Annotated in this window: 87 protein-coding genes (2 of these 87 only partly in view); 58 read left to right on the top strand and 29 right to left on the bottom strand. The window is 42.2% G+C overall.

Going from position 1 to position 115,343, the window contains the following annotated elements; genetic code table 11:
• On the top strand, positions 1–425 hold the 3' portion of the coding sequence (ispF, locus tag EZ437_RS02165; RefSeq protein ID WP_131592799.1) for a 2-C-methyl-D-erythritol 2,4-cyclodiphosphate synthase. Its footprint begins 58 nt before the window's first position; only the last 425 of its 483 coding nucleotides appear in the window; the start codon falls outside the window, past its left edge; it ends in the stop codon at positions 423–425.
• Positions 426–747: 322 nt separating this feature from the next.
• On the opposite strand, the gene EZ437_RS02160 is transcribed toward ispF, so the two are convergent.
• The 9 genes from EZ437_RS02160 to EZ437_RS02120 all read right to left on the bottom strand — a co-directional run bounded on the left by EZ437_RS02160 (position 748) and on the right by EZ437_RS02120 (position 8,217).
• A complete protein-coding gene (locus tag EZ437_RS02160) occupies positions 748–1,623 on the bottom strand; it encodes a pirin family protein (RefSeq protein ID WP_131592797.1) in 876 nt (291 codons plus the stop codon).
• Positions 1,624–1,674: 51 nt separating this feature from the next.
• The gene (locus EZ437_RS02155; RefSeq protein ID WP_131592795.1) at positions 1,675–2,205 is read right to left on the bottom strand and encodes a YceI family protein; all 531 of its coding nucleotides are present in this window, start codon (positions 2,203–2,205) and stop codon (positions 1,675–1,677) included.
• Between the two features lie 203 nt (positions 2,206–2,408).
• Positions 2,409–2,996: a Crp/Fnr family transcriptional regulator gene (locus EZ437_RS02150; RefSeq protein ID WP_131592793.1), complete on the bottom strand. Its 588-nt coding sequence runs from the start codon at positions 2,994–2,996 to the stop codon at positions 2,409–2,411.
• A gap of 19 nt (positions 2,997–3,015) precedes the next feature.
• Entirely contained in the window at positions 3,016–3,174 is a 159-nt protein-coding gene (locus EZ437_RS02145) for a FeoB-associated Cys-rich membrane protein (RefSeq protein WP_131592791.1), read from the bottom strand.
• Between the two features lie 51 nt (positions 3,175–3,225).
• Positions 3,226–4,413: a hypothetical protein gene (locus EZ437_RS02140; protein ID WP_131592789.1), complete on the bottom strand. Its 1,188-nt coding sequence runs from the start codon at positions 4,411–4,413 to the stop codon at positions 3,226–3,228.
• A 2-nt stretch (positions 4,414–4,415) separates the two neighbouring features.
• Positions 4,416–5,249 carry a type 1 glutamine amidotransferase gene (locus tag EZ437_RS02135; protein WP_225869472.1) on the bottom strand — a complete coding sequence of 278 codons (834 nt, stop codon included), beginning with the start codon at positions 5,247–5,249 and terminating at the stop codon, positions 4,416–4,418.
• Positions 5,246–6,352, bottom strand: a complete 1,107-nt coding sequence (locus tag EZ437_RS02130) for a carboxylate-amine ligase (protein WP_131592787.1) — start codon at positions 6,350–6,352, stop codon at positions 5,246–5,248. Before EZ437_RS02130 ends, EZ437_RS02135 begins: the two co-directional genes overlap by 4 nt.
• Entirely contained in the window at positions 6,349–7,485 is a 1,137-nt protein-coding gene (locus EZ437_RS02125) for an ATP-grasp domain-containing protein (RefSeq protein ID WP_131592785.1), read from the bottom strand. Before EZ437_RS02125 ends, EZ437_RS02130 begins: the two co-directional genes overlap by 4 nt.
• A gap of 27 nt (positions 7,486–7,512) precedes the next feature.
• A complete protein-coding gene (locus EZ437_RS02120; RefSeq protein WP_131592783.1) occupies positions 7,513–8,217 on the bottom strand; it encodes an esterase family protein in 705 nt (234 codons plus the stop codon).
• Positions 8,218–8,366: 149 nt separating this feature from the next.
• On the opposite strand from EZ437_RS02120, the gene EZ437_RS02115 reads away from it, so the two are divergent.
• Positions 8,367–9,188, top strand: coding sequence for an alpha/beta hydrolase (locus EZ437_RS02115; RefSeq protein WP_131592781.1), 822 nt, complete (start codon positions 8,367–8,369; stop codon positions 9,186–9,188).
• A gap of 3 nt (positions 9,189–9,191) precedes the next feature.
• Here EZ437_RS02115 and EZ437_RS02110 read toward each other — a convergent pair whose 3' ends face one another.
• Positions 9,192–9,446, bottom strand: coding sequence for a hypothetical protein (locus tag EZ437_RS02110; protein WP_131592779.1), 255 nt, complete (start codon positions 9,444–9,446; stop codon positions 9,192–9,194).
• 304 nt (positions 9,447–9,750) lie between these two features.
• Here EZ437_RS02110 and typA point away from each other — a divergent pair, with 304 nt between their 5' ends.
• Positions 9,751–11,556, top strand: a complete 1,806-nt coding sequence (gene typA, locus EZ437_RS02105) for a translational GTPase TypA (protein WP_131592776.1) — start codon at positions 9,751–9,753, stop codon at positions 11,554–11,556.
• Positions 11,557–11,596: 40 nt separating this feature from the next.
• Here the strand turns inward: typA and EZ437_RS02100 are convergent, their stop codons facing one another.
• The 5 genes from EZ437_RS02100 to EZ437_RS02080 form a co-directional block, all read right to left on the bottom strand.
• Positions 11,597–13,141 (bottom strand): ArnT family glycosyltransferase, encoded by a 1,545-nt coding sequence (locus EZ437_RS02100; RefSeq protein ID WP_131592774.1) that lies wholly within the window; start codon positions 13,139–13,141, stop codon positions 11,597–11,599.
• A gap of 1 nt (position 13,142) precedes the next feature.
• The gene (locus EZ437_RS02095; RefSeq protein WP_131592772.1) at positions 13,143–13,823 is read right to left on the bottom strand and encodes a phosphatase PAP2 family protein; all 681 of its coding nucleotides are present in this window, start codon (positions 13,821–13,823) and stop codon (positions 13,143–13,145) included.
• Between the two features lie 154 nt (positions 13,824–13,977).
• Entirely contained in the window at positions 13,978–14,406 is a 429-nt protein-coding gene (locus EZ437_RS02090; RefSeq protein WP_131592770.1) for a lipocalin family protein, read from the bottom strand.
• A 159-nt stretch (positions 14,407–14,565) separates the two neighbouring features.
• On the bottom strand, positions 14,566–15,315 hold the full coding sequence (locus EZ437_RS02085; protein ID WP_131592768.1) for a glycosyltransferase family 2 protein: 750 nt from the start codon (positions 15,313–15,315) through the stop codon (positions 14,566–14,568).
• Positions 15,316–15,328: 13 nt separating this feature from the next.
• Positions 15,329–16,600 (bottom strand): glycosyltransferase, encoded by a 1,272-nt coding sequence (locus EZ437_RS02080; RefSeq protein ID WP_131592766.1) that lies wholly within the window; start codon positions 16,598–16,600, stop codon positions 15,329–15,331.
• Positions 16,601–16,716: 116 nt separating this feature from the next.
• Here EZ437_RS02080 and EZ437_RS02075 point away from each other — a divergent pair, with 116 nt between their 5' ends.
• From EZ437_RS02075 to EZ437_RS02065, 3 genes are read left to right on the top strand one after another with little or no spacing between them, the layout of a single operon-like run.
• Complete coding sequence (locus EZ437_RS02075; protein WP_131592764.1) at positions 16,717–19,944, top strand: S41 family peptidase; 3,228 nt, start codon at positions 16,717–16,719, stop codon at positions 19,942–19,944.
• Position 19,945: 1 nt separating this feature from the next.
• Entirely contained in the window at positions 19,946–20,695 is a 750-nt protein-coding gene (locus EZ437_RS02070; RefSeq protein ID WP_131592762.1) for a class I SAM-dependent methyltransferase, read from the top strand.
• A gap of 3 nt (positions 20,696–20,698) precedes the next feature.
• Positions 20,699–22,231 (top strand): rhomboid family intramembrane serine protease, encoded by a 1,533-nt coding sequence (locus tag EZ437_RS02065; RefSeq protein ID WP_131592760.1) that lies wholly within the window; start codon positions 20,699–20,701, stop codon positions 22,229–22,231.
• Position 22,232: 1 nt separating this feature from the next.
• Here EZ437_RS02065 and EZ437_RS02060 read toward each other — a convergent pair whose 3' ends face one another.
• From EZ437_RS02060 to EZ437_RS02025, 8 genes are all read right to left on the bottom strand, one after another.
• Complete coding sequence (locus tag EZ437_RS02060; RefSeq protein WP_131592758.1) at positions 22,233–23,138, bottom strand: glycosyltransferase; 906 nt, start codon at positions 23,136–23,138, stop codon at positions 22,233–22,235.
• Positions 23,139–23,141: 3 nt separating this feature from the next.
• Positions 23,142–23,909, bottom strand: a complete 768-nt coding sequence (locus EZ437_RS02055) for a class I SAM-dependent methyltransferase (RefSeq protein WP_131592756.1) — start codon at positions 23,907–23,909, stop codon at positions 23,142–23,144.
• The gene (locus EZ437_RS02050) at positions 23,909–24,532 is read right to left on the bottom strand and encodes a class I SAM-dependent methyltransferase (RefSeq protein WP_131592754.1); all 624 of its coding nucleotides are present in this window, start codon (positions 24,530–24,532) and stop codon (positions 23,909–23,911) included. Before EZ437_RS02050 ends, EZ437_RS02055 begins: the two co-directional genes overlap by 1 nt.
• 259 nt (positions 24,533–24,791) lie before the next feature.
• Positions 24,792–26,126 (bottom strand): flippase, encoded by a 1,335-nt coding sequence (locus EZ437_RS02045; RefSeq protein ID WP_131592752.1) that lies wholly within the window; start codon positions 26,124–26,126, stop codon positions 24,792–24,794.
• A gap of 41 nt (positions 26,127–26,167) precedes the next feature.
• On the bottom strand, positions 26,168–26,860 hold the full coding sequence (locus EZ437_RS02040) for a DUF4476 domain-containing protein (protein WP_131592750.1): 693 nt from the start codon (positions 26,858–26,860) through the stop codon (positions 26,168–26,170).
• A 37-nt stretch (positions 26,861–26,897) separates the two neighbouring features.
• Positions 26,898–27,587 carry a YjjG family noncanonical pyrimidine nucleotidase gene (locus EZ437_RS02035; protein WP_131592748.1) on the bottom strand — a complete coding sequence of 230 codons (690 nt, stop codon included), beginning with the start codon at positions 27,585–27,587 and terminating at the stop codon, positions 26,898–26,900.
• 23 nt (positions 27,588–27,610) lie between these two features.
• Positions 27,611–28,255, bottom strand: coding sequence for a uracil phosphoribosyltransferase (upp, locus tag EZ437_RS02030; RefSeq protein ID WP_131595092.1), 645 nt, complete (start codon positions 28,253–28,255; stop codon positions 27,611–27,613).
• A 222-nt stretch (positions 28,256–28,477) separates the two neighbouring features.
• Positions 28,478–29,350, bottom strand: coding sequence for an AraC family transcriptional regulator (locus EZ437_RS02025; RefSeq protein ID WP_131592746.1), 873 nt, complete (start codon positions 29,348–29,350; stop codon positions 28,478–28,480).
• A gap of 113 nt (positions 29,351–29,463) precedes the next feature.
• Here EZ437_RS02025 and EZ437_RS02020 point away from each other — a divergent pair, with 113 nt between their 5' ends.
• The 24 genes from EZ437_RS02020 to EZ437_RS01905 all read left to right on the top strand — a co-directional run bounded on the left by EZ437_RS02020 (position 29,464) and on the right by EZ437_RS01905 (position 57,860).
• Complete coding sequence (locus tag EZ437_RS02020) at positions 29,464–32,484, top strand: PVC-type heme-binding CxxCH protein (RefSeq protein ID WP_131592744.1); 3,021 nt, start codon at positions 29,464–29,466, stop codon at positions 32,482–32,484.
• Between the two features lie 22 nt (positions 32,485–32,506).
• Entirely contained in the window at positions 32,507–33,364 is an 858-nt protein-coding gene (locus EZ437_RS02015; RefSeq protein ID WP_131592742.1) for a sugar phosphate isomerase/epimerase family protein, read from the top strand.
• A 31-nt stretch (positions 33,365–33,395) separates the two neighbouring features.
• A complete protein-coding gene (locus EZ437_RS02010) occupies positions 33,396–34,508 on the top strand; it encodes a Gfo/Idh/MocA family protein (protein WP_131592740.1) in 1,113 nt (370 codons plus the stop codon).
• A 48-nt stretch (positions 34,509–34,556) separates the two neighbouring features.
• Complete coding sequence (gene uvrB / locus EZ437_RS02005) at positions 34,557–36,596, top strand: excinuclease ABC subunit UvrB (RefSeq protein ID WP_131592738.1); 2,040 nt, start codon at positions 34,557–34,559, stop codon at positions 36,594–36,596.
• Complete coding sequence (locus EZ437_RS02000; RefSeq protein ID WP_131592736.1) at positions 36,596–36,796, top strand: YwbE family protein; 201 nt, start codon at positions 36,596–36,598, stop codon at positions 36,794–36,796. The genes uvrB and EZ437_RS02000 overlap by 1 nt, the downstream gene beginning before the upstream one ends.
• 92 nt (positions 36,797–36,888) lie before the next feature.
• Complete coding sequence (locus EZ437_RS01995; RefSeq protein WP_131592734.1) at positions 36,889–37,137, top strand: DUF4834 family protein; 249 nt, start codon at positions 36,889–36,891, stop codon at positions 37,135–37,137.
• 63 nt (positions 37,138–37,200) lie between these two features.
• Positions 37,201–39,663, top strand: coding sequence for a glycosyltransferase family protein (locus EZ437_RS01990; protein ID WP_131592732.1), 2,463 nt, complete (start codon positions 37,201–37,203; stop codon positions 39,661–39,663).
• A 412-nt stretch (positions 39,664–40,075) separates the two neighbouring features.
• The gene (locus tag EZ437_RS01985) at positions 40,076–41,062 is read left to right on the top strand and encodes a glycosyltransferase family protein (protein WP_131592730.1); all 987 of its coding nucleotides are present in this window, start codon (positions 40,076–40,078) and stop codon (positions 41,060–41,062) included.
• 101 nt (positions 41,063–41,163) lie between these two features.
• Positions 41,164–42,072 (top strand): DUF6427 family protein, encoded by a 909-nt coding sequence (locus tag EZ437_RS01980; protein WP_225869471.1) that lies wholly within the window; start codon positions 41,164–41,166, stop codon positions 42,070–42,072.
• A gap of 71 nt (positions 42,073–42,143) precedes the next feature.
• Positions 42,144–42,899, top strand: a complete 756-nt coding sequence (locus EZ437_RS01975; RefSeq protein ID WP_131592728.1) for a type III pantothenate kinase — start codon at positions 42,144–42,146, stop codon at positions 42,897–42,899.
• The gene (locus tag EZ437_RS01970; protein ID WP_225869470.1) at positions 42,862–44,181 is read left to right on the top strand and encodes an OmpP1/FadL family transporter; all 1,320 of its coding nucleotides are present in this window, start codon (positions 42,862–42,864) and stop codon (positions 44,179–44,181) included. The genes EZ437_RS01975 and EZ437_RS01970 overlap by 38 nt, the downstream gene beginning before the upstream one ends.
• A complete protein-coding gene (gene lptC, locus EZ437_RS01965) occupies positions 44,181–44,750 on the top strand; it encodes an LPS export ABC transporter periplasmic protein LptC (RefSeq protein ID WP_131592726.1) in 570 nt (189 codons plus the stop codon). The genes EZ437_RS01970 and lptC overlap by 1 nt, the downstream gene beginning before the upstream one ends.
• A 127-nt stretch (positions 44,751–44,877) precedes the next feature.
• Complete coding sequence (locus EZ437_RS01960) at positions 44,878–46,974, top strand: peptidylprolyl isomerase (protein WP_131592723.1); 2,097 nt, start codon at positions 44,878–44,880, stop codon at positions 46,972–46,974.
• Between the two features lie 66 nt (positions 46,975–47,040).
• The gene (locus EZ437_RS01955) at positions 47,041–47,556 is read left to right on the top strand and encodes a DUF2480 family protein (protein WP_131592721.1); all 516 of its coding nucleotides are present in this window, start codon (positions 47,041–47,043) and stop codon (positions 47,554–47,556) included.
• 30 nt (positions 47,557–47,586) lie between these two features.
• A complete protein-coding gene (locus EZ437_RS01950) occupies positions 47,587–48,360 on the top strand; it encodes a DUF3108 domain-containing protein (protein ID WP_131592718.1) in 774 nt (257 codons plus the stop codon).
• 33 nt (positions 48,361–48,393) lie between these two features.
• On the top strand, positions 48,394–48,960 hold the full coding sequence (locus EZ437_RS01945; protein WP_131592716.1) for a DUF3109 family protein: 567 nt from the start codon (positions 48,394–48,396) through the stop codon (positions 48,958–48,960).
• Positions 48,961–49,064: 104 nt separating this feature from the next.
• On the top strand, positions 49,065–51,206 hold the full coding sequence (locus EZ437_RS01940; RefSeq protein WP_131592714.1) for an alpha-L-fucosidase: 2,142 nt from the start codon (positions 49,065–49,067) through the stop codon (positions 51,204–51,206).
• 113 nt (positions 51,207–51,319) lie between these two features.
• Positions 51,320–52,564, top strand: coding sequence for an L-fucose:H+ symporter permease (gene fucP / locus EZ437_RS01935; RefSeq protein WP_131592711.1), 1,245 nt, complete (start codon positions 51,320–51,322; stop codon positions 52,562–52,564).
• Positions 52,565–52,573: 9 nt separating this feature from the next.
• Entirely contained in the window at positions 52,574–52,909 is a 336-nt protein-coding gene (locus tag EZ437_RS01930) for an L-rhamnose mutarotase (RefSeq protein WP_131592709.1), read from the top strand.
• Positions 52,909–54,567, top strand: a complete 1,659-nt coding sequence (locus EZ437_RS01925) for a UxaA family hydrolase (RefSeq protein ID WP_131592707.1) — start codon at positions 52,909–52,911, stop codon at positions 54,565–54,567. The genes EZ437_RS01930 and EZ437_RS01925 overlap by 1 nt, the downstream gene beginning before the upstream one ends.
• A gap of 8 nt (positions 54,568–54,575) precedes the next feature.
• On the top strand, positions 54,576–55,343 hold the full coding sequence (locus EZ437_RS01920; protein ID WP_131592705.1) for an SDR family NAD(P)-dependent oxidoreductase: 768 nt from the start codon (positions 54,576–54,578) through the stop codon (positions 55,341–55,343).
• A 44-nt stretch (positions 55,344–55,387) separates the two neighbouring features.
• Positions 55,388–56,245, top strand: a complete 858-nt coding sequence (locus tag EZ437_RS01915; protein WP_131592703.1) for a fumarylacetoacetate hydrolase family protein — start codon at positions 55,388–55,390, stop codon at positions 56,243–56,245.
• A complete protein-coding gene (locus tag EZ437_RS01910; RefSeq protein WP_131592701.1) occupies positions 56,232–57,065 on the top strand; it encodes an amidohydrolase family protein in 834 nt (277 codons plus the stop codon). The genes EZ437_RS01915 and EZ437_RS01910 overlap by 14 nt, the downstream gene beginning before the upstream one ends.
• Before the next feature lie 6 nt (positions 57,066–57,071).
• On the top strand, positions 57,072–57,860 hold the full coding sequence (locus tag EZ437_RS01905) for an SDR family oxidoreductase (RefSeq protein WP_131592699.1): 789 nt from the start codon (positions 57,072–57,074) through the stop codon (positions 57,858–57,860).
• A gap of 321 nt (positions 57,861–58,181) precedes the next feature.
• On the opposite strand, the gene EZ437_RS01900 is transcribed toward EZ437_RS01905, so the two are convergent.
• Complete coding sequence (locus tag EZ437_RS01900) at positions 58,182–60,071, bottom strand: aminopeptidase P family protein (RefSeq protein ID WP_225869469.1); 1,890 nt, start codon at positions 60,069–60,071, stop codon at positions 58,182–58,184.
• Positions 60,072–60,195: 124 nt separating this feature from the next.
• Here EZ437_RS01900 and EZ437_RS01895 point away from each other — a divergent pair, with 124 nt between their 5' ends.
• From EZ437_RS01895 to EZ437_RS01765, 27 genes are all read left to right on the top strand, one after another.
• Positions 60,196–60,777 carry an RNA polymerase sigma factor gene (locus EZ437_RS01895; RefSeq protein ID WP_131592696.1) on the top strand — a complete coding sequence of 194 codons (582 nt, stop codon included), beginning with the start codon at positions 60,196–60,198 and terminating at the stop codon, positions 60,775–60,777.
• A gap of 100 nt (positions 60,778–60,877) precedes the next feature.
• On the top strand, positions 60,878–62,074 hold the full coding sequence (locus EZ437_RS01890; RefSeq protein WP_131592694.1) for a FecR family protein: 1,197 nt from the start codon (positions 60,878–60,880) through the stop codon (positions 62,072–62,074).
• A gap of 240 nt (positions 62,075–62,314) precedes the next feature.
• Positions 62,315–65,650, top strand: coding sequence for a SusC/RagA family TonB-linked outer membrane protein (locus EZ437_RS01885; protein ID WP_131592691.1), 3,336 nt, complete (start codon positions 62,315–62,317; stop codon positions 65,648–65,650).
• A 34-nt stretch (positions 65,651–65,684) separates the two neighbouring features.
• Positions 65,685–67,175 carry a RagB/SusD family nutrient uptake outer membrane protein gene (locus EZ437_RS01880; RefSeq protein WP_131592689.1) on the top strand — a complete coding sequence of 497 codons (1,491 nt, stop codon included), beginning with the start codon at positions 65,685–65,687 and terminating at the stop codon, positions 67,173–67,175.
• A 34-nt stretch (positions 67,176–67,209) separates the two neighbouring features.
• Entirely contained in the window at positions 67,210–68,022 is an 813-nt protein-coding gene (locus EZ437_RS01875) for a DUF4843 domain-containing protein (RefSeq protein WP_131592687.1), read from the top strand.
• Positions 68,023–68,032: 10 nt separating this feature from the next.
• Positions 68,033–69,454, top strand: coding sequence for a PKD-like family lipoprotein (locus EZ437_RS01870; protein ID WP_165500322.1), 1,422 nt, complete (start codon positions 68,033–68,035; stop codon positions 69,452–69,454).
• A 7-nt stretch (positions 69,455–69,461) separates the two neighbouring features.
• Positions 69,462–70,598 carry a TlpA disulfide reductase family protein gene (locus tag EZ437_RS01865; protein ID WP_131592683.1) on the top strand — a complete coding sequence of 379 codons (1,137 nt, stop codon included), beginning with the start codon at positions 69,462–69,464 and terminating at the stop codon, positions 70,596–70,598.
• Positions 70,599–70,845: 247 nt separating this feature from the next.
• Entirely contained in the window at positions 70,846–72,192 is a 1,347-nt protein-coding gene (locus EZ437_RS01860; RefSeq protein WP_131592681.1) for a TolC family protein, read from the top strand.
• A 38-nt stretch (positions 72,193–72,230) separates the two neighbouring features.
• Positions 72,231–73,328 (top strand): efflux RND transporter periplasmic adaptor subunit, encoded by a 1,098-nt coding sequence (locus tag EZ437_RS01855; protein ID WP_131592679.1) that lies wholly within the window; start codon positions 72,231–72,233, stop codon positions 73,326–73,328.
• Between the two features lie 29 nt (positions 73,329–73,357).
• Positions 73,358–76,765: an efflux RND transporter permease subunit gene (locus EZ437_RS01850; RefSeq protein ID WP_131592677.1), complete on the top strand. Its 3,408-nt coding sequence runs from the start codon at positions 73,358–73,360 to the stop codon at positions 76,763–76,765.
• A gap of 485 nt (positions 76,766–77,250) precedes the next feature.
• The gene (locus EZ437_RS01845; RefSeq protein WP_131592675.1) at positions 77,251–78,870 is read left to right on the top strand and encodes a gliding motility protein RemB; all 1,620 of its coding nucleotides are present in this window, start codon (positions 77,251–77,253) and stop codon (positions 78,868–78,870) included.
• A 310-nt stretch (positions 78,871–79,180) separates the two neighbouring features.
• Positions 79,181–80,386, top strand: a complete 1,206-nt coding sequence (locus EZ437_RS01840) for an ROK family protein (protein WP_131592673.1) — start codon at positions 79,181–79,183, stop codon at positions 80,384–80,386.
• Between the two features lie 52 nt (positions 80,387–80,438).
• Positions 80,439–83,783: a SusC/RagA family TonB-linked outer membrane protein gene (locus EZ437_RS01835; protein WP_205942627.1), complete on the top strand. Its 3,345-nt coding sequence runs from the start codon at positions 80,439–80,441 to the stop codon at positions 83,781–83,783.
• 29 nt (positions 83,784–83,812) lie between these two features.
• The gene (locus tag EZ437_RS01830; protein ID WP_131592671.1) at positions 83,813–85,525 is read left to right on the top strand and encodes a SusD/RagB family nutrient-binding outer membrane lipoprotein; all 1,713 of its coding nucleotides are present in this window, start codon (positions 83,813–83,815) and stop codon (positions 85,523–85,525) included.
• Between the two features lie 66 nt (positions 85,526–85,591).
• Positions 85,592–86,167, top strand: a complete 576-nt coding sequence (locus tag EZ437_RS01825; RefSeq protein ID WP_131592669.1) for a redoxin domain-containing protein — start codon at positions 85,592–85,594, stop codon at positions 86,165–86,167.
• Positions 86,168–86,180: 13 nt separating this feature from the next.
• On the top strand, positions 86,181–87,491 hold the full coding sequence (locus EZ437_RS01820; RefSeq protein WP_205942626.1) for a monooxygenase: 1,311 nt from the start codon (positions 86,181–86,183) through the stop codon (positions 87,489–87,491).
• A gap of 7 nt (positions 87,492–87,498) precedes the next feature.
• Positions 87,499–88,926, top strand: coding sequence for an alpha-L-fucosidase (locus EZ437_RS01815; protein ID WP_131592665.1), 1,428 nt, complete (start codon positions 87,499–87,501; stop codon positions 88,924–88,926).
• A 119-nt stretch (positions 88,927–89,045) separates the two neighbouring features.
• A complete protein-coding gene (gene gmd, locus EZ437_RS01810) occupies positions 89,046–90,182 on the top strand; it encodes a GDP-mannose 4,6-dehydratase (protein WP_131592663.1) in 1,137 nt (378 codons plus the stop codon).
• A 26-nt stretch (positions 90,183–90,208) separates the two neighbouring features.
• Positions 90,209–92,815 (top strand): SLBB domain-containing protein, encoded by a 2,607-nt coding sequence (locus EZ437_RS01805; protein ID WP_131592661.1) that lies wholly within the window; start codon positions 90,209–90,211, stop codon positions 92,813–92,815.
• Between the two features lie 9 nt (positions 92,816–92,824).
• A complete protein-coding gene (locus tag EZ437_RS01800; RefSeq protein ID WP_131592659.1) occupies positions 92,825–93,904 on the top strand; it encodes a GumC domain-containing protein in 1,080 nt (359 codons plus the stop codon).
• 5 nt (positions 93,905–93,909) lie between these two features.
• Entirely contained in the window at positions 93,910–95,235 is a 1,326-nt protein-coding gene (locus tag EZ437_RS01795; RefSeq protein ID WP_131592657.1) for an O-antigen polymerase, read from the top strand.
• Positions 95,207–96,484, top strand: coding sequence for a lipopolysaccharide biosynthesis protein (locus EZ437_RS01790; protein WP_131592655.1), 1,278 nt, complete (start codon positions 95,207–95,209; stop codon positions 96,482–96,484). Before EZ437_RS01795 ends, EZ437_RS01790 begins: the two co-directional genes overlap by 29 nt.
• A gap of 8 nt (positions 96,485–96,492) precedes the next feature.
• The gene (locus EZ437_RS01785) at positions 96,493–97,458 is read left to right on the top strand and encodes a glycosyltransferase family 2 protein (RefSeq protein WP_165500321.1); all 966 of its coding nucleotides are present in this window, start codon (positions 96,493–96,495) and stop codon (positions 97,456–97,458) included.
• Positions 97,459–97,468: 10 nt separating this feature from the next.
• Positions 97,469–98,215, top strand: coding sequence for a glycosyltransferase family 2 protein (locus EZ437_RS01780; protein WP_131592651.1), 747 nt, complete (start codon positions 97,469–97,471; stop codon positions 98,213–98,215).
• A 2-nt stretch (positions 98,216–98,217) separates the two neighbouring features.
• Complete coding sequence (locus tag EZ437_RS01775; protein ID WP_131592649.1) at positions 98,218–99,111, top strand: NAD-dependent epimerase/dehydratase family protein; 894 nt, start codon at positions 98,218–98,220, stop codon at positions 99,109–99,111.
• Positions 99,112–99,169: 58 nt separating this feature from the next.
• Positions 99,170–100,144, top strand: a complete 975-nt coding sequence (locus EZ437_RS01770; protein WP_131592647.1) for an MraY family glycosyltransferase — start codon at positions 99,170–99,172, stop codon at positions 100,142–100,144.
• Positions 100,145–100,157: 13 nt separating this feature from the next.
• Entirely contained in the window at positions 100,158–101,846 is a 1,689-nt protein-coding gene (locus EZ437_RS01765) for a capsule assembly Wzi family protein (RefSeq protein WP_165500320.1), read from the top strand.
• Between the two features lie 8 nt (positions 101,847–101,854).
• Here EZ437_RS01765 and EZ437_RS01760 read toward each other — a convergent pair whose 3' ends face one another.
• The 5 genes from EZ437_RS01760 to EZ437_RS01740 all read right to left on the bottom strand — a co-directional run bounded on the left by EZ437_RS01760 (position 101,855) and on the right by EZ437_RS01740 (position 114,466).
• Positions 101,855–102,763 carry a PorP/SprF family type IX secretion system membrane protein gene (locus tag EZ437_RS01760; protein WP_131592643.1) on the bottom strand — a complete coding sequence of 303 codons (909 nt, stop codon included), beginning with the start codon at positions 102,761–102,763 and terminating at the stop codon, positions 101,855–101,857.
• A gap of 13 nt (positions 102,764–102,776) precedes the next feature.
• Positions 102,777–110,798 (bottom strand): cadherin-like beta sandwich domain-containing protein, encoded by an 8,022-nt coding sequence (locus EZ437_RS01755; protein ID WP_131592641.1) that lies wholly within the window; start codon positions 110,796–110,798, stop codon positions 102,777–102,779.
• A gap of 282 nt (positions 110,799–111,080) precedes the next feature.
• On the bottom strand, positions 111,081–111,629 hold the full coding sequence (locus EZ437_RS01750) for a phage tail protein (protein ID WP_131592639.1): 549 nt from the start codon (positions 111,627–111,629) through the stop codon (positions 111,081–111,083).
• Between the two features lie 201 nt (positions 111,630–111,830).
• Entirely contained in the window at positions 111,831–113,582 is a 1,752-nt protein-coding gene (locus EZ437_RS01745) for a 7TM diverse intracellular signaling domain-containing protein (RefSeq protein ID WP_131592638.1), read from the bottom strand.
• Entirely contained in the window at positions 113,579–114,466 is an 888-nt protein-coding gene (locus tag EZ437_RS01740) for a cyclic nucleotide-binding domain-containing protein (RefSeq protein ID WP_131592636.1), read from the bottom strand. The genes EZ437_RS01745 and EZ437_RS01740 overlap by 4 nt, the downstream gene beginning before the upstream one ends.
• Positions 114,467–114,873: 407 nt before the next feature.
• Here EZ437_RS01740 and EZ437_RS01735 point away from each other — a divergent pair, with 407 nt between their 5' ends.
• Positions 114,874–115,343: the 5' portion of a hypothetical protein gene (locus EZ437_RS01735; RefSeq protein ID WP_131592634.1), read on the top strand. The gene runs 241 nt beyond the window's last position; the window shows 470 of its 711 coding nt (coding positions 1–470); its start codon is at positions 114,874–114,876; its stop codon lies beyond the right edge, outside the window.

Here is a 115,343-nt window from a genome sequence, read left to right as displayed (position 1 = left end):
TTGTAATTGGCGGCGTAGACCTTGAACACCATAAAGGTGCATTTGGTCATTCAGATGCAGACGTACTCTTGCATGCCATATGCGATGCCCTGCTTGGGGCGGCCAATCTGCGCGACATCGGTTTCCATTTTAAAAATACAGACCCACGCTGGAAAGGGATCAGCAGCTTGATCCTGCTTAAAGAAACGGTTAAGCTCTTAACAGAAAAGAACTGGGAGATAGGAAATATTGATGCCATGCTTTGCCTCGAGGCGCCTAAAATAAATCCTCATATTCCTGCTATGCAAGAACATATTGCCAGTGCAGCCGGCATCTCTGTTGATGACATTTCTATAAAAGCGACTACCAACGAACAGATGGGATTTATCGGCCGGGAAGAAGGCGTTGTTGCCTATGCGGTTTGTCTGATTCAAAGGGAAAAATAAGTGTTCTCTTCAACGGCTGCATATACGCGCTGAAGAAGCGCAAAGACGCTATGCCGTTTCTGAGAAACTGATTTTTCAGTAAGCAGGATGCTTAGTGAAACGCAGGTCTACAATTCCGCGAAAAAGAAAATTTGTAACGCCATGCTTGGGCGTCAACTTAAACCCATCCTTCGGAACCCGGTTAAACCCTACAAGTGCGCCCGGTTAAAGCAAATCCCTATGCACTCTGCTTACTGAAAAATCACCTTCTCAGAGAAGGCATTGTCAGGTTTGTGACCGCAGGGAACTTAGCTGGCACAGCCTTCGAAGAGAACGGTTATTTTTACTCTTCTAAATACCCAAATTTACCCTGATTGTAATCACTTATCGCCTCTTGTATCTCCTCCGGAGTATTCATTAGAAATGGCCCGTACTGCGTGATGCGTTCATCTATAGGCTCGCCGCTCAGTACCAGTACAATGCTGTTTTCAAGCGCTTCGATCTCAATCTCAGCCCCATCATGATTAAAATGAACAAAATGATCTGCTTTCGCCACCTGTTCCCCGTTCACTTTTATTTCACCTTCAATGATCACCATTCCGGTATTGTAAGTGGAGGGAAAGCTCAAAATTGCCTTGCCTGATTTATTCAACCGCACATTGTATAAGTTTAGCGGAGAAAAAGTACTTGCCGAACCTTCCAGCCCTCTATATGCTCCTGCGATCACCTCTACCACACCACCCTCATCCGGCAGCGCATATTTGGCCATATCCGCTTGTTTGATGTCCTGATATTTAGGCTTGCTCATTTTATGTTTTGCAGGCAGGTTTACCCACAGCTGCACCATCTGAAAATCCCCGCCCTTTTTACTAAATGCCTCTTCATGATATTCCTTATGTAAGATTCCGCTTGCTGCGGTCATCCATTGTACATCACCCGGGTAGATCACCCCGCTATTTCCTGCACTGTCATGATGCGCTACGGCTCCATGATAAGCTACGGTAACTGTTTCAAATCCGCGGTGCGGATGCACACCGACACCTCTAGGCTCATTACGTGCAGAAAATTCAATCTTCGCATTATAATCCAGTAAAAAGAACGGACTCATTTTAATTTTGTATCCGCTGGGGAAAAAATTATGTACCCTAAATCCGTCGCCTACCATATGAGGTGCCGGCGCGTCTAAAACGGCCGACACTGTTTTAATATTTGCTTCCATTTTTATCTCCTTTTTTGTTATCCATGGACGCAGCTTTAATCTTTAGCTTAACTAAGCTTGTTTTACAAACTGCAATTCACCCGCAATCTTCACCTCTTCACTCACCATTACACCGCCTGTTTCCAGTGCTGCGTTCCATGTCAAACCAAAATCCGTCCTGTTTATTTTTCCGCTCAGTGTAAATCCAGCTTTTGTATTTCCCCATGGATCTGTAGCAATACCGCCATATTCTGCAGTTAATTTTACAGGTTTAGTAGTGTCTTTGATTGTCAGGTTTCCTTTCAATACATAATCGTCACCATCTTTTTCCATTGAAGTAGATTCAAAAGTGATTTTAGGGAATTGTTCAGCATCAAAGAAATCACCGCTTTTCAAGTGGTTATCCCTGTCTTTGTTTCCTGTTTCGATCGTACCAAGGTCGCCATCAAAAGAAACCTTTGCATTTTCAAAATCATCAGATTCAGTAGTCAGCGACGCATTAAATGAAGCCAGGCTACCTGTTACAGTAGTGATCATTAAATGTTTTACCTTAAACTGTAGTTCGCTGTGGGTTGGGTCTAATGCCCATTGTGTAGTTGCCATAATTTTATGTTTTAAGTGTTTATTTTCCACGTCATCCTGAATTTATTTCAGGATCCCCGCCTGAGCAGGTTGAATCCCTTGTCCGGAGATCCTGAAATAAATTCAGGATGACGGATAGCAATGCATGATGACGTATCTTTTTATTAACAAGACAAAATTACGGCAAGGGTTTTAGGCCTGCATTGACCTATGATAAGAAAGTATTACGGTTTGAAATGCTTATGTGCCAGGTCTTTGCGCACCCTGCTCAGCGATTCAGGGGTAATGCCCAGATAAGAAGCGATCATCCATTGCGGTACACGCAACGTAAGGTTGGGGTAGAGTTGTATAAAATTCAGGTACCGTTCTTCAGCAGTGGCACTCAGCAGCATGTTAATCCTCCGCTGCATAAACCGTATGGAATTGTTCAGCATGGTATTGTTCAGGTCATTCATGCAGGGTACATGTTTTGCCGCCTCATTGATAAAATCTTTAGGCATCGCAACAGCTTTTGTAGCCTCTATTGCGTCTATGAAAAATTCTGAGGGCTCATTAAAGAACATCCCGTTACGTTCAGATAGCCACCATTGTTCGGGTGCAAACTGTATGATGTGTGCCTTTCCCTTACTGTCTATTGAATAGCACCGCAGTAAACCGCTTAGCACAAAATAGCCGGTAGAGGATACATCGCCCGACATTAAAATCAGCTCATTTTTATCGAATTCTTTGACTTTAAGCTTGTCGGATATCATCGCAAACTGTTCATCAGTGATCGCTACTCTTTTCTGCAGATAGGATTTAAATTCTTCCATTTGGTGTTATAGATAAAATCTATTTCTTCTCAGGATTGATATTAGAAAAATCAACACCGCACTTACAGTTCGATGCACAGCCATTGCTTTTAGGGGATACAGACCGATAAACAATACGGGCAACATAAAACAATGCAGCCAGGAATAAGATGATTACCAATATGGTTTGAATGTCCATGATGCAATTATAATTAAAGCCTTTTATTAAGGCGGTCTGCCAAATGTAAATTTACTTATTCATCAGGCCTATCGTGCCGCCTACCCAATCAAAATCCTTGTTGTACCGCACACCGATCATCTTACCCCTGCTTAATCTTACCAGGTTGATACACAATTGCGGTTCCCCGCCATCCGGCCACAGGTACATCAGCCTGACCTCAACTTTGACCTTCCCATCAGGGGACTGTACAGCCGGTTCATAAGTAACCTTACGCTGCAGTATCCAGTTTTCTGGATCTTGCACGCCATGTATGTCCGATTGTTTTACATCAATGATCACCCCCATACCGGCAAAGGAAAACAGAGGTTTGAGTACATAATTTTCCAGGTCATCGGGTATCTGCTCCAGTTCATTAAGAAAATGTGTATCAGGTACAAACTTACTTTTTAAAAAAGGCATGGTATACTTGCTGATCCTGTAAAACCAGTTAGGGTGTGTCACCCATTCTATGTCCAGTTCTTCCCTGGGGTCAAAACTGTTTTTAAACAAGGCTGTTTTGTCAGCTATTTCGTCAAATATCAAACGGTTATAAATCCTTTTCAGCCTGATTTTCTCAGTACCCTCCATATAATAAAGCGACTTGCCCTCTTTAAATATATCTGTCAATCCCAGGATCTTAATGCCCAGGTATTTTTGAGTCGCAAAAAAATCAATCGCCGTCTTCTGTTCCAGCGCATCAATATCCATCAAGGCTACTTCCTCAGGCTTGTGCGGCCCCAGAATCACTTCCTTTAATAAAGAAATGTACGACACCTCATCAAAACCGTTAAAGAAAGGTGTTAAATTGTCTGACAGGCCGTATGCAGTTATATAATTATTGGCCATATGTGCCTGAAATCCATACAATGAAGGAAACCCCTGCATCTCGATCAGCATCGGGGTCAGTTGCCCTTCTTCATCCCTGCAGACCCCAAAGTCGAAGGTCAGAAAATGCGGATGCTTATTTTCTCCGGGTACCTGCCATTCGGCGGGTATCGCATCCTTAGTTAATTCTTTAAAATCAGGCTGGCGTATCAGACTGATGATCTCCTCACCGGCGTCAACCAACTTAGCCGCCAGGTCTGCCGGGATAAACACAGGTGTCTCCGCTACCCTAAAAGGAATTTCCGAAAAACCCGCTTCCAGTCCTTTAATAAAAGACTGATATTTCTCTGCTGTAAATCCGGCATTAAAGGAATCTCGGTAATTGCTGATCATATTCAGGCCTCCTGAAGGGCGTTGATCGCCCTGTTTAAAAAATTGGGGAGCACAACCTGCTGGGTCAGGCGTATTCTCTGCGGATCATCCAGACTCGACAGCATGTCGTTATATTTCTGCTCACCATGATTGGCAATGATCGCCTGTTTTTTCTCCTCCTGCAGCAGGTACATCTTCATCCCTACCGGGTCGGCCTCAGGATGAAACTGCGTGCCTACCAGTTCATTGCTAAAACGTACCGCCATTACGCAGCGTTCCAGGTCTACATGAGGCCGTTCTTTCTCTATCGCCAGTACCTGTACATCAGAATTGGAAAACAGCACATCATCTGGGTTCACTACCTGCCAGTCCCTGCTATCTACCGTATAAAACGGATTAGGCAGACCGTCAAAGATCAGGTCATCTTCTCCTTCAGCAGTCAGAAACACCGGGAAGATCCCAAAAGCGGTCGACTTTCTCCGGATCACCTTTCCCACATTATATTTTCTGCAGGCCATCTGAAATGAATGGCAGATCAAAAAGCCATGTTTCTTATGCTCATTCAATTTATTATGCTGTGCTATCTGGTCCAGCAAGTCACAAAAATCATTGTCCCACTGTTTGCCTACCCCCTCAAAAGGGTCTCCAGGCCCGCCACTCGATATGAAAATATCGTAATCTATAGAAGGGATTTCTCCTTTCTGTCTCAAATCAAAAATATCGTATGACAAATCCAGCCCCGTATCCGCAGCATAGTGCAGCAGGATTTCCTGTATCCCGCGCATCCCCTGGTTGGGTGCCCCATTGTTCATATCAATTACAGCTACCCTAATCTTTTTTCTATCTGTTACACTCACTGTTTAGCTCCTATTAACGTTTGCGTAGTAATGTAGTCTACTACCGCCTCAAAGTTACCACTTTGTTCGTAAACAGCCAATTGTCTGTCGGCACCTGTTCCGTTTGCCAATATTTTGAGTACATAGTTGATCTCGTTCCTGCAGCCCAGTTCGTCTACCACATCGTCTATAAAATCCAGCAGTTCCAGGATCAGGTTCCTGCAGTTTACTTCCATTTCCTTCCCAAAATCGATTAGGTTGCCGTCTATTCCATACCTTGCCGCACGCCATTTATTCTCGTTGATCAGCGCCCTTGAGTAACTGATAAAGTTCAGGTTTTGCAACCGCAGCTTATACAGTTTCGCACACAGGCACTGAAACAAGGCCACAAAAGCCATCGTCTCATCTATCAGCATCGGACAATCGCAGATCCTGAATTCTATGGTCTCAAAGAAAGGGTGTACCCTGATGTCCCACCAGATCTTCTTGGCATTGTCAATGCTATTGGTTTTGATCAGCAGTTTTACATAGTTGTCATAATCCTCTATGCTATTGAAAATATCAGGGATGCCCGTTCTCGGGAATTTATCAAAGATCTTGGTCCTGAATGACTTGTAGCCTGTGTTACGGCCCTCCCAAAATGGAGAGTTGGTAGATAATGCAAACACATGAGGCAGGAAATAACGCACCTGGTTGGCAATGTGAATGGCCAGCTCGCGCGATTGAAAACCCACATGTACATGCAATCCGAAGATCAGGTTGGACCTTGCCGCCTCCTGCAGTTCATTTACGATCTCGCTATACCGCGGATGCTCGGTGATCAGCTGCTTTTCCCAGTGGGAAAAAGGATGCGTACCGGCAGCGCCGATACGCAGGCCCTGCTCGCCCGCCAGTTGGGATACGGTATAGCGCAACTGCGATATCTCTTTCCTTGCCTGATCTGTGTTACGGCATATTCCAGTACCCACCTCTACCACGGCCTGGTGCATTTCTGCCTTTACCTGGTCCTTATGGATCTTTTGTGCAGCCTCAACAATTTTCTGATCATGCGAAGTCAGTTCCCTTGTTACGGGATCTATCACCATGTATTCCTCTTCTACACCTAAAGTAAACTCGTTCATCATTTTTTAGGTTTAGCAGGGGCTTTTTTAACAGCTTTAGCAACAGGCTTTGCTGTAGCAGCTTTTTTCGCTGGGGCTGCTTTCTCAGTCACTGCTTTGGGGGCTGTAGGTTTTTTCTTAATGACACCCTTTTCAGTCTTAACAGCAGGTTTAACCGCTGCTTTTACACCAGCCCTGCTCGCTACGAGCGGCAAACCGGAAGCCGATGTTTTCACATACTCGCCCCAAGTTAAGTTATCCTGTCCGTCTGCCTGCTCCCTTGCCCGTTCTATTGCATATTTTGCCGAGTGCTCTACCACCCAGTCAAAGTTTTCCTGCCCTACGCTTGTAACCTCTGCATCAGGTGCCGGGTTGCAAAAATCAATGGCATACGGAACGCCGTCACGGATCGCAAATTCCACCGTATTAAAGTCATAACCCAAATACTGGTTTAGCTTGATCACGTAATCGTGGATGGTATCCAGCAAAGCCTTACTTGATGGTGGCGTACTTACCTGGTAGCGCAAATGAAAAGGGTTTCTAGGCTCATATTGCATAATGCGGACATACTTGCCACCTATGCAGTAACACCTGAAATATTCATCAAAGACAATCTCTTCCTGCAGCATCATTACGGTTTGCTTAGTCTGGCTGTGCTTGTCAAAAAAATCTTCCTTATCGTGCAGTTTGTATACCTCTTTCCAGCCCCCGCCGTCAAAGGGTTTCATATAAGCAGGAAAGCCGGTGTATTCAAAGATCGCTTCCCAGTCCAGCGGAAATGCCAGGTTACTGAAAGACGCATCCGTTGTATCGGTTGGCTGCTCGTAAGAAGGGATCAGGGCTGTTTTAGGCACAGGCACACCAATCTTTATGGCCAGCGCATTGTTAAAGAACTTCTCGTCAGCACTCCACCAGAAGGGATTGTTGATCACCGCAGTGCCCGTAATGGCCGCATTTTTCATTGCAGCCCTGTAAAAAGGTACATCCTGCGATATCCGGTCTACTATAACTGCATAATCCAAAGGCTCGGCCTGAAATATCTTGTCAATACTTACAAACTCAGCTTTAAATTCTTTCCCTCCTAGTTCATTTACACGGTTTACAAAGGCTTCAGGAAAAGATCTTTCCATGCCAAATAAGATTCCAATTTTCTTCATATATAGTTTTTTCTGTAGTATCTATTTTTATAGTTTCGATAAGTAATCGGGCAGCATCGTTCGCCATATAGGCCAGTCGTGATCCGCATTGTGCCGTATATCCAGCCAGTGGTGAATCCCTTTATTATGCAGGATCTGGGATAGCTGCTCGTTGTGGGCCCTGCAGATATCCCTGTCGGATGTACCGAGTACGATTTTCATGTTCCACAATTCAGGATTGCGGTCATGAACCACAAAATCAACCGGATTGTTGAAGTACACATCATCGTTATAAAATCCGTCCAATTGCCCCCTGATGTCAAAAGCCCCGCTCATGCTAAACATATGGCTGACCAGCCAGGGATGCCTGAAAGCAAAATTTGCGGCATGATAGCCACCAAAGCTACATCCGGCAGTGATGATCTTGTCATGCCCGGTTTCATGTCTGGCCATGCCCGCTACCTCTTCCAGCAGCAATTTATCATACCAGATATGGTTTTTTACCCTGTCAGCCGGGCTCGCCCCTTTATTGTACCAGCTCAGTGAATCTATACTGTCTACGCAATAAACTTTTATCTTCCCTTCGTCTATAAACCACTGTATAGACTCGATCATTTTAAAATCCTTATTCTCATAATACCTGCCCATACTGGTCGGAAAAAGAATAACAGGATATCCGCTGTGTCCGAAGGCAAGAAGTTCAAAATCACCCTGGAGGTTATGACTGTACCATTTCTTATATTCCTCTTTCATCGCGCAAAATTTAGGTGCTTTAAGGTACTGAAATTAGTTAGTTAATAACAAAGAAATTCTTGCGATAATAACAAAGAAAGGTGTAGATAGTTGGCACCCGGATTAAAATTAGTTGGTATAAGAACTAAATTAAATAAATTTGTGCCCTTATGTACCTTACTATGTCTGTGCCGGAAGTCATCCATACTCCATATATACTGAAATCTGCTTTCCTCAAAAGGAATGTAGAACTGGAAATATTCATTCCCGACAATCTGATGGGCAATGAAACCCTGAACCTCCTGTTGTTTAATGACGGACAGGATGCAGAAGAAATGAAACTTAAAGAAACGCTGACCCAGCTCTATGCAAAAGGGAGGATTGCCGCGCTTGCTATTGTGGCGATCAAAGCCTCCGCAGAGCGGCTGGAAGAATATGGCGTGGCAGGAATACCTGATTTTGCCGGTCGCGGATCTAAAGCCAAGGCTTATACTAAATTTATTATGGATGAGTTGCTCCCCTTTGTGCAGGAAACGATCGCAGTACCTGTCAACGGAAAACGGGCCTTTGCAGGTTTCTCGCTGGGTGGACTCAGCGCATTTGACATTGCCTGGAACAATGACAACCTGTTTGACGCTGTCGGTGTGTTTTCAGGGTCTTTCTGGTGGCGGAAAAAAGACCTGAAGGACGGGTATACGGATGACGACCGGATCGCGCATCAGCTGATCAGAGAAACTGCTGCTAAACCAGAACTGAAGTTTTGGTTAATGACGGGGACAGCCGATGAAACGGCCGACAGGAACCGGAACTTAATCATTGATTCTATTGATGACACCATTGATGTCATTAAAGAACTGTTGAAAAAGGGCTATAAAAGACCAGAAGAGATATGCTATTATGAAATGGTGGGCGGACAGCACAATGTTGCGACCTGGTCCAAAGTGCTGCCGGCATTTTTACAGTGGGCATTCCCGCCCAGCAGGGTTTTGTAGCAGCTATTCTTCCCGTGTCAGCGGTTTGGTCGGATCCTGCTCCTTAGGTTGGTTTTGGGCCAGGTTGTCCTCGTAGTCAGCAGGATGGTGTTTTTCTCCTTCAGGGCCTGCTGCGTCCGACTGGTCGCCGCTTCCTTCTTCTGCAGAATATGCTTCAGCTTTAGCGTCTGCCAGTTCATCTCCGGTCTTCTCAGGTTCGAGGTTTTGGTCTAGGCGTTTGTTCCAGGCATCAAGGCCTTTGTTGTTTTCGGTGCTCATATTTTAATCGTATATTTGACTAACAGTTCAGGCAAGAAGATTGTTTTGCCTGATTAAGGTCAAAGGGCAGGATCACAGTGGTAGGGTTAAGGGCATGTCCTCACCTGAAACACACCTCCTGCACACTTCCTTCACAAAAAGGTACCCTTTTGTGACTTTGGTGTGAACAAGGTGTGAAGAAAGTGTGAAGAGGCCTATATGCGGCTGGCCGGGTAACCATAATTTAATATAGGTTTATTCCTGACTAACACGCTGATATATCGATAATAAACCTTATCTTTGCGCCAAAAATCAGTAGCATTTTATGCAAAAAATTAGAAATATAGCTATCATAGCCCACGTTGACCACGGTAAAACTACACTGGTTGATAAGATCTTACACGCATGTTCAATCTTCCGCGATAACGAGCAAACGGGAGACTTAATACTTGACAACAATGATCTGGAGCGTGAACGTGGCATCACCATTGTATCTAAAAACGTATCCGTACAATATAAAGATGTTAAGATTAACATCATAGACACCCCTGGTCACGCCGATTTCGGTGGTGAGGTAGAGCGTGTATTAAAAATGGCTGACGGTGTATTGTTGCTATGTGACGCTTTTGAAGGCGCCATGCCACAAACACGTTTCGTAACGCAAAAAGCTTTGGCTTTGGGCTTAAAGCCGATCGTAGTGGTAAACAAGGTAGATAAAGAAAATTGTCGCCCTGAAGAGGTTTATGAGCAGATCTTTGAATTGTTCTTCAACCTTGAGGCTACAGAAGATCAGCTGGATTTCCCGGTTATCTATGGCTCGTCCAAACAAGGATGGATGAGTACAGACTGGAAAGTACCTACTACAGATATCTTCGCATTGCTGGATACAGTTGTTTCAACCATTCCTCCTGCACCTACCAATGATGGTACACTGCAAATGCAGATCACCTCTTTAGATTATTCATCTTTCGTAGGCCGTATCGCCATTGGCCGTGTTCACCGTGGTGCGATTAAAGAGAACCAGCCGGTTACTTTGATCAAACGCGATGGTAAAGTTGTAAAAACAAGGGTAAAAGAATTATATACTTTCGAAGGTCTTGGTAAGATCCGTACTACAGAAGTAAAATCAGGTGATATCTGCGCAGTAGTAGGTATTGATGGTTTTGACATCGGTGACACCATTGCTGATTTTGATGCACCGGAACAATTGCCGGTAATCAAAATTGATGAGCCTACGATGAACATGTTGTTCACCATCAACAACTCACCATTTTTTGGTAAAGAAGGTAAATTCGTTACTTCACAACGTTTGAGAGAGCGTTTGTACAAAGAGATGGAGAAAAACCTGGCCTTAAAAGTAATTGAGACAGAATCTCCTGATTCATATTTAGTATACGGAAGGGGTATCCTGCATTTATCGGTATTGATCGAGACCATGCGTCGCGAAGGATATGAGATCCAGGTAGGTCAGCCACAGGTTATCGTAAAAGAGATCGATGGTCAGAAATGTGAGCCAATCGAGACGCTTATCGTAGATGTTCCGGGTGAAGTAGCAGGTAAGGTAATTGAACTGGTAACTCAGCGTAAAGGTGAGCTATTGGTAATGGAGCCTAAAGGAGATCTTCAGCATTTGGAGTTTGAAATTCCATCACGTGGTATCATTGGCTTGAGAAATAACGTGCTTACCGCTACTGCAGGTGAAGCCATCATGGCCCACCGTTTCAAAGCTTATGAGCCTTGGAAAGGTACGATACCGGGCAGGTTAAACGGTGTATTGGTATCTATGGATAAAGGTAACACTACTGCTTATTCAATTGATAAGTTACAAGATCGTGGCCGTTTCTTCGTTGATCCGGGAGTAGATGTTTATGAAGGTCAGATCATGGGTGAGCACATCCGCGATAATGATTTGGTAGTAAACATCGTGAAAGGTAAAGCATTGACCAATATGCGTGCTTCGGGTACGGATGACAATACACGTATTGCTCCTGCTATTAAATTCTCTTTGGAGGAAGCTATGGAATACATCCAGGCTGATGAGTATATCGAGATTACTCCGCTTAGCATGCGTTTACGTAAGATTTACCTGACTGAAAACGAGCGTAAGATCAACTCCAAGAAGTTCCAGTAAGAACAAAAGGCAATGAACATATTTGAGGCTTGTAGGAATTCTACAAGCCTTTTTTATTTGTGGAATGCTTATACCCTTTAAGTTTAAACACAATAACATTCTTTGCCATTTTTCCGTTCCTGTAAACAGGAAGAATCAGGGCCGGAGTGCAATACTTGAAATGAGACCTTACCAGATCTGCATCACCTGTACTGTACAGGTTAGACGGGACAATATAATAAGCCGCATCGTCTTTATTTAGTTTTATCCGGTTAGACCAATAGTATTGATGGAGGTCAAATATTTTGCCTATTGCATGCGTATTTTGCGCTGTCAGGGAGGCTACATAAAAATCAATGTGCGCAGCCGGATACCACCGCGTTATGACAATTGGTGCCGACACAGGCATTTTCCCCTTAGAAATATCTTTTTTGTGAATGGAATCTATCAATCTCCCTGTTTCTTTCCATCCATAGAGGTCTAATGTAGGGTCTCCCTTGCCATATTGCATTGGATCTTTTTCCGGTGCCAGGGATCCGGGATAATAGTTAACAATGATTAGGCCGGTTAAAACTATAAACGCAAAGAATAGTAACGCTATAATGATGACTTTGGGAACCTTTGCCGGGGATCTGGAAGATAGCTTTAATGCAGATAGCATGATGAGGCAAGTATAGGCCGGTCCGGACCAATGGGGCAGCGTTTCTTTAAAAGCAGAGAGCAGTATCAAAATAAGTATTAATGGCAATGAACACGCCAGCAGGACCTGTATTTCTTTTTTGCCGGTGGTAGATTTGCCCTTGAATGCGGAGATTACCGAAAGCCAGGTTAAAAAGAAGATGATTGGATTGTTATAAAATATTTCGCCTCCTATTTCCCTAATTAAACCCAAAGGATTAATGCTGGCACTGACCAGACTAACCCTCTGGCCATGATAGGCGTACGTAATGAAATTATGTTGTATATTCCAGATGATAATGGGAGAAATGATTAATAAAGTAATGAAACCTGCCACATACAGCCCGCGTTGATGTAAGAATTTACGGGTTAAAAATAAGGCAATGATGAATACTGCAGCCCATAAAAATATCCCGTGTACTTTGCAAAGGATACAGAGGCCAGATGCAAGGCCAAACCAGCACCAGAGCTTAAAAGTTGACATTTCCTGTGTAGTTGCCGTGCTGATCTTAAGCAATAATAGTATGCCCCACAACCAGAAAACCATTTGCGGACTGTCGGGCAGAATAAATGTGCCGGCAATAACACTGCAATATAAGGACGCAGAATAAAGTAGGGCCGAATACCAGCCTGTCCGCTTGTCGGATATGAATAGTCCTGTCTGATAGATCAGCCAGGTGCATATCCCTGAAGACAGAATTGCCCCAAATCTTATTGCTGCTTCATGATGGATCCATAGATTAACCGTTGTTACCCGAATCAGCCAAGCTACAAACGGAGGATGGTCAAAGTAATTCCATTGAAGGTCTAAAGCGTATGTCCAATAGTATACTTCATCATTCCCCAGGTTTGTATTAAATGCGATGATCATTTTTACCACCGTCATAGCCATAATAAGTAACCAGAGTTTAGCAGGGACTTTAGCCATCTTAAACAGTAAGTGCCTGCTTACGGAAAGCCCTTAATCGTTTATGCCTTTTATTCACTTTATATGACCTGAATAGTTTTTGATCGTAAACCTGATAATAACTGATCAATGCGAATATTGTCCCTATCATGGCACCAAGGATCACATCTTGCATAAAATGCTGGGCAAGATAGATGCGTGAGTACCCTATTAAAACGGCAAATAAAAGTGCATAAAACGAGATTCTTTTTTTCTTATAAACCAATACTATTGCTGTTGCAAGTGCAAAGGCTGAAGTAGTATGTCCGGATGGGAATGAGTTTGAACCATAGAGGTTTACGCCCTCAACAAAGTTTGGGTAGTGTAAAGCTGCTTCTTCGAGGAAAATTTTTGGACGGGGCATATGAAATATCCTTTTTAGCCCTTGCGCTGCCAATCCGGAGGTAGCGTAGGAAAGTAACACGGTGGTAGCTTTCTTTTTCTTGCCAAAGAAGAGTAAAACTGCGACCACTATAATGCTAAATAATCCATCACCAAAATTTGTGATTAGTTTAAAGAATTCGTCAAGCCACGCAGCATGGTATGCGTTAAGTATAAAAAAAGCCTCAGCCTTAGCAAAGCAGCTATTGAAAATTGCAGCTGCCAGTAACAAAAGGATTAAAGCAATAAAATATTGTTTGAGTCTGAATATTCCTTTAAGCATATTTCCTAGCCGCTGTCATCGCTTAAAACTAGAGTTGGCAGATAACCTTTAGGTTAAGGTAGTGTCATGTTTTTGTCAGAAACGTATTCTGTGTGAGAGACGTCCTTCTTCCCGCGCTATACTGCGGATTTGGAGTCAACAACCTTTAGAGATGTTATTTCTTTACCGTTATTTCGGTAACGGTTTTATAGTTGACATTTTCGAAGATTTCTGAGAATTCATTTACGAATACGGCGTCGTTACCAATTAGGCTTTTGATTTTGAAGTCCAATGATTCACCAGGCATATATGTAATCGTAAGAATATCTCCGGTTACTTTATAAGTGAAGGGATCAGTATCGCCTATTTCTGAAAAGATGCCCGTTCCATCAGCCTTGAATTCAAAAAAGTCGTTGTTGCCGAAGTCTGTGTCAGTGTGTTCTTCCTTTTTTACGTTATTTACATAGTTAACTTCTACTATCTTTTTAGTAAACCATTTTCCTGCAATCGTAGATTTAAGCTCATCATCCTTTTTGTTATCTTTTTTACACCCGCTAATGGCAATGGCAGCCATTATAAACAGGAATAGTACATTTTTTTTCATGTTATGGTGGTTTGATTAAGATTTACAAATCAATTGAATGACATGAGATGTGTTCTTACCTAAATCTAATGATTTTTTAATTGTTATGATGAGGAAGCCAGGAAAATAATAATGTGCTATAGAAAATGCTATCGGTATTTTAAAATGACTGGTGGTTTTCTAATCATTAGTCCTACGGTGCCGGATAAAGTACTGGGCCAGACTGGCAGCGATAATAACGTGATTAATAAGGTTAGGGATCAATCCGTAGTACTTGGTAAAGATCCTGAAGCGCTCCTTTAAGCTGGCAAAATGTTTCTTCTTAGAGATGCCGCCTACCAGGTATTTTGCTACATACATATGTGTGTTTACAATGCTGGAGGCATTTTTAGTAGCTTTAATGATCCAGTCAATGTCAGCGCTGTATTTGTAATTGAGGTCAAATGGAGACACCAGCGCTCTTTTGATATAAATGGCCTGATGGCTTATACTCATCCCATATTTAAAGCTTTCCCAGTTGAAGGTTTCCGGTGCACAGTGCCTGCGTTGCCCCAGGCTTTTCCAGTTTTCATCATACATTTCGGTTTCGCCATAATAGATGTCTGCGGCTGCGGCGGTATCAAATACATCAGCTACCGTATCCGGAGCATACAGCTCGTCGCCAGAGTTCATGAAGAGGATATAGTCACCCGTAGCAAGCGCCAATCCTTTGTTCATGGCATCATAAATTCCCTTGTCCGGTTCTGATACCAATAGGCTTAGCCTTGGTTCATATTGTTTGACCTTTTCAAGAGTACCATCTTTGGAAGCCCCGTCTATTACCATGTATTCGATATTTGGATAGGTTTGGTTTAGCACAGAAAGCATGGTGCGCTCAATATCCTTTACATTATTATAAACGATAGTGATGACACTTAACTTCGGTTGCATGGCTCTAAAAGTATTATCGGGGTTGTAGATCAATCAGTGATTGATACAATAATAAGTGTTTTTCTGCAATAACCTGCTCAGAAAACTGAGTTAAAATTGTTCTTCTTGCCTCTTTTTGTATATCGGCAGCATTTTCATCGTGGTATAGCCATTCCATACCGGTAGCCAGATCTTCAGACGATTCGTATTCCGCCAGATAGCCGTTTTCCAGGTGTTTTACCATATCGGGAATACCACCCGTTTTAAAAGCCACTACAGGTGTGGCACAGGCAAGGCTTTCCATTACTGTGTTTGGCAGGTTATCTTCCAGTGAGGCGGTTATAAATACATCTGCGGCCGAATAGCATTTGGCCAGGTGCTCATCATTGCTGATGGTACCCAACAAGGTTGTTTTAAATGGAAACTCCGGCATTTCTGCGTTCTCCTTATTTCCGAAAATAACCAGTTCTATATTTTCCTTAATGATCCCCGGTCTGGTAGCCAAATCATTCAACGCATCAATCAAATAAGAAGTGCCTTTGTGCTTATCATTTTTGGAAGGCATAAAACCACTCATTAACACGAACTTATCGGGACTGATCTTCAGGATTTTTTTTGCTTCTGACTTCACATAGGGCTTAAAGACCGATGTCTCTATGGTATTGGGAATAACTGTTACCTCTCTGAACCCCATCAGACTGCTCAATTTTACAGAATTGGCCATCCATTGGCTTGGCGCCACAATATGACATTTCAACTCTGAATATGCTTTTTTCTTGCGGAGCCAGGTTTTGCGCGACAGGTCGTCCTTGCCGCTTAGCTTTAGCAGCGGACAAAACCCGCATTCTTTATGGTAATTTTCGCAGGAATAGCGGACGTGGCAGCCACCGGTAAATGCATTGCTGTCATGAAAGGTCCATACAATTGGTGTTTCCAACTCATCGAGTTCGGCGAGGTCTTTTGGTGAGAGAAAGCCGTGGTTGATCCAATGAAGATGGATGATGTCGGCCGATTTTAAACTAGGATGATTTACGATAGACTTGCCAAACCACTGGAGTGAAAAAGGGGTCTTCACTGCTTTAGCAAAAGCTTTTGACAGGTATCGCTCTGCAAGGATATTGAATATGGCCTTTGCTTTCCGAAAGGGCCCTTTGCTGAATGTACCGGTTTTATTACTGTCCTTAAACTGAAAGTAAACCATCACACTGGAATCTGCTCCCTGCATATTAAGGGCGTCATTCAACCGCAGACAGGCCCTTCCGGCGCCGCCATTTCCTTCATATGTATTTAGGTGTACTACTTTCAATAGATGGAACTTATATTAATTGGGATTTGAAGGTTGAAAGTTACATATTTGTGTTTCATTACCATAATTATTGAATCAAAACTGATCTAAATATTAACAACTCAAACAATAGAACGATGAATAAAGTGTTTTATGGCCTTGTAATTTGTTTCCTGTTTTCTGCAATGGCCGGCAGGGCGCAAAGTGAGACTTATTTTGCAGCATACCCTTCCTTATCTCCGGATGGAGCTACCGTAGTTTTCAGTTTTGAAGGCGACCTCTGGCGCGTGGCTGCTTCAGGAGGCGATGCCAGCAGGATCACGGCCATGCCGGGCGATGAGATCAATCCGAAGATCTCTCCGGATGGTAAATGGCTGGCTTTTTCGTCCAATCAGTTTGGCAATTATGATGTATACCTGATGCCGCTGGCAGGAGGTACGGTAAAGCAGCTGACTTTTAACGATGCTGCAGATGAAGTGGACAACTGGAGCTGGGATTCCAAAACGATCTATTTTACTTCGGGTAGGTATAACATGTACTCGGCTTATAAGGTAGGTGTCAACGGAGGAACAGCTGTTCGCCTGTTTGATAACTACTTCAATACGATCCACAATGTGGCCGAGTCGCCAAATGGTGAACTCTTCTTTAGCGATACCTGGGAAAGTAAGAACTTTGCCAACCGTAAAAGATATAAGGGTGCTTTTAACCCGGATATACAATCGTACAATCCTAAAACGAAGGCTTACAAACAATATACCGATTATAAAGGGAAGGACTTCTGGACGACTATAGACAGTAAAGGCAATATATATTTCGTGTCAGACGAAGCAAATGAGGAATACAATCTTTACACCTTTGCCGGAGGCAAGAAAACACAGCTTACCAAATTTGACAGGTCCATAAAACGCCCGGCGGTGTCGGCCAGTGGAAACAAGATTGTCTTTGAAAGAGATTATCAGCTTTATCTATATGATGTAGCAGGTAAGAAAACAGCGCAAATAAAGTTTAATATTTCAAGGAATAATGTGCTGGAGAAAGAGCAAGGATTTGATGTAAGTGGAAATATATCGGCTTTTGATGTTTCGCCGGATGGCAAGAAGCTTGCATTTGTGTCCAGAGGGGAGCTTTTTGTGAGTGATTCAGAAGGTAAATTCATCAAACAGATCGAACGAAATGAAGAGACGGGCCCTTCAGCCGAACGGATACTGGAAGTAAAATGGCTGGCCGATAACCGTACCCTGCTTTTCAACCAGACGTATAAAGGATACCAGAATTGGTTTACGATCTCTGCAGATGGAAAAGGTAGTTTAAAACAGCTGACTAAAGACAACCGGAACAACCGCTTGATAGCCCTCAACACTGCTAAAACGCAGGCTGTTTATTTGAGCGGAAGGGATGAGGTAAGGATACTGGATTTGAAGTCGCTGGATAGTAAAACGGTGGTGAAGGATGAGGTCTGGGCATTTCAGAACGCAACACCTTCGTTTTCTCCAAATGGGGAATACCTCTTATTCACTGCTTATCGGAATTTTGAACAGGATGTGTTTGTGCACCATATAAAGGACAACAGAACAATCAACCTGACCAATACTGGAGTAACAGAAACCAACCCAAGCTGGTCGCCTGACGGCAAGTACATTTTCTTTACCAGCATGCGCACCAAACCTTCTTACCCTTTTGGGATGCAAAACGGGCATGTTTACAGGATGGCACTGGATGAATATGACGAGCCATACCGAAGCACTAAATTTGACGAGCTGTTTCCGGATGAGAAAAAAGAAGAAAAGAAAGAAGACAAGCCGGCCGACAAAAAACCTGCTGATAAAAAGAAACCGGTTAAAAAAGGGGACACGACTGCAAAAGCAGGAGCCAAGCCTGAAGCTAAGACTGAAAAGCCAGCGTCGGTCATTACTATCAATACCCAAAACATCATGGACCGCATTGATCAGATCAGTCCGGGCTTTGGTACGCAGTATGGCATGGATGTCTTTGCAAAAGGAGATAAGACCTATGTGTTCTATACATCCGATCATGAAGGTGGCTCTCCATCTATATACCGCACCATCATTGAACCTTTTGAGAACAATAAGACAGAAAAGGTGACAGATGGCTTTGGGGGCCTGATAAAAGTAGATGACAAGTTTTACGCCCTTGCGCGGGGTACCATCAGCAAGTATAACATAGATATGAACCGGATGGAGGCGCTGAACATAGGATATAAGTTTAGCAGGAACCTTAGTCAGGAGTTCAACCAGATGTTTTATGAAACCTGGGCCGGGCTGGAAGAGAACTTCTATGATGAGAACTTTCATGGGGTAGACTGGTTGAAAACCCAGGGACGTTATGCTGCCTATTTACCTTATGTAAACAGCAGAACAGACCTGAGGATTTTACTGAACGATATGCTGGGTGAATTGAACTCTTCCCATATGGGCTTCAATAGCTTCGGTAATGAAGAGCGTAAAATGCTAAACTATGTGACCAATGAAACGGGGATCGTATTTGCTAACGACAATCCCTTTAAAGTAGAGCGGGTGCTGGAAAGAAGCAATGCAAAACATAAAGGGGTGGACATTAAACCGGGTGACATCATTACTGCCATAAACGGCGTTAAGGTTGATGAAAAGACAGACCGCGATTTTTATTTTACCAAGCCTTCACTCGACCCTGAGGTACTGCTGACATTGAAGCGTGATGGAAAAACAGTTACTGCCAAGGTACATCCTCAAAGCAGCGGGGCCACCAGGAATAACCTGTATGACGAATGGATTGCGAAGAACAGGGAGAAGGTAAAACAGCTGGGCAATAACAGGATCGCATACGCATATATGAAAAATATGGGTGGGGGTGAACTGGAGACCTTCCTGCTGGATATGGTAGCACAGGAAAACAATAAAGAAGGGGTAATCCTGGATCTTCGCTACAATACAGGTGGCAATGTGCACGATGAGGTACTGAGGTTCCTGTCGCAACGTCCATACCTGCAATGGAAATACAGAGGTGGTAAACTGGCCCCGCAAAGTAATTTTGCCCCAGCGGCCAAGCCGATCGTGCTGCTGATCAATGAGCAATCACTGAGTGATGCGGAGATGACTGCTGCAGGATTTAAGGAACTAAAATTAGGTAAGATCATTGGAACAGAAACCTATCGTTGGATCATCTTTACATCGGCCAAAGGCCTGGTAGATGGCTCGTCTTACCGCCTGCCGTCATGGGGCTGCTATACACTGGACGGGAAAGACCTGGAGACAGAAGGCGTGTCGCCGGATATTTATGTGAAGAATACATTTGAAGACAGGCTGACAGACAAAGACCCGCAACTGGAGCGCGCTGTGACGGAAATACTAAAAGATTTAAAGAAATAAGATGGAGAACCTGTTGACCGACAGAAAGTTTTGGGTGGATTATTGGGAGAGTAAGACCGGATTGTCGGTAAATATTCCTGCAAATTATTTGTTCCATCAGCAATTGCGTGAGATCATTGAAAAGCAGGGCGTAAAGACAGCGATAGAGCTTGGGGGATTTCCGGGGTATTATGCGGTTTTCTTGAAGAAGTACTTTAAGCTGGATGTAACGCTGCTTGATTATTTTGTACATACGCCTGTTACTAATTCATTATTGGAAGCAAATCAGCTGAAAGAAAGTGATATTCATATTGTGGAGACGGATCTGTTTAATTATGAACCGGAGCGCTTGTACGACCTGGTATTGTCCTGCGGACTGATAGAGCATTTTAATGATACCGCAGACATCATTAACAGGCATGTCAATTTTGTAAAGCCCGGAGGTACCTTGTTCATTACACTGCCCAATTTCAAAGCGCTGAACGGCTGGTTTCAGAAGAATTTTGATAAAGAGAACTACGATAAGCACAACATTGACTGCATGGACCCTGAACTGCTGCAGAAGATCTGTAAAGAAGCGGGACTGGAAGTACTGCAGTCGCGCTATTTCGGACACTTCAGCCTCTGGCTGGAAAATGAAAAGCAGAAGCCGGCATCGCTGAGGTTATTCAAGAAAGCAGTATGGCTGGCAGGGAAATTACTGACTAAGCTGATCCCTTTTAATTCCAGGCAGCTTTCTCCATACATTATTCTTGAAGCAAGGAAAATTTAGTCTATGGGATTGAGATGGGGCTATTCTCCGAAAGTTGAGAAGTATATACCCTTGGCTGATTTTCCGTCAGACAAGTATCTGATCATCGCCCAGCAGGCTATCGAAAACCTGGGCTGGAAATTGAGCCACTTGTCTGAGTCCGGGATCATTGCCTATACAGGACTTTCACTTCAGTCTTATAGTGAAGAGATCTCTATCCGTATCAAGTCAAATTTTGCTGTTTTCAAAAGCGAATGTATTGGGGTGCAGATGTTGTTTACAGACTATGGCAAGAACGAGCAAAACCTGGACAAGTTCTTCCATGAGTTTGAATATGTAGAGTTTCACCTTAAAGATATATGGGAACAAAGGCTGGCTGATTTTCATGCGCACATTGCCCTGCATGACGATAGTTACCTTGACCTTGCGCCACTGAAAGCAAAGGATAAGATCAGGAATGTGTTTTACCTCTTTTATCCTCAAAAGGACTATCTGGTTACCCCAATTCTGGTGAACCTTTGTGTATTGTATTTCCTGGTTACCGGGGCTTCTCTGGTGTTTGCTTTCCAATTGAAACAGGGGATGGTGAATCCGGGAGAACTTATTACCAATGTATACCTCCGGCTGGGAGGCAATTCAAGGGAGCTGGTGCTATCCGGTGAATTCTGGAGGCTGATCAGCTCTCAGTTCCTGCATATTTCTATTTCGCACCTGTTCTTCAATATGTATACGCTGGTGTATATCGGCCTCATGATCGAGAATAAGCTTGGGCCTTTGTCTACTGCAATGGTCTATCTGCTGAGTGGTGTCTGTGGGGCGCTGCTCAGTGTGTATACCCATCACGTAGGGTTTATGATCGGTGCTTCGGGAGCAATCATGGGTATGTTTGGGGCCTTTCTGGCCTTGCTCTCGAGCAAAGCATTTGAGAAAAATGCGAACAAAGCTTTGCTCATCAGCACGGTTATACTGGTTGCCTATATGCTCTTGAGTGGTCTGACGACTAAGGAGGTGGATAATTCCGCTCATTTTGGAGGGATTATCTCCGGCTTTGTGATTGGTAAGGTGCTTTTTACAACTGAACTGTCCGGAAGGGAAATTTCCATCTGGTTGCGCCGTCTTGCAGCTGTTTTTATTGTGCTGATTTTTGGTGCATTGATCTATCTGTTCTCGCCCAACTACAGTGTTAAAGAGTATACCCGGCTCAAATGGGAGTTCAATAAAAATGATGCTGAATATTATCGCCTGTATGAGGTGAGTCCGGTGATGTCAAAAGACCGGCAGCTAAATATGGTAAAGCAGCACGGTATAGTAGTGTCGGAGCGCAATCTGGCCATTACCGGTCAGATGGGTAAACTGATACTGACAGAACGGGATAAAATGGATTATGGCTACCGTAAAATCGTAGCCAGGAAAGAATACCGGGCGGCGATGCTGATGTACAGGGATATCAAAAAGGGCACGATGGAAAACCGTACGGAAATACAGACTTTGGTAGGCGACCTCAACCGGCTTAAGATAGAACTGGCCGGTAAACTGAGTAAAATGAAAAAGAATTAAATCAGCTGGTCCTGATGCGCTGGATGACGTAGCGCTTTAGTCTTTGCCACAGAGAACCTTTTCTATTGGCTAAAAATCCTTTGATGGCGCTATAAGCCTCAGGATTTTCTTTTAATTCTGAAGGAAATTCGGTGATGGCTTTTGGATTGATGATCACGTTATAAATGTCATTGATGCCTGAATGGATACCTGTGCCATCATGACCGATATTGTTGACCAGTGAATGAGAAGGATTGAGCGTCAGTCCGCCTTTCAAGAAGATAGACGCATACCAGCGGATGGCCCAGGAGTTGTTTTTGCCATTTTTATAATCCTGGATCTGCTTCCAGAAGTTCATGGTGTTTTCTATAGAAAAATCGTATTTCTTTTGCAGGCTGAACTGGCTGATCAGGGTATCTACATTGGGTTCGAAGTGCTGCCATGCCCTTTCCCATGTGGCCCATCCCCAGCTGGTTGCCGCGCGATAAAAGAAAGTCTCCGGCAGGTTGTGGTCTTTAAGATTGTACATATAAGCGCCGATGTGCATTACTTTCTCTTCATTGCGGTAGCGTTCAAGCGCCTCATTGAAATAAGTTAAGGTATATGGAGAGGTAATCAGGTCGTCTTCCAGTACGATGACCTGTTTGTAATCGGCTACCAGTCGGCTCACCCCGGCAATGATGGAATTTGCGAGGCCCATGTTCTCTTTTCGTTCAATGATCTCTACAGATCTGAATCCATCTATGTTCTTTAGCAGGCCCCTTACTTCTGTTACAGCCTGTTCATCGGCGGGTGTTTTGGCCCCGTCAGAGAATATGAAAAGCCTGCTGTCGGCAGCAAGTTCATTCTGTTTTAGAAATTTAAGTGTTCGCTCGGTATGCTGCGGTCTGTTATAAACAAATAATGCAATAGGGGCAAAGGTTTGCATGTTTTAAAATATTTGCAGGTTCTGGGCAGATGTTTTGGTAAGTACAGTATATGCATTTCCAAACTGCTCCGTTCTGTTCTTGCCTAAAAGGCGGCCTAGTATTTTCTTTATGTTATATTCCAGTTCGATTTTAAGAACCTTCATAAAAGACTTTTGTTTTTTAAGGACGTTAAATTCACAGAATTTGATGGTTTCCGGTGGCGTTAGGGAAGTTTTGTCTGATACGATTTCCAGACCTTCACTCTGCAGCAGGAACCTGATCAGGGTGGGGGTATACATGTTGATATGTCCGTAGTCCAAAAAGTGCTTCATCCGTTTATCTACCCCAAACCGGTAGTCTAAAGGAACCTCAATAACCAGGTGTTTCGCTACCCTCTTTAGTTCTCTAATCAGTACCCTTTCATGCTCCACATGTTCAAGAACATGGGCCAGAATTACCAGGTCAAAAGCATTATCCGCATAGGGGATGGTGTAGCCGTCGAATGTTTTAATCTCTTTTACGCTGGCCAGCTTTCTTTTTTTGATGAGAGACACTCCGCTTTCTGCAATTTCAAGCGCGTACAATTCTGCTGCAAACTTCCATTCGTCGAGGTAGTGTAAAATACTTCCATCGCCTGCGCCTACTTCAAGAACCTTGTTTGCCTCAATGTTTTTGCAGACCTCTATGATGTTACGGGCTTTGGCTTTAGCTCCGAGCATACGCCATTCTACTTCATTTCCAGTATAGAAGTCATTGTAAGCCTCAATTACATTATTGGTTGCTGCTGCCATTATTTTTTTATACCGTCAATAATCAAAGAAGAATAACCCAGTGGCTCATTGAAGCGTTTGTCGTAGCGCTTAGATCTGAGGATGTGACCATCTTTACTGTCCCATTCATGATAGTGGAACTGTCCGTTTTCATCATAGTATTCCAGGAGGTTTACGCTGTAACCTGCATCCTCAAATACTTTTGATAGTTTTTTGTAGTCATACAACAGTTTATGGTCGTGTGCACCTTCTCCATGTCCGCCCGGCTTAACCATATTGATGTAATCAGGATTGGGATGAAAGCCATCCGGTACCGCTATTCTTACCGTTCCGCCTTTCACCAGATACTGGTTGCAATTTTTTAAGGCAGTGAGTGCATCCTCATAGCTGATGTGTTCAAATACATGTTCCGCCAGAAAGCGGGTAGCTTTTTTATCGCCAAACAGGTTTTCAAAAGAGTTTAGTTCAAGCAAGTTGAGGTTTTCGATATTTGTCGGTAGCCAGTTATTGTAATCCGTATTGTGCGCACCTATAATGATGTTGACCTCACTCATACTGTTCTTTATTTTCGATTTTAGCTGAATAAGGTCCAGTATGTTTTTAGGTTTATATACGATTGATCTGATTAAACTTCTTAAAGACATTTTGCTGTATGATAATTTAACCTCAAAGTTAAAACGTTAAATGAATAAAGCTAATATATTAAAATATTTTGCTTTGTTTGTCTGCTATTGGTGTATGTATTGAAACAAAGATCTATGCGTATTAACAGTATAGCTAATCCAACTATTTATAATAAAAAGTTGGACTAGACTTGGACTCAACTTGGATTCAACTTGGTGTCACTACTTTATCAGCCAGATTGCTTCTCGCACGAAGGTCTAACTATTAATCTTTAGTTAATTAAGTAATGTGATTTCGTTTCAGTTTGCGAAACAAGGTGATCAGAAAAAGGGATTTGAGCATCATGATTCCTTGATCTCTGGTTTTTGGAATAAGAAGGATCCAGAAAGTAGATGTGGCAAATGCAATAAGCGTGGCAAATGCGGCACCCTCAATCCCATATTTCGGAATCCAGAAAATATTGAGAACAACATTGACCACTGCGCCCGCAGCAGTGCGCGTCATGGTGAGTTTGGTATATCCTTCTGCGATTAGAAATTGTCCGCTGGCTGTTCCTAAAAAGGCAAAAATGCTGGCCCAGATGAGAATTGACAGTACATGAGCACCTTCAGCGTATACCGGATCATACAGTTCGAAAATAAATGGCGCTGCAAAAGTAACAAAGATGGCGAGGCTCAAACTGATCCATACCATCAGGTCGTACATATTTTGCATTCTTCTCCTGTACCTTTCCGGATCGTCCCTCCGTGCGTTCATGATGGCCGGGAAAACGGAGGTTACAATGGCTACGGGAATGAAATAGCAGGATTCTGTCCATTGCACAGGATTGGTATACACACCCAGAGGACCTTCACCCAGGTATTGCGTAATCATCAGCTGGTCAATTCTCATGTAAACAGTAACCAGAATTGCCGAGAGGGCGAGCGGCCAGGAATTTGTTAAAAGATATTTTGCCAGCTTGCCGTCAAAAGTCCATTTGAAAATATTGCCGCCATTTTGCTTGTACATGTAAAAATAACCAAAAGCCAACAACGCTGCATCAAACAATAAGGCAAAGATAAACCAGGTCAGGTTTGAATGCAGCAAGATGAGCAGGCCTTTTATTGCTGCAGAAACCAGGTTGGCCACAATTTGCACCCGCATGATGAACTTACCCTGCGTTTTTGACTGAAAGTAACTGTCTATGATGTTAAAGGATTGAAATATCCCTGTTAAACTGACGATCAGGACATAGTAGAAGGGCGCACTGGCCGGACTAAAATGATTCAGGGCGATATAGGTAAGGTAAACAAATGGTAAAATTAGCAAGCCACCAGCGAGTTTAAGCAAAAATGCTGTTCCGAGTAGTTTATGTTCTTTTTCAGGATCTCTCAATAATTCCCTGGTAACAAATCCGTCTAGGCCTAGCGCTGCCATTGCGATAAAAAAGGTAGCTATGGTCATGGGGTAGTTCAGGATACCAAGCTTAACTTTGAGCAGGTAATTGGCCAGGGCAATGTTTAGCAACATTTTGACCGCAAGACTGCCCACCCTCGCTATCATTAGCCAGCCGGTATTCTTTACATACTTTTCAAGTGCATCCTGGTCAAAGCCCGATATCTTAGGTATCCTCATTTATAATATAGATCCTGCAAATATGTGAATTAATTGAGGCTTTATCTTCCCGACTTTAATTTAATGAAATCCAGCAAGTCTTCCTTCTGACTCTTAAATGTGAACACATCTGTTATTTTAAAAAAGTTTTCCTTGTCTGCTATAGACAAATAGGCACTTTTGGCAAGGCTAAGCTTATTGTCTTCAAATGCAAACGTCTTTAATAAGGAGACCAACTGGTTGGTGCTGATCATATTCCTGTTAAGCGCAGCATTGATCACTTTAATTCTGGCATCTTCAAAAGCTTCTTTTTTAGCAATTCTATGCAGTTCATTAAATGAATCCTCATCCATTATCCTGACTACTGCACGCGAAGGCCTGCCGGGTGTATTGCCGATTGTCCCATTCCAGTCGTCCAGGGCATAATTCCCTGCATTAAAGATGGGTAGGGTCTTCACAACTTGTATTCCCGATCTGCGGGAATAAGAGAGTATTGACCTGTAGTCCGGCTTGAGTTGAACCTTCGCTTTTGCAAGCTGTTTATTGTTCAGCATGATGGTAACGGTAGGATTGCTGCTGCTGATGTCGTAGAACCTGAAGAGATTTTTTGAAGAGCCGATCATTTCATCATCGACGTAAACGATGACTTTCCCTTGTTCAGGTACCTCTATGAACAATTCTTTGTTGCCTGTAGTTTGAGAGAAGCTGAGCGATGCTTGCAGCGCTACTGCCATTAATAAGATTAGCGATTTCATGTTTGTTAGCGTTAATTGCGATTAAAAGTTCTTTATATTAAAAATGAAGCAGTAATTCCTCCAGATGTGTGATCTGCCATTTGACATCATCAGGCAGTTCTTTGTTACCGGGATTAAAGAAAATGGCTTCTATACCAAATCCCTGTGCACCGCGAATGTCAGCTTCAATACTGTCGCCGATCATAATGCTCTCCGGTTTCAGTGCTTTCGCTTTGTCGAGTGCGTATTCAAAAATGGCCTTATCCGGCTTGTTGATCCCTACATCTTCAGAAATGATCACATTTTTAAAATAGGGGTTGAGTCCGGACACCTCCATTTTGGTCAGGGTACTTTCTTTAAAGCCGTTTGAGATGATGTGCAGCTGGTATTTTTGCTGTAGGTAGGCAAGTACTTTTTCACTGCCTGGGAATAGGTTTTTCCTGGTCGGGGTGAGGCGGACATAATCATCCTCAAACTGTGTCGGGATCAGCTCAGGATGTACGCCCAGCTGGATAAATGTTTTGCTAAACCGCTCTGCCCGGAGTGTTTCCTTACTGATCTGCCCTATATGATAAGCCATCCAGAGCTGATGGTTATTTTCAGTGTAGGTGGCTATGAACTCTTCGGCAGAGTTAAGTCCGAGCTTATGAAGCTGGTAATGTTCATAAAGCTCATTTAAAGTCTCTTCTGCGTTTTTGTCAAAATCCCAAATCGTATGGTCCAGGTCGAAGAATATGTGTTTAATCATGGTAGCAATTGAGCAGCGCTTTGTTATTGTTTGAGGCCATAGGCGAGATCACCCGCATCACCCAGTCCGGGCACAATATACGCCTTACTTGTCATTTCTTCATCAATTGCACCGATCCATAGTTTGGCTTTTGGCAGGTTTGCCCTTACATGACGTATCCCTTCGGTACTTGCTATGGCAGATACGATATGTAATTCACGGAGTTTGTACTTGCGGATCAGTTCTTTGCAGCACAGGACCATACTAAGTCCGGTGGCCAGCATAGGATCGGCCATGATGACCACCCTATCCGTCAGGTCCGGCGAAGCCACGTATTCCATCCGGATCTCCAGTTTGCCACTTTTATGGTTAGTCCTGTAGGCTGCTATAAAAGCAGATTCGGCCTGGTCAAAGATATTCAGCAATCCCTGGTGTAATGGAAGGCCGGCCCTTAGGATCGTTGCCAACACAGGTTGTTGTTTAAGTTTTACACAAGGGGCTATCCCAAGAGGAGTTTGTGTTTCTGTGGGTTCGTATTCTAGTGTTTTGCTGATTTCGAATGCGAAAAACTCACCCAAACGCTCCAGGTTTCTGCGAAAACGCATGGCATCTTTTTGAATGTGCTCATCCCGAAGTTCAGAGAGGAAGACATTGGCCAGTGAATTTATTTTACTCAGTTCAAATATCATTACTAAACTTAGCAAAAAATGTACGGATAAACAATACCAATATTTTTCTTCCGTGGAGGTATCCGCCACGATTTTCTCATTCTTCGCAATTGTATAGTTATTATTATTTAGGTGAGAAAAATATAAAGACATAGCATTGAATTAAACAAATTATTTAATCAGATGATTAAAATGGTCTCTGTCGGCACCTATGCAAAATAAGATTTACAGTCGCCCTTTTATTTACATGCTTATTTTGAGATATTCATTTCTGTACTGTAAGGGAGTTTTACCTGTCACTTCCTTAAACTGCTTGTTGAAATTGGAAATAGTGGAATAACCTGAATCGTAGCTGACCTGGTTGATGCTGAGTTTGTTTTCATTGATCAGTTTGCGGGCGTAGTCGACCCTCAGCTCTTTTAAAAAGTCAGAAAACGATTTGTTGACCCTGGATTTAAAATAGCGGCTGAAGGAGGTTTCGGTCATGTTGATCAGATCGGCAATTTCATTGAGGCTCACCTTTTGCCTGAAATTTTTCATCAGGTAATGATAGATTTTGTTCATGCGGTCTGTTTCGACTTTATTGTTGACGGGCAGGTAATTGATATGGGTAATGTAAGTGTATTCTGATGATTCTGCCAGCATATTCAGGATCTTTAGCAGCAAGATAATACTGGAAATGCCTTTAACATGTAACAGCTCCTGCATCATTTTGCTGACTAATCGGTTGGTCTTGCCATGTATTTCCAGGCCCCGGGTAGCTTTGTCAAACAGGTGTCTGAGCTTTTCCATCTCATCTTTGACCTGGATGATATCGCCAAGGAAATCTTGGGGAAAATAAATAACGATGCCCATGATCTTTGACTTCTTTGACCCGGAAGCACTGTTGTCATCCCGCCACATATGCGGCATGTTTGGACCTGTAAACACCAAATCGCCGGGTTTGAAAATCGTGATATTGTCTCCAATAAAACGAGTTCCCTGTCCTTTCAATACTAAGAATAGCTGATATTCAGGGTGTAAATGCAGGTTTGGATCGAAATGAAGCTCTTCCAATTGCTTAACAACCAATATCCTGGATGAAGGGATGGCGGATTTTTGGACTATCTGTTTCATATATTCAATATAGATATGGTTGACAAGATACAATCAGAATTTGATATTATGCAGATAGAATAATGATAAAATAAAGAGCTAATTTGTAATTGCCAAAATTATGTATGAACACCATGAAAAAGATTTTCTTTCTTATTGCACTAATTAGTATACTTTTCCAAAACTGCGCCAACAAAAAACAGGTCGCAAATGGAAGTACAGATAAACACTCGCCGCGCAGGGCGGAAGTTTTGTTTTTGGGCAATGCGAGCACGCACCATAATTCCGGGCGCTTTGCTCCGATGCTGATTAGTCCGCTGTTTGAGCTGGGCGTAAATGTAACCTATACTGCTGACAGCAGTGCGCTAAATGCCGCAAACCTGTCCAAATACGACGGGATTATGATCTACGCAAATTATGATACCATAAAGGAGTCTCAGGAAAAAGCACTTAAAGATTTTGTAGAAGGCGGAAAGGCATTGATCCCGATCCACTCTGCATCTTTCTGTTTCCAGAATTCTGACTGGTATATCCAGGCAGTAGGCGGGCAGTTCAGCACCCACAAAACCGGGGTGTTTAGTCCGGTAACGGTAAACACCACTCACCCTGTGATGAAAGGTGTAGGAACTTTTAGCGCATGGGATGAAACCTATGTGCATACTAAATTAAACCCTGATATGACTGTGCTGCAGGAACGCGTGGAAGGAGCTCATCATGAGCCATATACCTGGGTGCGCAAACAAGGTAAGGGCAGGGTGTTTTATACCGCCAGCGGGCATAATGACAGCACCTGGAGAAAACCGGAATTTATTAAAATGATAAGTAACGGAGTTATGTGGGCACTTGGCGACAAGATCCAGGCGCAGATCAATAAATATCAAATTCCGGCAGGTGTATACACTGATGCAAAGATCCCGAATTATGAAAACCGCAACCCTGCTCCGAAATTCCAGCATCCGTTTACCCCGGCACAGTCGCAAAAAAGAATGCAGGTGCCAGCAGATTTTGAGATAGAATTGTTTGCATCTGAACCGGACATCATTAATCCCATCACCATGGCATGGGATGAAAAAGGAAGGCTATGGGTGGTAGAGACGGTAGACTATCCAAATACGATCCGTAATGAAGCCGGAGTGGGAGACGACAGAATTAAAATCTGTGAGGATACAGACGGTGATGGCAAAGCAGATAAGTTTACCATTTTTGCAGATAAACTGAATATTCCAACCAGTATGGTATTTTCAAATGGAGGGGTAATCATTGCCCAGGCTCCTGATTTCTTATTCCTCAAGGATACCAATGGCGATGACAAAGCTGATGTTAGGGAAGTACTGATTACCGGATGGGGCAAGGGTGATACCCACGCCGGACCTTCAAACCTGAAATATGGATTTGACAACAAGATATGGGGTGTGCTCGGCTATTCAGGCTTTGATGGAAAAGTAGACGGAAAGAACTTTAAGTTTTCGCAGGGAATATACAGTTTTAGCCCTGATGGAAAGGCATTTGATTTTAAAGGCAGGACGAGTAACAATACCTGGGGGCTCGGATTTACTGAGGATAACGATGTGTTTATTTCAACAGCAAACAATACACATACAGCTTTCTATTCTATGCATGAAAAGTACATGAAGAAGGGACTGTCTGGATCCAATGTGCAACCTATACAGAAAATAGATGGACATTATAACATGCATGTGGTATTTCCTAACCTAAGGCAGGTAGACGTACATGGTGGTTTTACTGCTGCGGCAGGACATAATTTTTACACAGCGAGAAACTTTCCTAAAGAATACTGGAACAGGATTGCATTTGTAAACGAACCTACCGGACGGGTAATCCACAACGCCGTGCTGGAACAGCAGGGTGCCGGATTTATAGAGAAGGATGGCTGGAATTTGCTTGCAAGTTCAGATGAATGGGTAGGCCCGGTACATGCCGAGGTGGGTCCGGACGGAGCAGTATGGGTAGCAGACTGGTATGATTTCATCATCCAGCATAATCCCACTCCAAGGGGTTTTGAAAATGGAGAAGGTAATGCGTATATCAACCCGATGCGCGACAGAGAGCGCGGAAGGATCTATAGGATTAAATATAAACAAGCCAAACCATATACTCCGCTTAAGTTATCGAAGGACAATGTTGAAGGGTTGGTTTCGGCGTTGGAAAACGATAACTTATTATGGAGGATGCATGCCCAGCGTTTACTGGTAGAGGCAAAGAACCTTTCGGTATTGCCGGCACTTTATAAAATAATCAGCGCAGGCAAAGTGGATGGGATAGGATTAAACGGTCCAGCTATTAATGCGATATGGACGTTGCAGGGACTGGGTGTACTGGATGGTGCTAATGCAGAAGCTTTGGCGGTGGTTAAAGCAGCGCTGGCAAGTCCTGTTGCGGGAGTTAGAAAAGCAGCAATTCAGGCCTTGCCAAAAAATGAAGCAATGATCGGAATCATCCAAAAGGCAGCTTTATTTAAAGATCCTGACCTTCGGGTACGTCTGGCAGCTATATTGGCTGTATCTGATATGCCGGCTTCCGTACATGTAGGCCATCTGCTATACGAAGCCGCCGCTGATGAGCTGAATGTGAAGGATAAATACATCGCGCAGGCACTTTACGGCGCTGCATTACTGCACAATGAAGGGTTTATAGCGATGGCGAAAACTGCTGCTTCACCTTCTGTTTATGTACAGAAGATCTTGAAGGAGATTACTCCGGTTGAGAAACCTAAACAAGCTGTTGCTGCTGCAAATCCTGAAGCGAGCAAAGCAGATGAAGTGATCATTGACATGAAGGTAGTAGAACATCTAATGAAGTTTAACAAGACCAGCTTTACGGTAAAAGCTGGGCAGACTGTAATCCTAAAACTTGAAAATCCTGATTTTATGCAGCACAATCTCGTGATTGCTAAACCTGGAATGCTAAAGAAGGTTGGTGCCGCGGCCGACCAGATGGTACAGGACCCGAATGGGGCTGAAAAGAACTATGTACCGGCGATTCCAGAGGTACTGTTTGCTACCAAATTGCTAAACCCGGAAGAAAAAGTTACCTTGAAGTTTACTGCACCGGCAAAACCGGGTGACTATCCTTATTTGTGTACTTTCCCGGGACACTGGAGTATCATGAATGGGGTGATGAAAGTGATTAAATAATATTACCAAATATAACCAACAGATGAGTTTGAATTTGAAGTTTGGTGTAAGCACATGGTTGTGGGCCTCGCCTTTTAAGACAGATACGATTTCGCTGTTCTCAAAGATCAGCGCGATGGGGTATGATCTGGTAGAGATCCCAGTAGAAGATCCTTCCCTTATCGATGTAAAGACAGTAAAGGCCGCCCTTAGGGAATTCGGACTTAAGGCTGAAATCTGCGGTGCTTTTGGGCCGACCAGAGACCTTACGCACGATGACCCGGCATTTCATAAGACCAGCTTTGACTACATTGAAGCTTCTATGGAGATCGGCTACGAACTTGGCGCTTCGATTTTCGCTGGCCCTATGTATTCTTCAGTAGGCAAGGCGCGGCTGGTATCACCGGAACAAAAGAAGAGAGAGTGGGACCGGGCGGCAACCAACCTGCACAAGGTAGGTGAGATGGCTTCAGAGAGAGGGCTTCAGCTGGGAATTGAACCGCTGAACAGGTTTGAGTCTGACCTGATCAATACCGCAGAAGACGTAGTGGCACTTATTAAAGACATCAACCATCCGGCGGCAAAAATTATGTTGGATGGCTTTCATATGAATATTGAAGAACGCAATATAGAAGAAGCGATTAAGCTTGCAGGAGATAAATTGGTTCACATACAGGTGTCAGAGAACTATCGTGGTACTCCAGGAACCGGACAAGCACGCTGGGATGATTTCAAACGTGGACTGGAAGCTATAAACTATAGCGGTGCAATCTGTATCGAGAGTTTTACCCCTGAAGTAAAAGAGTTGGCAGGCTTGGTATGTATCTGGAAGCCCTTGGCAAGCAGTCAGGATGATTTCGCCAGTGAAGGGCTTCAATTCTTGAAAAATTGGAGCAACTGACCATTTAACATGACCTTTATTTTATAATATTATGAGTGAAAAAAGAATCAATATTGCCATCGTAGGACTGGGTTTCGGGGCAGAATTTATCCCCATTTACCAAAAACATCCAAATGCAAATATGTATGCCATTTGTCAGCGGAACGAAGAAAAGCTGGCGGAGATTGGCGATGCATTCGGAATCGAAAAGCGTTATACTAGCTATGAAGAGCTGTTGAAGGATCCGAACGTAGATGCAGTACACATCAATACACCCATCCAAAGTCATGCTGAGCAGTCAATAGCAGCCTTGCGTGCTGGAAAACATGTGGCTTGTACCGTTCCGATGGCGACCACAGTAGAAGAATGCCGACAGATCGTAGAAGCTGTAAAAGAAACTGGCCTGACTTATATGATGATGGAGACAGTGATTTATAGCCGTGAATTTCTGTTTGTAAAAGAACTTTACGAAAAAGGAGAATTGGGTAAGATCCAGTTTCTTCGTGCTTCACATCAGCAGGAAATGGCCGGCTGGCCCGGATACTGGGAAGGATTACCGCCGATGCACTACGCTACGCATTGCGTAGGGCCTGTGCTGGCTTTGCCTAAGGCGCAAGCGGCATATGTTTCATGTTTCGGTTCAGGAAGAATAGATGAGGACTTGATCCCTAAATACGGCTCTCCGTTTGCCATCGAAACCTGTCACATAAAATATAAGGATTCAGATCTTTCTGCAGAAGTAACCCGCTCGCTGTTCAATACGGCAAGGCAGTACCGCGAGAGCTTTGATGTGTATGGGTCTAAAAAATCATTTGAGTGGACTTTGGTAGAGCATGAGGACAGTGTAATCCATACTGGTGAGTCTCCTGAGAAGGTTAAGATCCCGGATTATGCACATTTGCTGCCTAAAGAGATCCAGCATTTTACTACTGCAGGAGTTTATGATGGAGAGGAGAACCAGCATTTATCCTTTATCCAGGGATCTGGGCATGGCGGGTCGCATCCTCACTTGGTAAATGAGTTTCTGAATGCGCTGGTAGATAACAGGGCGCCGTATCCGGATGCTAAGGAATCTGCTAATATTACTTGTGTAGGTATCCTGGCACACGAATCTGCGATGAAAGGTGGCGAGATCATGCCTTTACCAGATTTCACTTTTAAATGATCATGCACAGAATGACAAGCTGATTCTTTTTTTGTATTTTTGATATCTATGAAATTTCAACTGGTATCAGACTATAAGCCAACAGGTGATCAGCCTAATGCGATAAGGCAGTTGGTGGAGGGAGTTAATAACGAAGAACATTATCAGACGCTTTTGGGTGTTACAGGATCAGGAAAGACATTTACCGTGGCCAATGTAATCGAACAGACCCAAAAGCCTACATTAATATTAAGTCACAATAAAACTTTAGCGGCACAGCTTTACGGGGAGTTCAAACAGTTCTTCCCGCAAAATGCCGTTAATTATTTTGTGTCATACTATGACTACTACCAGCCGGAGGCTTTCATCGCTAGTAGCAATACCTATATAGAGAAAGATTTAAGTATCAATGAAGAGATAGAAAAGCTAAGGTTGAGAACAACCTCGGCACTGATGTCTGGCCGAAGGGATGTAATCGTTGTTTCTTCTATATCCTGTATCTACGGTATGGGTAATCCTGAAGATTTCTCCAGATCCGTGTTCCGCTTTTCTGTGGGTACCAGGATATCCAGGAATTCTTTTTTGCACAGCCTGGTAGAGATTTTATATGCCCGTACAACTAATGATTTCAAACGCGGTACTTTTAGGGTGAAGGGGGATACAGTGGATATTTTTCCAGCTTATCTGGACCTTGCCTATAGGGTCTCTTTTTTTGGGGATGACATAGAGGAGCTGAGTGCCATAGATCCTGTGACGGGTAAAACACTGGAGAAACTGGAAGATATGGCCATCTATCCTGCCAATTTATTTGTGACGCCAAAAGACCGGTTTAATTCGTCTATCTGGGGTATTCAGGAGGAACTGGAGATTCGCAAAAATCAGTTGATAGGAGATATGCATTTGCTGGAAGCCAAGAGATTGGAGGAAAGGGTGAACTTTGATATCGAAATGATGAAGGAACTGGGGTATTGTTCCGGTATTGAGAATTACTCACGTTTTTTTGATGGCCGCTCGCCCGGTATGAGACCCTTTTGTCTGCTTGATTATTTTCCGGATGATTATTTGATGGTGATTGACGAGAGTCATGTTACTGTTCCACAGATCAGGGCAATGTATGGAGGCGACAGATCCAGGAAGTTATCGTTAGTAGAATATGGATTCAGACTGCCATCTGCACTGGATAACAGGCCGCTGAATTTTGAAGAATTTGAGCGATTGGCCCCGCAGACCATTTATGTAAGTGCAACGCCTGCGGACTATGAACTTCAGAAAACAGAAGGACTGTACATTGAGCAGGTGATCCGGCCTACCGGCCTGCTGGACCCCCTGATTGAAATCAGACCGGCTATTAACCAGGTGGATGACTTGCTGGATGAGATTGATAAAACCATTAAGATGGGAGACAGGGTGCTGGTGACCACCCTTACAAAGCGTATGGCCGAGGAACTGACTAAGTACATGGACCGGTTAAATATCAAATGCCGGTATATCCATTCGGAAGTAAAAACACTGGAGCGGGTAGAGATATTGAGGGGACTGCGGCTGGGTGAATTTGATGTTTTGATAGGGATCAATTTATTAAGGGAAGGGCTTGACCTGCCGGAGGTTTCTTTTGTGGCAATTTTAGATGCGGATAAAGAAGGGTTTTTACGTTCAGAGCGCTCATTGATCCAGACGATTGGACGTGCAGCACGCAACGACAGGGGCAGGGTAATTATGTATGCTGATAAAGTAACAGACTCGATGGCAAAAACCATAGAGGAAACCAACAGGCGCAGGGAAAAGCAAGTGGCCTATAATCTGGAGCATGGCATCACTCCTAAAACAGTGGGCAAAACCAGGGAAGCAATACTGGAGCAAACATCTGTGCTGGACTTCTCTTCGGGCGAAACCAGGCGGGCGAAACCTTATATTGAGGTAGATGAACTGAGTATCGCTGCTGATCCGATTGTACAATATATGACTAAACCGGAGATGCAGAAATCAATTGATAAAACGAGGAAGGATATGGCAAAAGCGGCAAAGGACATGGACTTCTTGCTGGCCGCAAGACTGCGCGACGAGATGTTTGCTATGGAAAAGATGTTTCAGGAAAGGTTTGGTAAATAATGGACGGTAAGAACAGAAAAGACATCTATCCGGGACTGGAAGTGGATATTATATTGAAAAAAGACCAGCGGAGCGGTAAGTTTACCAGAGGCGTGGTAGCCAATTTGCTTACGTCTGCCACCTATCATTCAAGAGGAATTAAAGTGAGGCTTGAGGATGGACAGATTGGAAGAGTAGCTCATATACCTGGGGATATTTAACTTAATGGTATTGTAATTGTAGTGCAATAAAGGTGCGGTATTGTAATAATAAGAAATCAATTCCGTCTATATTTGAACATTAAGCGCATAAAATGGGAGTTATAAAATTCATATTAATTACTTTACTTGTATTTTACATCATTCGTGTCATCCTACGTTTAATATTTCCGATGGTACTTAGAAATATGTTTAGCAAGGTACAACAACAGGCAGCAAACCAAAGCCGTCAGCAAGACTCAAGACCAGAGGGAGATATCTCTATCGAATATATGCCGCCCCAGCAAAAGAAGGGCAGTACAGATAAATTGGGCGATTTCGTAGATTACGAAGAGATAAAATAGCTGTATAAAAATAAAACAATTTTATCTAAGTTTGGGGTTAGTTTACATCATAAACAAACCTTAATGAATAATTGGTTAAAAGCAAATGGCATACACCTTGCCATTATTGGATTTTTTATAATCACGTGTTTTGTCTATTTCAGTCCAGTTTTGCAGGGAAAATCTCCCGCCCAAAGTGACGTGATCCAGGCAAAAGCCACAGCTACTGAAATAATGGCCTACAAGGCAAAGGATGGCAAAGCGCCGCTTTGGACCAACCAGATGTTTGGCGGTATGCCCACTTATCAGATCTGGGCACAGCACCCATATAATGGAGCAACTTATATAATTTCCCTTGTAAAGACAATTTTCCCTGATCCGGTAGATGTGGTATTGCTCTATTTGCTAGGAGCTTATTTGCTGTTTTGTGTGTTAAAAATTAACCCATGGCTCGCCGCTGCGGGGGCAATAGCTTTTGCTTTCACTTCATATAATTTTATTATAATAGCTGCCGGACATAGTAACAAGGCGCTTGCAATAGCCTTTTGTGCGCCGATCATAGCCGGACTCATACTGACCCTACGGGGTAAATATTGGATTGGTGCCAGTTTGACTGCTTTATTTCTTGCCCTCGAGATCAGGTCAAACCACATCCAGATGACCTATTACCTGATGATCGCCTTGCTGATATTTATAGGGATTGAAGTTTATCATGCCGTGAAAGAAAAAAAACTTGCTGAATTTGGTAAGGCGATGAGCTTTATTGCTGTTGCAGTTACGTTGGCTTTTATGGTCAATGCAGGTAAATTATGGACTACGTATGAGTATGGTAAGGAATCTAACCGTGGCCCATCTAACCTGACTACAGATGCTGTTGAGGAGAAAAATGGTCTTTCAAAAGAATATGCCTATGGCTGGAGTCAGGGTGTGGGAGAAAGTTTTACTTTCCTGATCCCGAATCTTTATGGAGGAAGTTCCGATACAAGACTTGATGAAAAATCCAATGTCTTTAAGACTGTGCAGGGTTTGGGTGTGGCGCCTGATCAGGCGCTTGGACTGGCTCAGCAGATGCCGGTATACTGGGGTGAGAAAGCCATCACATCCGGGCCGTATTATTTTGGCGCCATCATTTGTTTTCTTTTCATATTTGGGTTGTTCATTGTACGGAGCCGGTTGAAATGGTGGATACTGAGTGTAACTATATTGTTTATGCTGCTGTCATTTGGTAAGCACTTCACCCTGGTATCTGACCTGTTCTTCGAATATTTCCCATTGTATAATAAATTCAGGGCGGTAGAGTCCATTCTTGCCATCGTAGGACTGATGGTGCCGATTCTGGCAATTATTGCAGTAAAGGAAGCGATGAGCGGCAGTCTGGACCAGAAGATGCTGATCAAAAAACTGACCTGGTCTGCAGGAATCACCGGTGGTTTTGCCGTACTGGTAGCTTTAATCCCGACTTCACTCTTCAGTTTTACTAATTCATCCAATCAACAGTTGCTGGATGGACTGACTGAAGTATTTCAGAATAACCGTGGTATAGCGCAGACTGTGATTGATTCACTAATAAAAGACCGTGCCGCCCTTGCCCGTGCAGACGCATTGAGGTCATTGTTGTTTATTGCAATTGGCTATGCATTGATCTGGGCATATCTTGCTAAGAAAATGAACATGCGGTTTGCGGTGATCCTTTTGGGAATGGCGATTATGATAGACATGTGGCAGGTTGACCGCCGTTATTTGAACAATGGCAATTTTGCAACCAAGAGTGATCTAAGTAACTTTCAGACACGTGATGTTGACGCGTTTATCTCTGCTGATAAAGATCCCAATTTTCGTGTGCTTGATCTGAGTGTATCTACGTTCCAGGATGCAAGCAGTTCAAGGCTTTATAAAACTATTGGTGGATACCATGCTGCTAAATTAAAAAGGTACCAGGAGCTGATAGATAAACAGCTCACGCAAAGTATCAACCAGGATGTACTGGATATGCTGAATACCAAATATATTATTAACAGGGACAGGCAAAATGGCACTTATAGGATGACCAGTAATACCACAGCAGCGGGGAACGCATGGATTGTTCCATCCATACAGTTTGTGAAAAATGCAGATGAAGAGATGAAGGCCATCAATAGTTTTGATCCTAAAAAAGAAGCCATTGTAGATGAAATGTATAAAGGTTTAATCGATTCCAAGCGCACCATAGCGGCTGATCCAAATGCATTTATCAAACTGGAAAGTTATCATCCGGACCGGATGGAATATGCTTATAGTGCCCCAACAGATATTATTGCGGTGTTTTCAGAGATCTACTATGATAAGGGCTGGAACATGTATGTGGATGGTGTTAAAAAACCATATTTCCGGGCGGACTATGTATTGCGCGCAGCGCAGCTTGAAGCAGGTAACCATAAAGTAGTGTTTAAATTTGAACCGGTTTCATATTATCTAGGTGAAAAAATCTCTCTTGCAGGGTCGGTTCTGCTACTTGCTGGCCTGGGATTTGCATTTTACAGGGAAAATAGAAAGAAGAAGACTGCTTAAAACATTTATGAAAAAGCATTAAAAAGGGCTGTTTGCAAACTTGCAAACAGCCCTTTTTAATGCTGGTAATTGTATGCTGTGCCTGCCCTTCGCGGATCCCCCGCTCACAGGACTTTTTTTCAGTAATGAACCCTGATTATTATGTTCAACAATTTAATGAATCTTAAGTTTTAATGCTAATATATTTATAAACAATTTAACATTTTAGCTTTTAATAAGGTGAGCGGGATTTTATAACATCAGGTTAATGCCTTAGTAATATTTGATTTGAAGCTTTGTATAATAAATGAATTTTTTATGCCGGAAATATTCCTTGGTATTTGTATACTTGCTTTGGTTATTTTGTTCTTTGGTCCCTATGAACTGACAATGGATGAGGATGATCTATAAAATATTATAGATATTTGAACGGATGAAGATTTTATACGCCATTCAGGGTACTGGTAACGGACATATTAGCCGGGCAAGGGAAATTGTGCCGCTCCTTCAGCAGTATGGAGAGGTCGATTTGCTGATCAGTGGTACTCAAGCCGACGTTAAACTAACCCAGGAAGTTAAATACCAGATGCATGGCTTCAGTTTTATTTTTGGTAAAAAGGGAGGGGTAGATCATTTACAAACCTGGAAAGACATGGATCTGTTCCGGTTTGTGAAGGATATGAGCAGAATCCCCTTAAAAACCTATAATTTAATCCTGAACGATTTTGAGCCGGTAACTGCCTGGGCTTGTAAAAGACAAAGGATAGAAAGTATAGGCCTCAGCCATCAGGCATCCTTTCAGTCTTCAAAGGTACCTAAGCCAAAAAGTATAGACTGGGCACAGTTGGTAATGAAATATTATGCCCCGGCAACCCATTATATAGGCTTTCATTTTGACAGGTATGATGATTTTATCTATACGCCTGTAATACGTGCAGAGATCAGGAACATGATTGTGTCGAATCTGGGGCACTATACGGTTTATCTTCCTGCCATAGATGATCAGTTTCTTGTACCTTTACTGAAACAGATTCCAAACGTTCACTGGGACGTTTTTTCAAAACATACAAGGCTAAGTTATTCGGACGGGAATGTAAATGTGCAACCGGTAAACAATGAACTTTTTAACCGGAGTTTAGCTTCCTGCGAGGGATTATTTACAGGAGGAGGTTTTGAAGGGCCATCAGAAGCACTATATATGGGTAAAAAACTCCTGGTAGCTCCTATGAAGTTTCAGTATGAACAGCAATGTAATGCTTACGCACTTAAACAATTTGGCCTGCCGGTAATTTGGGGCAGCAATAAGAATTGGCTTCCGGTTATAAAAAACTGGGTAGAAAGTAGCCAGGAGCACAGGTTCTTTTTCCCCGATGAGACCGCTGCGGTAATTGATAAAGTTGTCAACAAGTTTGCCAGATAATTTGCTTTACTTTGCCTTTGGAAACAGGCATGATCAATCAATTCAGAAATTTAAATCCAATAAACCTGCTTATTCTGTTCGCGTATACTTTTATAATGCGAATGGCCCTGTTTGCGGATCTCCCGGCGACACTACAATTTGAATTTTTAGAGCCCTACGCTAAGTTTCTGATTCAGATGCCTCTTCAGGATACATTTTCACCAGAAGGGAATGTGTTTATTGCCGGTGTTATTGTCTATATACAGGCCATTTTATTTAACCGGGTCGTTAACAATCATGGCCTACTGAATAAGTCCGGATTTTTGCCGGCATTGCTTTTTATTACCTCGGCGAGTTTGTTTATGCCCTTTATGATATTGAGCCCTACCCTAATTTGCAATTTCCTGCTTATCTGGATAATGGATAAATTCTTGAAAATAGGGAAATCTCAGAATGCCGTTATGGTCATGTTTGATATTGGAATGATCATAGCAATAGGAACGCTCATCTATTTTCCTTTTATCGTGATGTTAACGATGCTTTGGTTTTCACTGTTGCTATACAGATCATTTAACTGGAGAGAATGGATTTCAGGTCTGGTGGGCTTTTTGATTATTTTCTTTTTTGTGGCCGTTTATTATTATTGGAATGATCATCTTTTGGTGTTTTATAAGATCTGGGTGCCACTGGCGAATAAGTTTCCATCAACTTTTAAGATCAATTATAATGATTATCTGGTGTTAATTCCTGTCTTGTTGATAATGGTGCTGGCCGCGCTGCAACTGCGCGAAAACTTTTTCAGAAGTTTTATAAGTACCAGGAAAGCATTTCAAATGCTGTTCATTATGTTTATCATTTGCATTATTGGGTTTTATACCAAGCCTGACTTCAGATTGTATCATTTCCTTTTGTGTGTTCCGCCGGGATCGGTGATGCTCGCCTATTACTTTTCAAATGCTAAAAAGAGATGGTTTTATGAAAGTCTGTTTCTGGCATTCGTTTTTGCCATACAGTACTTTTTGTTTGTTTAACCTTTTTTAACAATTTCACCCCTTGAAACTTGCTAAAGATTAATAGCTTTGTGCCATGAAGTTTGGAGAAGATGCATAATCTTGTGATAGACATAGGTAATACAAATAGCAAACTGGGAATTTTTAATGACAGGGAGTTAATTGCAAACCAAAGCTTAAAGTATATTACAGCTGATGCTCTTATTGATTTGATCAACCTATATTCAATCAATAATTCAACAATATCTAGTGTTGGCAGAGAACAGGAAGAGGTAATTGACGTACTAAGAGCTCATACTGATTATTTTCCATTCTCAACTGATGTTAATACCGGAATAAAAAATCACTATGTATCCCCTGACACACTGGGGCTGGATAGATGGGCTAAAATTATCGCCGCACATCAATGTTATCCAGGGAAAAGATGCTTTATTATAGATGCCGGAACCTGTATAACATACGATTTGCTGACTGGACAGAGTGCCTATTTTGGCGGTAGTATTAGTTTGGGCCTGCACATGCGTTTTGAAGCCCTTCATCATTTTACAAGAAGGTTGCCTTTGGTAGAATGGAACAAAACGGATATAGAGATCCCAAAAGGTACAGATACAATATCGGCTATTAAAAATGGGGTGTTACAAGGTATAATTAATGAAGTTGAGGGCTTTATAGCACTACAGAATAAAGAAAATAAGGATGTTACCGTGTTGATTACGGGTGGTGACGCTGCTTTTTTGCTGGAACAATTAAAAAACAGCATCTTTGCGCCTCAAATTATACACGATCCATACTTGGTATTAAAAGGATTAAATGAAGTCATTGCATTTGAATATGTTCAAAAAAATTAAATATATAGCAGTATTTGTATTGCTCGGTGGTATTTCTGTTCAGGCACAGGTTACTGTACAGTCTCCCTATTCCAGATATGGGTTAGGCAATATTAAGGGTTCGCTGCTTCCGCAGTTCAGGGCGATGGGCGGCGTGTCGACTGCAGTGTTTAAACCAAACGGCTACAGTACTATCAATATACAAAACCCGGCTTCTTATGCAAGTATCGACTTGACCACATTAGATATGGGGGCATCCGGAGGTTTTACTCAACTGAGGAATGGAAACGGAAAAGAAACCAGTTTTAATTCAACCCTGAGTCATGTTGCTATGGCATTTCCTTTGGTGAAAAACAAATCAGCACTAAGTATAGGGATACTCCCTTATTCAGAACTTGGCTATGAGTATTCAGTAAATGAAAAATATAATGCTACAGATAGCAATACTTATAATGCATTATATAGTGGAGAGGGTGGGCTGACAAAAGCTTATGTTGGCTTTGGGCAACAAATAGGAGACTATTTTAGGTTCGGTGCAAATATCGAATACCTGTTTGGTAACTTACAAGAGAATGGCTCAATCGAAATCCAGAGCGCCCCTTCAATTAATAACCGCAGACAAACTAAAAATAGTGTTGGTGGGTTGAGCTTCTCTTATGGTGCACAGTATGAGATTCCATTGTCCAGCAAAAAGCGTATTACTTTAGGATATTCAGGCTCCTCACCTTCTAAAATAAATACCAAAAGGACCTTTTTACTAACACAATATCTAAGATCGGACCTGGGAGAAGAGCAGGCTGCATTTGATACACTTCAGTTGGTGGAAAATAATGCTTCCAAATTGAAACTACCCTTGATCCATAATTTTGGAATTACTATTCAAAAGGATAATAATTGGCTGCTTGGGGCTGACTACAGAATGGGTAAATGGTCTGAATTAAGCATCGATGCTGTAAATCAGGGACTGGAAGATAGCTGGGGTTTTTCTGCAGGTGCGCAGATTACACCTGATATCACCTCCTTAGGGAATTATTTTAAAAGAGTTGATTACCGGGTCGGATTTCAATATGATAAAACTTATATCAGGATGAATGATCAGGATATCAAACAAATGGCTATCACATTTGGATTTGGATTCCCACTGGCGCAAACAAGCAGGTTTTCTTTCTATAAGCTAAACCTTACTACAGAACTTGGGCGACGCGGGATGATTACTAATGGGCTTATACAGGAGAATTACATTAATCTGCACCTTGGATTTACGCTCAATGACACTTGGTTTAGAAGGTTTAAACTGGATTAATGAAAGGCCGGGGCCTGACATATCTGTGTTTTGTACTGTGCTTATTGCAGCTCAGCCTTAGTTCCTGTGGTGATGATGATTTAAAAACGGCAGCAAAACTGTCAGACAAGAGTATTTTAAACCGCGACAGGACCAAAAATGTAGATATTATTTACAGTGATTCAGCAAAAGTAAAAGCGCAGGGTTTTGCCCCTATACTCGATAAGGTAATGCCGGCTAACGGTGGGGGGTATCAGGAGATGCCAAAGGGCATCAAAATCAATTTCATCGATGAATTTACAAAGATAAAGGGCTCTATTACTTCTGACTATGCGATAATGAGAGATACTGAAAAGATAGCTACCTTTAAGAAGAATGTTGTTGTGGTAAATGAGACGCTGACCTTCAATACAGAGGAATTGGTCTGGGACCAGAATAAAAGGATGTTTTTTTCTCCCAAAGGCGTGGTTACAAAGCCAGATGGAACGGTATTGAATGCAGTGGACTTTAGCGCTACTGAAGATTTTAGTGTGATTAACTGGGTGAATGGGTCGGGCGAGACCTATGTGCCTAATAATTTTGGGCAATAATCTATCATATTTAACATCCTTATTGCCCTAATTTTTAAATACTTATTCAAATACAATTTAATATTTTCTTTTTTTAGCAAAAGTTGTATCTTGCGCCCTCTTAAAAAAAATTATAAATAAGAATATTATGGGATTAATGACATTTTTGCGGAATCGCGCAGGCTACATTCTGATAGGGGCCATCGGTTTTGCAATTGTTGCATTTTTGGTTGGTGATGCAATTAACGTGGGTAAGCCATTTTGGGCTGAATCTCAAAGAGTTGTGGGATCTGTGGATGGTGAAGACATTGATGTCGAGCAATTTGGAGCTAAAGTTGAGCAAAGCTTAGCTCAGTTTAAACAACAATATGGTGGTGCTGACAACCCACAGATGCATGCTATGGCTGTGGATAATGTTTGGCAGGGAGAAATTGCCAGTATTCTGTTAGGGAAAGAGTTCAACCGTCTTGGTTTGTCTGTTTCTGCTACTGAATTATGGGATTTAATCCAGGGGTCAAAACCAAGCCCTTTAATTGTACAATACTTCGGTAATCCTCAAACAGGTCAGGTAGACCGCGCACAGGTGATCAATGTTTTTAAACAGGGAGCGAAGGATCCTAACATGAAGAAACAGCTGGATGCCCTTGAAGAGGAGATTGAAAAACAGACTTTGCAACAGAAATACGCCAAGCTGATCAGCAATTCTGTGTATGTAACTACTTTGGAAGCAAATGATGAATACCAGAATCGCAATAAACTTGCAAACTTTAAATATACAGGATTGGATTATACCTCCATTCCAGATGCAAATGTGAAATTGACGGAGTCTGATTATTCAGACTATTATAATGAGAATAAAAAGCGTTTTGAAAATCCAACTGAGACACGTTCATTCGAATACGTTGCATTTAGTGTAAGTCCGACAAAAGAAGATTCAATAGCAGTTAAAGCTCAGGTTGAAAAACTTGCCGCTGATTTCAGGACTGCAGCAAATGATTCTTTGTTCGCTGCCGTAAATTCAGATGTAAAAGTTCCATACAGCTTTGTAGCTAAAGGTAAATTAGATCCTGCAGTAGATTCTGTTGTGTTTAATCTGCCTGCAGGTAGTTTTTATGGTCCCGTATTCTCTGGCAATTCTTATAAACTTGTGAAAGTGGTAGCTACGCGTTTCTCTCCGGATTCAGTAAAGGCCAGCCATATCTTACTTGATCCTAGTAAACTGGGAGGTGCTGATAGAGCACTTAAACTGATTGATTCGTTAAAAACATTGGTTCAAAACGGAGCCAGCTTTGCTACTTTAGCAACTGAATATAGTGTAGATGGATCAAAAGATAAGGGCGGCGATCTTGGAACCTTTACTCCTGGAACGATGGTTCCTGAATTTGACAACGCAGTATTCAGTGGCAATACCGGTGACCTTAAAATTGTCACTACGCAATTTGGTGTTCACCTCATAAGAATAGAAAAGCAAATTGGATCTTCTAAAGTAGCTAAATTGGCTTATATAGAAAAGAGCTTACTATCCAGTAATAAAACTAAAGATGCTGCTTACAAAAAAGCAAGTAGCTTTCTTAATGAAGTAAAAGAAAATAACTTTGCTGAACTTGCTCAGAAGAAAGGATATACTGTTGGTGTAGCTGATAAGGTGACTCCTACACAAGGTTTTGCACCTGGGTTGGATAATCCGCGCCAACTGATCCGTGATGCTTATGCAGCTGATAAAGGTGATGTGCTTGAACAAGTTTACCAAATGGACAATGCGTTTGTAATAGCTCGCCTAACTGATATCAGGCCTAAGGGAGCATTGCCTCTTGATGCAGTTAAAAAGGAGATTGAGCCGATGGTGCTCAATGCAGCGAAAGCTAAAATCCTTAAAGAAAAAATGGATAAAGCATTGAGTGGCTCAAACAGCATAGACCAGGTAGCTCAAAAATTAAACAAAACCGCAACTCCGGTTCCAAATATTGTATTTGCGAACCCGGTTATTCCAGGAGCTGGCCAGGAAAATATACTAATAGGTGCTGTTTTTGGGTCACAACCAGGGAAACTATCTAAATCTGTAGCAGGTGATCGTGGTGTGTATGCGTTTGTAGTTGAAGGGTTTACTAACCCTGCTCCTCTTGCCAACACGTACAAACAAAAGGAAACGATGATGCAGGGTGCGGGACAGCGTTCTTTAGGCGCGGCATTCCAGGCATTACAGGATAAAAGCAAGATAAAAGACAATAGGGTGAAATTCTATTAATCTTATTTACGTAATTTTGTAGCCGTCCCGACGTAAAGCCGGGACGGCTTCTTTTTTTTATACGCTATGGATATACAGGAAAATTTCGTTAATAAGGTAGCTGCAAGTGGATTAATTACTTTTAATCTCGAGGAGTACCTGCACCAGGGTGAAAGGGTAGTATATGATATTAAGGATAATCTTTTTCATGGCCTGATGCTAAGAGAAAAGGATTTCAGGGAATTTATTAAAAATAATGACTGGTCGGTTTACTCGGGTAAGAATGTAGCAATCATCTGCAGTGCAGATGCAATCGTTCCGACCTGGGCCTATATGCTGCTTGCCAATAAAATGAAACCCTTCGCCAATGAGGTAGTATTCGGTAGTCTGGAAATATTAGAAGCGGTTCTTTTTACCAAGGCGCTCGCTAAAATAGATTTGGATGCTTTTGCAGGGGAACGTGTAGTGGTCAAGGGATGTGCCGATATTGAGTTGCCGGTAGCTGCTTATGTAGAAATAACGAATCTGCTTACTCCTGTGGTGAAAAGCATTATGTATGGTGAGCCCTGCTCAACCGTACCTATCTACAAGCGTAAAGATTAATTTTTGGATTGTTTTTTGTTTAGCTTGGGTATGAGAAAGATATTGTTGTTTATTATGGTATCCCTAAGCTTAAAAGTAACAGCCCAGGAATTGCCTTTTGTGAAAGATCCTGTTTTTCAGATAGGTGAAGTGTTGAAATATAAGTTAAAGTATGGTTTTATCACGGCGGCAGAAGGAACGTTGCGGGTGCTGGATTCTGATCTTAAATTTGATGGTAAACCAACTTACAGATTGAGTGTGGATGGGGCTACATCGGGAACGTTTGATATTTTTTATAAAATACGGGATCATTATGATTCTTATATAGACAGAGGTGATTTAAAGCCATACTTTTACCAGGAGAACATACGAGAAGGTGGTTACAAAAGACAGGACAAGGCCAGGTTTAGTCAGGATGAAAAAAAAGTTACCGGTACAAAAGGTACTTTCAATACACCAACTACACAAACATTTGATCTTGTTTCCTCTTACTATTTTGCCAGGAGCCTTGATGTTTCCAAAATGAAAAGTGGTGATTTTGTTAAATTGAATTACTTCCTGGGAGATGAGGTTAGCCAGCTACAAATACAATACATAGGGAGAGAGGTAATCAAGACAAAGCTCGGGAAGATCCGGTGTTTGAAATTTAGCCCTTCTATAAAGCCGGGAAGAATTTTTCGTAAAGACAGTAAATTGTATCTTTGGGTTACAGACGATGGAAACAGGGTGCCCGTAAAGGCAGAAGTAGAGATCCTGGTGGGATCAGTGGTAATGGAAATAGCATCGGCCAGTGGACTGAAGTACCCTTTGGCTGTGGTTCAATAACAGGTGATCACTTATCACTGAAAATATTAAAGCATGATAGAAGTACAAAACACGTTGGTGCATGAAGATCTGATTAGTGAGAGTTTTGTTTGTAACCTCAATAAATGCAAAGGAATCTGTTGCGTAGAGGGAGATGCAGGTGCGCCTCTTGAAGTTGCCGAAACGGCAATACTAGCGGATATCTATCCAAAAATCCAGCATCTTCTGGAAGCTAAAGGGATTGCTGCGATAGAGGCCCAGGGAACTTCAGTGGTAGATTTGGACGGAGATCTGACCACCCCATGTGTGGACGGGAATAAAGAATGTGCTTATGTAACCTTTGAGAATGGCATCACAAAATGCGGAATAGAAAAAGGATATGAGCAGGGTTTGATAGACTGGCAGAAGCCTATTTCATGCCATCTGTATCCTATTAGGGTAACACAATATCCCGAATTTGAGGTGTTAAATTACGACAGATGGCATATCTGCCATGATGCCTGCTCCTTTGGCCGGGAGTTAAAAGTCCCTGTTTATCAGTTTTTGAAAGGACCTTTAATCAGAAAATATGGCGCAGCATGGTTTAAAGAGCTGGAAGATAACGTCTTTGACTTACAATAGGGTAGGTATTCTCGCGATGCCAAAATCGCATATAGTTTTGTCAAAATTGAGAAAACTTTAATGCGACTAAATCGCTTTCTTTGGAATTGACAAATCTTCAGAAAATGAACAGCAAAGCCATTTCATTATTAGTATCCCTGCTATTTCTTAAAACCATAGCATTTGCTCAGCATGACCCCAAAGCATTAAAAGACTGGCAGGATCAAAAATATGCTATGTTTATTCATTACGGCATTTATTCGGTACTGGGTGGTGTTTGGGATGACAAACCTGTTTCAAAGGGCTTAAGCGAACAGATTCAGGCGCATGCAGGGATATACAGTGATACTTATGCCAGCGTTGCAAAAAGATTCAATCCGTTGAAGTGGAATCCGGATTCTATAGTTTCCCTCGCTAAAAAAGCGGGGATGAAGTCTATAGTGATCACCTCTAAGCACCATGATGGTTTTTGTATGTTCAAAACCAATACTACCGATTTTAATGTGGTAGATGCCACACCTTATAGAAGAGACGTACTTAAGGAATTAGCTGATGCCTGCAAGCGCGGCGGACTACGCTTTGGGTTATATTTCTCCCTGATTGACTGGCATTACCCCCAGGCGTCTCCGATATCCAGCAGTAACTCTGATTATATTACACCAGAGCATGTGGAATATAATAAAAAGCAGATCACTGAATTGTTAAGCAATTATGGTCCTGTATCTGAACTTTGGTTTGATATGGGTTCGCAAAGTGCTGATGAAAGCAGGGAGCTAAGAGATCTTGTGCATAAACTACAGCCAAACTGTATGATCGGCAGTAGAATAGGTAATGATATGGGCGACTTTACGGTAATGGGTGACAATCAGGAACCCGATTATGTAATTGGGGTGCCATGGCAATCTCCAGCTTCTTTTTATGATGAAACCTGGAGTTACCGCTCCTGGCAAAAAAGAGGAAGCGAAGAAGAAAAAATGCGGGAGAAATTAACCAGCTTAATAAGGGTGGCAAGCCGTGGAGGTAACTTTCTTTTGAACATCGGCCCTAAAGGGGATGGTTCTGTAGTTGATTTCGAAAAAGATGTACTGTTAGGGATTGGAAAATGGCTGGATAAAAATAAGGAAGCTATTTATGGTACCAGCCCTGATCCTTTTCACATTTCATTTAAATGGGGAAGTCTAACCAGCAGGTCTGATAAGATTTACCTCCATCTGCTCTCAGCACCTGAAAATGGAGAAATCAATTTACCCGGCCTGAAAGGAAAGATAAAAAGTGCATCAGTGCTTGGTGAAAAGATAAAAGTCAAATTTAGTCAAAATGCTGGTGGTGTCAGGATCGTTATACCGGCAAATTTGAATATTGATAAAGAGTTTAAGGTGATTGCGATTGAATTTGTGAATGGGTACCAGGTTCCTCCCGCAAACCTTGTTACTTTAACTTCCAGTCCCCTGGTACTAAACTCGCAAAATGCATTTAAGCATTATAGTAATTCCGGTATAGATTATAATACCCGTTATCAGAGTACGGTAAAGGAATCATGGACCATAACGCCTTCAAATAATGGAATGGTGACACCTGTAATATACTATACCGACGGTGAGAAAGGAAAATCTGTAGATGTTGAGGTGAATGGAGAGACATCTGTGATCTCTTTGAGTAACGGAAAATCTGAAAAACTAGACAACGATCCCTCAACAATTTCATGGGGGCCATTGTATCAGTCAGGTGTCTATTATTCAGGTGTAGGCGGTGTACATGGCAATCTTAAAGACATAGCAGTTAATAAACCATGGCCAAACAGCAATAGTGAAGCCTGGACAAAAAAAGAGAACTGGAAAAACAGTGAGATTTATGAAATGGGAGTGGAGAGGGAAGTTGCCACTTATTTACTGCAGGAGATCGTATCAGAAAAAGATCAGCCATATTTGCTTGGCATAACAAGCGGGGATGGGCTGACAGTAGCGCTTAACGGGACTATCCTTGCGGAACATAATAATCCTTTTAAAGAAAAGATGCTAAAGGATGTGATTTTGCTGCAGCTTAAGAAAGGCAGAAACCAGCTCGTTGTTAAATTTTATAATGGATACCAGAAAAATATGACCATTGGTATAGACAATAAAGTAGCGCAGGTAATGTATGCTAAAAAACTTAAACCGCTGCAATTTGAAACTGGTAAATATTACCCTTTTAGCTGGCGACTACATAAACCTTTGTCGGCGCATACCACTTTGGGATTGTTCAATGCAAGTATACTATTGAAAAAGTAAGATAGTACCATGTTACACCCGTTTTTAGTGCCAAAATAGTTTAATCATTAGATAAAATGATAAAATATATAACTACAAAAAATACGTTCTTTGAATAACCAAATATCGAACCAATGACCAAGAACAACTATCTGTTTCCCTTTATAATGATCACCTCCCTTTTCTTTATGTGGGGATTTGTTCATAATCTGGACCCCATTCTTATACCGCATTTAAAAAGGTCTTTTAGCCTGAGTACTTTAGAAGCTTCCTTGGTCGATTTCTCTGTATTCATTGCTTATTTCGTCATGGCACTTCCTGCGGGTTTTATTATGAAAAAGTACGGCTACAAATCAGGGATCATTATAGGCCTTTGTTTGTTTGCCATAGGGTCGTTTTTGTTTATTCCCGCAGCAAATACCCAAGCCTATTCATTTTTTTTAGGGGCACTTTTTATCATTGCCTGCGGATTAACTATTCTTGAAACTGCGGCTAATCCTTACGCTTCACTTTTAGGGCCTAAAGAAACCGCGTCTTTCCGGCTTAACTTATCACAGTCCTTTAATGGTCTTGCAGCCACGCTTGCCCCGATAATCGGATCACGTATCATTATGATTAAGGGAGTATCGGATGAAGAATTAAGCACTATGACTGTATCTGCCCAGCAACTAACGCTGGCTTCGGAAGCATCATCGGTTAAAACTCCATATTTGGTGCTTGGAGCGATAATTCTCCTGATCACCCTTGTTTTTTTATTCATAAAGCTACCTGAGATCAAGGAAACTGAAGTCGATGGAGATGAGAAAAGAGGGATATTGCATGCCTTAGCACACAAACATTTGCGATGGGCTATTGCTGCTCAGTTTTTTTATGTAGGGGCACAAGTTTGCGTATTAAGTCTCTTTGTTTTATATGCCACCACAGCAGTAGGATTTGACCAGCAACAAGCAGGAGAATATGCCGGTTATGGAATGGGACTTGCATTTTTGATTGGAAGGATAATAGGGACTTCATTAATGAAATTCATCAAAGCAGAATTGCTGCTCGTTATTTATTCAGTAATCTGTGTAATCCTTTGTGCTTTTGCTATGGCAACCGTAGGTACACTCGCTTTAATTTCAGTTACAGGGGTGGCATTTTTTATGTCGATCATGTTCCCTACCATTTTCTCTCTAGGCATAAAAGATTTGGGAAATGACACAAAGTATGGCAGCAGTCTGATCATCATGTCTATAGTTGGGGGTGCGTTGTTACCTTTGGCTATGGGATATATCAGTGACATCAGCAGTATACAGATCGGATATATCGTGCCACTGGTCTGCTTTCTTGTAGTGCTGGCCTTTGGCTGGACCGGCCATAAAGTAGTAAAAACAAATTAATTGTAACTAATGAAAAGATATTGTTTAGCGCTAGATTTGATTGATGATCAGCAACTGATTGCTGAATACGAAGTGTATCACAAGGAAATATGGCCTGAAATCAGGGACAGCATCACCACTTCCGGAATAGTTGATATGGAAATTTACAGATTTAGCAATCGTCTGTTGATGATTATGGAAGTAAATGACGAATTTAGCTTTCAAAATAAAGGAGCAATGGATGCAGACAATGAAAAGGTGCAGGAATGGGAAACATTGATGTGGAAATACCAGCAGGCTGTTCCGGGTGCAAAACCTGGTGAGAAATGGGTGCTGATGGATAAAATATTTGAATTGAATAAATAATGTCAGAAATAACGGATAAGAGGTTTCTGCAGATCCACCAGGATGATAACGTGCTGGTTGCTTTGCAGGACTTGAAAAAAGGTGAAGTGATAGTGTGGAACAACGATGTCATCACCCTGCAGGATGAGGTAAATGCCAAGCATAAGTTTTTCATTAATGAAATGCAGGTGGGTGATGAAGTTTTAATGTATGGGGTGTTAGTAGGGAAAGCAACTGCCCATATTCCAAGAGGCGGGAGAATGACCACTGAGAATATCAATCACGCTTCTCAGGACTATGCATATAGAGAGGTAGACTATAAATGGCAGGCACCTGATGTTTCTGCATTTCAAAGCAGAACTTTCAATGGATATCATCGCCGGGATGGTCAGGTAGGAACAGCCAATTACTGGTTGTTTATTCCTACAGTTTTCTGTGAAAACAGGAACCTTGACGTTATTAAGGAAGCGCTATATAATTCTCTGGGATATAATGTAACTGATAAGTATAAGCAGTTTGCTAACGATTTATTGAATGCCTATCAGGATGGACAGGCCATAGATTCCTTTCAGGCAGATAGCCTGTCGGCTCTCAATCCGGTTAGTAACCGGGTTTTTAAGAATGTAGACGGCATTAAATTTTTAAACCATCAGGGAGGATGCGGTGGTACAAGACAGGACTCTGCTGTACTGAGCAATTTATTGGCAGCATATGCAGACCATCCTAATGTCGGTGGTATAACGATCTTAAGTTTAGGTTGCCAGCACCTCCAGGCCAATGATTTTCTGGACGACATTAAAACAAGGAATCCATCATTCAATAAAAAGGTGCTCATTTTTGAACAGCAGCAGAGTCAAAGTGAAGATCAGATGATTAAAGATGCGATACTTAAGACTTTTGTCGGACTAACAGAAATTAATGAAATTGAAAGGGCTCCTGCACCGCTCAGTAAATTATGCGTAGGCGTTAAATGCGGGGGCAGTGATGGTTTTAGCGGTATCTCTGCTAATCCTGCAGTCGGCTATACCTCTGACCTCCTGGTAGCACTGGGCGCACAAGTTCTGCTGGCAGAATTTCCTGAACTTTGCGGTGCTGAGCAGAATATCGTAGACCGTTGTGTAAATAAGCCAATTGCAGAAAAGTTTATCTCTTTAATGCGTACCTACGATGCACAGGCACATGCCGTGGGTTCGGGCTTTCATATGAACCCCTCTCCTGGCAATATTAAAGACGGACTGATCACTGATGCCATAAAAAGTACAGGTGCGGCTAAAAAAGGCGGTACATCACCTGTTGTAGATGTGCTGGATTATACAGAACCCGCCACTAAACCAGGTTTGAGTTTAGTATGTACACCGGGCAATGATGTGGAGGCTACCACCGGAAAAGCAGCAAGTGGCGCTACATTAATCTTATTTACTACTGGTTTGGGTACACCAACAGGTAATCCCGTCTGTCCGGTAATTAAAATTGCTACCAATACTGCATTGGCAACAAGGATGGCAGATATAATCGACATAGATACAGGGGCAGTTATCCGCGGTGAAAAAACCATTGAAGAGATGGGAACCGAGATCCTGGAATATTGCATCAGGGCAGCCAGTGGTGAAGTAATCCCTAAAGCCGTTTTATTGAACCAGGATGATTTTATTCCCTGGAAAAGAGGTGTTTCATTATAGATATAAATATGTTCAGTTTAAAAGGAAAATCAGCAGTTATAACAGGTGGAGGGAGTGGGATCGGCAGAGCGATCTCCGTTCTTTTTGCAAAGCAGGGAGCAGTAGTTCACATTATAGAATTGAATTCAGATGCCGCTACAGAAACTTTAAATGAGATAAATGACGGAGTGAACGCAGAAGCTGTGGCTTATTCCTGTGATGTGAGTAACCAGACCCAGGTGTTGGATATTTTTAATAAAATAGGCAATATTGATATTCTGGTAAATAATGCAGGAATTGCACATATCGGAAAGGCCGACACTACAAGCGAGGAGGACTTTACCAAAATCTTCAATGTCAATGTGAAGGGGGCTTATAATTGTCTGTACGCTTCATTACCGGTAATGAAAAAAAATGGTGCAGGTGTAGTACTGAATATGGCATCGATAGCGGCTATAGTAGGGATTACAGACCGGTTTGCTTATTCCATGAGTAAAGGGGCTATTTATGCAATGACACTTTCTGTAGCCCGTGATTATATGGCTGATGGTATACGGTGCAACAGTATCTCTCCAGCAAGGGTACATACTCCCTTTGTGGATGGGTTTATTGCGAAAAACTATGCAGGAAAAGAAGCGGAAATCTTTGATAAATTGTCAAAAAGCCAACCAATCGGCAGGATGGGTGCTCCTGATGAAATAGCCTCAATGGCATTGTACTTATGCTCTGATGAAGCAGGATTCATTACAGGCAATGATTATCCGGTAGACGGAGGATTTATTAAGTTAAATAATTAATTGAAATGATGGGTCGCCAAGCGGTCCTTAAATAGAAGACACAAATGAAATTAATCAGATGGGGCGCGACTGATCAGGAAAAGATCGGTGTAATAATAAATGACATCTCTTATGATGTTTCCGCATTTGGCGGTGACTATAATGAACAGTTTTTTAATGATAACGGATTGGAAAGGTTGGAAGCCTTTGTCAAAGCTAATCAGGAAAACCTGATAGAAATACCTTCAGGCAGCCGTTTGGGATCACCTCTGGCCCGTCCTTCAAAGATCGTTTGTATAGGTCTTAATTATGCAGACCATGCAAAAGAGACCAATGCACCTATACCACCGGAACCGGTTGTTTTTATGAAATCAACTACTGCCATTACCGGCCCCTTTGATGAAATTGTTGTGCCAAAGAATTCAGTTAAGACTGACTGGGAAGTCGAGCTGGCAGTAGTAATAGGGAAAAGGGCATCCTATATTGAAGAAGCTGACGCACTGGGCCATGTGGCCGGCTATGTATTGCACAACGATGTCTCAGAACGTGAGTTTCAGTTGGAGAGAAACGGCACCTGGGACAAAGGCAAGGGCTGTGATACCTTCGCACCGCTGGGCCCGTTCATGGCTACTCAGGACGAAATTGAAGATGTAAACAACCTCAGGTTATGGCTCACAGTAAATGGCCAGAAGATGCAGGATGGCAATACCTCAAATTTCATATTTAATGTGCCGTTTGTAATCGCCTATGTAAGCCAGTTTATGACCCTTCTGCCGGGTGACATCATTTCTACAGGTACACCAGCAGGAGTTGGGCTAGGTTTCAAACCTCCTGTTTATCTTAAAGAAGGAGATGTAGTAGAACTGGGCATAGACGGCCTTGGCACTTCAAAACAGCTGGTGAAGAACTATGTTAAAAATTGATTCACATCAGCACTTTTGGAAATTTGATGCAGTAAGACATAGCTGGATAAATGAAGAGATGAATGCGATCCAGCAGGATTTTATGCCTGGGGACCTAGGGCCTTTATTGGAAGAAAATGGCATTGATGGGTGTGTATTGATACAGGTAGACCAAACACCCGAAGAGAATGATTTCCAGCTCCAAAATGCCGCGCAATATGATTTCATCAAGGGAGTGGTTGGCTGGGTTGATCTTCAGGCTGAAGATATTGAAGATCAGCTCCACGAACTGAAGGGCTATGAAAAACTGAAAGGTTTCAGGCATATTCTTCAGGGAGAGTCTGATCGGGCATTGATGCTAAAACCAGCATTTTTGAATGGGATCAGTAAGCTAAGGGATTTTGGATTTACTTATGACATCCTCATTTTTCCGGATCAGCTTCAATATGCTGCAGAGCTGGTCAGTCAATTTCCGGACCAACCTTTTGTGCTGGACCATATCGCCAAACCGGACATTAAAAATCAGAGAATAGAAGGATGGAAGCAGGGTATACAGGAGCTGGCCAAGTATGACAATGTGTATTGCAAAGCATCAGGAATGGTGACAGAAGCCGACTGGAAGCTGTGGAAGCCTGAAGATTTTACGCCATACCTGGATGTAGTTTTTGAAGCATTCGGTGCAGGAAGGGTAATGTATGGCACTGACTGGCCGGTAAGTCTTGTGGCTGCGAGTTATGGACAAGTAAAGGATCTTGTAAAAAATTATATATCGAAATGCTCTGCAAATGAGCAGGAGCTGTTCTGGGGCGGTAATGCAACCGAATTCTACAAATTAAAATAAGCAACAATGGATCTGCAATTAAAAGATAAAGTGGTCATCGTAACCGGGGGAGCTAAGGGGATTGGTGAAGGTATTGTAAGGGTGTTGGCCAGAGAGGGAGCCATTCCAGTAATTATCGGCAGGAAGGAATCTGATAATTTAAAAGTAGTTGATGACATTAAGGCCAATGGAGGAAATGCTTTTCAGGTGATAGCTGAGCTGACCAAACCTGAAGACAATGAGCATGCAGTGAAACAGGTATTAAAGAAGTTTGGCAGAATAGATGGTCTGATCAACAATGCCGGCGTTAACGACAGCATTAGCCTTGAAAACGGAACATACGAACAGTTTATCCATAGTCTTCACAAGAATGTAGTCCATTATTACCTGATGGCCCATCATGCGCTGCCGGCTCTTAAAGCCTCAAAAGGTTCCATAGTCAATATAGGTTCCAAAGTAGCAGATACGGGGCAGGGCGGTACATCGGCATATGCAGCATCAAACGGTGGCAGGAATGCGCTGACCCGCGAATGGGCGGTAGAGCTATTGCCCTATGGTATTCGGGTAAATGCGGTGATTGTTGCAGAGTGTTATACCCCTTTGTATGAAGCATGGATAAAGACCTTGCCAAATCCTGAAGAGAAGCTAGCTGCTATTACCTCAAAGATACCATTGGAACAGCGCATGACCACTGCAGAAGAAATCGCGAATGCAGCGGTATTCCTGTTGTCTGGTGCTTCGAGCCATACTACAGGACAACTGGTTTATGTAGATGGCGGTTATACGCATCTTGACCGGTCGATAAGTCTTGGTTAATTCGTTCGATAAGCTCTGGTTATTTCTATGCTAGCTAGTCTTATAAATTATCAAAAATTAAAAGCATTACTCGTAGGCCGGACCTTGCACCCTGAAGAAGGGCACAATCTCCCACGCCTTCTCGCAACACCTTTAATTTTTGTTTGCAAGGGGCTTATCTTTTCTACTTCAAATTTTTCAGAATTGCTGGCACACCAGTGGGCGTTTAGTAAAATTCAGCTGATCAGAGAAAGCATAGCGCTGGTGTTGCGCAGCTTCAGCAGATGCAGCTTTCGAAGAGCATGCTCAATTTTACTAAATACCCCAATAGTAGCCGCTTGATTAAATTGCCTTTGTTTCTTCTTTTAGAAATGCTGCTTCATCTTCAGTAAGTAAGGGACTCAAACGATCAAACACCATCGCATTATAATCATTCAGCCAATTAATTTGCGAAGCTTCCAGCAATTCCTTCTTCACGATTTTTGTACTGATAGGCGCTATGGTCAAACATTCAAAAGCATAAAACTCATTAAATTCAGTGCTTACATCCTGAATGGTATTGACCAGGTTCTCTATCCTGATGCCATGTTTGCCAGGGCGATATATGCCTGGCTCGACAGATGTGATCATGCCCAACTCGATAGCAACAGGAGTGGCTGTGGCATTGAATACCTGCGGGCCTTCATGAACGTTTAAAAGATAACCTACCCCATGCCCAGTCCCATGGCCGTAATTGATGGCATGCTCCCACAAAGGCTTGCGGGTGATGGCATCTATCTGATATCCGCAGGTTCCCTTTGGAAATCTTGCTTTACAACCATCGATCATCCCCTTCAACACCAGGGTATAGTCGGTACTTTCCTCTTCCGTATTGTTTCCCATGGGTATGGTGCGGGTGATATCTGTAGTCCCGTAAAAATACTGGCCTCCCGAATCCACCAAAAATAAGCCTTCCGCTGTTACTTCAGCATTGCTTTCTTCTGATGCCCCATAGTGGGGCAGTGCTCCATGCGCTTTATAGGCACTGATGGTATTAAAGCTATCTCCGATAAATCCTTCCTGTGCTGCTCTGTACCCGTGTAGTCGTGCAGCAGCAGAAAGTTCGCTGATCTTAGTTTTGCCAATATTTTCAGACAGCCATTTTAAAAAACGAGTGATTGCAACCCCATCTTTTAGCATTGCTGTACGCGTATTTTGAAGCTCTGTAGCATTCTTGACCGCTTTAAGGCGGGTAGAGGGATTGATTTCCTTAATGATTTTTACCGTTGGCGCCAATAGTTTGGTATAAGCAAAGCAATTTCTTTTTGGATCTACCAGCAGCACATTATTTTTAGGCAAAAGCCTTAATGCATCTTCAATTTCTTCATAGTCAAAGATCTCGACCCCGCTTTTCAGCAATTGCTCCTTTTCTGCTTGCGTTAATTTATCCGGGTTGATAAATAATTTCGCATGGTCCTGGGTGATCAGCGCAAAGCTTAACACTACCGGGTTATAGCTCACATCTTTACCACGTATATTGAATAGCCATGCCACATCATCTAATGATGAGATCAGGTGGCAGTCGGCCCCTGCCTTATGCAGATCAGCCCTTACGGATATTAATTTGCTGTTTACGGTTTCTCCTATCTGCTCCTCATCCACTAAAAATGCCGCCTCGGCCGGTAGTGCAGGTCGGTCTTCCCATATAGCTGTTAAATAATCCTCGTTAGAGAGACCAATTCCTTTTAAAGCGAACTTTTCCGTAAGTAAGTCGCCCAAAAGAACGGATAGTAATTTTTCATCGCTGGCTACAGTGTCGCCTTTTTGGAGCTTTTCAGTTAGCCACTGTATATATTCTGGTGCATGCTGTATTTTTTGTTTTACCAGTTCAGAACCGCTATTTTCAAGCTGTTCTGCAGCCTGTTCAAAATACCTGAAATCTGTCCACAACCCTGCAAAATCATGTGTAATTACGAGCGTGCCAGCCGATCCGGTGAAGCCGGAAACAAAGGGGATACACTTGTAATGGTCTGGCAGGTATTCACTGGTATGTGGATCGGACGATGGGATAATGTAAGCCTGTACATTGTCGGCTGTCATTTGACTACGGATTTTAGCCAGTTTTTCGGTATAAGTCAGCATAGTATCTATTATCAGTTCTTTTATTACAAAGCTATGCAAATTAACCAGCAAAATGTAGCAATTGTTGTTTTGAATAGCCCTGAGATTAGGTTCAATGTATATAGTCTTCATACTGACTGTAGCAAGACACTGACTTGACTCTCAGTTTAGGGTCATGGAAGTCATTCCTCTGGTTATTACCGAATAAAAACCTTAATTTCGTAATCAGATCAATTCAGGTTGGGGGATTAAGAAGATGTCTGTTTATAGCAAATTTAGTGACCAGGAACTGACTGTTTTATTAAAGCAGGGGGATCGCCTTGCCTTTACGGAAGCCTACAGCCGTTATTGGGCTGAAATGTACTACCATGCGTTCAGGTTGCTCAAAGACGAAGAGAACGCCAAAGATGTTGTTCAGGATATATTCAGTAATCTATGGCTTAAGTCGGCATCGCTCAACCTGGAAGCAAAACTGTCTGGCCACCTCTATATCGCGGTCCGGAATAAAGTATTCAATCTGATAGCGCAAAAAAAGGTGCGAAATGATTATTTAAATTCAGTAGCTGCTTTCTTTTCAGATACGGTTAACGATGCTTCCTTGCTGGATGAAAAAGAAATATTGGCCATTGTGGAGGCTGAGATACAAAATCTACCCCCTAAAATGAAAGAAATCTTTGAATTGAGTCGTAAAGAGAACCTATCGCACAGGGAAATTGCGGAAAAACTGAATATTTCAGATCAAACTGTAAAAAAGCAAGTCCAGAATGCCTTAAAAATTCTAAAACCAAAAATCAGAGCGCTGGAAGCCGGTCTTTTTGTATTGCTTTTTATGCGTTAAACGTTTTTTTTGTTAAAATATAACAGTTTGTTAAAAATATTTTAATATCATCTACCCCCTAAGACCGTTTGACCTGTTCTGTATTTAAATTAGGTGTCTAATGAAGACCATGAATAGAAAACAGGCAGAAGAATTAATTCAAAAGTATGACAGTGGCTCAGCAAGTACTGAGGAAAAAGCCATGCTGGACAACTGGTTTCTGCATGAATCACAGCAGTCTGCTTTTACGGAAGAAGACCATAAGTTTTTAATGCTGAAGTCAGAAATCTGGCGGGCAACGATGAAACAGGCAGGTCTGGCACCAGTTGCTCGTAAAATACGGATTGGGCTTTGGACTGGTATTGCAGCTGCCATCGCTTTGATCACATTGAGCGCGGCATTGCTGATCTACATCAGTTCCAATCCCTCACATGGAGTGAATGAGCAATACGCCAATGATGTGGCGCCAGGTGGAAATAAGGCGACCCTGACACTAGCGGATGGTAAAAAGATAAGCCTCACAGAGGCCGAACAAGGCAATCTTGCCCTGCAGGCCGGGGTGATCATCACTAAACTGGCGGATGGCAAGATCATCTATTCAGTAATTGCTACCGACGAAAGCACAGAACCTGCCGGTATCATGGTGAATACGATATCCACTCCAAATGGAGGGAAATATGAGGTGATTCTTCCGGATGGTACAAAGGTGATACTTAATTCAGCTTCGTCTCTTACATTTCCAACTGCCTTTATTGGGTCTGAACGTGAGGTTAAACTCGATGGTGAAGCATATTTTGAAGTAGCCAAAGATAATAAGAAACGGTTTATTGTTAATTCCGGTATACAGTCAGTTGAGGTATTGGGCACACATTTTAATATCAATGCGTATGATGATGAGCAGCGTATAAAAACAACGCTGGTAGAGGGTTCTGTAAAGGTTTCTGCAGGTCAGTATGCTACGCTTCTGGTTCCGGGTCAGCAAAGTGTGACTGGAAGAGATGGCACCCGGAACATTTCAAAGAGCTACGTTGACGTAGAAAAAGAAATAGCCTGGAAGAATGGCATCCTATCTTTTGAACAGGATGATGTGAAGTCTGTGATGAGAAAGATATCGAAATGGTATGACGTAGCAATTGAATATTCGGGAGCGTTTCCTGACGAGCGCTTTTTTGGTGAGATATCCAGGCAGAGCAATTTGTCGGAAGTTGCCAGGATCCTGGAGCTGAACAATATACATCTAGAAATAAAAGGAAAAACAGTGAAAGTGTCTTATGTGCCGTCCACTTCGTCCAAATCCAGTTCAAATAAAATCAACTAACATAAATTTTCAACAACTAAACCAAACCACCATGATAAGAAAGCTACCAGACACGTAAAGAAAGAATCATAAAAAAGCCGGAAGTGTCTCACCACTCCCGGCCCAAGAAGGTCAGCAGCAAGCCGTAGAAAACTGAGCTGCATATTTTTAAACCTAATCCTACTCAAAAGTATGAAATTAACTTTTCTTTACAACCCTGTATTTTCAATACAGAGGGTAAAGTGTAAATTATTAAGAGTGATGAAATTAACTGCTATTTTATTACTGATTGGCACATTACATTTATCTGCCGCAAGCTACTCTCAGAGTGTCACTATTTCCAGAAAGAATACGACGCTTGAAACCGTATTTAAGGATATCAAAAAGCAGACAGGATACCTGTTTTTTTACAACGGCAAGGTTAGTCTTACTGACCAGACTTTGAATGTTGAATTTAAAAATGTTCCCCTGGAAGAAGCTTTGAAGGCCTGTCTGGCCCAACAGAACCTTACCTACAATATCGTTGACAAAACTATTGTGATCAGGAAGTTGCCCTCAAGTCAGGCTGTGGACGGGAATGCAGTCAGGTATCTGGAGATAACCGGTAAGGTAATAGATAACGACACTGACCAGCCCGTTCCCGGAGTGAACATTGCCATTAAAGCGGACAAACTGCTAAGGGGACAGACCAACCAAAACGGGGAATTCAAGGTGACTGCCCAGGTGGGAGACATATTGGTATTTACCTATATCGGTTTTAAAACCAAGGAGATCACCGTAGCAGATGGCAAGCCATTGGTAGTCAGGTTGGAAACTGAGGTGAATACGATTGATGCTGTTGTGGTAACAGGTTATCAGACAATTAAAAAGGAAAGCTTTACAGGTAATGCGATTACCATGACTGGTGCGCAATTGAAAATGATCAACCCGCAAAATATATTGGCCAGTATTGGGGCGTATGACCCATCTTTCAGGCTCATGCAGAATAACCTGGCGGGTTCAAACCCAAACAGGATACCTTCTATCAATGTAAGGGGTTCTTCGGCTTTGCCAAGTGGCGATGGGGAGGTACTGAGACGAGATAATTTTACCAGTGGTGCTAATACGCCTGTATTTATCATGGATGGATATGAGGTCAATGCGCAGAAGGTATTTGACCTGGATGTAAACAGGATAGAATCCGTAACGCTATTAAAAGATGCAGCGTCTACCGCCATTTATGGTTCACGTGGAGCAAATGGTGTGTTGGTGATTACTACCAGGGCACCAAAAGCAGGGAAGCTGCGGGTAGATTATAACTACGAACTGAATGTAACGGGGGCTGATCTGTCAGATTACCAGGTACTGAATGCCAAAGAGAAGATGGAGTATGAGAAGCTCGCCTTAATATATGATGGTGGGAAGCAGAGCATGTCTCAGGATTATCTGGATGAGTTATATTATCACAATTATGCCAATGTGGTGGGGGGAGTGAACACCTATTGGTTGTCACAACCGGTACGTACCACTGCAGGAAATAAACACGCGGTGAATGTAGATGGCGGTTCTGAGGCGTTTCGCTATGGAGTAGACTTGCGCTATCAAACCAGACCTGGCGTAATGAAAGGTTCCAGCAGGGATCAGTTTTCAGGCGGAATGAATTTTATCTACAACCTGAAGAAATTACAGTTTAGAAATGAGCTTACAGTAATGCAGGTAAACGCTACGGAATCTCCATACGGTGACTTTAAAAACTATGTGCGGATGAATCCATATTACCCGATGATGGATGCCAATGGCAGATATGTTCAGATTATTGACGCATGGCAAAAACAAGACAGGTCATATGACTATGTATACAATCCGCTGTATGATGCGCAATTGAGCAGCTTCAATAAAAATGCATATTCGGAGATTATAGATAACCTTTCTGCCGACCTGCAGATCACAAAAGATTTAAGTTTGAGGGGGCAAATGAGTTTGACGAGCCGTTCGTTTACGGATGACAGGTTCACGTCGCCTAATAACAGTAAATATTATGAATATGAGACCGAGAAGATCGATGAAAAAGGGGAATATTATAGCGGCCAGCGAAAAGAAACCCGCTGGGATGGAAACGTCAGGTTAACCTGGCTGAAACAGCTTGGTGGTAGCTTTTTCAACGTTACCGGGTTGATCAACGTGATTGAGGAGATCAATGATTCACGTGATTTTACTGCCATTGGCTTTGCCAACGACCGTTTTACCAGTATCGGCTTTGCCAAAGGTTATGCAGAAGAAGGTAAACCTAACAGCTCATATAAACAATCCAGATTATTTGGCTCTGCGGTTATGGCCAACTACTCTTTCAAAAACCGGTATTTGCTGGATGCATCGGTAAGAATAGACGGGTCTTCTAAATTTGGGGTAGAGAACAGACTGGCCCCTTTCTGGTCGGCAGGTATAGGCTGGAATGTGCATCAGGAAGAATTTTTGAAAGATCATCCTGTTATCAGTCAGTTGCGTTTAAAGGCTACTACAGGGCTTACCGGATCGGTAGAATTCGACCCTTACTTGTCCAGGACTACTTATCAGTACAATACCGGCAATTGGTATTCGTCAGGGATCGGCGCAATCGTGAATAACTACGGTAACCAGAACCTATCGTGGCAAAAGACCCGTATGGTTGACTTCAGTATTGACCTTTCCTTATTCAAAGACAGATTGAAGATAGAGCCGAGAATCTACAGGAAGTTTACCAAAGATATCCTGGCTAGTATTACCCTTCCGCCTTCTACCGGTTTCCTTTCATACAAAGAGAACTTAGGTGATATGGAAAACAAAGGGGCAGAATTAAATTTATCCTGGGAAGCCATTCGCACCAATGATATTTCGTTGAGTTTCAGAGGTGCTTTTGTGACCAACAGGAATAAGATCCTGAGGATATCCAATGCATTGAAAAAGTATGAAGACAAGGCGGATGAAGAGCAGTCAAAACCCGAAAGTGAGGGTGGTTACAAAGGTATACCTTTGTTGAGGTACAGGGAAGGGCAATCTATTAATACCATTTATGGAGTTCCGTCTCTGGGTATTGATCCTGAAAACGGCCGCGAACTTTACAGAAAGCTGGACGGAACGCTTACCTATGATTATGACAAGCGGGATTATGTACCGATCGGAAATCCTGATCCTAGATTGGAAGGATCTTTTGGTGGATCATTCAGGTATAAAAGTTGGGGTCTGTTTACCAACTTCAGGACTAAATTTGGCGGAGAAGACTATAACCTGACTTTGGTACAGCGGGTAGAAAATGCCGATCCAAGATATAATGTGGACAGACGTGTGTTTGAGGGCAAATGGAGAGAATCCGGAGACCGTACCTTCTATAAGAACATATCAGATATTGGTGAAACGGAAGTGAACTCAAGATTTATTCAGGATGATAACTTAGTAAACCTGGAAACAGTGCAGTTGAGTTTTAATCTTGACCAAAAATATGCGAGGAGACTTAGGATGAACAATCTGGACTTCACGCTTACGGCCAATGATGTGGTCCGCTGGTCGTCTATCAAAGAAGAAAGAGGGATCGATTATCCTTTTGCCAGAAGTATCACATTTGGGATAAGGGCTGGTTTTTAAGGCATTAATTATATAGATATTAAAATATAAGAATATGAACAAAATATTATTAATAGGTTTGATTCTCTTCACAGGATTATTCAGTTCATGTAAGAAATGGCTGGACGTACAGCCAGAATCTGAAATAGCGGAACCTGTATTGTTTTCAACTGAGACGGGTTTTATGGAGGCCATCAATGGAATCTACAACAAAGCCAACGGGGAGGATATGTATGGGAAGGAGCTGACTTTTGGAACGCCTGAGGCACTTGCCCAGAACTATTCTATGAGAGATGATGGTCAGGATTATAGACAAACGAGCTTGTACAATTATGAGCAGAAAAAGTTTAAGGAACGTAAGGACAAGATCTGGGCAGGTTTGTATTCCTCCATTGTCAATTGTAACCTGGTGCTTACCAACGTAGATGCTCGGAAAGACGTATTTACCGGCATCAACTATGAGATCGTAAAAGGTGAGGCACTTGGATTGAGGGCTTATATGCATTTTGATTTACTTCGCTTGTTTGCACCTTCTTATCTAACCGGGGCTACTGCTCAGGGCATTCCTTATGCTACCAAATACAGCAAAGATCCTACACCAATGAGTACGGTATCAGGAGTGATTGATTCTGTTATCAAGGATCTGGAGGCGGCTAAAATATTATTGAAGGTTGATCCGATCCGCAGTGCTAACTATAAGGTGGGCTATCCGACGGTAAGGGACACCACCAAAACTACGGAAGAGAAATCTCCATTGCTTTTTCTGCAAAACAGAAGGCACCGCATGAATTACTTCGCAGTTTGCGGAACATTGGCACGTGTATATTTATATAAGAATGACAAGGCAAATGCATTGCTGAATGCAAATGAAGTAATTGCCTCCAACAAGTTCCCATGGACTTCGAAAGCTGATTTTGAAGCGTTTGATGAATCTAAGAAAGACAGGATCCTCTACAAGGAGCTGGTATTTGGCTGGTATATTCCATCAATGGCCGAAAACATTAAGTCGCATTGGTTCCAACCCGGCACAAATGGCTTGTACCTGATTACCGACGCCGCAGACTACATCTATGAAAAATTGACTTCAGGAGCATTTGATGCGCGGTATAAATATTTCATTTCCCGTAGTTCAACACAGAGTTCGGCTTTTTATGAAATTGTAAAATATCGTAGAAATGCTATTGACGAAGGTGTTGATGCCAATCTTCATTACCTGATGGCACCTGCTATACGTCTTTCTGAAATGTACTATATCGGAGCAGAAGCGCTTTTCCCTACTGATCCAACCAGGGCTTATGCTTACCTGAACCAGGTACGTTCCGCCAGGCAGATTGATGACAAACTGCCGTTGGGAAATGAAGAGGAATTTACGAAAGAACTCCTCAAGGAAGTGCGTAAGGAAACGCTGGCAGAAGGTCAGTTATTCTATATGTACAAACGACTAAACAGAGGTATTGTGGGGCAAACGGGAGCCATTATTCCGGCATCTAACAAAATCTTTGTGCTCCCATTACCGAACGATGAGATCGTTTATGGAGGCAGATAATTAACCTATCACATTGATAACGATAAAGAAATTTATGAAACCATATATTATCATAATACTCGCAGTTCTCTGTGCCTCTTCTTGCAAGAAGGCAGAAGAAAAGCTTTTTGATCATGCAGCCAATGTCTACTTTGACATCCATAACGGGGATAAAGACAGCATTCTGAGAACATTTGCTTACACCCCAACGCTCCCGCAAGACACGGTATGGTTGCCGGTACGTCTCGCTGGTATCAGGACGGAAGAAAACAGGACTTTTACAGCCCGGGTGGAGACAGATTCCTCATCAGCGGTAGCAGGCCAGCATTATGAAGCACTAAAACCAAGTTACTCCATAGCGGCCGGCAAAGGACTAGGCTATATTCCTTTGGTGATCTACAACAAAGACAAAGCACTGGAGAATCAATCTGTTTCTGTGATCATCAAACTGACAGGGACGCCGGAGCTAGGAATAGAAAATCCCTATCTGATCAGGGCAAAAGTGGTTTTTTCTGCTAAGTTGGAAAAACCAGACTGGTGGGATTTCTGGCCATTGCCTCCATATTCGAGAACTAAGCATGAACTTTTCTTCCTCGTGACAGGGCAACAGTCGATGACAAGAGAGGGGTTGGATGCACCCAAGAATTTGTATTACGTGGGACTGCTAAATACCATGCTCGGCAATCCATTCAACTGGGTAACGAAAAACCCGCTAAAAAAATATGTGATAGAAGCGGTGACAGCAGGAAGTACAGATCAGTATTATTTCTATAATACGGATAATCCTGCTAAGAAGACCCTAATGAAAAAAAATGTACAGAATGGTAAATATTACTTTATAGATGAAAACGGAAATGAAGTCATTTAATAAGATAAACATGGATATTAGAAAATTGATCTGCCTGTTGGCGGTGATGGTATTTTCACTTTCTGCCTGCCATAAAGATTTGGGTGATTACGACATCAATATGCCTACAGAGCCAGAGGTTACTACTTTAGACTCGGTGTATACAGCGGTTGTTGGCGATAGCTTGATCATAGATCCGGGAATTAAGGCCCCAGCAGGAGCCGAGATTGAGCTGTCCTGGAAAATCAGTGTGATGATCGGCAACGACGTAACGTATACGGGTCCCAAAATGAAAATTATATTCGGCCTTGCCGCGCAGCGTTACAATGCCAGGCTTACCATCCACAATAAAACAAATGGGATGAAGTATTACCATAAGTTTACTGTAAGCGGAGCCACGGATTTCGAATCGGGAACTACCGTATTGAGTGTTGAGGATGGTGTTACACAGTTTTCGTTCATTAAGCGAGATGGCACGATGCAGGCACGATTGTATAAGGCAATGCAGGGAAAGGATCTGCCGGTAGACCCGCGCTACCTGTTTTTACTCAGAAATAAGCAATCTGGAGGAGTATTGCTGGGGTATTGGATCATTACCAAAAACGGCGGTGTAAGACTGGAGCCTAATACCATGGCGCCACATGATAGATATCCTAATACATTCAGCGAAAACTTTTTCACCGCACCGGATGATCTCGAAATCGGGTCGTTAATGGAACATGAACAAGGCGTTATGATGGGTGTTATAAATGGGAAGTTTTATGGTGGAACCACCAGTACGTGGGATCAGGCCGGTACCTATGGCATGTTTGGACTGCCTGCAGATGGTGACTACGAGCTGGCGCCATCATTTACTATGGCTGTAACTGGCCCAGGCACCTATTTTATTGGATTCGACCGCAACCGGAAGCAGTTTGTAAGGATAAACCTGTATGGTGCACCTATGTATTTCGGTACGCAATATTCAGTAGAGGGAGCCAGCATATTCGACCCGATGAATGTAGGGATGGACCTGGTGAAAATTGTACAGTTAAATAATGCTGATTGCTATGCTTACGTTAAGGGTCCTGAGGGAAAGCTCTATGAACTCAAATTTAATGTAAACTTTACCGGGCCGTTTACTTTCCGTTCTCAGCAGAAACGTGAATTTATCCGTCCTGACCTTGTCACCGCTGATACCAAATGGCAAGGGGCCAAAAATGGGGTGATCTATATCGCATCAGGATCAAAAGTAGTGCGTTACAATCCTGTTAATGAGGAAATAAGAGAGTTGGCTACCAATTTCGGTGGTAAACCGATCACCATGCTCAAGCTTTCTGAGGACGAAGAGACGTTGATGGTGGGCACAGAAAACACTATTTGGATCACCAATATTACTACCGGGGCAAATGGATCATTGATCAGAAAGATCGAAGGCATTCCTGGCAACCCTGTAGACGTAGAAAATAGATAACAATAAAATGAGAACAAAAATATTAATACTGGCAGCAATGCTGCCGCTTTTTGCAGCGGCCCAAAACCCTAATTTTACCATCACCGGTAAAATTGGAAACCTGAACAAACCGGCAAAGATTTACCTGGACTACAGCTCTGATGGCGTAGGAAAGTCGGATTCCTGTGAGTTGGTAGATGGCACATTTAAATTTACCGGACATATTGAGAACATTGCTTCCGGACGCATAACCCTCTCACGGGAAGGTATACGGGATAAGGAGATTTATGGCGCAGGTGGCCTAGGTGATGTGATCTATCCAAGTTTTGGGAAAGAAAATATCCGGATCAATTCGGCTGATTCTTTATTCAATGCTAAATGGACAAATTCAAAAGTATATGACGAATCGATCGCCTTTATTAAGGCTGTAGGCCCGCCTGTGATGACCATACATCACCATGCCAATGCCGCATTGACCCGGGCGACTCCTGAGCAGAAGGCCGATACCCTCTTTTTTAAGGCTCTGGATAAAAAGGTGACTGAGATGCAGGCTTCCAGGAGGAAAAAAATAGTAGAATTTGCCCTTGCAAACCCGAACTCTTATTTTGCTATGTATAGTCTGTCTGAAGCTAATTATGGTGCAAAGTCAGAAGTGATCCTATCCGTATTTAATAAAATGAGTGAGGCACTTCGTCTTTCTTATAACGGACAAAGTTTGTACAAGATGCTGAGTGCGGACAAGGTAACCGCTTTGGGTGCTACTGCTCCAAACTTTACGCAAAAGGATGTGGATGGAAAGTCAGTTTCCCTTAGTGATTACAAAGGTAAATATGTATTGGTTGAGTTTTGGGCAAGCTGGTGTGCGCCTTGTCGCGCTGAGAGCCCAAATCTGCTAAAACAATATGCTGCCTATAAGGACAAAGGATTTGAGATTCTTGGGGTTTCTGTAGATAGCGACAAGGCCAAATGGCTGGAAGCGATCAAGAAAGACGGCCTTACCTGGACCCAGGTTTCTGACCTGAAGGGATGGGAAAGTGATGCAAGAAAGGTGTACGGTATTTCAGGTGTTCCGGCAAACTTTTTAGTAAGTCCGGATGGGAAAATTGTGGGTGCTCATTTGACCGGCGAAAAATTGAATAAAAAACTGGCAGAATTGCTCGACTAAAAACGAATTATTGATTAATACCTCTCTGTTACAGGCGTCTAATTTAGACGCCTGTTTTTTTTTCTGATTTTTTTGTCACAATTCTACCCTTTCTTTGTCTCATATGCACCCACTTGGTGTTAATAAATGGGTATATATTTGAGCTGACACCACAATATTATTTAGTCATAACTAATTTTAGTGTTTTTGGCGGTAAAAAATAATTAACTTCGAATAGAGACAAGGCATTTACAAAGTAAAATTATATATGAAGAATAAAATCCATTTCATAATCTTGCTGCTATTTATGGCCCATACTATGGCCAGGGCCCAGACAGCTGATTCCCAAAGCAACAGTTTTAGCCTGAAACAGGCAATTGATTATGCACTCGCACATCAGTCAAATGTATTGAATGCCGGAATTGATGAAGAGATCGCTAAAAATACAGTCAGGCAGACTGTAGGCATAGGGTTGCCACAGGTTTCTACCAATTTTAACTTTCAGGACTATCTCAAAGTACCTACCAGCTTGTTGCCGGGAGAGGTTTTTGGTCAGCCGGGAACACAGATACCTGTCCAGTTTGGTGTAAAGTACAATTCCTCGGTTGGGATAGAACTCAACCAGCTGATATTTGACGGCAGCTATATTGTAGGGCTTCAGGCATCGAAAACATATAAGGAATTGTCTGTAAGAAACAGTACCCGTACCAGAATTGAAACGGTTGTTGCGGTTACAAAAGCCTATTATTCAGCATTGGTTAGTACTGAGCAACTGGGTCTTATTGATGCAAATTTATCTCAATTGACTAAATCAATAAATGATACTGAGGCATTGTTTAAAAATGGTTTTGCGGAGAAAATTGATGTAGACAGGTTGCAGGTCTTAAAAAATAACCTTGAAACGGAGCGTGAAAATGTAACTAGGCTATTGGTAGTCAATGTAGACTTGCTGAAATTTCAGATGGGTATGCCGATACAGGCAGGCCTTGAACTTACAGACAAAATCAGTGATGTACGCTCAGAATCTGTTCAGGTACAGGTAATAGACAGTGCTGCATATAGAAACCGGATTGAATATTCACTTTTAGAGACCCAGAGAAAATTGGATGAGCTAGATTTCAAAAGGTATAAAAGCCAGTTTTTGCCTACATTAAAAGGTTTTGCAAGTGCCAATAAGAGTTTTCAATCTAATGATTTTACAGATCTATATAGCCGGAATTTTCCGACTTCAGTAATTGGGCTTACGTTTTCCTGGAATTTAATCAATGGCGGGCAGAGGATTTACCAGATGCGCAATGCAAAGCTGGCCATTATGAAGACTGATAACAATCTTTTCAATCTTAAAAACGGGATTGCCCAGGAGATCTCTGTTAGTCAGAAAATGTATGCAAACAGTCTGCGTTCGGTCGAAAACCAGGAGCGGAATTTGGGTCTTGCCAGGGAGATCCTGCGGGTCACCCGCATTAAATACGAACAAGGCGTTGGTTCTAGCATTGAAGTCACTACTGCCGAAACTTCCTTAAAAGAGGCCCAGAACAACTATATCAAAGCGCTTTATGATTTGCTGATCAATAAAGTAAATCTGCAGCAAGCAACCGGACAAATAAATTATTAGTAAGCCATTAAAGCTTTAAATCAAATAAATCATTTACAATGAAAGCAATATACGCCATCGCCCTCATTATGTTTCTGGCTTCCTGCGGTTCAGATCAGCCGAAAGACAAAAAAACAGAACTCGAGCAATTAAAAAAGCAAAGAACGGAGTTGAATGCAAAAATAGACAAGTTGCAGGCCGAGCTTGGAAAAGAACAAAGTACCGTGGAAGCAAAAGATGTAACCGCAACCACCGTGAATGAAACTGTGTTCAGGAATTTTCTTGAAGTGCAGGGCAAGGTTGACGCAGAAGATAATGTTGAAATCACACCTGAAGTTCCCGGTTCGGTGACCGCTATCTTCGTAAAGGTAGGCCAGCAGGTTAGCAAAGGCCAGGTGATTGCGCGACTGGATGACAAAGTGCTGAGTCAGAGCGTAGCCCAGCTGCAGACGCAGCTTGAGCTGGCTGAGACTGTGTTTGCCCGTCAGAAAAATCTTTGGGACCAGAAAATCGGGACAGAGGTTCAATACCTTACGGCGAAAAGTCAGAAGGAAGGACTGCAAAGGCAATTATCCGGACTGCAGTCGCAGGCAGCTATGAGCAAAATTAAAAGCCCCGTTTCCGGAACGGTGGATGCGATGGATTTAAAAGTAGGACAGTCGGTAGCTCCCGGACAGCCTACCGGTATTAGAATAGTCAATGCCAGCAAACTAAAAGTAATTGCACTAGTAGCAGAAACTTATGCAGGAAGGGTTAATCAGGGCGATGACGTAGAGGTATCGCTGCCTGATGCGCAGGATAGTTTGCAAGCTAAAATTTCCTTTGCCGCCAAAGTAATCGATCCGGTATCCAGAGGCTTTAATGTGGAAGTAAAACTGCCATCAAATAAACGCTTCAGACCAAATATGGTTGCGGTATTGAAGATAGTTGACTACAAGAATGACAAAGCTTTAATTGTTCCTGTGAATAGTATCCAAAGATCAGAAACCAGTGAATATGTTTTTGTAGCCAGCAATGGCAAGGCTAAAAGGACCAATATCAAAACAGGTAAAGTATCAGATGGTAAGGCCGAAGTATTGTCTGGTCTTAAAGCCGGAGATCAGGTGATCACAGCAGGTTTTCAGGATCTTAATGATGGCGATGCCGTAAAACTATAAAATGTTACTCACGATTATTATATCATCATATGAAGGATGTAAGTAAAGAATTTGGCCCGTCCAGTTGGGCTATAGACAACAGAACAGCGATCTATGTATTTACCTGTATACTGATCCTTGCCGGCTATTTTTCCTATCAGGGTCTGCCAAAAGAGAATTTTCCGGAGGTAGTCATTCCTAAAATATTTGTTCAGACGGTGTATCCGGGTACCTCGCCTGCCAATATGGAAAACCTGGTAACAAAACAACTGGAAAAAGAAATTCGGGGTACGCTTGGGTTAAAGAAGATTACCTCAAACTCTTTTCAGGACTTTTCTTTCATTACAGCGGAATTTAATACAGGAATAGATATCAAAGATGCAAAACAACGCATTAAAGATGCTGTTGATAAAGCAAAAACAGACCTTCCAACAGATCTGCCTGACGATCCGGTAATTATGGATATCAACCTTTCTGATATACCGATCATGTTTATCAACATATCGGGAGATTATGACCTGAAAAAGCTAAAGGAATATGCTGAAGATATTGAAGACAAAGTAGAAGGCTTAAAGGAAATTGCTGGGGTGGATATTGTAGGTGCCCTGGAGCCTGAAATTCAGATCAATGTAGACCTGCGTAAAATGGAAGCCGCTCTGCTGTCGTTCAACGATATATCTATGGCTGTTGGGAAAGAAAATAAGACCATTTCCGGGGGGTCTGTGAAAATGGATGGTATGCTGAGAACCTTAAATGTTAAAAAGGAATTTAAAGACGCAGAAGAGCTTGGCAATCTGCTCCTTAAAACGCCCACTGGAGGTTCAGTGTATTTAAAAGACATCGCTGAAGTTAAGAATTCCTTTAAAGAACAAAACAGCTATGCAAGGCTTTATGGCAAGAATGTAATCACGCTAAATGTCAGGAAACGCAGTGGCGAAAACCTGATCGAAGCATCAGATAAGATCAATGCCATGCTAAAGGATATGCAGGGTACGATCCTTCCAAAAAAACTGAATATAGCCATTACAGGCGACCAGTCCAATCAAACTCGGATCACCCTACATGATTTAATCAATACCATCATTATTGGCTTTATTCTGGTAACCATTATTCTGATGTTTTTTATGGGGGTTACCAATGCATTGTTTGTTGCATTGTCAGTCCCGCTCTCTATGTTCATAGCCTTCCTGTCCATGCCGGTACTTGGAGGGGTCTTCGACTTCAATTTTACCATGAACATGATGGTACTGTTCTCCTTCCTGCTTGGATTGGGAATTGTAGTAGATGATGCTATAGTTGTGGTTGAAAATACCCACCGTATTTTTGACAATGGCAAAGTACCTATTGTAAAGGCTGCTAAAACAGCTACCGGGGAAGTGTTTCTGCCTGTACTTTCCGGTACACTGACTACGCTGGCACCGTTCTTCCCTTTGCTGTTCTGGCCAGGAATTATCGGTGAGTTTATGTATTTCCTTCCGGTTACCTTAATTGTGACATTATCAGCATCGCTCGTGGTGGCCTATATTATCAATCCTGTTTTTGCAGTTGATTTTATGAAGCCGCATGTAGAGCATGAAAATGAAAAGCCTGGCTTCACTAGGCCTGTAAAGCGTACTTTATTGATCATGGCAGGTGTGGCATTGCTTGGCTACCTGATCAATATTGGCATCGGAAATTTTGTGGTGCTGATGGCCTTGCTATATCTGTTAAACCATTTTGTCCTGACAGGAGTAATCAAGAAATTCCAAAATGTGGGTTGGCCAAAAGTAATTAATAAATATAATACCTTACTTAACTGGGCCCTTAAACGCCCGCGCACCATGATCATGAGTACCGTAGGCCTGTTTATTTTTACCCTGGTCCTTGTGTCATTTATACCGCCAAAGATTGTGTTCTTCCCAACTGCAGATCCAAACTTTGTATACGTTTACATTGAATTGCCTGTAGGTACTGATCAGGCCTTTACCAACAAAGTTGTGGAAAAGGTGGAAAAGAATGTAGAAAAGGTAGTTGGCCGTAACAATCCGGATGTTTCCTCCATTATTTCAAATGTTACTGTAGGGGTTACAGATCCTCAGGGAGAAGACCAGGGAGAGTATACCAACAGGGGTAAAGTCACGGTTGCTTTCGTTAGCTATGGCCTAAGGACCGGAGAAAGAACTTTTACCTATCTGGACAGAATCCGCGAGGCAGTAAAGGGTATTCCGGGAGCTAAAATTACCGTTGCGCAGGAGCAGGGAGGGCCACCAACGGCCAAACCCATTAGTATTGAGATCACAGGTGATGACCTTGATTCAATTGCACTCACATCAGACAAGTTGAAAAAATATCTGGACAGCCGTCAGATAGCCGGGGTAGAGGAACTTAAATCGGACTTCCAGAACAATAAGCCTGAAATTATATTTGACATCGACCGTGAGCGTGCTAACCGCGAAGGAATAGCTACCCAGGATGTTGGGTATTCATTGCGCGCAGCATTGTATGGCTTTGAGGTTTCAAAATACAGGGATGTAAATGAAGATTATGAGATCAATGTACGTGCTAAAGAAGACCAGCGCAATAACATCGAAGCTTTAAGGAACATGAAAGTAACCTACCGGGATATGGCGATGAATGGCATCATCAGGCAGGTTCCCATTTCAGCTTTTGCAAAAATTGATTATATAAATACCTACGGAGGTATCAAGCGTAAGCAGCAAAAACGTATCATTATCCTTTCTTCCAATGTGTTGTCGGAGTACAACCCTAACGAAGTCGTTGCCAGCATTCAGAATGAGATCAATGAATTTAAAGCACCTGCCGGCGTGGAAATAAAAATGGCAGGTGAACAGGAAGAGCAGATGGAAACTGCAGCTTTTCTGGGTACAGCACTAATCAGTGCATTGTTCATTATTCTGATCATCCTGGTGTTGCAATTTAACTCCATTAGTAAACCGCTCTTGATTCTTAGTGAAATTATGTTCAGCATAATAGGGGTTTTACTTGGAGTTACTATTTTCGGTATGGAGCTATCCATTGTGATGACCGGTCTGGGAATTATTGCACTTGCAGGGATAGTGATCCGCAATGGTATCCTGCTGGTGGAATTTGCAGAATTGATGGTAGCCCAGGGAATGCCAGTCAGAGAAGCTATAATAGAGGCTGGACGTACTCGTATGACACCCGTATTGTTGACAGCTACCGCTACCATGCTGGGGCTTGTTCCGCTGGCTGTTGGTTTAAATTTGGATTTCGTGACGCTGTTTACGGAGTTCAATCCTCACCTTTATTTTGGTGGCGATAATGTAGCGTTTTGGGGTCCATTGTCCTGGACAATGATCTTTGGGTTAAGTTTTGCGACATTCCTGACGCTGATCCTTGTTCCATGCATGTACATCGTTGCAGACAGCAATTCAAAAAAAATAAAAAAAGCATTGTCTGGCAAGCCGGTTCCGGCTGACCCAATAGATCAAGTATAAAACCGCCTAATTTTAATAAAAAGGCGACAAAGGCCTTAACCTTGTGGGGTTAAGGCCTTTGTTCTATGTAGAGGTTGAACGTTATTTTACAGCTTAAACAACCATCAGGACTTTTTTTTCGTAATTACAGGTAACAATTGGCAATATTATTGATATAGATAAAACCACTACCTAAACTAAATGAGCTATCAAGATTACAAGTGTCAGAAATGTCACACTGATTTCCACTATCAGGTGCCCCGGGGGTTTATTTTAAAAAATATACTGGGATTCCTTCCAATTAGAATTTATTGGTGTCCTAAATGTACCACTAACAGGTATGTTTGGGTAAATAGAAAAGGAGCAAGGACCAGTAATTATAATTGACCGGGTATTCCGGGATTTTTTCTTTTATGCTATCTTTTTCTTAGCTTGTCCCTGTTATTGCAGCCAATTCCGAATCTGGAAGCAAAAAGCACTTTTAAGAGAATGATAAACACAATAGAATGAAAAAAATACTTTTTACGCTCCTCAGCACGGTTTGTTTTTTAATTTCAAATGCACAGCAAACACCTAACCAACAGATCCCACTTTCCTATCAATTTTATCAAAAGCTGAATAAGTCTGTTTATGATGTAAATACACGTCATCATAGCGCTATAAAGGCTTACTTCGCCGATGATTCCCTGCTTAGAAAAAGATATGATAGTCTCATGAATGCAGGTGTAGATTCTACGGGCGAGCGGAGCTGGGCACGGAGAAAGTTAACCCAGGAACATTTGCTTAATTTCAATTCGGATGATTATCAGATATATGCAGATTTTCTTCCTGATTTTATGGCTGGAGTAGAAACAGGTAATTCTACGGATACCTGGCTTAACACAAGAGGTTTTCAGGTAGGTGGAAATGTTGGGAGTAAGTTTTCCTTTTATACCAGTGGGTATGAAAACCAGGGCAAGTTTGCGAACTATTATACTTATTTTGTAGACAGCAATCAGGTAGTTCCGGGACAGTCGGGAGGGGATAAGTTATCCGGATCAGTTAAAGACTGGGCTTATGTAACTGCATTGGTTTCTTATACGCCAAATAAATTCTTAAATCTTGCCCTGGGTTATGATAAAAATTTCATCGGAGATGGATACAGGTCTATGCTGCTTTCAGACAATGCTGCAAATTATTCTTTTGTTCGTTTACGGGCTAGTTTGGGAAACGTTCAATACCAAACCATCATTGCTTATATGCTTGATCCGGGAGCGCCGAGACTTGGCCCCGGGCGTGAATTTGGCTCCCGTGGAAAATGGGCTGCTATCCATTACCTTGATTGGAATATTACCAATCGTTTTTCTGCCGGATTTTTTCAGGCAGTAACATGGGCAGATGCCCAACCTCAGGGGAAAAGAGGCTTTGATTTCAATTATATTCATCCCTTTGTTTTCCTCAGACCACTGGAATCGGGAAATACACTTTCCCCTGACAAAATGAGGCTTGGTTTGAATTTAAAATATGAGGTTTTCAACAATACGGCCTTGTATGGCCAATTTATGCTGGATGAATTTACAGCCAGAGAGTTCTTTGCCGGAAATGGTTATTGGGGTAACAAATGGGCGCTGCAGGTAGGTCTTAAAGGTTCAGATCTGTTAAATGTTAAAAATTTGAATTACCTGGCTGAATTTAATACCGCCCGGCCATATACCTATTCACATTTCAACCGAGTATCAAATTATGCCCATTATAACCAGGCATTGGCCCATCCATTCGGTGCCAATTTCCGGGAGGTGCTTGGTATCCTCAATTATTCTTATAAGCGTTTTGATGTTCAGGGACAATTACTTTACGCTCAGTACGGGCTGGATGAAGGTGGGTTTAACTATGGTAAAAATATTTTTAAAAGTTATGATTACGGTATCCCGGATACTTTTGGAAACAGGATCGGACAGGGAGTGGGTACAGATCTTTTTTATGGTGAGATAAAAGTAGCGTATTTGTTAAATCCGAAATATAATCTCAGAGTGGAGTTTGGCAGCATACTGCGCCAGGAAAAGCTAGACAACGGTTATCAATACAATAGCAATTGGTTTACCATAGGACTACGTAGTAGTTTCAGGAATTTGTATACCGATTTTTAGGGCTACAATTTTTAATTTTTTATTCGCTGTTTTTTCATTTAGCTTCTATAAAGCTGGACAAAGGCCTTATTGTACGCTATGTAATTGTCTAATTGGTCAGTTCAATACGGATCGTAGACTACTTTTTTTCGGATAATCCGCCATTCACGACAGAAAAATTGTTAATTCAATCAACGAGATATTTTTTGCTAAAACCTTTTTTCTCTGCCAAAACAGAGATTTGATAGCTATTATATTTTTAAGAACATCTTCATTAATAAATTTTTTACTAAGATTGTTTGATTAAATATTTTTTTTGCTATGTTTGGGTATGCAAGCCAAACCACTAACCGCCACATTAAAAAAGTATCACCAGCTTAGGAGGGATGTGATCAAGTATCTTTATTTCCACAAATCACTTACCATTACCGAGTTGAGTAAGTTGATACATAAAAGCGTTCCAATTGTAACAAGCGCTGTGATGGATCTTATTGCAGAAGGTTATGTACTGGAGTCTGCGCTTTCAAAGTCAACCGGTGGTCGCAGGGCCGTCATGTATCTGATCAATCCTGCTAAAAAGAGGTTCCTGGTATCCGTAGCAATGGATCAATTGGTCACAAGAGTCGTGATTTACGACCTGCTAAACAATGTCCGCCAGGGATCAGCAAGTCTTTCCTTCACCCTTACCGAAAATCCAGAAGACATTGAGATTTTAATTAAATTTTTGAAGGGCTACCTGCAACAATCCAATATCCCTGTGGAGGAAATTTTAGGGATCGGTATCGGTATGCCGGGCTTTATTAATACTAAGCAAGGCATAAACTACACTTTCTTTAAATTAAAAAACAACGGTAGTCTAAGAAATCACTTAAGTAAGGAACTTGGCTTGCCTGTATTTATTGATAACGATTCAAGCTTGACCGCGCTTGCAGAACTTAGGTTTGGTGCCGGGCAAAACCTGAAAGAAGTGTTGGTAGTAAATGTGGGTTGGGGTAGTGGGCTTGGGATGATCATCAATGGCAGTCTTTTCCGTGGCCATAGCGGTTTTGCAGGAGAGTTTAGCCACATCCCGCTGTCACAAACCAATAAGCTGTGTTCTTGTGGTAAACGAGGTTGCTTAGAAGTCGATACTTCCCTGCTGGTATTAGTAGAGCGTGCGGAAAAGGAAATTGCAAATGGGGTCAGTTCCAGACTGGAGGCTCTTTTTAAAGACAAGTCAAAATTACCTGGTGATCATTTTTTGGTTGCAGCGAGGGACGGCGACCCTTTGGCGGTGTCTATTCTGTCAGAAGCCGCATTTCTTATAGGAAAAGGAATTGCCACGCTGATTCACATCATGAACCCCGAACTAATTGTCGTTGCAGGACGTGGGGCAATTGCCGGGAAAATTTTGATGGCCCCGATACAGCAGGCCATGAATGAATTTTGTATCAGCAGGATTGCAGATCAGACAACTATTGTAGTTTCTGACCTTGCAGATACCGCTGAACTGCTGGGTGCTGCGATCTTAATAGTAGAGAATTGTCAGTTTAACTAAAAGCATTTTATAATACCCTAATCATATAATTACTAATCTTAAACTAATCAAAATGAAACAAATTTACTTAAGGTGTCTCTGGATGATGGTGTTGATGTTATCTGCAACATTGTCCTTTGCACAAAAGTCTTTTACGGGTAGTGTGAAAGACGAAAGAGGACAGGCCTTGCCTGGCGCTACTGTACTGGAGGTAGGAAGCAGTAATGGTACAGCTACCAATAGTGCAGGTCAATTTACACTTACACTTGGAGCACAGAGTGTGATCAGGGTTTCCCTGATTGGTTTCGTTGCTCAGGAAATCACCATTGGTGACAAGACGACAGTAAGTGTGGTGTTGAAAGAGGATGATCAAACCTTAAATGAAGTAGTCGTAACTACAGGTTTCGGGGTAAGACAGCAGACCAGAAAATTAAGTTATTCTATTCAAGAGGTTAAAGGAGACGATTTGGTTAGAGCCAATGAACCAAACATTGTGAACGCACTGAACGGTAAAGTGGCCGGTGTGGTGATCAATCAAGGTGCTGGCGGTCCGCAGTCCTCGTCAAGGATCAGGATTCGTGGTAACTCTTCATTGAGTCCAAACACTCAGCCATTGGTAGTCATCGATGGTGTATTGATACAGCCTGGTGTGACAGGAGCAGATTCTTATGGAAACAGTCCTGAGGATTTTGGTAACATTATGAAAAACCTGAATGCTGATGATTATGAAAGCGTTACTGTTTTAAAAGGTGCCGCAGCAAGTTCACTATACGGCTCCAGAGCTCAGAATGGGGTGCTTTTAATCACCTCTAAAAAAGGTAGGGCAAATCAGGGATTAGGTATTTCCTTCTCTCATACTCAGACAGTTGAGGAAGCTTACCGTGTTTTTGACGTGCAGAACGTTTTCGGTGCAGGTATCAACCCAACTTTCGCGAATGATGCGAATGGTGTGCCTCAAGTAGACGCAGCCAACTATTTCTGGGGCTTCGGACCTAAATTTGATGGCAGTGAGGTGAAAGACATCGACGGTAGAATGATTAAATGGGATGCTAAACCGGATAACCTTTTAGATATTTTTGATACAGGCATCTACAATACTTCTAATCTTGCGTTCCAGGGAGCAAATGACGATGGAAATTTCAGGTTGTCATATACCCGTTTCGGAAGCAAAGGTATTTTGCCAAATAACCAGTTCAACAGGGATGCAGTTGACTTCAGGGGCTCTCATAAACTGGGTAAACTATTCAATGTAGAGGCTGGGGTAAATTATACAGTGGGAAGCGCGAAGAATCCAATGAGACAAGGCGGAAATTCAAGTCCATTATTTGCCTTTGTCTATGGTAATCCAAGAAACTACGATACGCAGTACTGGAAAAACAATTATAGGGACGAAAGTAACGGTGGTGCAAAACAAGGTGACGCTGATCCATACGGTCTTTCTTCATTCTGGTTTGACCTGTACAATCAGAACAACAGGCAAAAAGAAAACAATTTCCGTGGAAACATTGAAGTTACCAGCAATATCACTCCGTGGTTAAATGCAATGGTTCGTGGAACATTAAACCAGGTAAACATCAATTCTGAAACCAGAAACATAGGTTCTGGTGTCAACTTCACAGGCGGTGAGTATGCATTAGGACAAATTGACCAACGTAGCACCAGGTTACAATTCTTGCTGAACGCAAGCAATAAAATTAGTGAGGACTTCGATTACAACTTTAGTTTAGGAGGTGAGAAGCTAACAGATTTCGGCAGAAGAGGTACCAGATCAAGAACTGATGGTGGACTAAAAGATCCGGGAAGATTTTATCTAGGCAACTCCGCGAATCCATTTGTCACTGATATCACTTTAGATGGAAGCATCAGAACTGATGCAGTATATGCATTCGGTGATATCAGCTATAGAAACTTCTTGACTTTAAATGCAAGTTTACGTAATGACCGTTCTTCTACGCTGACATATCCTGACGGACACGGAGACTATTCATACCTTTATCCATCTGTTGGATTGTCTTTCGTCTTCTCGGAACTGGTTAAAGACAATGCTGCACTTGGATTCTTATCCTATGGTAAATTGAGGGCTAACTATGGTCATACAGGTTTGGGTACAAATCCTTACGAAACCAGCCGTGGTAAATATGGCTTCCTGGGAATCTATACAGATGTTGCATCTAGTGGTACCGGGACTGTTCAGACGCCGCGTTACGGTTATCCTGAGTACATCAAAGGAAATGATAATTTAAAAAATGAGTTGACAAAGGAGTTCGAGATCGGTACAGAAATGAGATTCTTTAATGACAGATTTGGAATTGATTTTACCTTTTACAAAAAGAACTCATACAACCAGATTATCGGTCTTGAAGTTCCAAGAGAGAGTGGTGTAGAAAGACAATTGGTAAATGCAGGTAATATCCAAAATCAAGGGGTAGAGCTCTTGCTTAATGCGACTCCTGTGAAATCCACAAATTTCGAATGGAATGCTTCTGTGAACTTCGCAAGAAACAGGAACAAAGTTGTAAAGCTATTCCCTGGAGTAACTGCATTAACATTGGCAAACGCATTTGGAGCTGATATGGCTTCTGTTGCTATTGAAGGTGAAGACTACGGAACAATTTACACGGGATATGGATTTGCCAGCTATCAGGCAAAAGACGCTAATGGAAATAATATTGATGATCCAAGAAACGGTCAGAAATTGCTGAAAGCAAATGGTAGTTACTGGAGGAATGGTGATGCAGGTCAGGGCAATAAAAAGCTGGGTACGATGATGGAGAAATTCACTGCCAGTACCATCAATAACTTGCGTTACAAAGACTTTAACCTGAATTTCCAGATTGATGCTAAGGTTGGCGGTTTAATGACTTCTGCATCGCACCAGTATGGATCGAACTACGGTGCATTCGAAAGCACCCTGTTTGGTCGTTCTGCTGAGTACGGTGGTGTGGAGAGAAAAACTTTCAATGCACAGGGCGCTGTTACTGGTACTTTCAATGACGGTATAATGCCTGAAGGAATTTTTGCTGATGGAACAATCATCAACAACGTGAATGTTGGCGGCAAAACTTTCGCAGATGCAGTTGCTCAAGGGTTAATCCAGCCAGTTAGCGCACGTATCCACTATGCACGTTTGACGCAGTGGGCTACAGGTATCCGGGAATACTCTACATTTGAAAACAATTGGGTTGCCTTGAGAGAAGTTTCAGTTGGCTATACACTCCCTAAAAAATATGCTGAAAAAATTAGCTTCAACAGGCTGAGCATTGGTTTGACAGCAAGAAATTTAACGTACATCTATAATGGATTGCCAGATCACATCCACCCGGAGTCTTTGTTCTCTAACGCACCGGGCGCGTTTGCTGAGTATGGTGGCGCGCCATATACACGTACCTTTGCCTTATCAATTAAAGGTAGTTTATAGAAACAAGTTTAATAGTTAAAAAAAACAACATGAAAACAACATATAGAGTATTGATGGGTTTGGCGGTTTTTGGATGCATCACAATGTCTTCTTGTAAAAAAGAAAAGTTTGTCGAGCTCAACACAAACCCCCAGATCTTAGATAAAATTACCCCAGAACAGCAGTTTTTCAATGCTTCCATTCGTCTCATGGATGATCGCGAAGAGTGGTATTATGACAACCTGCGCGGTATAATGCCCTGGATGCAAATGTCTACCCCTTTAAACGGAAACGGCGTTGGATTTGTCAGTGAATCCGGTAGCTTAAGAAATAAACGTTACACAATGTTCTATCCAGGTATAGGTGCATCTCTAACTGATATCGAGCAACTCGTTTCGGGAATGTCTGAAGAAGAGCAGGCGAAGAGAGTTCACCAGATTGCTATCTCAAGAATAGTCAGAGCGTACTACGCATTTTACGTTTCCGATATCAATGGCAGCCTCGCTTATTCCGAAGCTTTCCAAGGCAAATACGGAGGTACATTTACCCCAAAATACGATACTCAGGAACAATTATTTGATATTGTAGATAACGAAATCAAAATGGCTGCGTCACAACTGGCGGCAGCACCCGCAGTTCCTCAAACTTCATACGGAACTTCAGATATGTTTTTTGGAGGATCAGCTGTTAAATGGGTTAAAACTGCAAACGCAATACGTATGCGTATTGCTATGCGTCTGATGAAGAGGAACCCTACTAAAATGGCTACACGCATTCAGGAAGTTTTGGCCAATGGTGCGACTAACCTGATGGCTGACAACACTGATAGCTGGATATTTGAAGGTGCCAATACATTTGCGTTGGGTGGTGACTGGTCTGCACTTAATTTAAGGGCGCCGAGGCCGGTAGTTGATTTCATGTACACCAATTCAGATCCGAGGATCAGGTTCTTTTATCAACCTAACCTTTTCTCACAGGATAATTTCAATTTAGCAAAAGCACAGGGTAAAATTCCGGCAAGTGCGGTGTATGATGCAAGACGTTATTATGGGGTGGCAACCAGCCCTGATGCTGCTGCAGCTGCTGATTTCGCAAAGTTTTTCAATAGCGTATCGATTACTCCTGCCACTGGTGGTACCCTGGCATTAGATACATTATCTAATCTTCAACCACGTTTATTTGCAGCAGGTGAAAACGGTGGAACAGGTGTTAATTTTTTCCCTTTAGTAACTTATGCTGACTATTGCTTCATGAGAGCAGAACTGGCAGCAAAGACCTTAACGGCCGACAATGCTAAAGAATGGTATGATAAAGGTATCACTGCTTCCATCCAACAGTATGATGACATGGCAAACAGGGCTAAGATTGTTGATAGAAACAATAATGATAATTATGTGCCTGCAACTGCTACAGAGATCAATGCATACCTGACGAAACCTGGAGTGGCTTACAATGCTGCAAAAGGCGTTGAAATGATCGCATGCCAGGCCTACCTGCATTTCTTCAAGCAGCCGAACGAAGCATGGGCGATATACAAACGCACTGGTTTCCCTAACAGCACCAGCGTATTACAACTAGAAAAATTGATTGCGCAAGGGACAGAACAAGCGATTCCTAGAAGGGCTTCATTGCCTTTTCCTAACGTAACCAACCTAAATTATGAGAATATCATTACTGCTTATGACGATATGAAAAAGGCAGATCCAGATTGGGGTACCAGTCCAAGTGATATTTTTGGACGCGTATGGTGGGATAAAAAATAATCAGTAAATTTACTGTATTAAGGGTGCCTTGTTTAAGGCACCCTTAATTTTTAATAGGATTTTTGTATGGGTAAATCTTTCCAACTTATTTGTTTAATCCTTTGCCTTAGCTTAGGGGCACATGCGCAGGGCAGCGGCATTTCCTGGAAAAAAATAAGCCAAATCTCTTTGAAAGACCTCAGTGGTAAAACTGTGCAGATAAACGGACAGAAACCCACAGTTTTTATAATGTTCTCACCCGAATGTCCATTGTGCCGGAACTATGTACCAGTGCTTACAGATTTACAAAAGTCACATCCTGAAATCGCATTTTATGCCGTCTTCCCGGGAAAAGCCTATGCAGTGGACGAACTAAAACGCTTCCACAAAGATTATAAGCCTGGGTTCACCCTATTGCTTGACCAGGATAAAAAGTTGAGCCGTCACCTTGGAGCAACGACCACCCCGGAATCGATATTTATCAACGAGCTGGGCATAGTTGTCTACAGAGGGCTTATTGACAACTGGCCATCAAGTCTGGGCCAAAAGCGAAAAGTAATTACAGATAAATATCTGGCGAGCGCCATCCTGCAATCCGGGTTAAATCGGCCTGTGATTACTAAACAGACCAAACCAGTCGGTTGCCTGATCAATGATCTATAAAACATATGCTTCTATGAGACGAACTCTGATCCTATTATCACTGATCCTGCTGTATGTACAGGCTATCGCACAGAAAGTCACTTTTCACAAAGATATCGCACCAATCATTTACAGTAAATGCACTCCTTGTCACCGCCCCGGCGAAGCTGGCCCGTTTTCGCTGATCACCTATCAGGATGTTGCCAAGCGTGCCTCCTTCATTAAAAAAGTTGTGAGTTCAGGATATATGCCGCCATGGAAGCCCGACAACACCTACCGGAGTTTCCATAATGAGCGTTCCCTGACAGCAGCACAAAAACAATTGATTCTCAAATGGGTGGATAATAAAGTGCCTGAAGGAAAAAAGAAGTCTAAAGACCCCGAATTCACTTTTGTCGCTGGAACACAATATAGCCGCAAACCCGATACCTCACTTAAAATTGCAAAACCGTTCGCACTCAAGGGAGACAATTCCGAGCGTTTTATCGTCTATAAAATCCCCTTCGATTTTGGAAAAGAACAAAATGTAGAAGCGGTTGAATTTATCTCCAGCAATAAGCAGGTCGTGCACCATGCAAACTTTGCAGTGCATCCGGTTGATGCCGACATAGACATCATGCAGGGAGCAGAATTCGTTGACCTGAGTGGCACAGACCGTACCCAGTACGACCAGTACCTTCCGTTTAAAAAGCAGATGGACTACTATGGGGGCTGGATACCAGGCACTTCTTTCGAATCATACCCCAGGGATTTTGGATGGGTGATGCCCAAACGGGGGGTTATTCTGCTCACCATTCATTATGCCCCATCCGGAAAAGATCAGGAAGATTTTTCTGGCATCAATTTCTTTTTCACAAAAAATCCGGTAAAGCGAAAGGTTAGTGTTGTCAGTCTGGGTTCCGCCGGAGTCGGTGAACGAGCGATCGAGCCGTATTTCATGATCCCTGCCGATACCATGAAGTCTTTCGAGTTGAAAATCGTCACTCCTCAGGATCAGTCACTGCTATACGTATGGCCGCACATGCACCTATTGGGCAAAAAGTTCAAATCTTACGCAGTTACCCCGCAAAATGATACCATCCCGCTGGTTTACATTCCCGACTGGGACTTCAAATGGCAGGAAATATACCGTTATAAAAAGCTGGTAAAAGTGCCTAAAGGATCGGTGCTCACCATTGAAGCCTTATATGACAACACAAAAGAAAATCCAAACAACCCGACTAGTCCGCCAAGAATGGTTTTCTCGGCCAATGATATGAAGACTACAGATGAGATGATGACCCTATTGCTCGTGTTTCTCAACTATGAACCGGGTGATGAAAATCTAGAACTCGACTCCAAATAAATCCAGTATGAAAAGTATAATCGTTTCCCTCTTTGTTCTGCTGACCGCCGTGGCAGTGAGGGCCCAAGAAAATAACCTCCATGCCCAGTCCACCATTTACGAGTGGCCTTCAGATCCATTAGTGAGACAAAAGCTAGACAAATGGCAAGACCAGAAATTTGGTATGATCATTCATTGGGGGATTTACGCTGTGCCGGGCATTATAGAATCCTGGTCAATTTGCAATGAGGACTGGATTTCAAGAGACAGTACAGTAACTTATGAAGATTATAAAAAATGGTACTGGGACTTGAGCAAACAGTTCAATCCGGTTAATTTTGACCCCGAACAATGGGCACAAGCCGGCAAAGCAGCAGGTATGCGTTATCTGGTTTTCACCACCAAGCACCACGACGGCTTTGCCATGTTTGACACGAAAGAATCTGATTTTAGTATTGCGAAAGGTCCTTTTGCAACAAATCCCAGGGCAGATGTAGCGAAATACGTTTTTGATGCTTTCCGTAAGAAAGGTTTCATGATTGGGGCTTATTTTTCTAAACCGGACTGGCACTCCCAATATTACTGGTGGTCTAAATACGCCACTGCGGATAGGAACAATAACTACGACATTAGGAAAAATCCATGGCGCTGGAGCATGTTTAAACAGTATACTTTTAACCAGATCAGCGAACTGATGCACAATTATGGTTCCGTGGATATTCTTTGGTTAGATGGGGGCTGGGTAAGACCATTGTCTACAGTAAATGATGAAGTACGAGCTTGGGGAGCAGCCATTCCTGCATGGGATCAGGATATAGATATGACGAAAATTGCAGACATGGGCCGTAAGGCGCAACCAGGTCTGTTGGTGGTAGACAGAACAGTTCATGGTCCTTACGAAAATTACCAAACGCCAGAGCAGCGAGTTCCTGAGCATCAGCTGGCCAATCCCTGGGAAAGTTGCATGACCTTGGGTGGTGCATGGGGCTTTGTTCCTAACGACCAGTATAAATCTGCCCGTCAAGTCATTCACACATTAGCTGAAGTTGTAGCAAAAGGCGGGAGTCTGCTACTCGGGCTGGGTCCGCAGGCCGATGGTAAGATGCCGGTGGAAGTCGTTCGCCGAATGGAAGAGATCGGTAAATGGACTTCAAGAAATGGACAGGCTATATACAATACGCGAATCACCAGAGCGTACAAAGACACCAATACCTGGTTTACGCAAAGTAAGGACGGTAAGACCGTCTATGCAGTTTATTGTATTGAGGGCAACCAGGTCCCCAAATCGATAACCCTCCATGCAAATCTGCCTGGCAAAGGTTCAACAATCAAGTTATTGGAAACAGGTAAAACATTAAAGTGGAAGAACGTAGACAATGCAGTTGAGATTTTGCTTCCTCAAAATCTGCCATCAAGTCTGCCTGCACTTGCGCTGGCTATTCAAACAAAAAAATAACTTTCGCATCAATTTGTTCAACGGGATATATGCTCAATTCCGACTTCGCAATAAGTAGTTTAGCACAAACAAATAATTGCGTATGTTTGCCATTATAGTTGAAATAAAAAACAATTTACATGAAAGTTGCCTTAATAACAGGTGTTACGGGACAAGATGGTGCTTATTTAGCTGAGTTTTTGCTAAAAAAAGGCTATTTCGTTCATGGGCTAAAAAGACGCTCTTCATTATTCAATACGGAAAGAATTGATCATCTTTATCAGGATCAGCATGAGAATGGGGTTAATTTTAAGCTTCATTTTGGAGACCTAACAGATTCCACAAATTTGATAAGGATCATCCAGGAAACACAGCCGGATGAAATCTATAACCTGGCAGCGATGAGCCATGTGCATGTGAGTTTCGAAATGCCTGAATATACAGCCAACGCCGATGGTATTGGGACGCTTAGGCTTTTAGAAGCCATACGAATTCTGGGCCTTGAAAAAAAGACAAGGATTTACCAGGCATCGACTTCAGAGCTCTATGGATTGGTACAGGCAGTACCGCAGAGCGAAACAACTCCTTTTTATCCCCGTTCACCATATGCAGTTGCTAAAATGTATGCGTATTGGATTACAGTAAATTATCGCGAAGCTTACCAGATGTTTGCTTGTAATGGCATTTTGTTCAATCATGAAAGTCCATTAAGGGGAGAGACCTTTGTTACGCGCAAAATAACCAGGGCCGCTGCCAAAATAGCGCTAGGCTTACAAAATTGCTTGTACCTAGGCAATCTGTCAGCACAAAGAGACTGGGGGCATGCCAAGGATTATATCGAGGCCATGTGGCTCATCTTACAACAGGAGCAGGCAGAAGACTATGTAATTGCCACAGGAGTCACCACTACTGTGCGCGATTTTGTGAAAATGAGTTTCGCCGAGTTGGGAATTGAAGTAGAGTTCAGTGGCAAGGACCAATATGAACGTGGTGTGATCATTGATGTAGATCAGGAGGTAGTCGCAACGCTTGGCCTCAATGATGAATACCTGAAGCCAGGAACGGTAGTCGTGCAGGTGGATGAGAAATATTTCCGCCCTACAGAAGTTGACCTGTTACTTGGTGATCCTGCAAAGGCGAATACTAAACTAGGCTGGAAACCAAAATATGATCTGTCGGCCTTGGTAAAAGAAATGGTGCATTCAGATCTGCATTTGATGAAAAAAGATGAATATTTAAAACATGGCGGCTTCAATACACTGAACTATTTCGAATAAACTATTTCATATACCTACCTATACCTATGAAGTTAAAAAATATATTTACCGTTTTACTCTTCTTGTTTACCTTAGTTAGCAGCTATTCAGCATTCGCACAGACTAACTATTCGGATGTAAGGGTGGATGACCTTACCGATGCCCAGATCAGACAATTGATACAAAGGGCAGAGTCAATTGGCTATACTGACCTGCAACTTGAACAAATGGCTGCGGCCCAGGGCATGAAAGCCGCTGAGATCCAGAAACTTAGGATCAGGGTAGAAAAGATAAGGGCCCAGGAAGGTGGAGGTACCTCCGGTCAAACCCAGGGCAACCAGAAGCCTGGCGATCTGGACAGATCCAGGACGTATAAGAAGAATTCGGATGATACTACTAAAAACAACAGGACAATCCGAAACAACCAGATCCAAAAGAACAACACAGTAAAAAATAATAATACGAAAGTCCGGGAGGATGATCCTGAATACGATTCTGAAGAAAAGCTACTGGAGCGTTTTGATCTTTTTGAGGGATTAAAGCCTAAGATATTCGGAGCAGATCTATTTAAAAACGATAACCTGACGTTTGAGCCAAATCTTCGTATGGCCACCCCTAAGGGCTATATCGTTGGCCCTGACGATGAATTGTTAGTAGATATCAGTGGAGATAATGAGGCCAGTTATAAGCTTAAAGTAAGCCCCGACGGAACCATCCGCTTGCAATATGTAGGCAATGTATCGGTAGGCGGGCTGTCAATAGAACAGGCAACTTCAAAGATCCGAAATAGTATGGCCCCTACATATCCCGGACTACGGAGCGGCCGTACCAGCGTTGCTGTTACCCTTGGCAATATCAGGAGTATTAAGGTTACTGTAATCGGCGAAGTTGTTAAACCCGGCTCCTATACCGTCCCTTCTTTATATACGGTGTTCAATGTGTTGTATGATTCAGGGGGACCAAACGAGAACGGTTCATTCCGTAAAATACAGGTGATCAGAAATAACAAAGTGGTTTCCACTGTTGATGTATATGACTTCCTGTTAAATGGCATGCAGACCGGGAATATCCGCCTGCAGGATCAGGATGTTATCAATGTGCCCGTTTACCAGACCAGGGTAGAAATGAGCGGCGAAGTGAAGCGGCCAGCATTGTATGAGGTCTTAAATACAGAGTCATTGGAAGATGCCATCCGTTTTGCCGGAGGATTTTCCAACCAGGCCTATACCGCTCAGATCAAAGTATTACAGAACACAAACCGGGAACGTAAGATCACTGATGTAAAAGCGGATGATTTTATCAAATACAATCCTTTAAACGGGGATAAGTTCATGGTTGAAACTATTTTAGACCGTTTCGCAAATCGGGTAGAGATCATCGGTGCGGTATTCCGCCCTGGGCAGTATGAACTGGAGAATGGCCTGACTTTAAAGACCTTGATCAGCAAGGCCGATGGAATTACGGAAGATGCATTTTTAAACAGGGGGTACATATCCCGGTTAAATGCCGACAACAGCCTCTCGCTACTTTCATTTGATGTCTCAAAAGTATTGGCAGGAACTGAGTCTGACATTAAACTGCAAAGGGAAGATCAGGTCACCATTTCATCAATTTTTGACCTGAGGGAAGAATATGAAGTATCTATTCAGGGAGAGGTGCGCGAACCAGGAACATTTAAGTTTGCGGACAACATGAACCTGGAGGCCTTAATCCAGATGGCCGGCGGGTTTAAAGAAGGTGCCACACCAAACCGGATCGAAATATCCAGAAGAATCAAGAACAGTGATGCCACTTCTGCTTCTGCGTCAACAGCAGAGGTATTTACAGTTAATGTGGATCAGAACTTAAAAATACAGGACAATGCCTTCATCCTCAAGCCCTTCGATATTGTGTCGATCAGGAGTTCAGAGGGGTACCAGGTACAGCGGGAGGTGAAACTGGAAGGAGAAGTTTTGTATCCTGGCACTTATACCATTACCAGAAAAGACGAACGCATTTCCGACGTGATAAAAAGAGCAGGTGGCCTTACTCCATTGGCCTATCCGGAGGGTGCATCTTTAAAAAGACCCGGTCGCAATGACATCAACAATCCCGATAGCTTGCTAAAGAAAGAAGAAGAGCGGTATAAATTGCTCAACCTAAGAAGGCTTCAGCAGGACGGCGACGATGAAAAAGACGATAAAAGCGATAAAGATTCTGTAGAGAAAGACATCGAGATCCTTAGAAGCGATCTGGTTGGCATCAGCCTCCATCAGATCTTGAAGAAGCCACTTTCCCGTCAAGACCTAATCCTGGAAGATGGCGACATCATCCGGGTACCAAAAGAACTCCAGACGGTAAGTGTCACTGGCGAGGTACTAAAGCCAAACAGCATCATCTATGCAAAGGGGAGGAGTTTCAGGAATTACATTGATGGATCCGGAGGGTTCAGTTACAATGCCTATAAACGCGGGGCTTATATTGTCTATTCAAATGGGTCGGTAGCGGGTGCCAAGAAAGTATTGTTCTTCAACAGCTACCCTAAAGTGAAGCCTGGCGCAGAAATATTCGTACCTAAGAGAGCGGAACGCGAGCGTTTGAATGCACAGGCATGGATCGGAATCGGAACAGCCTTCGCATCTCTTGCGGCGATAGTGGTAACCTTAATCAGATAAACTTGAATCATGGAACAAGTTAAAAGCGAAATTTCTGTTCAGGAGCTGCTCTTTAAATTCAAAGACTGGATGCGGTATCTGCTATCGTACTGGAAAACGATACTGTTTGCGGGATTAGTCGGAGCCATCATCGGCCTCAGCTATGCTGCTTTTACGATCCCTGAGTATACCGCTAAAACTACTTTCGTCTTGGAAGAAGACGCAATGGGAGGAAGCATGGGCGGATTGGGACAAATGGCCGGACTCGCTGCTATGGTGGGCATTGATATTGGAGGTTCCTCCAATGGACTTTTTCAGGGAGATAACATCGCTGCACTTTACAAATCCAGGGTCATGCTGGAAAAAGCTTTATTGACCAGAGCTGTTATTGGGGACAAAGAGCAATTGCTCATCGACAGTTATGTAGAAGTGGCAGGCTTGAAAAAGAAATGGTTCCGTAGCACTAAATATGCGGATGCGCACTTTACTGAAGTTACAGGGAGGCCGGAAACCAGACTGGCAGACAGTCTTTTGCTGGAGGTGATTGAGGACATTGATAAAAAGTACTTAAAGGTTGGAAAGCCGGATAAGAAACTAAATGTAATCAGCGTGGAATTTACCGCTGAAAATGAAGAGTTTGCCAAGGTATTCAACCGGACCATCGTGGCCACGGTAAACGAGTTCTACATCGAAACAAAGACCAAGAAGTCATTGAGCAATATCCGTGTTTTGCAACAACAAACGGATTCAGTTAAGGCGGTAATGAATGGGGCTATCTCCCGTGCAGCCAGGGTAGTGGACATTACGCCTAATTTAAATATTACCCGGTCTTCGCAACGGACAGATCCAGTGCAGCGATCACAATTTAATGCCGAAGCTAATAAAGCGATCCTGACTGAGCTTGTTAAGAATTTGGAGCTTTCTAAGATGAACTTTTTGAAGGACAAGCCTTTGATACAGGTCATCGATGAACCTACCTTCCCAATTAAAAAGGAAAAGCCGGGAAAAGCTGCGATGACTGCTTTCGGATTTTTACTAGCGACGATACTGGTTGTATTCATACTCGTCTTTAAGCACTTTTTTAGTCGGTTAAACATGTCAGTCCGATAGGCGGAATGGAGGTCGTTGAAAAGATAATTGCTATATTCTATAGTCTGGTAATCCTGGGCGGGGCGCTTTGCCTTCGACGTGTTACCGGTACCTGGTTGTTTCCGGGATGTCTTTTTTCGATGTTTTGGTTCTTTTACACCTTTTTCCCGCTTGTGGTCTTATTTGAAGTGCCTGTTAATCCTAATTCGATTGCCTTTATCACGACAGCGGTATTGCTATTTTCATCCACTTTCCTGCTTTTCGACTGGAGAAAAGCCTTCCTGGAGAACCTGAACAAGCCGCAACCAGCAGAGGTTTTTAATTCCCCTTTTCTAAGACTCACGTTGGTCAGTGCTATCTTAATCTCTCTCTTTGGCTCGGTTATGCATTTGTTTGCCCAGGGATTTGGCCTGATGGATGTGTTCAATAATCCAGTATTAGTAGCCAGTAAGTTTGCGGATGCAAGATACAACGACACACTAGCTTATACTCCGTTTGGTCCCATCAGTTTATTGTTTTCAAATATTTCGGTGATTGTAGGAGGTTTAATATTTGGTTCTGTCCAGGCAAGCAAGAACAAAAAAATTCTTTTCGCCTTCCTGCCTTCCGTAATCATTCTACTTACCCAATCTTCCAAAGGGCTATTTTTTCAGTCCGTGTTTTTGTTTTTAGGAAGTATTCTGGTTACAAAACTCTACGCCAATGAACTGAAGATTTTCAGTTTCAAGATCATCCTTCGCGTCATCATTATCGTATCCATATTTCTCGTTTTAATCGCGGTCTCGTTCTTATCACGAGGACTAAAGGATGTAGACGATTTTGGTGTATTGTTAGATAATTTTCGGATACTATTTGCCACCTACTTCTTTACCCATATCTATGGTTTTTCAGATTGGTTTACTGCTTTCACAGGCGGAAGGGCTGCCTTCAATTATGATACGAGTCACTACTATTTCGGATTCTACACCTTTACCGCAATATTTGAATTCTTTGGTTCAAATAAAGTAACATCTCAAGGCGTCTATGATGAGTTTTTTATGTATAAAGACTTGTTGGAGTCCAATATTTACACCATTTTCAGAGGGATGATTATGGACTTTGGAATTATCGGCTCACTTATTTTTATGCTCGTAAATGGCTTTTTTCTCCATTTGGTTTTTTACGTGTTTTTAAGGCGCAACCGACCGGTATTTACAGTTGTAATGGTCATATTTATGGTTGAATATTTTTATATTTCATTCATCATTAGCCTGCTTACTTGGAGCATTATTCCGCTAACCTTTCTAGTTTGCTACCTGATTTTAAAATTTAACAATTACAATTTTGTTCTTAAGCCCACTGTTCAAAAATAGCAAGATCCGTTATGCATTGTACATTCTTGTAGCTCAGGGATTGTTCATGGCTTGCAATTTGTATATCAATCACTGGATCAATGACAACTGGCATGTTGAGGGCTTCGCTATATATAATTTGGTCAAACGTGTATCATCCTTTATCGTATTTCCACTGTTGGTCGGAGCAGGGATTGCTATTCCAAGATATATCAGTTTTTTAAAAGGAAAAAAGGTGATTGATGATAGTTATGAATATTTACTTTCGGCTATCGTCATTTTTTGTGGCACGTTCGGTTTGTTCAGCCTAATTACATTATTCTTTCCCGGAGTGTTGTTAAAAGCTTTTGAAGATGGACCTATTGATGAGGGAAAGATTCTGCTGAGCATTTTACTATTTATATTCAGTCAGGGGCTCTATGTATTGCTAAGTGCCTACTATCGGGGCAGGATTCAATTTGGTCCGATGAGCTTATTGAATATTGCAGTGATGTCGATCCTTCCGCTAGTATTCTTGTATGTTGGGGCCGATGTGTTTGGCTATTTTACCTATTATTCCCTTACCACATTGGCTTTACTTATCACATTGCTGGTGTTGCTGTGGTTTCGTAGCCAAGTGTCCGTCAGTCGAATCCGCTACAAGTCTTACCGGTTGTTTAAGTTTGGGTATCCCCGGATTGTTGCTGAGCTCGGGCTGTTTGCACTTGAATTTATGCCTGTATTTATGATAAGTTTGTTTGTAGGACTGACAGAATCAGGCTACATGTCAATGACTTTTATTTTGTTGAAGTTAGGCTCAATGTTCTACGAGTTAGTAGGCTCATTGATCTTACCCTATTTCGGTAAGCTCTTTAAATCTCAGCCACCTAAAGTCTTTGTAAGCAGAGTTGATCAATTGTTGATTGGCGGGCTGATAACTTCTATCTGCTTAACTATCGGATTTTATTTCTTTATCCCTGTAGCGATAGAAATATTTTTTCCGTCTTTAAGTAAAGCAATTTCCCCCTCGCAGATGGTATATATGGCTTTTCCGGTATATTCATTATATCTTTTATTAAGAAACATCCTGGACATAATGGTAGATAAGGCGTATAACTCAATTAACTTAAGCATCGTATTTGTAATACAGCTTCTCCTGCTGTCGATAGGTTTTTATTTTGAAAATGCAATTTTTTATTCAATTTTGTCACTCGTTATTCCATACATTGTTTTAGGTTTGCTGACTTATTTTGTTTGGATCACCAGAAAAAGTAAACTGGTTCAGGGTTAATGGAGAATATGGCGCAAGCATTAAGTATAGTCATCGTAAATTATAATGGGAGTGCTTTTCTTGAAAATTGCCTTAGAAGTTTTGGTGGTTTTCTGGATTTAAATAATATTGCTCATGAGTTTTTGATTCTAGACAACGCATCGACTGATGATAGTGTCGAGATAATAAAGAGAATAGCATCGGAATTTTTGAATGTTAAACCAGTATTTTCAGAGATCAATCATGGTTTTGGAAGTGCTAATAATATTCTGATTGAAATGGCTGCGTATGCTACAGTGGTACTGTTAAACAACGATACACTCACAATTGACCTGCAGGAGCTCTGTAATAAAGCCAAAAATTCTTTACTGGAAAAGAATACTATCTATTCCTGTTCAATCTTAAATGCAGACCATAGTATACAGAAAAATACATTTAGTTATCCAAAGGTGTTTAATATATTGATCGATGTATTTCTTGTGAAGAAGCTGTTCTATTCCGCTTACAAATTTCTTTTTAAAGAACGACTTCAAGTTCTCAATGGCTATTATAGTGGATGTTATCTGGTGATGAAGGCGGATGTGTTCAAAAAAGCGGGCGGATTTGATCCTGATTTCTTTTTTTATCATGAGGAATGTGATCTTTTCCTTCGGCTAGAAAAATTGGGAATCCAAAAAGAACTGTTAAAAGACAGAATTGTGCATTATGGTTCAGGAGGGATAGGTATTAGCGATTTCGCATTTAAAAATTATTATGTTAATCTGGCAAGATTATTGATCAAGAACCACTATGGTTCTGCGGACCTAATTAAATTGATTTTTAAAATAAGCTTTCATTTTAGAATTCTATTGTTATTATTTGGATTCAAAATACCATATAGTCCCTTTTCACACATGTATAAATCTAATGCCATCTTTCAATCTTCCAACAAGCAGCTTATAGCCCTTCATAAGGAAACCCTGGCACAGATTTCCGGATTGCATTATTCAAAATGATAGCGGTTGAATGAAAGTATCCCTGATTACTGCTTCTTATAACAGTGCTGCGACTATTGAAGATACGATTAAGAGTGTGACCTCGCAAACCTACAAGAATATTGAATACATCATCATAGATGGGGCTTCGTCTGATAATACTTTGGATATTGCAAATTCTTGTATTGAGGGAGAACATGTGATTTTTTCTGCGCCAGACAAGGGCATTTATGATGCGATGAACAAGGGGATTACTGCTGCCACAGGAGATGTTATAGGGATTATCAATTCAGACGATATGTATCAGGACATGCATGTAATTAAAGAAGTGATGTCACATTTTGAAAGCGACCCCGAGCTCGACATCGTTTATGGTGATTTAGTATACGTAAAGGCCGATGATGTAAACAAAGTAGTACGGAAATGGCACTCTGCGCCGTATTATCCTGGTTTTTTTGAACATGCCAACGTTCCGCCACATCCCACGCTGTTTCTCAGAAAGAAAGTATACGAAAAAGTTGGGCTGTTCAATTTGCAATACCAGCTGGCTTCAGACTATGAATTCATGTTGCGGACTTTTAAAAAATTCAATTTTAAGTCCCTATATATCCCTCGGCTGATGGTTAAAATGAGGTTGGGAGGCGCTACCAATAAAAGTTTGTGGAATATTTTTAAGGGTAATAAAGAAATTCTTTCTGCCTGGAGAAGTAACGGGCTAAAGGTTCCATTTCTATTAATGCCCTGGAGATTTATGAAACGTTTAATTCAGTTTATTTAACTATGGATATACTTCTTACCGGAGCACAGGGTTTTCTTGGATCTATCATCAGGGCAGAATTAAAGCAGTATAAATTTACTTCGATGGGAAGAAGCCGAATAAATGACATCTCCGGTGACATCTCCAAAGAAATATTTGCCCTTCAAAAATTTGATATGGTGATCCATGCTGCAGGCAAGGCACATTCGGTACCAAAGACGCCTCAGGAGCACCAGGAATTTTTTGATGTAAATTTTAACGGAACAGCTAATCTATTACAGAGCCTTCATGAACACCCCCCTCGGTTATTCGTGCTCATCAGTACCGTTGCTGTCTATGGTCGTGATAAGGGGCATTTAATTGATGAAATGCATCCTTTGGCAGCAAACGATGCCTACGGACAGAGTAAGATTAAAGCAGAACAACTTGTTCTTTCGTGGTGTAAAGAACATGAGGTAACCTGCACGATACTCAGACTTCCTTTGATTGTCGGACCAAATCCTCCGGGTAATTTAAAGTCAATGATTAAGGGAATAGAAAAAGGTTATTATTTTAATATTGGAGATGGGGCAACCCGGAGGAGTTTAGTCCTTGCGGAAGATGTCGCCAGGTTTATCCCTATTGCAGCTTCCAGAGGAGGCATATATAACCTTACGGATGGATACCATCCCTCGTTCAAAGAATTAAGTGACTATATCGCTACGAAGTATACTTTTTCCCGTCCAAAATCGATGCCTTATTTTATTGCCAAGCTAATTGCCAGGCTGGGTGATTTAATTGGGCCCAATGCCCCTTTGACCAGCAAAAAATTAGGTAAGCTTTGTTCTGAATTAACATTTGACGACACCAGGGCAAGGACCTTGCTCAAATGGAAACCACAGCCTGTTCTTGAAAAATTCATAACTCATAATAAATGATCATATTAAAACTAAAATCCTACCTTTGGAGCAATTACTAGTAACAAAAAGTGTGTTAATGGGTAATATTTATGTATTCCTGCTTTACTTTATCCTGCTGTTTATGTTAATGGCGATATATTTTAAACTGGCAGACCGTTATAACATCATTGATAAGCCTAACGAACGGAGCTCACATAGCTTGGTAACCGTAAGGGGAGGAGGTATCATTTTTACGATATCTGCCCTAATGTATGCCGTTTTTTTTGGCTTTCCCTATCCCTATTTTTTATCAGGCCTGGCCATAATCAGCTTTGTTAGCTTTATCGATGATATACGAGAGCTGAATGGTAAGATAAGATTGGTATTTCAGTTTATTACCTCAGCGTTGATGTTCATGCAGTTACACTTGTTGTCCATTCCCGTGTATTGGATCATACCCTTGCTTGTCTTTGTTGTTGCTATGCTTAATGCCTGGAATTTCATGGACGGGATCAATGGCATAACAGGAGGATACAGCTTGCTTACAGTGATGACGCTGATTTACTTGAATGATAAAGTCGTGCCTTTTAGTAGTACTGGTTTTATGGTAGCCGTTGCCCTTGCGTTACTAGTCTTCATTTTCTTTAATTTTCGGACACATGCGCGCTGCTTTGCTGGCGATGTCGGAAGTATTAGTATAGGATTTATCATTGCCTTTTTAATGACACAGCTCATTATCACTACTGGCAATCCAAATTATTTATTGTTTCTGTTACTTTATGGCCTTGACGCCACCACCACCGTTTTCTTTCGTTTAATGAGAAAGGAGGAGATACTGGAAGCACACAGGAGTCACCTGTACCAATTTTTAGCTAACGAAAAGGGACTGGCACATAACACTGTTTCCCTCCTGTATGTCTTTTTTCAGTTATTGATCAATGCATCTATAATCCTTTTAGTACCAACAGGTACAGACACAGTAATCTATTCGTTGCTGATCGGACTGATGATTTTTTTAGCTATTCGGTTTTCTATAGAAGGGAAGGCACATTTATTACGCAATGAAAATTAATTTTTATAAGATTATGAAATTAAGATTACTCTTTTTGCTCTCATTATTACTTATATCAGTGCAACTGGTAAACGCTCAGACACTTCCTGTGGGCCTGCTTGACAATACGGATGATCTTTACAGGAGACAGCAATTGCTTGGAAAGGATAGTTCCAAAATATCCTTTATGGTTAGGCCTGTGCACCTCAGCGGATTGAACAATTTACTTGTTCCGGGAGATGTAGATGGCAAAACCTTTAATGACTGGAACAAAGTATTATGGCAGAACCCAAAGGGGAATATAGAAGTCCGTGCTTTGCCGGTGGTATGGCAGCAGCAGATAAATTCACATCACCCATATGGTTGGAACGATGGGGCGATAATTTCAGCCAAAGGCTATCAAACATCGTTGTCAGCCGGGGTCTTTGCTAAAATCGGCCGTTTGAAGATTCAGTTAAGGCCCGAATTTGTATATGCAGCCAATCCTTATTTTTTGCAGACTTATGAGGCAGATAATGAGACGGCATTTAAAAGTGCCATCGCTAATTATTACAACCGTATTGATGCACCAGAGCGCATTGGAAATGATAGCTATAGTAAGGCTAATTTGGGACAAAGCAGCATAAAACTTGATTTAGGTTCTGTAGCCATTGGGGTTTCTAACGAAAGTCTATGGTGGGGGCCAGGTGTTCGAAATTCCTTATTAATGAGTAACAATGCACCAGGATTTCTGCATGCTACTGTCAATACTATCCGCCCTATTCAAACTCCTATAGGCTCCTTTGAGTCCCAGATAATTGGGGGACGGCTTGAAGGATCAGGAATCCTGCCGCCCTCTGGATTAAAATATTCAAAGTTTGATGACTGGCGATACATTTCTGGAATTGTATTCGTCTATCAGCCTAAATGGGTTTCTGGATTATATCTTGGTTTTGATCGCACGTTTACAACTTATAGAAGTGAAATGGGCACTGGTTTAGGAGATTATTTTCCATTATTTTCCGGCTTAGAAAAGAAAGGTTTTCAAAATGACGAAACATTGGAGAATTCTGAAGACGGTTATCGAAGAGATCAGATTTTCTCTTTATTTGCCCGATGGCTGATGCCTGAGTCAAATTCTGAAATTTATTTTCAATTTGGCAGAGAAGACCATGCATGGGACTTTCGGGATGCTTTTGCAGAACCTGAGTATTCACGTGCTTATGTAGCAGGGTTTCGGAAGTTAATCCCATTCAAATCAAGATTAGAGGAATTTGTTCAGGTTGGAATAGAACTTACTCAACTTGAACCCGCAGGTTCTAAAGCCTCGAGGCCGACTGGAATATGGTATTCGCATTCACAGTTAAATCATGGATATACAAATAAGGGTCAATTTATTGGAGCTGGAATTGGACCAGATAATTTACAGTCCGTTGATGTTGCATGGGTAAAAGGTTTAAAAAGAATCGGATTTTTAGCTGAGCGCCGTGTACATAATAACGGACTATATTACCGCGCTGTAGCGGGTCAGATAGAACCTCGCAGGCATTGGGTAGATCTTGGACTAGGAGGTAATTTGGACTGGGACTACAAGCACTTTGTTCTCAATGCTAGGATGATTTATACACATTCATTTAACTATCAATATCGGGTAGAAAATCAAGACCCTAATTTATTCTGGGTATCTGATAAGCAAGATGCGGACAACCTTCATCTAAAATTAGGTTTGATGTACCGGTGGTAGGGCTAAAGTTAAAGAAGTTTAGATGATAGAGGTTTCCCGAACTGGTAGGAAAAGCTAATCTCGTTTCTTGCATTGTTAATGCCTCCTGAGCTATTGCTTCCCGCAGCGCCTGTTTCATAACTGTAGCCGATCTTAAATTTGTTAAAATTTACAGATAGGATAGCCGCTATGGTTTTTTCAGAGCTGTAAGCAAAGCCGACTCCAAGTTTATCAGCCAAATACAGTGTTCCTGATATCCTTGCGGTCACAGGTCCGTTTTTCGCATAACTCACCAAGGTTGCGGGCTTCAGTTTGAAGTCTTGTGCAATATTGAAGATATAAGCACCTGAAAAATAGTAATGGCTTTTTAAATAGTCGGTTTGTGATCGTTGTGCTGTTTCCAGCGCTCCAAAGGTAAGTTGCGGCATAGAAAGGCCCAGGTAAAATTTTTCACTATAGTACATGATCCCAAAACCAATATTGGGTTTTGTGTCACGCACATTTGTCATAAACTCTGGATCTGATGCATCAAGCGCTGAGTAATTTGCAGCATAATTGCGCAATCCACCATTAATGGCAACCGATAGGTATTGGCTCCCAGTTATTTGTATGCTCTTTGCAAAAAAGGCATTGACTTCCAACTGTCTCACTAATGGGGTAAGGTCGTTTAATAGATAAATCCCAGTCGCAGCATTTATAGCGCTTATTGGTAAACTTCCGTTAAACAGCAGGCTGCTCGGCGCATCTTCAATACCGATAAACTGCCTGTGTCCTAATACACTTACTGAGCCAGATTTGTCCAGCATCGAGTAAGCAGCATTAATAGGTGTTAGATTGTCAGCATATTGGCTGTAGGTGTATATCTGTTGCTGAGAAAAAACCCTGCTGCTGATTAATAACATCAGCAGCAGGGTTAGGAATGATTTTTTATAATGCATTGAACCTTTAGGGTTAATATTTGAGTATTATGTACCCTGTTTTTCTGGTTTTATTTTTACCTTTTTTGTATTCCAGGATATAGTAGTATGTTCCTTGTACCTGCATAGTTCCGTTATTTGCATGTCCGTCAAACACATTTCCGTTGGTTCCGTACGCTGAGGTCTTGTATACAAGGACTCCTTTAGAGTTGATGATGGAGATCTTATTATCCGGATATTGGTCTAACCCGTCGATGACTAGGTAGTCATTGATTCCGTCCCCATTAGGAGATAGTCCCTGGTGTACCAGCACGCTTATTTTTCCGCTTTGCTGATCGTCATCTCTATCTGTTGGGATGAGGTTGTTTTCCGGCTTGTCCTTGTTGACCATGATGGTGTTGTTCGGCTTACGTTTCACGTTAATGCCATAAGTCCTGGTAGTAACGCCGTCCTGCGCTGTTACCACGATTTCTACTTTAGTTGTGTCTGCGTTCAAGCTTATAGGGGCAGAGAATGTATCAGAGATCACATTAAGACCGTTGATTTTTATAGAAGCATTGGTATCTGTTAGCTTTGGCTTAATCATTACGGTATTAATGTTATTTTCTACAGTCGTAAGATAGTTTCTGTAAGCTGTTCCCGTAGTAATGGTGAGTGCGGTTTTCGTACTCATAGTGAAAGCCGAGGTCGAGATGCTAGCCCCAGTACGCTTCACGTTGATCTTATAGGTTTTAATAGTTGTCCCGTCCTGTGCTGTTACCACTACATTGATCATTGTAGAATCTACATTCAAGGATATTGGTGCAGAGAATACCCCTGAAGTAGCAGCAACACCATTGATGACCACAGTAGCATTTGGATCTGTCAAAGTAGGTTTTACACTAATTGAAGTAGTATTAAAATCTATCGAAGTAACATAATTTCTAAATCCTGCTCCGGTTGTCAAGGTCAAAGTAGCTTTGGGGTCAAGCGCCAGCGATGCAGTTGCTATACTAGCCCCTTCGCGCTTTACATTTATGGTATAGAGTTTTGTACTTACGCCATCCTGGGCTGTTACCAGTACATTGATCAAAGTTGAATCGGGATTTAAGGTGACAGGTTCAGAGAATTCCCCTGATGCTACAAGGCTGCCGTTTACCGTTACAGTAGCATTTGGGTCAGTCAGAGTTGGTTTTACCCTGATTTCGGTGGTGCTGAAGTTTATAGAAGTAACGAAATTTCTGTATCCTGTTCCGGTTGTCACCGTCAGGGCAGCTTTTGTGTCAAGTGCCAGTGATGCAGTTGCGATGCTAGTGCCTTCGCGCTTCACATTTATGGTATAGAGTTTTGTGGTTACCCCATCCTGGGCTGTTACCATGACATTGATCAAAGTTGAATCGGGGCTTAAGGTGACAGGTTCAGAGAATTCCCCTGATGCTACCAGGTTGCCGTTTACCGTTACAGTAGCATTTGGGTCTGTCAGGGTTGGTTTCACCCTGACTTCCGTAGTGCTGAAGTTTATGGAAGTAACGAAATTTCTGTATCCTGTTCCGGTTGTCACCGTCAGGGCAGCTTTTGTGTCAAGTGCCAGTGATGCAGTTGCTATGCTAGCCCCTTCGCGCTTCACATTTATGGTATAGAGTTTTGTGGTTATTCCATCCTGAGCTGTTACCAGGATATTGATCAAAGTTGAACCGGGGCTTAAAGCGACAGGTTCAGAGAATGCCCCTGATGCTACCAGGCTGCCGTTTACCTTTACACTAGCATTTGGATCTGTCAGGGTTGGTTTTACCCTGATTTCTGTAGTGCTGAAGTTTATGGAAGTAACGAAATTTCTATATCCTGTTCCGGTTGTCACTGTCAGGGCATCTTTTGTGTCAAGTGCCAGTGAAGCGGTTGCTATGCTAGCCCCTTCGCGTTTCACATTTATGGTATAGAGTTTTGTGGTTACCCCATCCTGGGCTGTTACCAGGATATTGATCAAAGTTGAATCAGGGTTTAAAGTGATAGGTTCAGAGAATGCCCCAGATACCACCATGCTGCCATTTACGGTTACGATAGCATTTAGGTCTGTCAACGTTGGTTTCACACTGATTGAAGTAGCGTTGAAATCTACAGAAGTAACGAAATTTCTGTATCCTGTTCCGGTTGTCACAGTCAAAGGGGTCTTGGTATCAAGTGCCAGGGATGCTGTAGCAACATTTGATCCCCTATACACTTTTAAAGTATATGTCTTAGTTGCCACCCCATTATTCGCTGTTACTGTAGTCACGATAGTTGTCAGGCCCATTTCCAGTGCGATCTCCGGAGTTTCCTCTGAATTGTATGGTGCTCCGTTTACCGTAACCACAGCGTTCGCACCTGGATGGTTTACCAGCGGTGCTATTGTATAGGTAGTAACAGCACTTCCCACGGTTGCGGTATAGTTTGTTACTGCCGCAGAAAATACGGGACTCACCGCACTGCTTGCACCCAGACTGCTAAGGGTTGCATCATCGGATGGTAAACGTGTTACGACTATGGTATAGGTTTTAGTAGTTACCCCATCTGCTGACCTTACGACTGTTCTGATCCTGCTTGGAGGGCCTGTGAACACGTTAACTGTAGCAGTTGGATTAGCCGCATCAATCGTCGTTCCATTCACCTGAACGGTATTTCCTGCATTAGCTGCAGTAGGGGTTACAGTGACAGTCTCCACATTGTTAGGTACTGATACATTATAAGTGGTGGTAGCTGCTGAGAAAGCTGGAGTTAAAGGTCCCCTGTTGATGGAAAGGGAAGCCAGGTCTACATTCACATAAGGCAGCCTGTTCACATGTACTTCATAAGTTTTAGTGACTAACCCGTCTTCTGCGGTTACCACTACCGTAAACAGGTTATCCCCTACGGCAATCGGATGCAGGTCACTTTCATTGAGATCTGCATCATAAGCAGCCCCATTCAGGGTAATTGTTGAATTTGGATGTTCCTTGTTTAAGAAGAACCTCACAGAAGCCACACTATTAGGCGCATTTACCGTTGTTAGTTCTTCATAAGAGAAGTTGAAGTTCTTTGAGAAGCTCGGCGCTGCTGACACGTTTAGTGAGGATAACCTGGCAATGGGTGATTTTGCAGGCGGTGGCGTTCCCCCACGGGTAAATACCAACTGATAAGTCTTCGTTTGGCTACCGTCCTGTGAAGTGACCACGATATTGAAGGTGTTTGGCCCGCCGTGTAAAACCATCTGATAATCCTGGAACCTTGGCACGGCCGTTCCGTTAACTTTAACTGTCGCAAACTCATTTTCAGCATGAAGCCTTAAAGGAAGGCCTGTATATATGGAATCAGCCATGTTCGCCGTATAAGCATATACATCTCCGTCAAAGCTTTGATCAAGGCCACCTTCCAGGAATGGAATGTATAAGTTAGCAAGCCTGGCATTATTAGATTTTTCCCTAACAACATTCAGGGTATATGTCTTAACATTATTTCCGTCCTCGGACGTTACCTCGACAGTCAGCTTGTTGGTGCCGAATCCAAATACCATGTAGTAACCGCCATAACTGTCTACCGGCTGATCGTTGACCCATACTTTTAAGCTAGACCTGCCGCTCGTAGTAACCGGGTTAAAACGGCCATTACTGGTAGTATGGATTACCGTTCCGCTGTAATTCAAAGTACCATCAACGATCGGACTGGTCATTGTAACCAGTTCACTTCCAAAAGAGGCCAGAGTTGCATCAGGTGATTTCGCCCTGTCTATCATCACCGTATAAAACCGGTTATCTCCGTTTTCCGATGTAACCGTAAGGTTATAAGCATATTCGCCAACAGAAAGCTCATAAGTAAACGGATTTTCTGCAGTCGCTACCGTTCCGTCATATCCTTTGACAACGGCAGAGCTGTCTGCCGCAATACCATACATACTCACGCTCGCCGTACTATGTGGTACAGAGGCATGGTAAGTAATCACATTTGGATCAAAAGCCGGAGTTAGGGTTGCGCCATTCACCACCAAGCTGCTCAGCAGGTTGTTGGTCGAATAGGCACGGTAAATGTTTAACCGGTAGGTCTGAGTAGTTTCATCCTGCGCGGTAATAACAATATCAAACTGGTTACCACCTGCTATAAGTGGGAGCGTTTTAGTGCTGCCAGATACATAAGGCACTCCATTTAAGGTAGCTGTTGCAAAGCTGCTGTTTAGCGTTGCCGATAGGTCAAAAGAGGTGATATTGTTTGCTACTCCAAAACCATAATTCAGTACAGAAGGACTAAAAACCGGAGTAAGCGTACCTTTCGAAGCCGTTAGGGCAGAAAGTGTATTGTCAGCTGAGGCAACAATGCTCAGCGCCGTGCTGTTTCCTGCTGCCTGAATGAAATCATAATTCCCGGCGCTCAGTCCTGCTCCTGTAATCGGGTAAACCCCTCTTGGTGAATTTAACAATGCCGAGCTTGAGAATGCAAGTGTTCCTGTAGTGGCCGTCTCAATAGTTTCCCCGTATGCAAAGCCAGTGACACTACCTGTAAACGTTGGATTAGCAGTGTAAAAAGGTTTTGTTGCTGGTGTTGCCACATAAGTGAGCAGCGCTTTGTTAATATTAAAATCGTTACCTGTAAAGTTTATGACATAGTTGTCGCTCAATGAAAGCGTACCTTTTGAAATTGCATAAGTACCAACATATTCTCCAGACCCTCTGCTTAGCGCTCCGGTAAAGCTTTCGCCAACGGGTGATTCTGATATGGTATAAGTTAGTTCCGGATCACCGGTTCCATAAGTTTTAGTCAGCGCGTTGGATGCTACATCAATCGTTTTCTTCCCGATGGTAAAAGTTCCACCGTTGAAGAAGATTTGATAGTTATTGCCAAAGGAAAGTGTACCTTGATTGATAGGATAGCCGCCCCTGGTTTCACCAACAGCTCTCGCCAGATTTCCGCTTGCCGTATCGCCATCCACTAAGGTTTGGTTGATGTTGTAGGTTAATGAAGGATCTTCATCCCCGAAAGATTTGGATAAGTTTGTTGCCGTAATATCCAAGCGTCTTGGAGTAATGGTCAGGTTGTCACTTATAAAAGTAATATCGTAATTGTCTTTGGTATATACGCCATCGGATATATTTACTGGTGTTTTTTGACCTAAAGTCAATGCATACGTGCCTACATTTTCGCCAGGTTCTCGGCCAAAAACACCGGTCATTCCCTCACCCGGTGCGACTGATGTGCCATTTGCAATTTGATAAGGATATACAGGGTCGGCATTACCATAAGATTTTGTTGCAGGTACTGGTTTTAATGTAAGCGGGCGTTTAGTGATGGTTAACGTTCCACCCTGAGCAAAACTTAAAGTGTATCTCGGGTTATCCAGCGCAACTGTGCCCAGGCCAGTAATGTTGTATATGCCAATATTTTTACCCTCCGCTCTGCTTGGCGTTCCGGTAAAAGTAGCATTTCCTACAATCGGAACATTTGAACTGAAGGTGTATTCAGGATCTTGCTCGCCATATACTTTTGTTGCTGCATTTGGAGTTATAACCAGCGTCTGGCGGCCAATAGTAAGGTTGTCCGAAATGAAGTTAAAAGTATAGTTGCTATTGATTGCAAGTGTTCCTTGAGTAATTGCGTATTGACCTGGGTCTTCACCGGCAGTCCGGCTTAAGCTCCCTGTAAATGTAGCATCAGTGATGTCTGATTGGACTGCATAAGTGAAAGCAGGGTCTGCAGTACCAAAGGCTTTAGCTGCAGGATTAGCAGTAACATTAACCTGTTTTGGGGTAATCACAAAAGTATTGGTAGATATAAAGTTGATGTTGTAATTACTGGTAACATCAGCGAAAGTGCTGGTACTTACAACTCGTTTTTGCCCTATTAGTGTAGCGTAAATACCTACATTTTCGCCAGGGCTGCGGGAAAAAGGCCCAGTTGTCGCATCTCCGGCCGCAAGCGTAGTTCCTTCTGAGTTAAAACTAATAAAATATGGATCTTCCTCACCAAATACTTTGGTAGCTCCAACGGGTTTAATTGTGTACGGCCTTTTGGTGATGGTTAAGTTCGCACCTACATAAGTAATATTATATTTGTCGCCATAAGATAACGTGCCTTGGGTAATGGCATATACACCAACAAATTTGTTGGTATTTGGGTCTTCCCGGCTTAATGAACCTGTAGCCGCATCGGTTCCAACTACACCTGTTGTAGTATAGGTAAACACTGGGTCGTTATTGCCATAAACTTTTGTTTGCGCATTAACAGTCACAGTAACGGTTCCTTTATCTACAGTAAGGCTCTGTACGACGTTAGTAGCGGCAAGCCTTGTGGCATCACCTTCCTGCGAAGCGGTGATATTTGCTGTGCCCGGAGCAACAATGTGGACTTGGTTGTTCACAATTGTTGCGACAGCAGCATTGTCACTACTGTAGCTAACAGTTAATCCCTCAGAAGAAGTAGCTCCCGGAGCAAAATCGGCATTACCATAGTTTTTAGCAGCTAAAGCACTAAAGGTAATGGTTTGTTGGGTTTTTGCGCGGGTTACTGTAAGCGTATAGGTTTTGGTGCTATTATCTTGAGCAGTTACCAAAACAGTAATCGTATTACTCCCAACGCCCAGCGAAATGCCGCCAGATGCCGAACCAGAATTTACATTTGTACCGTTGACCTTAATGCTGGCATTCGCATTGTTTTTAGTCGGTGTTACAGTGATAGAAGAGGTGCCATTTGTTACTGAAGTCGAATATGATGTTGTCCCGGCAGAAAATGAAGGGCTTAATGTACCAGCGCTAATGCTAAGACCGGAAAGGTTGTTGTCATTTGACAGCGTTGTGAAAGTAATTGCAGGGCCATAGCTTGTACCAGCACCATTCACTGCATATGCCCGTGCATAATAGGTGGTTGAAGTGACTAACCCTGTTATGCTGGCACTAAAGGCACCGTTTGTGGTGGTGGTAGCCATTACAGCTTTTGAGTCGCTGACAGTAGGTGCTGCGTTTGTCGAACTATAAACAACCCCGCGTTCTGTACTTAAGCCATAGCCCAAAACGAGGTTCCCAGCTAAGGTAGCTGATGTAGCTGTGATGGAACTAGCCGCTGTAGTACTTACGCTAGGCATTCCTGGAACACGAAGCTGTTGGATCGTTTCTCCGTTCTGTACCTGATTAGCTGTATAGACTGTTGAATAGGTATTATTAGTTAAATTGACCGCAACAATTTTTGCCTGCGCATAATAAGCATCTGATACATATGCCCGGTTGTTGCCCTTATCCAGCGCAATTCGGTAAGGAGAATATACGAATGTGCTTATTAAGCCCACATCGTTCGTGCCATCAGATTTTTGTTTTCTTAGCTGATCATTTGCGTGTAGTGTAGCTGCGCTGCCATTTTCACATAAATAATAAATCTCATCTGTAGTTTCATCATAGGCAATATCCCATATCGTATTAATCGATGTTGCGAACGCGCTGAAAGTGACCGCTCTGGAAGCGATGTCTACAAAGTATAAACGTCTTTCTGAGAAGTTAGCCTGGAAAACGATCAACCTATTGTTAACTTTGTCTAACTCTAGTCTGTACGGATTTTTACATAATGAGGAGACAACTGTTTCCTGGCCTGTACCATCACCATGTACGCGATAAATTGCATCGCCGGCTGATACTGCAGTCCCGCCGGTAGTCCCGCTGCCATTGCCACCTTCACTGGTATAATAAAGGTAGTCGGTTCTCGGGTCATACTCCATGTCGCGTAATTCAAATACATCAGCAGGTAAAGCGATCGTTCGGATTAAAGCACCTGTGGTTAAATTGAGCACTTTAATGCCTATAGCACCCGGCTTTGCCTCGTAAGCAAACAACCGGTTATTGTTGCCATCTATCGCAAAACCTATGGTAAGATTGATCAGGTTTGCAGATATCGTTGACTTGTTAGCCCCACTGTAATCCATTTTATAATAGGCGTCGTTTACTGTCGAATTAACGTTACCATCGTTGGTGCTCCAATAAACCTGGGCATTACTTTTCTCTGCCGCAAACAGCAAAAATAGTATCAGTCCGCAAATCGAAATGGAAGCCTTTTGCTTTATCGGCAATGCGAACGAGCGTAGAAGTGTAATCATGGTGGTGATTTTTGTTTGGTAATAAAGGTTAATAACCTGATGTAAAGGTAAGTACTGCTAATAGGTAATTATTTTAATTGTAGTCCTGCATTATATATCAGGACTACAATTTATATTACCTGCATTACCCCTTTTTTCAGATCACCAAAGAACGACATTCAAAAGCCAATGTGTTTATCTGGAAGTGTATACAAAGTGTCTACATTAGGCTCATTTTTAATGAGAACGGGCTTCTATATGATAGAAGCCCGCTACATGTTTATTAATTAAGATAATTTTTACTTAGGGTCTTGATGGATAAATACCTTCCCAGGCAATAATGTAGTTAATTGCTAAAACCGGCGAAACTATGTTTACTGGCGTGCTTCCACCTGCAGGGACCACACTGGCTGTATGTAAATTACCGAAGGTTACACCTGCTACTGTTGCGTCATTATAGGAATTCGTCGGTTGTTCCGTTGTTTTGTCAAGTGTAATCGACAGATAATTATTTTCCGGTGCGAATTGATTTGCGCCGGCCGAAACCGCCTTTAAGCTGTGAGAGTGAGCAGGCATTTGCTGTTGGGACAAAATTACCTCTTCTTTACCCCCTTGCTGGCCCAGACCGTAGTTTACTTTTAGATTTGGTCCCTGACCAGGCTGTACTGGTGCGCGGCCCCTTAGATCTGGTAAAGCAAAGTTAGTTTGGCCATTCCCGCCGTAGTAGGTCTGAATTAATGAAAACAACTTCTGATAATAGTTGATGTCTAATAACGTTCCGTCGCAGAAAAACCAGCCCCGTGGGGCAAAGTCGCCTGCAAATAGTTTAATTTCTCCAATGTAAGGTTCCATATAGTTTAATTTGGTATAAAAAGTTTATTGTTTGTGGTGGTGGGTTTCTTAAAGATATGGTTTAGTTTCAAATTTTTGATTTTGTTGTAGTCCTGTATTATAAATCAGGACTACTATCACGCTATCTCAAGTCTAATTCTCAGCGCTCCAAAGAACGATAATTAAAGTCAATAAGTTTAATAGAAAGTGTATACAAAGTATCTACACCGACCTGGTTTTTTTTAGCAAACGCGTTTTTGCCTGCCTTACACTCGCAGGGGCGATGTTTAATAGTGCGGCAATTTCCTTGGTAGAAAGGTTGATATGGAAGTAAGCGTATAGTCTTAATTCATAAGGAGTCAGGCTAGGATAGGTAGCTGTTAAATTTTCAAAAAAACTTGGGTGCACTTGCTCAAAATGTAATTTAAAATCATCCCAATTTTCGTCCAGGTATTGATTGTCTTTTAACGAGGACTTAATATTTCTTAAAATTTCAGGTTTGTCGAGTGGATTGAGTGGGTCTATGTGCTGAAGTTGTGTCTTCAGGTCCGACAATAATTTGGTCTTTTGATGAAGGTGCAGGCTATTGCCGGCCAACGTACGCTGGTTTGCCTCCAGTTTTTGCTGCAACAAGTCATTTCTTTCTTTCTCAAGTTCCATCTTCAAAGCCATGTGCAAGTTTTTCTGCTCCATTAATAGTCTTTCGTATGCAGCTGAAGTCATCTCCATTTTTAGTTGCATGGCCTCTTCTGCTTTGCTGTTCAGATCACTATTAATAAACTTTATCCGGGCTACCAACGCCACTGCGAATGTAAATATCTGCGATAAAATGGCCAGTGTGGGAAATATTGCACTGCTTTCTTTATAGAGTAAGATATGGGAAGAGGCTGCTACGGTAAAAACTGCCGGGGGTAAATTTGCCAATAAAAAATGCCGGGCCACTTTTATTTTATGTAGTGAGGCAATTGTGGCGGTTGAGAGGCAAGTCGCGACAATGATCAGTATAAAAATATTGTCAATGATTGACATATTTAAATAGTATATCCCTGTAATGGTTACTAAAGCTGGCACTGCTTCCAGAATGACGTATGTATAGCTAAGAAAGTTCAATAGCCTATCGAGAAAAGGCATTGTTGCTTTTACGCCAAGATAAGAACGGGTAAATTGGATAAAGCCCCAAAAGATAATCGCCACTCCGATATGCTCCGCAAAATCATTTAGACTATAATAGAGTATCCGGCCATTTGGTCCCGCAATTAAACTATACATACGCAGCGGGAACAGCACGTTCATATACAGGTTGTCTCCAATAAAAAATACCAGCGCGCCGATTTGTACGATTACATAATAGAGGTATGCTTTATCTTTTAGTTGAATATAGATATAGAAATTATAGCAGGAAAAGGCTATTAATGCGATGCAGCACACATAGAAGAATAACTTTATAAAGCGTTCTTCGGCATTGAATATCACCTCTTTTTCCAAAATGACAGCAGGCTTGCCCATGTACCCATGCTTTTTAATGTTTCGAAGGTCTAGCTTGAGGTACAAGACATTTGTTTCCAATGGCTTAAAAGCGATGAGGATTGAATTTATGAAGCGCTGTCTGTTAGGTGAGTTTAGGCCTGCTCTTTGATTTTCCCATTTTTCGCCTCCACTTTTAACATAATATAGGGTATAGTTTAGGGGCTGGGAGAGGGAAATCAGGTAATGCTCCTCATTGGGATAGGGATTATGGATCACCAGTCTGACCCAATAGGTGTCACTTACCGAAGCCCTTATTGAATCTGGTTTGAATACCAGCGAGCGGTCTTTGAGTATCTGGTTAAAGCTGTATCCGGAGTCAGGCAATACCAAATACTCTTTTAACATTAAAGAGGGAGTATTGGTTAAGGTGATTTGTCCCTGGGTGTGTAGTGCTGCAGAAATCAAGAACATGCCAAGCAAAACCCTTAAAATGTGATGGTTTTTCATTGTAGACTAACGTTTTTTATCGATCTGGCATATTCTGCGGGGCTCATGCCAACTCGCAATTTAAACTCTGAGAAGAATACACTTCTGGAAGAAAATCCACCTTCAATTCCCAGTGCTTCAATTTTTAGATGCTGCCATGCGAAATCGTGCTGAAGTCTGTTCCTTAAATAGATGACCCGGTAGGTGTTGATTAAGGCATTGAAACTTTTCTTATATCGGGAGTTGATGAAGTGCGACAATTGATGGGAGGGAATAGACAATGCTTTAGCCATTTTTGTAAGTGTAAGACCCTGTTTTCTGAAACTTTCCTCGTCTACCAAATAGCTTCTGATCAATAGGTCAAGCTTTTCATTAAGTTGTTCAGAGTTTTTTTTACGGTCCTTTAGCAGTTTTTCCAGTGTTTTTGATTTGATGTTCAGGTAGTCCGCAATGAACGCTACCGGAATGCGCTCGAAATGTTCATGCATTTCAGCTGCGTAATAATCATATTTCTCCTTTGCTGTGCCCATCCGGATGACATTGGACCGTTCATGGGCTATTTTATAGAAATCTTCCAGAATTTTTCTGACAATAATGTTCCATCCCAATGAAGTCTCAATCCACTCAAGTATCGTCTCCACAGGTAATCCCAGCAGGATGGTATCTTCTATGGCAAAAACGCTTTCCCCCGAGGGTTTTTCGCCGTACATTCCACTGATTGAGGAAACCGTATCACCTTCTGCACAAATATAAGTAGTTAGTTTTTTTTTCTTGCGGGTGGTGTATCCAACTACGATGCCGCTTATAATAAAATAGAAAGCAGTTGCATGTTCTCCCTGTCTGATTAAATAATCCCCCTTTTTTACAGGAAAATGGAATAGCGCTGCGTTCAGCTGTCCCGCCATATCTGGAGATATCGGGTAGTATGGTGATAAATAATTTAGAATAGCAGCGACATATATTGGTTCTGCGCGATGAATAGGGCTCTTCACTATAATTCTCTAATTATAGATAAATATGTAAATTTTATTTTACTTATTTCCAGATTGATATATATTCTCCCATCAGCATCGTATACAAAGTGTCTACATAATTTAAGAAAAATGCAAATTTCCAGCTGTCATAAGGACCATGTTTCCCCTTTTTTTCGCATATAACCACTGCTGTGGAATTTTTATTAATTCAAAGTTGTGGTAGTCCAGGATTATATGTCTGGACTACTAACTTATCTAGCTTTGTAGTTTATTGATATATTCTATATAGCTTTGCTACTTTCTATAGGGGAAATATATAACCAAACAAACAAACAGTAATGAAAAAATCTCTACTTTTAATGCTTGCTCTTGCATATGCAGGACTTGGCTTCGCGCAGGACGCTGCGGTAATGCCAACAAAAAGCCGGTCGGTTCTTGACACAGGCTTTAAACAACATCCAATCAATCTGCAGGTAATTGCTGGTTCGCAAGGTCTTGGAGCAGATGTAAGGTATGGTGTGACACCAAAACTCGGATTAAGATTCGGCGGTAGTACGAGTACATCTGTCAAAGTAAACGATGCCATCAAATTTTCAGGTTTTGACGCTTCAAATACGCTGAATGCTCAATTGTCTAATGTACATTTGTTCGCAGACTATGCACCGTTCAAAACCAATGCTTTCCGTGTAGTAGCCGGACTTGGCTATTTATTCAAAGCTGGTGGTGAGCTTGAGTTTTTTCCAACTGGTTCTTATAACTATGGGGATATGACCTTAACCGGAGCAGAAGTTGGCCAGCTGGACATCGA

This window comes from Pedobacter psychroterrae (genome assembly GCF_004331695.1).
GTDB classification, from domain to species: domain Bacteria; phylum Bacteroidota; class Bacteroidia; order Sphingobacteriales; family Sphingobacteriaceae; genus Pedobacter; species Pedobacter psychroterrae.
This window is presented reverse-complemented; position numbering and strand designations above follow the sequence as displayed.

What these genes read in the sequence shown, in the direction of transcription:
- EZ437_RS02160 (WP_131592797.1), bottom strand. Translation starts at nt 1,623, where the DNA reads ATGGAAGCAAATATTAAAACAGTGTCGGCCGTTTTAGACGCGCCGGCA.
- EZ437_RS02155 (WP_131592795.1), bottom strand. Translation starts at nt 2,205, where the DNA reads ATGGCAACTACACAATGGGCATTAGACCCAACCCACAGCGAACTACAG.
- EZ437_RS02150 (WP_131592793.1), bottom strand. Translation starts at nt 2,996, where the DNA reads ATGGAAGAATTTAAATCCTATCTGCAGAAAAGAGTAGCGATCACTGAT.
- EZ437_RS02145 (WP_131592791.1), bottom strand. Translation starts at nt 3,174, where the DNA reads ATGGACATTCAAACCATATTGGTAATCATCTTATTCCTGGCTGCATTG.
- EZ437_RS02140 (WP_131592789.1), bottom strand. Translation starts at nt 4,413, where the DNA reads ATGATCAGCAATTACCGAGATTCCTTTAATGCCGGATTTACAGCAGAG.
- EZ437_RS02130 (WP_131592787.1), bottom strand. Translation starts at nt 6,352, where the DNA reads ATGATGAACGAGTTTACTTTAGGTGTAGAAGAGGAATACATGGTGATA.
- EZ437_RS02125 (WP_131592785.1), bottom strand. Translation starts at nt 7,485, where the DNA reads ATGAAGAAAATTGGAATCTTATTTGGCATGGAAAGATCTTTTCCTGAA.
- EZ437_RS02120 (WP_131592783.1), bottom strand. Translation starts at nt 8,217, where the DNA reads ATGAAAGAGGAATATAAGAAATGGTACAGTCATAACCTCCAGGGTGAT.
- EZ437_RS02115 (WP_131592781.1), top strand. Translation starts at nt 8,367, where the DNA reads ATGTACCTTACTATGTCTGTGCCGGAAGTCATCCATACTCCATATATA.
- EZ437_RS02110 (WP_131592779.1), bottom strand. Translation starts at nt 9,446, where the DNA reads ATGAGCACCGAAAACAACAAAGGCCTTGATGCCTGGAACAAACGCCTA.
- typA (WP_131592776.1), top strand. Translation starts at nt 9,751, where the DNA reads ATGCAAAAAATTAGAAATATAGCTATCATAGCCCACGTTGACCACGGT.
- EZ437_RS02100 (WP_131592774.1), bottom strand. Translation starts at nt 13,141, where the DNA reads ATGGCTAAAGTCCCTGCTAAACTCTGGTTACTTATTATGGCTATGACG.
- EZ437_RS02095 (WP_131592772.1), bottom strand. Translation starts at nt 13,823, where the DNA reads ATGCTTAAAGGAATATTCAGACTCAAACAATATTTTATTGCTTTAATC.
- EZ437_RS02090 (WP_131592770.1), bottom strand. Translation starts at nt 14,406, where the DNA reads ATGAAAAAAAATGTACTATTCCTGTTTATAATGGCTGCCATTGCCATT.
- EZ437_RS02085 (WP_131592768.1), bottom strand. Translation starts at nt 15,315, where the DNA reads ATGCAACCGAAGTTAAGTGTCATCACTATCGTTTATAATAATGTAAAG.
- EZ437_RS02075 (WP_131592764.1), top strand. Translation starts at nt 16,717, where the DNA reads ATGAATAAAGTGTTTTATGGCCTTGTAATTTGTTTCCTGTTTTCTGCA.
- EZ437_RS02070 (WP_131592762.1), top strand. Translation starts at nt 19,946, where the DNA reads ATGGAGAACCTGTTGACCGACAGAAAGTTTTGGGTGGATTATTGGGAG.
- EZ437_RS02065 (WP_131592760.1), top strand. Translation starts at nt 20,699, where the DNA reads ATGGGATTGAGATGGGGCTATTCTCCGAAAGTTGAGAAGTATATACCC.
- EZ437_RS02060 (WP_131592758.1), bottom strand. Translation starts at nt 23,138, where the DNA reads ATGCAAACCTTTGCCCCTATTGCATTATTTGTTTATAACAGACCGCAG.
- EZ437_RS02055 (WP_131592756.1), bottom strand. Translation starts at nt 23,909, where the DNA reads ATGGCAGCAGCAACCAATAATGTAATTGAGGCTTACAATGACTTCTAT.
- EZ437_RS02050 (WP_131592754.1), bottom strand. Translation starts at nt 24,532, where the DNA reads ATGTCTTTAAGAAGTTTAATCAGATCAATCGTATATAAACCTAAAAAC.
- EZ437_RS02045 (WP_131592752.1), bottom strand. Translation starts at nt 26,126, where the DNA reads ATGAGGATACCTAAGATATCGGGCTTTGACCAGGATGCACTTGAAAAG.
- EZ437_RS02040 (WP_131592750.1), bottom strand. Translation starts at nt 26,860, where the DNA reads ATGAAATCGCTAATCTTATTAATGGCAGTAGCGCTGCAAGCATCGCTC.
- EZ437_RS02035 (WP_131592748.1), bottom strand. Translation starts at nt 27,587, where the DNA reads ATGATTAAACACATATTCTTCGACCTGGACCATACGATTTGGGATTTT.
- upp (WP_131595092.1), bottom strand. Translation starts at nt 28,255, where the DNA reads ATGATATTTGAACTGAGTAAAATAAATTCACTGGCCAATGTCTTCCTC.
- EZ437_RS02025 (WP_131592746.1), bottom strand. Translation starts at nt 29,350, where the DNA reads ATGAAACAGATAGTCCAAAAATCCGCCATCCCTTCATCCAGGATATTG.
- EZ437_RS02020 (WP_131592744.1), top strand. Translation starts at nt 29,464, where the DNA reads ATGAAAAAGATTTTCTTTCTTATTGCACTAATTAGTATACTTTTCCAA.
- EZ437_RS02015 (WP_131592742.1), top strand. Translation starts at nt 32,507, where the DNA reads ATGAGTTTGAATTTGAAGTTTGGTGTAAGCACATGGTTGTGGGCCTCG.
- EZ437_RS02010 (WP_131592740.1), top strand. Translation starts at nt 33,396, where the DNA reads ATGAGTGAAAAAAGAATCAATATTGCCATCGTAGGACTGGGTTTCGGG.
- uvrB (WP_131592738.1), top strand. Translation starts at nt 34,557, where the DNA reads ATGAAATTTCAACTGGTATCAGACTATAAGCCAACAGGTGATCAGCCT.
- EZ437_RS02000 (WP_131592736.1), top strand. Translation starts at nt 36,596, where the DNA reads ATGGACGGTAAGAACAGAAAAGACATCTATCCGGGACTGGAAGTGGAT.
- EZ437_RS01995 (WP_131592734.1), top strand. Translation starts at nt 36,889, where the DNA reads ATGGGAGTTATAAAATTCATATTAATTACTTTACTTGTATTTTACATC.
- EZ437_RS01990 (WP_131592732.1), top strand. Translation starts at nt 37,201, where the DNA reads ATGAATAATTGGTTAAAAGCAAATGGCATACACCTTGCCATTATTGGA.
- EZ437_RS01985 (WP_131592730.1), top strand. Translation starts at nt 40,076, where the DNA reads ATGAAGATTTTATACGCCATTCAGGGTACTGGTAACGGACATATTAGC.
- EZ437_RS01980 (WP_225869471.1), top strand. Translation starts at nt 41,164, where the DNA reads ATGGCCCTGTTTGCGGATCTCCCGGCGACACTACAATTTGAATTTTTA.
- EZ437_RS01975 (WP_131592728.1), top strand. Translation starts at nt 42,144, where the DNA reads ATGCATAATCTTGTGATAGACATAGGTAATACAAATAGCAAACTGGGA.
- EZ437_RS01970 (WP_225869470.1), top strand. Translation starts at nt 42,862, where the DNA reads ATGAAGTCATTGCATTTGAATATGTTCAAAAAAATTAAATATATAGCA.
- lptC (WP_131592726.1), top strand. Translation starts at nt 44,181, where the DNA reads ATGAAAGGCCGGGGCCTGACATATCTGTGTTTTGTACTGTGCTTATTG.
- EZ437_RS01960 (WP_131592723.1), top strand. Translation starts at nt 44,878, where the DNA reads ATGGGATTAATGACATTTTTGCGGAATCGCGCAGGCTACATTCTGATA.
- EZ437_RS01955 (WP_131592721.1), top strand. Translation starts at nt 47,041, where the DNA reads ATGGATATACAGGAAAATTTCGTTAATAAGGTAGCTGCAAGTGGATTA.
- EZ437_RS01950 (WP_131592718.1), top strand. Translation starts at nt 47,587, where the DNA reads ATGAGAAAGATATTGTTGTTTATTATGGTATCCCTAAGCTTAAAAGTA.
- EZ437_RS01945 (WP_131592716.1), top strand. Translation starts at nt 48,394, where the DNA reads ATGATAGAAGTACAAAACACGTTGGTGCATGAAGATCTGATTAGTGAG.
- EZ437_RS01940 (WP_131592714.1), top strand. Translation starts at nt 49,065, where the DNA reads ATGAACAGCAAAGCCATTTCATTATTAGTATCCCTGCTATTTCTTAAA.
- fucP (WP_131592711.1), top strand. Translation starts at nt 51,320, where the DNA reads ATGACCAAGAACAACTATCTGTTTCCCTTTATAATGATCACCTCCCTT.
- EZ437_RS01930 (WP_131592709.1), top strand. Translation starts at nt 52,574, where the DNA reads ATGAAAAGATATTGTTTAGCGCTAGATTTGATTGATGATCAGCAACTG.
- EZ437_RS01925 (WP_131592707.1), top strand. Translation starts at nt 52,909, where the DNA reads ATGTCAGAAATAACGGATAAGAGGTTTCTGCAGATCCACCAGGATGAT.
- EZ437_RS01920 (WP_131592705.1), top strand. Translation starts at nt 54,576, where the DNA reads ATGTTCAGTTTAAAAGGAAAATCAGCAGTTATAACAGGTGGAGGGAGT.
- EZ437_RS01915 (WP_131592703.1), top strand. Translation starts at nt 55,388, where the DNA reads ATGAAATTAATCAGATGGGGCGCGACTGATCAGGAAAAGATCGGTGTA.
- EZ437_RS01910 (WP_131592701.1), top strand. Translation starts at nt 56,232, where the DNA reads ATGTTAAAAATTGATTCACATCAGCACTTTTGGAAATTTGATGCAGTA.
- EZ437_RS01905 (WP_131592699.1), top strand. Translation starts at nt 57,072, where the DNA reads ATGGATCTGCAATTAAAAGATAAAGTGGTCATCGTAACCGGGGGAGCT.
- EZ437_RS01900 (WP_225869469.1), bottom strand. Translation starts at nt 60,071, where the DNA reads ATGAAGACTATATACATTGAACCTAATCTCAGGGCTATTCAAAACAAC.
- EZ437_RS01895 (WP_131592696.1), top strand. Translation starts at nt 60,196, where the DNA reads ATGTCTGTTTATAGCAAATTTAGTGACCAGGAACTGACTGTTTTATTA.
- EZ437_RS01890 (WP_131592694.1), top strand. Translation starts at nt 60,878, where the DNA reads ATGAAGACCATGAATAGAAAACAGGCAGAAGAATTAATTCAAAAGTAT.
- EZ437_RS01885 (WP_131592691.1), top strand. Translation starts at nt 62,315, where the DNA reads ATGAAATTAACTGCTATTTTATTACTGATTGGCACATTACATTTATCT.
- EZ437_RS01880 (WP_131592689.1), top strand. Translation starts at nt 65,685, where the DNA reads ATGAACAAAATATTATTAATAGGTTTGATTCTCTTCACAGGATTATTC.
- EZ437_RS01875 (WP_131592687.1), top strand. Translation starts at nt 67,210, where the DNA reads ATGAAACCATATATTATCATAATACTCGCAGTTCTCTGTGCCTCTTCT.
- EZ437_RS01870 (WP_165500322.1), top strand. Translation starts at nt 68,033, where the DNA reads ATGGATATTAGAAAATTGATCTGCCTGTTGGCGGTGATGGTATTTTCA.
- EZ437_RS01865 (WP_131592683.1), top strand. Translation starts at nt 69,462, where the DNA reads ATGAGAACAAAAATATTAATACTGGCAGCAATGCTGCCGCTTTTTGCA.
- EZ437_RS01860 (WP_131592681.1), top strand. Translation starts at nt 70,846, where the DNA reads ATGAAGAATAAAATCCATTTCATAATCTTGCTGCTATTTATGGCCCAT.
- EZ437_RS01855 (WP_131592679.1), top strand. Translation starts at nt 72,231, where the DNA reads ATGAAAGCAATATACGCCATCGCCCTCATTATGTTTCTGGCTTCCTGC.
- EZ437_RS01850 (WP_131592677.1), top strand. Translation starts at nt 73,358, where the DNA reads ATGAAGGATGTAAGTAAAGAATTTGGCCCGTCCAGTTGGGCTATAGAC.
- EZ437_RS01845 (WP_131592675.1), top strand. Translation starts at nt 77,251, where the DNA reads ATGAAAAAAATACTTTTTACGCTCCTCAGCACGGTTTGTTTTTTAATT.
- EZ437_RS01840 (WP_131592673.1), top strand. Translation starts at nt 79,181, where the DNA reads ATGCAAGCCAAACCACTAACCGCCACATTAAAAAAGTATCACCAGCTT.
- EZ437_RS01835 (WP_205942627.1), top strand. Translation starts at nt 80,439, where the DNA reads ATGAAACAAATTTACTTAAGGTGTCTCTGGATGATGGTGTTGATGTTA.
- EZ437_RS01830 (WP_131592671.1), top strand. Translation starts at nt 83,813, where the DNA reads ATGAAAACAACATATAGAGTATTGATGGGTTTGGCGGTTTTTGGATGC.
- EZ437_RS01825 (WP_131592669.1), top strand. Translation starts at nt 85,592, where the DNA reads ATGGGTAAATCTTTCCAACTTATTTGTTTAATCCTTTGCCTTAGCTTA.
- EZ437_RS01820 (WP_205942626.1), top strand. Translation starts at nt 86,181, where the DNA reads ATGAGACGAACTCTGATCCTATTATCACTGATCCTGCTGTATGTACAG.
- EZ437_RS01815 (WP_131592665.1), top strand. Translation starts at nt 87,499, where the DNA reads ATGAAAAGTATAATCGTTTCCCTCTTTGTTCTGCTGACCGCCGTGGCA.
- gmd (WP_131592663.1), top strand. Translation starts at nt 89,046, where the DNA reads ATGAAAGTTGCCTTAATAACAGGTGTTACGGGACAAGATGGTGCTTAT.
- EZ437_RS01805 (WP_131592661.1), top strand. Translation starts at nt 90,209, where the DNA reads ATGAAGTTAAAAAATATATTTACCGTTTTACTCTTCTTGTTTACCTTA.
- EZ437_RS01800 (WP_131592659.1), top strand. Translation starts at nt 92,825, where the DNA reads ATGGAACAAGTTAAAAGCGAAATTTCTGTTCAGGAGCTGCTCTTTAAA.
- EZ437_RS01795 (WP_131592657.1), top strand. Translation starts at nt 93,910, where the DNA reads ATGGAGGTCGTTGAAAAGATAATTGCTATATTCTATAGTCTGGTAATC.
- EZ437_RS01785 (WP_165500321.1), top strand. Translation starts at nt 96,493, where the DNA reads ATGGCGCAAGCATTAAGTATAGTCATCGTAAATTATAATGGGAGTGCT.
- EZ437_RS01780 (WP_131592651.1), top strand. Translation starts at nt 97,469, where the DNA reads ATGAAAGTATCCCTGATTACTGCTTCTTATAACAGTGCTGCGACTATT.
- EZ437_RS01775 (WP_131592649.1), top strand. Translation starts at nt 98,218, where the DNA reads ATGGATATACTTCTTACCGGAGCACAGGGTTTTCTTGGATCTATCATC.
- EZ437_RS01770 (WP_131592647.1), top strand. Translation starts at nt 99,170, where the DNA reads ATGGGTAATATTTATGTATTCCTGCTTTACTTTATCCTGCTGTTTATG.
- EZ437_RS01765 (WP_165500320.1), top strand. Translation starts at nt 100,158, where the DNA reads ATGAAATTAAGATTACTCTTTTTGCTCTCATTATTACTTATATCAGTG.
- EZ437_RS01760 (WP_131592643.1), bottom strand. Translation starts at nt 102,763, where the DNA reads ATGCATTATAAAAAATCATTCCTAACCCTGCTGCTGATGTTATTAATC.
- EZ437_RS01755 (WP_131592641.1), bottom strand. Translation starts at nt 110,798, where the DNA reads ATGATTACACTTCTACGCTCGTTCGCATTGCCGATAAAGCAAAAGGCT.
- EZ437_RS01750 (WP_131592639.1), bottom strand. Translation starts at nt 111,629, where the DNA reads ATGGAACCTTACATTGGAGAAATTAAACTATTTGCAGGCGACTTTGCC.
- EZ437_RS01745 (WP_131592638.1), bottom strand. Translation starts at nt 113,582, where the DNA reads ATGAAAAACCATCACATTTTAAGGGTTTTGCTTGGCATGTTCTTGATT.
- EZ437_RS01740 (WP_131592636.1), bottom strand. Translation starts at nt 114,466, where the DNA reads ATGGCGGGACAGCTGAACGCAGCGCTATTCCATTTTCCTGTAAAAAAG.